Consider the following 112848-nt stretch of genomic DNA (forward strand, 5'->3'; position numbering starts at 1 on the left):
GCGATTGAATTCCAGTCCGCCGTTAATGGCCACGCAGATCCCGACCACGGACGCCAGCGTGCCGATCGTGGCCAGCAGGACGTGAAGCTTGCTGCGTAGCAGCTTGCGCCGTTCCGGACTTGCGCCTTCTTTCCAATTGTCGAGTTTCACAGGATTTATCCTTTGAGTTAGCGTGTACTGCCCGAAGGTTTGGACTGGAGAGTGGTGCGGCCCGGTTATGCCCTTTCGCATTACGAATAGTTTCCAATGGCACAGCATAGCTGAGCCGCCGGACAGTGCAAATAATAAAAACGGGTAAATGCAGCGCCCGATTGTCACAAGTCTACTTAGTGGAGCGGCGTGTATGGGCCGGACTCCGCATGAAGCAGGGCGGCGTGCGGTTTTTTAAAGTCCCGGCGCGTTCGGTCGTCTACTATCTACTCACGCGCCGACGCGGCATCCACCTCGCCGCGCAGTCCAGAATCCCCCGTCGTCATTCGTCGCGCGTCAGGAGCGCCTGCCATGAATATCGACTTTCATTATGGTGTCGTCTATATTGCCGCCCGCGTGGCCGGCATGCCGGCCGGCGACGCGATCACCGTGGCGCATGCCTGCCAATACGTGGACGATGCGACGACCGCGGGCATTTTGCGCTTCAAGGGCGGCGAGACGTTCGAACGCTTTGCCACCGCGCACAAGTTATTCGACTACGCCACCACGGAGGACGACAAAAACCGGCTGGTGTGGACGCCCTTTCATTTTCTGCCGGCCGCCGTTGGTTCGACGTTGCACGAAAAGGCCGTGTGCCGCCCGAATAGCGCGGTCGCGCGCGAGGTGGTGCGGCGCGCGATCCTGCGCCGGGACACCGAGACAGGATTGCATCGGCTGGGCGTGACGCTTCACACCTATGTCGATACATGGGCGCATCAGGGCTTCGCCGGCATCGAAAGTCCATGGAATCGGGTTCATCTGCTGGAGGCCCAGGACTGTACGCGCAAAGGCTGGTTCGCCAAACTCAGGCTCGCCAGCGAGCACCTGATCGAGCACATCGAAGAGGATGTGCTGACCGTTGCGTTGCCGGTCGGTCATGGCGCTGCCTTGCACTATCCTGACCAGCCGTGGGCAAAATGGCATTACATCGACGGTAGAAACGAGTTCGTCCAACGACACAATCTGCCGGAATTCGTGCAAGCGGCCGAGATGGCATGCCGCGCGGTGCGCGCCTATCTGGCGGGGCGGCAAGATTTCGAGAACCTGCCCGGCATGCCGGACGATGTGAGAGACGTGCTCACGAACCTGCTCAATACGAACCGGCTCGAGGACGACAACGATCGCTTGCGGCACATTTGCCGCGTCGTGAAGGCCGGCGGTATTCCGGGTTTGAAAGAGTCGATTCCGGAATACGTGCCTAAAGGTCCCGGCTCCTGGAAGTTCCTGGCCACCGGTTTGAAGTTCGACGACGACACCGGAGACAAGCCGGTATGGACGGACGCCTTTGAGAAAAGCGATTACCGGCTATTTCACGACGCGGTCAAGCAGCACCGCTTCGTGACCACGCAGGAGATTCTGCCGACGCACGGATTGCGAATCGCCTGAACGGGGCGCCAGCGCCCCGAACCCCGGTTATTCCACTCTGGCTTGCTGACGTTGCGCGGCCTGTTCTTCCGCATGTTTTTTGGCCATATGCCGCCCCACCAGACAGCCGCCGACCGCGCCGACCACCGCGTGGTGTCCGGCATAGTGACCCGCCACTCCGCCTACGACCGCTCCCTTCATGCAGCCGGCCGCGTTTGCCGTGCCGACCGCTGCTGAAGTGAGTGCGACCGCCGCGAGGGCGGTTTTGATGTAACCCGCTTTCATCTGAAAAGTACCCGTTCAATTGAGGTGTTCTAACGTGGCGCTATTCGGCGTCATTTCAATAGCCGCCCCAGTGCCGTTCACGCCATTCGTGTTCGCGCCAATGCTCACGGCGCCATTCGCGTTCCCGCCATTCACGGCGCTCGCGCCACTCGCGTGCGCGCCAGTCGCCGTCACCGCCATAGGCAACCGGGACCACCGCCGGATCGCGCGCGACATAAACAGGCGGCGGCGCTGCAACCACGCCGACTGGAATGCCGACTCCGACGGCCACATCCACGTGCGCCGAGGCCGCCGACGATGCCGCCAGTACTGCCAGACCCAATGCCGCGCCGATAATCTTCTTGTTCATTTGCCTTCTCCTTGCATATCGAAGTGCGATGCTTCCGATTGCCTCAGGTTCGCCCTTGCGAGCTTTCCAGAGCTTTGCGTCGAGTTACGGTTCGGAGTGTAGGAGGGTGGTCCGGACACAGGTGAAACAGCGCTGCGAGATTGGTAACGCGGGGTTACGGAGGTTCGGGCTAGCGCGTTGCATCTCGGGAAACCTGGATTTCCTGGCAGGCAAAAAGTGTTTTTATAAAAAATGACCGGCGCAAACGTACGAAAGCAATAAAAAATGTACTGCTGTCCTTTGAATCTTCGAATGCTTGCCTATAGTAGAAGCGACTAATGCCGCGATGCACAGCGGCTGCCTTTCTTGATGCGTGTGACGGGGAAACGAAAATGACACCATCGAATGCTGCGATCTATCAGTCCCGGGCGTCGACGCCGGAGTCCTTACGAGCGCTTGCCGGCTATCTCGAACTGGCGCTCGACGAAGGCGAAAGCGTGGTCCTGATGCGAGTCGGCACGCATGTGCGCAGTGTTTATGTCGGCGACCCGTCCGGCGCATTGGAGGAATTGACCGAGCATGGTGTGGTGGCCGCCTGTCAGGCTGACGAGATGCTGTCGTTGACCCGGATGGGCCTCAACCGCATTACCGCGGATGACCAGCAGTACCGGTTCATGCGCAGTGTGCGGTATATCGCCGACCGTCAGGCCGTCGTGTTTACGCCGATGTGATCGCCGGCCCAACAATTGGAAAGACAATAGAAGAGAAGGGGGAGTGGCAAAGGAAAAGACAGAAAAAGTGCGGCAACGGAGTAAAGAACCCAAAAAGTTCGTACTCCACCGGATGCATGATCGACTCCGACTCGTGTTTTTATAGCCACGCCGATCTGCCTTTCTCGCGTCATTCGTGGCATAGTTCGATCGATTACCACATAAGGAGCAATCAAATGCCCACGTTAGAGCAAATCCAAGCAAAGCTTAAAAAGCTTCAGGCGCAAGCTGACGTCCTTATTGCCAGGAAAGCGCAAGTCGCGGTCGACCAGATTCGTGACCTGATGCTCAAACATGGCCTGACTACCGCGGATATCGAAGCCCAGGCAAAAGCCCGGCGCGCCGCGAGAGGCCTGAATGGCAATGGCAAGGTGAAAGCCGGCAGCTCCGGTAAGGCAATAGCAAAGTACCGCGACCATAAAACCGGTGCGACCTGGACGGGTCATGGCCGCGCGCCGGGTTGGATTGCCGGCGTGAAAGACCGCACACAGTTCCTGGTCGAAGGCGCGAGCGAACTGAAGTCGGCGGCCAAGGCGGCTGTCACCCATGCGAAAGGCAGCAAAGGTCAGCCGAAAGGCGCGCAACCGCCCAAGTACATCAATCCGAAAACCGGCGCGACCTGGAGCGGCCGCGGCCCGGCGCCGGCATGGCTCGCCACGGTAAAGGACCGCACCAGATTCCTGATCGATAGCGCTTCGGCAAGCGTTGCGGATGCTGGTCACAAAGCCGCAAAGAAGGCCGGCAAAGTGAAGTCGGCGGCAACCAGCGGCGTAGTGAGCAAGAAAGCCGCAGCCCGAAAAGTCGTGGCAAAGAAAGCCGGCGCGGCCAAAAAGACAGTTGCAAAGAAAGCCACGGCGGCCACCAGGAAAGTAGCGGCAAAGAAAGGCGCCGCAAAGCCGGCCGCGAAGAAGAGCGCCGCGACTAAAGCAGCCAGGAAAGCACCTGTGCGCAAGACCGCAGCCAAAAAAGCCGTCGCGGCGACTGTCGCGGCCACACCGCAAGCCGCGCCGGCGTCAGCCGGTGCATGAGCGTAACCGAGTCGTGAAGTAGATGACCAGTACGCTTGAAACACCCCAGCAGGAAGACCAGGTCGTCCTGCTGGACTCCGTTCCTCATCCGGCAGAAGATGCCGGCGAACCCTTCATCGTCGCGAGTGACCGCCGGGTCATTCTCTCTTATCCGATTGCGGAATCCGACTTTGAACGGTTCGGACCATTCGATCCCGACGACGACCCATTTTGCGCCGTGCTATTTCCGGACACGGTATTTCATCGCCTGGGTCCGCCCGGCGACGGCGATCTTGAGATCCATCCGCTCGCCTCGCAGGGTCTCACTAGCTACTCGGTTCATGAAGTCATGAATTCGTCGCTTGCCGCCGAGCTTGCGGCGGTCGCATCGACGGGACCCGCGCTGCGCCATTTTGTCATCACGTTTCAGCAGTCCACCTTCGAATGCGTAGCGTCGGACTATACGGTAGTCGGTGTCTATGGCGCGGGTGAAATAGCCATCCGGGAAGCGTTCTCGCTGGTCAGGTAATGAGGTTGAGTAGCAAGGTGCGGGCCTGCAACGGGCACGCGCAATGCGTCCTGCGTTCGTCGTAACAGCCGGGGCTGAGGCCCGGAGTCTTCGTCAAACCGCAGGACGCGCATCCGACGCGTCCCGCCGATTAGCATCGAGGCCACGCATGCTGACGATTTCCATTACCGCCTTCGTCACGCTCGTCATCATCTTGGTGATTGCCAATTTATCGAGCGGCGAGAAGAAGATCGAACATAAGATCGAACGCCTTTATGCGAGCGACGATCCGCAATTCCTTCGCTCGATGGGTTTGCTGCTCGGGCCGCCGGTCATCTCGGGCAATCGCTTCGAGATGCTGCTGAACGGCGACCACATTTTTCCTTCGATGCTGGAAGGCATCCGTTCCGCACGGCAAACGATCACGTTTGAAACTTTCATCTATTGGTCCGGCGAGATTGGCGAGCAGATTGCGCAGGCACTCGCGGATAAAGCGCGCGAAGGCATCGCGGTGCACGTGCTGCTCGACTGGGTCGGCTCGTCGAAAATGGATAAGCGCTATTTGGATCTGCTTCGCGATGCCGGCGCGGAAGTGATTCAGTATCACAAGCCCCATTGGACCGGCCTTGGCCGCATGAACGATCGCACGCACCGCAAACTGCTGGTGATCGACGGGCATATCGGCTTTACGGGTGGTGTGGGTATTGCGCCGGAGTGGACCGGCCACGCACAGAATGAAAAGCATTGGCGCGATACGCATTTCCGCGTGGCGGGTCCGGTGGTCGGCCATATGCAGGCCGTATTCATGGACAACTGGGTCAAGGCAACCGGCAATGTGCTGCACGGTCCCGGCTATTTTCCCGATGTCGAGTCAATGGGCGACGGCCTCGCGCATATGTTCAGCAGTTCGCCCTCGGGCGGCAGCGACGACATGCAGTTAATGTATCTGATGGCGATCACGGCAGCCACGCACTCCATTCATCTGGCGAGTGCCTATTTCGTTCCCGACAAGCTGACCATCAACGCGATTGTCGAGGCGGCGAAACGCGGCGTGAAAGTGCAGATCATCATGCCCGGCAAACGGATCGACACGCATACCGTGCGCGAAGCGTCGCGCGCGTGCTGGGGCGATCTGCTCAGAGCGGGCGTGGAAATGTACGAGTATCAGCCGACCATGTTTCACTGCAAATTGCTGGTGGTGGACGAATACCTGGTTTCGGTCGGCTCGACCAATTTCGACAATCGTTCGTTCAAGCTCAACGACGAAGCGAATCTGAACATCTACGACCGCGACTTCGCGAAGCAACAAACCGCCGTTTTTGCCGAGGATCTAAAGAAGTCGCAGCAGGTTACGCTCGAAGCATGGATGCACCGGCCCTTTACGGAAAAGCTGATCGAAAAGTTCGTGCCGCTGCTGGATACGCAACTCTGACGGTTCTTTTGATTACCGATCTGCGCCAGAGAGATAGGCTTCGATAGGTGATAGAGAAGAGGGAGTGCCGCTTTCCACTTCCATGGCAGGGAGTGGTGTGCCAAGAAGCGTTTGTGCACGTTGATACGCATGAGCGAATCCGCGCAATTCCTGAGTCACCGGACGATCGTCCAGTCGGCGGCGCAAAAGCGCTTGCTTAATACTGCGGTCGATCAACGCGAGTTGGCTGTCGATATAGTCGAGACACAACTGGCGACAGCGCGCGGAAGTACTGGCCACGGCCAACAGCGCCGGCACGATCGAGATCGTCAGAAAGCCGCCCGGCGGAATACGCGCCAACGCGGCGGGCGAGTCGAACAGATCTTTGCGCAGCGATTCGAATACGGCACGGCCCCACACCTCACGTTCTTTTTCGAGCGCGCGGCGGCGACGCGCCAAAGCGTTCCTCGCATTCGCGTCTTTTATCTCGCCTTCCGCGGTCATTAGTGCGGCGTCCGCGCGTTCACCTTCCTGAATGCAGTCGGCGCCCAGGTACGAGGCACTCTGATTGCGGCCGGCCAGCACGAGATGTTGCAGCGTATCCGGCACGAGCGGATCGAGCGGCACGACTTCACACGTGACCGGCTTGCCGTTCAGATGGATCGCACAGCGTCCATCATCGGCGAGCGCGGGACAGCGCGCCAGAGAAGGGTAATCGTAGCCCTGCGTCATGATGCTGAAGGTGTCGCCCGCGCGATGGAGCAGGGTGTCCGCGATCGATTCGAAGGCGGCGATATCGGCCTCGTCGAGCACGGCTTCGTGCCGGCCGACGCGCACCCGCTCACCGATGCGCCTGCGCGGCACGCGGCCGATCGCAAGGCAGCCGATGAACCGGTCGCGATGCCGGAACAGCTCGGGTAACGACATGGCCGGCGGACTATTGCAGCACTTGCCGCACGCCGTGCACGCGAACGAGAAAGCGTTCACCACGGCCGGCGCACCGAGTCCTGATAGCGCGTCAGAATGAAATGCGCGACGTCGTTCGAATGGTAAGCCGCCACCAGTTGCGCAACCCAAGGCCGAGCGCGGTCGGAATCGCGCACCGTCAACACGTTGGCGTAAGGCGAGCGGGCATCTTCGAGACCGAGGCTGTCGCGCGCCGGGTAAAGACCCGCGCGCGCCGCGTCGTCGCTATCTATCACGGCGAAGGCCACGCTGTTCAATGAGTCGAATAGACGTGCGCGCGGCACCTGGCGGATCCGCAGATTTAGCCGGTTGCTCGTGATGTCGGCGAGCGTCGCGTGCAGGCCAGCCGTGTCCTTGAACGTCAGCAGCGTGAAGTTCTGCAGCAGGATCAAGGCGCGCGCCGTGCCTTCCCGATCATCCGGAATGGCGATCGTCGCGCCGCGTTGCAGTTGGCCGAGGTTCGTCAGTTTGCGCGAGTACAAGGCGATGGGAAACGTCACGGTGGTGGCGACGCTCGTGAGCGCAAAGCCGTGCTGTTTGCGCTGTGCGTCGAAGCGGGCCTCGTCTTCGAAACTCGCCGCATCGATCTGCTTCGCGGCAAGCGCGGCGTCGATACGCTCGGGCTGATCGAATACGACCACGTCGAGCGTGAGTCCGCGACTGGCCGCGACGCGGCGCACCTCGTCCATGATCTCGGCATGCGCGCCCGCACTCACACCTATCTTGATGACTTGCGAAGCGGCAGCTTGCACGTGCTGAACCATCGAAGCGGCGACCAGCAGCACGGCCGTTGCGAATAACCGTGACTTCATGACGCATCCCTCAACACCGTGCGAAAACCGATATGCGACGCCGGCAAATCCGCTTCCTGCTGTTCGCGCGACGCCGCCCGATAGCGCACGCAATAGTCGCGCGAGCATAGGAACGAGCCGCCTTTGATGACCATCGGCGTGTCGTGTTTGCGGCTGAGCGGCGCGACCGCCGCGGTATCGCCATTGGTGTGGGACTGGTGCGGACCGCTATAAGCATCCTTGGTCCATTCCCACGCATTGCCGATCATGTCGTAGAGCTTGAAATCGTTGGCGGCATAGCAGCCGACGGGCGCGAGGCCGACGTGACCGTCCTCATTCGTGTTGAGCACGGGAAACACGCCTTGCCAGTAATTCGCGCTCGGCTTGCCGTGTTCATCGCGCGGAGCGGTATCGAGCTCCGCGCCTTCGCGGCCCGCCTTGCCCGCGTATTCCCACTCGGCTTCGGTGGGCAGATCGCGGCCCAACCAGCGCGCGTAGGCGAGCGCATCGGCTTGCGTGACCATCGTCACCGGTTGGTTCATGCGGCCTTCGAGCGTGCTGCCAGGTCCGGTGGGATGATTCCATGCGGCGCCTTTCACCCACGTCCACCACGCGAGATCGCGTGCATTCATCTCGTCGCGTGTCGGCGTATGAAATACCACTGCGCCGCCTTGGCGCTCCGAATCGCTGACGTAGCCCGTGGCCTTCACGAATGCCGCGAACTGCGCATTCGTCACATCGGTCTGATCGATCCAGAAGCCCGCGACGCGCGTCTTGCCGTCGCCGGCCGGACGCTCGTCTTCGTAGCCGAGCTTGCTGCCGAGCACGAAGTCGCCGCCATGCAGATGCACCATGCCGGCTTTCGGATCGTCGCGCCAGCGCGCGGGCAGGCCGGCGTAACGCTCGCATTGCCGCTCGGAGCCGAGCGCGGCCAACGGACGCGATGCATTGAGTTCGTCGAATGCCCCTTGTTTGCCGCCGCTAAAGACCGCCGAAGCGGCCGTCGCGGCGGTAAATGCAGCGGCGAAGGCGACCGTGGCGATCGCCGCGTAGACGCCGTACAGCGCCGCGTTGCTTTTGAGCTTGAATCTGACGGTCATTGCGTGCTCAGTAGTAACCGCGCGGACGCAACGGTTCGACGCCGCCGACGCTGCTCATATAGTTGTTCCACTGCTGCACGAGACCGTCGATCACCGAGGGATTCTGCGTCGACACGTCCTGCGTTTCGCCACGGTCGGCGCTCATGTCGAACAGTTGCCAGTGACCGTCCACGGGACCGAGCGGCGGTTCCGTCCACAACGCTTTCCAGCGGCCGTCGGCGCTGCGCAGATAGCCGCGGCCATAGGCTTCGTCGCCGAACGATGCGGTGTGCACGGCGCTCGTGGTCTGATCGTTCAGCAATGGCAGCAGCGACTGTCCGGTCACCGGATACACGTAGCGATTGTTATAGACCACCTTGCCCTTGTTCTGATCGACGCCGGTCAGCGTATTGATCAGCGCCGGCGCGGCCTGCGTAGGCGGCGGAATCTGTGCGACGGCGAGGAACGTCGCGGTGTTGTCGGTCACGTGCGTGAAGTCACGCAGCGTCGGCTTCTGCGTGGTCTGACCCGGCTGATGGACGATCAACGGCGTGGATACGCCACCTTCGCCCGAATAACCCTTGGTCAGACGGAACGGCGTGGCGCTCACCTCGGCCCAGCGCAAGCCGTACTGCAGACGTTGCGCGTTCTGCTTGCCGTTGTCGGTGCCGAGTGCCGAATAAACCGGGTCGGCGGCGTTGGCGGTATCGGTCGCGGTCGGGTCGGCGCCGGAGTCGATCGGCCAGCCTTCCGCGCCGTTATCCGACTGGAACATGATGAACGTGTTGTCGTACTCGCCGATATCCTTCAGATGCTGGATCAGCAGGCCGATGTTGTGGTCGAGGTTTTCGACCATGCCCGCGTAGATTTCCATATAGCGCGCCTGGGCCTTCTTCTCGGCGGGCGAGAGGCTCGCCCACGTCTTGTTCACCGTGCCCGGACCATAGTCGGTATAGCCTTGCGCCGCGCTATGCACGGCGCTCACGTACTTCGCGTTCACCGTGCCGTTGTTCGCGGTGGCCGCGGTCGCGGCGAGCGTTTCCGACGCGCCGCCGTACGGCACGAAGTCGTTCGGGATGATGCCGAGCGCCTTTTGCCGCGCAATGCGCGCGTTGCGGATCGCGTCGTAACCGGCGTCGTATTTGCCGGCGTAGTTATGCAGATAAGGCTCGGGTACTTGCAGCGGCCAATGCGGCGACGTGTAGGCCGCATAGGCGAAGAACGGCTTGCCATCGCCTTTGTTGGAGTCGATGTACGAGATCAGGCGCTGCGTGTAGAAGTCGGTCGAATAGAACACCGCTGGGCTGCCGCCCGCGCCGCCCGGTTGTCCCGGCTGGCCGGGCTGCACGTATTTGCCGTCTTCGGTGTAGTTCTGCGAGTTCGCCGGTTCGTGCGCGAAGTGATTGGTCGCGGCGCCGCCGAGCAATGCATAGCTGTGTTCGAAGCCCCATTGGTCGGGCGTCTGCCCACCGCCCGTCGTGCTGCCGACAATGCCCGAGCCGATATGCCATTTGCCGGCCATATACGTGTGATAACCGCCGTCCTTCAGCAGCTGCGCAACGGAGAGCGCGCGGTCGTTCAGATAGCCCTCGTAACCCGGCAGGCCTTTGCGCTCATCGGTCGGCACACCCATGGTGCCTTCGCCGACCAGATGGTGGTCGGTGCCGGAAATCAGCATGGAACGCGTGATCGCGCAGACGGTGCCCGTGTGGTGATTCGTCAGGATGCGGCCCGATTGCACTAGCGCGTCGAGGTTGGGCGTGTTGATCTCGCCGCCGAACGCGTGGATGTCGGAATAGCCGAGGTCGTCAGCCATGATGTACAGAATGTTCGGGCGTTTCTGCGCGACTACGGGTGCGGGCGTCGGGCTGGGCAAATTGTCGTCGCCGCACGACGCGAGTGCGACGAGGCTGGCAACGGCGGCGCCGATCATGCCAAGGCGAAGAGAAGGGCGCTGCGATCGTTGTGTTGTCATTGTTGTCGTGACCGGATATGTCGGGTCGCCGATGGTAGCAATGACGTCGAAACGCCCAAAGTTCGATTTCTGCGTTGCTATGTTCGATCGCCGATATAGGCGTTGCAGCGTGATACCGGATATCACGCGCGCGCTGCATTCGCTCGTCGGCCTGTGTGGCTAGTTGCCTGGATCGAGTACCGGCTTGTCCGGATTCGCAAGCGTTTTGTAGGGGAGCTGTGCGGCATGCGGATTGGTGGTCGTGTCGTCGATCACACGCTCGACGTCCGCGGTTTTCGCGAGTTCGGTGAGGAAGGCCTTCTTGTCGAAACCTGGCGCAACGCAACCTTCGACATAGATGAAGCGGCGTTGCAGCGTCAGCCAGAGCGTCGACTGTTCGCGCCAGTGCGTGGCGAAGTTGATGTTGGTGAGGCGTCGCTGCAGGGCGTCGGCGATTTCCACGTCGTACAGATAGGCGTTCGACAAACGGCAGCGGCCTTCCACCCAGCAGCTATTGCCGCGCTCGATCCGGTAATGGCTGTCGTCGAGCCATTCCTGCTCGGTTTCGAGCGGGCCCAAAGGCACCGGACAGTCGCCGATCGCTTTGGAGATCTGAAAGAACGGATCGTGGCCGCGATTGACGCGCGCCGGTTCGGCATGCGCGTGAGTGGCGGCGAAACAGATCAGCAGACTCGCTAGCCGCAATGGGATCGAGCGTTTCATCCTCATCAGCTCCAGGTGTCGGGCGTTGAGTAGATCAGACGGAACGACGGCAGTGGTTTGAGTGGATGCTGTGCTAATTATGCTGCGATCGCGCACTCGCGTCAGTCAGGTTTTTACCGGCTCGTGCGACGATTCTCGACTGCGAACTTGATCAACTCGGCCTGACCTTCAATATCGAGCTTGCGTTTCAGATTCAGCCGATGCGTTTCCACCGTACGCACGGAGAGATCGTTGCGCTGAGCGATCTGCTTGCTGGACAGGCCTTCCGCGAGCGCGTCGAGAATGTCGCGTTCACGCGGCGTGAGCCGCTCGACGGGCGACTGCGTTGCCGAAGCCTGAATCAGACGTGCGCCCAGTCCCGCGCTGAAAAACTGTTTACCTTCGAGCACCGCGCCGATCGCCTGGATGATTTCGGTGGCGGGCGAATCTTTGAGCACGTAACCGCTCGCGCCCGCGCGCACCGCCTGGGTCACGTACTCGAGATTGTCGTGCATCGACAGCATGAGCACGCGAATCGCCGGGAAGCGTTCATGAAACATGCCGGCCAGTGCGATGCCGTTCATCCCGTTCATGCCGACATCCATCAGTACGAGGTGGGGCTCCTCACTCGCGGCGAGGGCGAGCGCTTCCTGCGCATTGCCCGCTTCGCCGACCACTTCGAGGTTGCGCACCGCTTCGAGCCGTGCGCGCAAACCGTCGCGCACGAGCGGATGATCGTCGACGAGAATCAGACGGGCGATAGCGGGTGAGGCGTCGTTCATGGTCAGGTTTCCTGCAAGGCCGGCAATGTCGGCTCGGTCGATCCGAGCGGCACGCGTGCGGTGACGAGAGTGTGGCCGGCCTGTGAACTGAGCGACAGCGTGCCGCCCAGCGCTTCGAGCCGTTCGCGCATATTGCGCAGACCCACGCCCGAGCGCCGGCCGACGAACGCATGCGCCACGTCGAAGCCGTGTCCGTTGTCCGCGATGTTCAGCGTGACGGCGTCGTTCGAGACTTCCAGCGCGAGCGCCGCGCTCGACGCCTGCGCGTGGCGCACGATATTCGTCAGCGCTTCCTGGGCGATCCGGAACAGCACGGTGTTGACCGCGTCGGGCAAAGCCGCGGCGTGCGTGTGGGCAATCTGCGTGAAGCCGATCTCGATGCCCGACTGCTCGCTGAGTTCGCGCGAGAGCTGCTCCAGTGCGGCCGCCACGCCGAGATCGTCCAGCATCGACGGACGCAGCGCATGGGAAATGCGCCGCACTTCGCGCAAGGTGTCGCCAAGCCGCGTGAGGCTGGTGGTGAGCGCGCCCTCTGCCGCGGGCACGCGCACTTCGCTGCGCTCGAAGCGCGCCAGCGCGGATTCGAGCAGCAGCTTCACGGAGACCATCATCTGGCTGATGCCGTCGTGCAGTTCACGCGACAGGCGCGCCCGTTCGTTTTCCTGCGACTCCACCACCTGCTGCGCAAGCCGCTTCAGTTTGGCGTCCGCACTGCGATATTCGGTGACGTTGAGCACGAGCGCGCATAGCGCGATCACAGCGAGTCCGGCCACGGCGATTGCGTCGATCCATTTCATCGTACGATCGATGTTGGCGGCCGCGCCCTCGTCGATATGCGCGAGTGTGCTGTCCACGTCGTCGAGATAGATGCCGGTGCCGATCATCCAGCCCCAGCGCTCCAGCGGCACCACATAGCCGAGTTTCGAAGCCACCTTGCCCGTCGACGGACGATGCCACAGGTAGCGCACATAGCCGCCGCCGCGCGAGGCCGCGGCGAGCAGTTGCTGGATCGTCAGCGTGCCTTCGCGGTCGCGCATTTCCCACAGGTCGCGCCCCACGAGGTCGGGCTCGCGCGGATGCATCAACGAACGGCCGTGCATGTCGTAGACGAAGAAATAGCCGTCCTTGCCGAAGTCCATTTTTTCCAGCACGTCGAGCGCGCGCATGCGCAGCATCGAGTCGTCGCGCGCATTGTCCTGGCCAGCGTTATAGAGCGGCGCGATCGCGGTAGTGGCGAGTTCGACGTAATGCTTGAGCTCGATCTCCTTGCTGGCCATATACGCGGCCTGCGTGGTCGCGTGCTGCGTCTCGGCGAGCGCCGTGGCTTCCTGGCGCACACCGATTTCGATGCTCGCGATGGCGGCCAGAAAGGGCACGATCGCCAGCAGGACAATCTTGGCTTTGAGTTTCATCGTTGAAAAGACGGCCGACCGGCTACGTAGTATTACGTAGCCGGCTTACGTAGTTGCGCGCTTGTGAGGACGCTCACGAAGGCGAATACTACATCCCCGCGGCGTAGTGCGCCTTGAGGGCGTTTGCGCGGCGCGAGGAGCGCATTCCGGTTTCGCCGACTAATATCACGAAACCGGTTTCCGCGTGCCGGGCCACAAGCCCTGGCGCGCGGTGTCGATAATAGACTTAGGAGATGATTGTGGAGACCTCCCACCCTGCCGGCCGTTCATGGCTATGGCTGATCCTGCTGATCCCGTACATCGCATTGCTGTGGCTGCCGTTCTATAACGACACGCGTCCGTCGTTCGCCGGCTTTCCGTTCTTCTACTGGTATCAGTTCTTGTGGGTGCCGTTGACCTCGCTACTGATTTACGTCGTGTACCGAGGTGTCAAATGAGCGATACGAATCCTGTGAATCCGGTTGCGATGACCGTCTTTATCGCGTTCTTCGTTCTCGTTACCGTGATCGGCTTCTTCGCCGCGCGCTGGAAACGGGGCGACCTGACGCAATTGCACGAGTGGGGCCTCGGCGGCCGCCAGTTCGGCACGGTCATTTCGTGGTTCCTCGTGGGCGGCGACTTCTATACCGCTTATACGGTGATCGCAGTGCCTGCGCTGGTCTATTCGGTGGGTGCGTATGGCTTCTTTGCGTTGCCGTACACGATCATCGTCTATCCGTTCGTGTTCGCGGTGATGCCGAAACTGTGGAAGGTCGCTCAGGCGAAAAACCACATCACGGCAGCGGACTACGTGCAGGGCGAATACGGCGGCAAGTGGTTCCCGGCGGCCGTCGCGATCACCGGCATTGTCGCGACCATGCCGTATATCGCGCTGCAGCTGGTGGGCATGCAGGTCGTGATCAAGGGGCTCGGCGTGACGGGCGAAATGCCGCTGATCGTCGCCTTCGTGATTCTCGCGCTGTACACGTATGCGAGCGGCCTGCGCGCGCCGGCGATGATCGCGTTCGTCAAGGACATCATGATCTACATCGTCGTGATCGCGGCGGTGTGGCTGATTCCGGCCAAGCTCGGCGGCTACGCGCATGTGTTCGACGCGGCCGATACGTATTTCAAGGCCAAGGGCGGCGCGACCGGCATCATTCTGAAGCCGACGCAATTCACCGCGTATGCGTCGCTGGCTTTGGGCTCGGCGCTGGCGGCGTTCATGTATCCGCATACGATGACGGCGGTGCTGTCGTCTTCGTCGGCGAATACGGTGCGCAAGAATGCGATCTTCCTGCCGGCGTACACGCTGCTGCTGGGTCTGATCGCGTTGCTCGGCTATATGGCGATTGCGGCCGGCGTGCATGTGAAGTCGGCTTCGGACATGGTGCCGGCGTTGTTCAACACGCTGTTCCCGTCGTGGTTCGTCGGCTTCGCGGCGGCGGCGATTGCGATCAGCGCGCTGGTGCCGGCGGCGATCATGTCGATTGGCGCGGCCAATCTGTTCACGCGCAACCTGTGGCGTCCGCTCGTTTCGCCGAATATCTCGCCTGAAGGCGAGGCTTCCACGGCGAAGATCGTCTCCCTCGTCGTGAAGTTCGGTGCGCTGCTGTTCATCGTGTTCCTGCCGACGCAATACGCGATCGACCTGCAACTGCTGGGCGGCGTGTGGATTCTGCAGATCTTCCCGGCGATCGTGTTCTCGTTGTACACGCGTCGTTTGAACACGCCGGGTCTGTTCCTCGGCTGGCTGGCCGGGATCGTGCTCGGTACCGGGCTGGCGATTTCGCAAGGCCTCAAGCCGGTGTTCGCCCTGCATCTCGGCGATGCGGTCTATCCGGTGTATATCGGCCTGATCGCGCTGGCGGTCAATATCGTCGTGAGCTTTGCCGTGTCGGTTCTGTCGCCGCGTAGAGTGGTGGCCGCGGCCTAAGCAATCGATGTCGAGATAAAGGAACGCCGCGGAGCTTGTTTGTCCGCGGCGTTTTTTTATTGTGGCTCGGAGCGCGACCCGCGCCGTTAGAACCGTTCCACGCTGAACGGCCGCGGGTCCACCACGGTTTCCTCGCCGGTCATCATCTCGGCGATCAGACGTCCGGTTATCGGACCCAAGGTCAGCCCGTGATGCGCGTGGCCGAACGCGAACCACAAGCCCGCGTGTTTTTTCGCGGGGCCGATGATCGGCATCATGTCCGATGTACAAGGGCGTCGGCCCATCCAGGGTTCGTCGTCGAGACGCTTGCCCAAGGGAAACAGCGTGCGGGCAACCGGCTCGACCGCCGCAAGTTGCGCCGGCGTCTTGGGCGCATCGAGGTCCGCGATTTCCGCACCGGTCGTCAAGCGGATGCCGCGCGCCATCGGCGCCAGCACATAGCCGCCTTCCGCGTCGAGCACCGGATGATTCAGACGCGCTGTCCCCTGCGGCTCGTAGTGCATGTGATATCCGCGTTTGACGGCGAGGGGCAAGCGGTAACCCAAGCGCGTACTCGCGCGATCCGACCACGGCCCCAACGCCACGACCGCGGATGAAGCCGAGATCGTTCCCGCTTCCGTATCGACCTGCCAGCCATCGCGAAGCGTGTCCGCATCGCCGATAAAAAACCGTCCGCCGAGCGCTTCGAAGTATCTGGCGTAAGCGGTGACGAGCGCGTTCGGGTCGCTCACGGAATCGGATGCCGGATAACGCAGGCCGCCCAGTAGCGTCTTGTCGAGATCGGGCTCCATCTGTTGCAGACGGGCGGCGTCGAGCGCTTCGAACTCGACCTCGTATTCGCGATGCCACTGTTCGGCGAGCCGCAATTCCGCGTCGCGAGCCGCTGCGGTGCGAAACACTTTCATCCAGCCGATCGGGCGTAAAAGCGCGCTTGCGCCGGCATCGACGGCGAGCGCCCGGTGCTCGCTCACGCAATGCTCGATCAGCGTCGCGTACGACTTCGCAATGGCGGCGTGCCGCGCCGGATGTGAGTTGCGCCAGTACTGCCACAGAAACGGCGCTGTCTTGAGGATGGCGTCGGCATGATAGCGAACGTCCGCCGACTGGTTGCGCGCATAGCGCAGCAACGTGTCGAGTCCCCGAGGAAACGCGTAGGGATAGACGCCTTCACGCTGAATCAGTCCGGCATTGCCGAACGAGGTCTCGTTGCCGGGCAGCTTGCGATCGACCAGCGCGACCTGGCGGCCGCGTTTCTGCAAATGCACGGCGACGCATACGCCGACAATGCCTGCCCCGAGCACAACAGTATCGAATTTCATTCTGCTTATAGGCCTCGCATGAAGTCGCTTTGTTCGAAGAGTTCCGCGATCCAGTCGACGAACGTTCGGGTCGCGCCGCTTGCGTTTCGGCCGTGCGGATAGACGATCGAAACAGGCACAGCCGACGATCGCGCACTGGCGAGTACTTCTTTCAGACGCCCTGATTTCAGATACGGCAGCGCGACGAATTCCGAGAGCTGGATCAGTCCCAATCCTTCCAGGCCGCATTGCAGATAGGCCTCTGTCTCGTTGACCGAGAAGCGGCTCGGCATGGTCATCGCGAGATCTTCGCCTTGTACGTGGAAGCGCCAGTCGAGCGGCCTCCCTGTCGCGTTCGAGATGTAATTGATCGCACGGTGATCGTTGAGCGCGCTCACGCTGTCGGGCTCGCCATATTCTTTCAAATATCGCGGCGATGCGCACGTGATCCAGCTCAGTTCTCCGAGCCGCCGCGCAATCAGGCTCGAATCCGCCAGTGCGCCGGTGCGGATCACGCAATCGATGCCGTCGTAGATCAGGTCCGCGGGCCGATCGCTCAGACCGAGCACGAGTTCGATGCCGGGAAAGCGCTGCTCGAATTCGCGCAGCCGCGGCAACACCATCGCGCGCCCGATCACGCCCGGCATGTCCGCGCGGACACGTCCACGCGGAGTCGCCGCGTCGGCGGACAACTCGCTTTCCACGCGCGCGATCTCCGCGAGAATCGCCCGGCAGGACGTGTAGTACCGCTCGCCCGCATCGGTCAGGCTGAGCGTGCGGGTACTGCGCCGGAGCAGGGCGGCGCCCAGCTCGTGCTCCAGATTCTTGATCATCGTCGTCACCGACGAACGAGGCAGCGAAAGCGTCTCCGCGGCCTTGCTGAAGCTCTGAGCCTCGACGATGCGCATGAAGGTCGTCATCGCTTGAAGTTTGTCCATGAGCGGGGCACCTGTCCGGGTTCGCACTGCGCCGTCCACAGGCGCGTTGCAGCGGGCGTTCATCTTACATGGAGTCGTTCGCTTATCCGACTTGAGCCGGCTGGTTCGAGGCGGGCGCTTTCTCAATTCCGTGAGGGCGAACAATGGCGGCGACTTGCGCACCTAGACTCCAATTCGTCCGGCTGACTTCTGCCTGAAGCTACACCGCAGCAGCGTGTTACCGGTGACGGCGGATCGCACGAGCGAACGCCACTCGATCCATTCCCGAACTTCGAAAAGGTCTCACACATGTCGCACACTCAATCCATTCTCGTGCTCGGCGCCGGTGAACTCGGCATGGCCGTATTGCGCAGTCTCGCGCGGCGCGCCGCGTCGACGCCGGGCGTCTCGCTCGCGGTTCTCCTGCGACCGTCCACCCTGCAATCGAGCGATGCCGCCAGGCAGAAGGAAATCGCCGAATTGCGCGCGCTCGCCATCGAACTCGTGCCGGGCGATCTGGCCGCGCAGTCCGAGGCCTCGCTTGCGGCGCTGTTTCGGCGCTTCGACACGGTCGTGTCCTGCACCGGGTTTGTCGGCGGCAAAGGCGTGCAGTTGAAGATTGCCCGTGCCGTGCTCGCGGCTGATGTCGCGCGTTATTTCCCGTGGCAGTTCGGCGTGGACTACGACGTGATCGGCCGGGGCAGTGCGCAGGACCTGTTCGATGAACAACTCGACGTGCGCGACCTGCTGCGCGCGCAAGACCGGACCGAATGGGTGATCGTGTCGACCGGCATGTTCACGAGTTTTCTGTTCGAGCCGTCCTTCGGCGTGGTGGATCTGGAGCAGAACACGGTTCACGCGCTCGGCAGTTGGGACAACGCGGTGACGGTCACCACGGCCGACGACATCGGCAGACTGACCGTGGAGATCATGTTCGCCGAGCCGCGCATCGCGAACGAGGTCGTGTTCGTCGCCGGGGATACGGTGACTTATCGGCAAGTGGCGGAGGCCGTCGACGCGATGCTCGGGCGCAAGGTTCGCCGCGTCGAATGGAGCGTGCCGCAATTGCAAAGCGAACTGGCCGAGAAGCCCGACAGTTCGATCAGGAAGTACCGCGTGGTGTTTGCGGAAGGTGAGGGCGTGGCATGGGATATGGATCGCACGTTCAACGCGCAGCGCGGCATGGCGGTTTGCAGCATGGCGCAGTGGATGCGCGAAAACCTTCTGATGAGCGAGGCCGTGTCGCTTCAGTGAGCGCGCAATCGGGCGGAGCGGCGAGCCGGAGCGGAAGGTCGAAGCGGAAGGCCCAAGAAGGCCAAAGCAGCAGGCGAATCATCAAGCCGGAACGCCCCGCCGAGCACGGCTCCGCTCAAGTAAAATGCGCCTCGCGCACGGTCCGCGGATCGACTTGCGGCCGCCCAGGCGCCGACAGCGTGTAAACTGGCGACTTTTTTGTCTCCGGTGGTATGTTGCAAGCCCCCCAGCGCACCGCCCTCAGCGGCCCGGCGCTCATTCGCTTACTGGCACGCCTCGCGGATGTCGATGTCCCCGAATCCAGGCAATCGCTCTCGGACCGGCTCAGCCAATGGCTCGGCTGGACCGACGCCATTGCGCTGTCCTCGGCACTGAGCGGCAATCCGCCGGCCGTCGCCGCCGGCGCGCGAAGCTTCGGCAGCGCCGAAGAGTCGGAGTACGTGCGCGCGCGCAGTTCGCTCGCGAAGAACATCACGGGCGATAGCGTGTTCGCAGCCGACAGGCGGCGTGGTCCCGCGCATGCGTCCGCACAGGCGGCGTCGCAGAATACGCCCGCGGAGCCGGTGGCCGATTACGCGGTTTTCCGTCAACGCTACCTCTCCATCCAGCAGTCGATGGAAATGGCGATCGGCAATCTGCGCGGCCGCCTGCGGAGCATGCTGGCCGCGAGAACGCCCGCCATGGCGCGGCTCGCCGTGGTGGATGCGGTGATGGAGCGCGCGCTGAGCGAGCGCGAGCGCAATCTGCTGGCTGCCGTGCCCGTGCTGCTGGCCGCGCACTTCGAGCGCTTGCGCGCGGCCGAGCAGGCGACGCTGGCCGCCGCCGAGGCCGCCGAGGCCGCCGAGGCCGCCGAGGCCGCCGAATCCGCGGACGACGCCGGAAGCAATGCGGCAAGCAGCGCCGCAAGCAACCCAGCGGCGCCCACGCCCGGCGCATGGCTGAATGTGTTCCGCAAGGACATGCAAAGCGTGTTGCTTGCCGAACTGGATGTTCGTTTACAACCGGTCGAAGGGTTGCTCGCCGCCCTTCGCGCCAGCTAACTGGGACACTATGTCCAGATATCGTATTGATCTCGTTGTGTTTTTGGCCGGTCTGGCCGCTGTGTGCTGGATCGCCGCCGGCTACCTCGGTTCGAACCCGCTGGCGCTGGCCGTCACGTTATTGATCGGCGTGTGCTACCTGGCGGGCGCGCTCGAATTGCACCGCTACAACCAGGCCACCGCCACGCTCGCGCACGCGGTCGCCGGGCTGTCCGGGCCGCCGCCGAATCTCGGCGCATGGCTCGAGCCCTTGCATCCGAGCTTGCGCAACGCGGCGCGCCTGCGCATCGAGGGCGAGCGGGTGGCCTTGCCGGGTCCGGCGCTGACGCCTTACCTGGTCGGCTTGCTGGTGCTGCTCGGCATGCTCGGCACGCTGCTCGGCATGGTGGTGACCTTGCGCGGCACCGGCATGGCGCTGGAAAGCGCGACCGACCTGCAAGCGATCCGCGCTTCGCTCGCCGCGCCGGTCAAGGGCTTGGGCTTTGCGTTCGGCACCTCGATTGCGGGCGTGGCCACCTCCGCAATGCTGGGGTTGCTGTCCGCGCTGTGCCGTCGCGAGCGCCTGCAGGCAGCGCAGATGCTCGACGTGAAGATCGCGACGACCCTGCGCATCTACTCGCAGAGTCATCAGCGCGAAGAGGCGTTCAGGCTTTTGCAGCGTCAGACTGAAGTGATGCCCACGCTGGTCGACCGGCTGCAGACGATGATGTCGGCCATCGAGCAACAAAGCCTCGCGTTGAACGAGCGGCAGATCGCCAGCCAGGAGGCTTTCCACGTCAGGGCCGAGGCCGCTTATACGCGCCTCGCCAGTTCGGTCGAGCAGTCGTTGAAGGAGAGCGTGGCGGACAGCACGCGCGCCGCCGGCGCGGCGCTGCAGCCGGTCATGGAAGCCACGATGGCCGGCCTCGCGCGCGAGACGACGGCCTTGCACGACACCGTCACGCACGCTGTGCAACGGCAACTGGACGGCCTGACGAACGGCTTCGAGATGAGCACGACGACCGTCGCGGATATCTGGAACAAGGCATTGTCGGGACATCAACGTTCGAGCGAGGAACTGGCGCAGCATCTGCGCGCCTCGCTGGATCGCTTCACCGACACTTTCGAGCAACGCTCGGCCGGTCTGCTGGATGGCGTGTCCGCGCGGCTGGAAAGCACGGCGGGAAATGTCTCGCAGGCGTGGAACGAGGCGCTGTCGCGTCAGGAGAGCGTCGGCGAGAAGCTTGCGGCGAGCAACCAGCAGGCATGGGCGGCAGCCGCTGCGACTTTCGAGCGGCACGCGGCGTCCCTGCTGCGTGGCGTGGGGCAGTCGCACGCGGATTTGCAGACCGAGCTGGCTTCGAAGGATGAACAGCGGCTCGCGGTGTGGACCGAGACGCTCGGCGCGATGGCCGCGACCTTAAGCAAGGAATGGGAGCAGTCGGGCACGCAAACCGCGAGCCGTCAGCAGGAAATCTGCGAGACGCTGGCGCAAACGGCGCGTGATATTTCGGCTCAAACGCAGGCACACGCCAGCAAGACGATTGCCGAAATCGACCGGCTGGTCGAGGCCGCGGCGGAAGCACCGAAGGCCGCGGCGAATCTGCAGGCCGAATTGGCCTCGCGGGACCAGCAACGGTTGGCAGCCTGGACCGAGACGCTCGGCGCGATGGCGGCGACCTTGAGCAAGGAATGGGAGCAGTCGGGCGCGCGCACTGCGAGCCGTCAGCAGGAAATCTGCGAGACGCTGGCGCAAACCGCTCGCGACATATCGGCTCAAACGCAAGCCCACGCTAGCAACACGATTGCTGAAATCGACCGGCTCGTGCAGGCCGCGGCGGAAGCGCCGAAGGCTGCTGCGAACCTCCAGGCCGAATTGGCCTCGCGGGACCAGCAACGTCTGGCAGCCTGGACCGAAGCGCTCGGCACGATGGCCACGACGCTGAGCCAGGAGTGGGAACAAGCGGGCGCACGCACCGCGAGCCGTCAGCAGGAAATCTGCGAGACGCTGGCGCAAACCGCGCGCGACATCTCGGCCCAGACGCAGGCCCACGCCAGCGACACGATCGCCGAGATCGGCCAACTCGTGCAAGCCGCCTCGGAAGCGCCGAAGGCCGCGGCCGAAGTCGTCGCCGAACTGCGCCAGAAGCTCTCCGACAGCATGGTCCGCGACACCGCGATGCTGCAGGAGCGCGCTCGCTTGCTGGAAACGCTGGAAACCCTGCTCGACGCCGTCAATCACGCGTCCACCGAGCAGCGCACGGCGGTCGACGCGCTCGTCGCCACGTCGGCGGATTTGCTGGAGCGCGTCGGCACGCGCTTCACCGACAGGATCGAACTCGAAACCGGCAAGCTAGGCGCGGTTGCCGCGCAAGTCACTGGCAGCGCCGTCGAAGTGGCAAGTCTCGGCGAAGCGTTCGGCACCGCCGTGCAAGTGTTCGGCGAGTCGAACGACAAGCTGGTGACGCACCTGCAACGTATCGAAAGCGCGCTCGACAAATCCCTTGCGCGCAGCGACGAACAGCTCGCGTACTACGTGGCGCAGGCGCGGGAAGTCATCGACCTGAGCGTGATGTCGCAGAAGCAGATCGTCGAAGACCTGCAGCGGCTCGCCGGCCGGCGCGCATCGGCGGGAGCTGAAGCGGCATGAGCGAGGACATCGACGGCGGCGTAGAGCAGGTCGCGCCGATCTGGCCGGTTTTCGGCGACCTGATGTCGGTGCTGCTGGGCGCCTTCGTGCTGATCCTCGTGGGCGTGATCGGCGTGCAACTGGAGCTTTCGAGCAAGCTGGAGCAGGAGGTCAAGCAGCGTCAACTGGAAACGCAGCGCCGCAAGACGCTCGAGCAGGCGCTCGCGGGGCCGCTCGCCGCGGGGCGCGTGACGCTGGTGAATGGGCGCATCGGCATCAGCGGCAATGTGCTGTTTGCGCTGAACTCGGATCAGTTGCAGCCGCAAGGCCGGGATCTGCTGAAGAGTCTGGCCGGGCCGCTGTCCGCGTATCTCGGCGCCAATGACGAAATCCTGATGGTGAGCGGCTTTACCGACGACCAGCGGTTGCGCGAAGGCAATCGCCGTTTCGCCGACAATTGGGAACTGTCGGCGCAGCGCGCGCTGACGGTGACGCGCGCGCTGATCGACGACGGCGTGCCCGCGTCGTCGTTGTTCGCGGCGGCGTTCGGCTCCGGGCAACCAGCGAGCTCGAATACGGATGAGCAGGGACGCGCCAAAAACCGTCGTGTGGAAATCGCGCCGGTGCCGAGGCCGTCGATTGCAACGGTGAAGCCACGTGATTAACGGCGGCGACAGCGATCCGGCAAGCGGAGCCCGTGCGACGCTCGACGCGTGGCGCGAGCGCGGCGCGGATCGCCTGGATCCTGTGCGCTTCCATTTCATCGATGCGTTCGAGCGGCGCGCGGCCGCCCACGGCGGCGAAACACGACGGATTCTGGACGAGCGGCTGTCGGGTCTGCTGGACGCGTATGCCGCGCAAATCGAACGCGCGGCCTCTTCGGCTAACGACGCAGCTGCTCACGGCGCGGGCGAATCCGCGGATGCAACGCTGAAAGGCCTCGTCGATTACATCGCGAGTCAGGATCATGTGCCTGTGGCGAGCGGATTGCCGCACTCCGCTTCGTATCCCGAACTGCCCGCGCTGGATTATTTCAGGGAAGTCTGGTCGAAAGTCCGTACCGAGAAGCAGATGCGGCAGTCGCTGGAACAGGTGCCTGGAAACGCCGGCCCGCTCAACTCGAGCAGCCTCGTGCACCGGGCGCTTTCGCTCATGCGTGAAGTTTCGCCAGGCTACCTCAAGCAGTTTCTGTCCTACGTCGACGCCTTGTCGTGGATGGAGCAGATGAATGGTGGCGCGGCGCCCACCGGCAAAGACGCGCCTCGCGGCGGCAACGCCGGCAAGAGCGCTCGCGGCAAAGCACGCTAGTGCGATATGCGCCGGAATGTTCCCGGCGCTTCTTCCCTCACGGCTGACGACGCTCAGTCGAAATCGAACACGTCGAAAATCGAGCGCTTTTTCTTCTGCGTCCGATAGTCCGTTCGACGGTCGTCGTATCCACGCTGGTGGTTATCGTACGAATGCTCCCGCTCCCGGTAGCCGTCGCGGCTTGCACCACGCGGCGCGGGCGGTGCGTCGGCACTTGCCGCGTCCTGCGCAATCAGCTTGTCGAGTTCCCCTCGATCGAGCCACACACCCCGGCAGTCCGGGCAGTAATCGACTTCGATCGAGCGACGCTCGGTCATCAGCAGGTCGGTGGTCTTGCAAACGGGGCATTTCATAGTGTCGCTCCTCAAGAGTAGAAAGACATCGAATGCTGGACCGGGCGAGCCGCCCGATCCGGAAACAAACCATCACACGGTATCGACTGTTGCCCGGTGCTGAGTGCGCTTCGATTTCGCGCGGCGCACCAGCATGTTCATCGCCTCGACGAAACCGGAGAACGCCATCGCCACGTAGATGTAGGCCTTCGGCACGTGTGAGCCGAAACCTTCCGCAATCAGTGTCATGCCGATCACGAGCAGGAAGCTGAGCGCGAGCGTGACGATGGTCGGGTTGCGATCGATAAAGCGCGACAGCGGGCGTGCGGCGAACAGCATTGCCAGGACCGCGCTGATCACCGCGACGAACATGATCGGCATGTGTTCGGTCATGCCGACCGCGGTGATGATGCTGTCGACCGAGAACACCATATCGAGCACCAGGATCTGGCCGATCGCGGCCGCCACGGTCAACTGGACGGTGCTGCCCGTCTTGCTGCGTTCCTCTTCGGCATGGACCACGTGATGGTGAATTTCACGCGTCGCCTTCCAGACGAGGAACAGGCCACCGCCGAGCAGAATCAGATCGCGCCACGAAAACGCGTGGCCGAAGAGCGTAATGGCCGGCGCGGTCAACTGCGCGATCCACGCGACCGTGCCGAGCAGGCCGAGCCGCATCACGAGCGCGAGCATGATGCCGATGCGCTGCGTGCGAGCACGTTGCGCTTCCGGCAGCTTGTTGCTCAGGATCGAGATGAAGATCAGGTTGTCGATGCCGAGCACGATTTCCATCACGACCAGCGTGAGGAGCGCGGCCCATGCGGCGGGGTCGGCAACGAGTGTGAGCAGAGTGTCCATGGTGTCCGTTGGCGAATGAATGCGGGTGACGTCGGATTAGCGTCATGATCGCCATCTTCTGGCTTCGGATAAATCAGTGATACTCTGAGCGACGTATCGTATTTTTCGAAGTGTTACGCCATGCTCAACTACCGTCATCTGTACTATTTCTGGATCGTCGTGAAAGAGGGCGGCTTCGCGCGCGCGGCCGAACGGCTCGACATGGCGGTGCAGACGATCAGCGCGCAGGTTCGGGAGCTCGAAAAATCGATCGGGCGTCAATTGCTGAAACCGGCGGGGCGCGGCGTCACGATGACGGAAGCCGGCGAGACGGCGTTCAATCGCGCGGAACAGATTTTTCAGCTCGGCGAGGCGCTCCTCGACGAGATGCGCGAGGCCGGAGGGGAAGGCGTGGCGCGGCTCGCCGTCGGTCTGTCCGACGGCATTTCAAAGCTCGCGGCGCACGCGTTGCTGGCGCCGGTGCTCGGTACGCCGTCGCTGCGGCTCTTGTGTCACGAGGGCGAGCACGCCGAATTGATGTCGGAACTCGCGCTGCATCGGCTCGATCTGGTGCTCGCTTGCCAGCCGGCGCCGCACAATGCCGACCTGCGCGTGCTGAGCCAGCGCCTCGCCGGTTCGCCGGTCGACTGGTATGGCCCGACGGAAATCGTCCGCAAGTCCGCGCGCGCGGGCTTTCCGCAGTGCCTCGCGGACGTGCCCGTACTTTTGCCGACCCGCCACGCCGCCTTGCGCGCGCGGCTCGACCGCTGGTTCGACGCGCAGGGCATCCGGCCGCGCATCGTCGGCGAATTCGAGGACAGCGCGCTGATGGCGGTGTTCGCCGCGCGTGGCCTCGGCGTGTTTCCGCTCGCGGAACTCGGCGCGGAGGACCTGTCGCTGCTGCGGGGCCTGCGCTGGCTCGGCCGCGCGGATGGCGTGATCGAGGAGATTCACGCCATCCGCTCGCGTCGCGGGCAACATCACGGGCTCGCTTCTCAGGTGGTGGCCGGCGCGCGTTGATAACTGCGCATGACGCGCGACGGAAGCCCGTGACGGTTGGCGGCAGGCGTCAGATTGGGTCCCCACGCGTTCAGGATGGCCGCGAGCAGGGCGATTTCGCCGTCCGCCAGATAATCGTCCGCGACCGTAACGGCGACACATAGGCGAATGATCTTGCGGCGCAACGCGGGATCGTCGATTTCGTCGATCAAGGTCGTGAGCATGGCCGGATCGAGACGGCCCACCGGCGGCGCGAACGACAGATGCGCGACCGAATGGTCCTCGCACAGCGTTTGCACGATCTGCTCGAACTGCGCGGGGGCGAGACCGAGTTCGCCGGCGATATTCAAGCGCTGCAGCACGCGCTCTTCCGAACTGCACACGTGACCGTCCGAAGTGAGGGCCAGCGCAACGATGCGTGCTGCGGCTTGCGGGCTGTTACGCGGATAGGTTCGCATGATTTTTTCCTTGCGTGGACGATGTCCGTAGTGAAGATGAGCTCCAGTCTGCGGTGCGTTCAGGATCGGATAAACCTGCTAATTACGAAGCGAAGGTTCGGAAAAGACGAAGCTCGGCGAGGCGATCACGAAGGCGATGTTTGAAGAATGCTCGTGTGCCACGGCACGTCCCGCGTTCGCGCTCGAACGTTTGCAGCGTTTGATTACATCGTGACGGCTTTCTATGTTGAAAGCTGCTCATACCGGCATCCCGCGCGGCTAGCGGGAAGTTCTTTCCTCCGACAAATCACGGCCTCTCAAGCCCGCGACTACATTCCGCGAGTCATGTCCGCAATTCCGTCCAGTCTCCGGCAGCAGATACGTTTCTGTACCAGCAGCGACGGCGTGCGCATCGCCTATGCGGTTTCGGGCACCGGTCCCGTGATCATCAAGGCGGCGAACTGGCTGAGCCATCTCGAACTCGATCTGAAGAGTCCCGTGTGGAGTCATCTGGTCGAGGAACTGAGCCGCAATCACACGCTCGTGCGCTACGACCAGCGCGGTTGCGGCTTGTCTGATCGCGACGTAGCGGAGATTTCATTCGAAGCCTGGCTGCATGATCTCGAGGCGGTGATCGACGCGAGCGGCGTCGAGCGCTTCACGTTGCTGGGCATATCGCAGGGCGCGTCGATTTCCGTCGCTTACGCGGTCGCGCATCCGGAGCGCGTGAAGCAATTGATCCTCTACGGCGGCTATGCGCGCGGCAAGCTCAAGCGGCACGGCGGCGACGCGATGCGCGACGAGGCCGAAACGCTCGTCAAACTCGCCGAACTCGGCTGGGGGCAGCAGAATCCGGCTTTCCGGCAATTCTTCACGACGCAGTTCATCCCTGGCGGCACGCCCGAGCAGCATCGCTGGTTCAACGAACTCGAACGCATGACCACCACGCCGCGCAACGCCGCGCGAATCATGCGGGTCTTCAACGAGATCGATGTCGTCGATCTGCTCGAACAGGTCACGTGCCCGACACTTGTGCTGCACGCGAGTGGCGATGCCCGCGTGCCCTTCGAAGAAAGCCGCCTGCTTGCGGGACAGATTCCAGATGCGCGATTCGTGCCGCTCGAAAGCGAAAATCATCTGTTGCTCGATACGGAACCCGCGTGGCTACGCTGGCGCGAAGAAATCAGAAACTTCCTTTCCGCCGACGTCGCCATCGACCCCGTGTTCGCCACGCTGACGCCGCGTGAGCGCGACATTGTCGAGCTGATTGCGGGCGGACGCGATAACGCGCAGATTGCCGCGCGGCTCGCGCTCAGCGAAAAGACCGTGCGCAATCACATCACGAGCATCTTTGCGAAGCTCGAAGTGGAGAACCGTTCTCAGGCCATCGTGCTCGCCCGCAAGGCGGGTTTCGATTCTCCCGCCGCCTGACGGTATCGGACCAGCCTGGGCATCCGGGACACAGGTCCCCCTGGCACTGCACTAATTCGCGCTATCCGGGCTGCTTGCCGGGACCGCCGCCTCATGTGCGCTACGACCCCCACACGGAAAATTCGATTCAGACGGTGACCCATGCGAAGTCTCGCTGCGCCGCTCGAATCCCTTTTCCATCGAGGAGTAGTGCCATGAATGCCATCCAGGCTGAGTTGCCGTCCCAGCGTTACGCGAGATGTATTGAAGTGTCCCGGCGTATCCGCTGGGATATCGACCGCGACGTGATTCGCGGACGCCGCTTCGATCTCTCGCACAAGTTCCTGCCCGACGGTCTCACGGAAGTCGACCGGCTGCCGTTCCTGAACGCGGACGAGCGCCGGCTGATGTCGCAGGTGCAGGGACGCACTTACGCAAACATGTTCCGGCTGGTCGAGCGTTTTGTCGGCGCGAAGATGCTCGAAGTAGGCCGCGATCACGCGCTGGGTGACCAGATCGCGCTCGAAGCCGTGATGCGTTTCACCGAAGAAGAACTGAAGCATCAGGAACTGTTCCGCCGCATTGAGATACTGGCCGGTGAGGACATGCCGACGGGTTACCGCTTCTTGCCGCCGACCGACGACGTCGCGAACTTCGTTCTCGGCAAATCGACGTGGGCCATTCTCGCGCTGACCTGCTGCATCGAAATCGTGACGCAGGTGCATTACCGTCAGAGCATGGAAGTCGATGACAGTCTGTCGCCTCTGTTCAAGGACGTGTTCCTGTTTCACTGGAAAGAAGAGTCGCAGCACGCGATCATCGATGAACTCGAATGGCTGCGCGACGATGCGAAGCTCGATGCCACGGCGCGGGATGCGGCGATTAGCGACCTGATCGAATTGATCGGCGCGGTGGACGGTTTGCTGCAATTGCAGGCCAAGGCCGACGCGGAGTACTTTCTCGCCAATGCCGGACGCACGTTCACGGATCACGAACAGGCGCGCGTGAAGGCCGGGATGCTGGATGCGTATCGCTGGCAGTACATCGTGTCGGGGGTTGAAGAGCCGCGCTTTTCCAAACTTCTGACGAGCCTGATCGACGAACCTCAGGGCGAGCGGCTGGGCGCGTCGCTCGCGCCGATCGTGCAGCGCACATTGAACAGTGTGATGCTGAATCAGATGTGATGACGACTGAGGCAGCAAGGCTGCCTCGGTTTTTGACGGCAGCGGGGTCTTGCCGAAAAGTCCGGATGAGTTAACACTCGCGGGTGAACATCTGCCCAAATAACTCATAAGGATGGACCATGCTTCGATTTATCGTGACCCGGGGCGTATTGATGTACGGCGTTTCCAGCGCACTGATTTCTCTTGGCATCCGGTGGTATGTTCACTCGACGATCAGCGTCAGAGAAGTATTGTGGGCATTCGTTGTATTCCCGTTGGGCGGCGTTGCGTGGGGAGCGATGACGTGGTGGTGCGACCAGCCGGTTTCTCGTCGATAATCAGCGATTGATAACAACTCGAATAACCGCAAACCGGAGGCAATTCTGGAATCGACATCGACACTTCGAAGCAGATCACTCGCCGCTCTCACGACTGTACCCACGCCGGTTCTCATTTTTGCCGGGGTAGCGTCCATCCTTCTGGCGCAATATGCAATCTCTATTTGCCTCGGCGGAGTATTCGGTTATCCGACGCCGGGTCTCGACCCGTTTGCCGGACGCCCACTGTGGCTCAAAATTCTATGGGTCGCTTTATTTGCGCCGCTGTATGAGACTTTTCTTTTTCAGTGGCTGATCATCAAGTTCTTGCGAGGGCCGCTGCGTCGTTCGTGGGGAGTTGCCGGCGTCGTATCCACCGTGGTGTTCGGCCTCGGACACGGGCATACCGATTGGCGCGCGATTAGAATGCTGTCGACCGCGGCAATTCTGACTTCGCTCTTTATCATCGAAGCCAGACGGTCGGGGCCCGCCTTTCGCGCCACATTTGCAACGCATGCGCTTTTCAACAGTTTGACGATCGCATTGAGCCTGTGACGATCAAGGCTGCTGCGCGTCATCGTTATAAAAACAATCGGGAATTCAATGCAGCCCACTTTGAACCGGATTTTGCTGTATGTGAAAGACGTCGCTAAGACCTGTGCGTTCTATGAACGACACTTCGGATTCGCCCGCAAAGTCGACCCAGATGACCGCATCATCGAATTGGTGTCGCCGCACGGCTGCGCCATCATCATGGTTCATCAGGCGGGGAAGGCAGTGAAGTCCGGACAAGTGACCGTCAAACTCGTTTTCGATATTCGGGACGTGGAGGCGTTCAAGGAGCAATGCGCAAAGAACGGCCTGCAATTCGGCGCAACGCATCGGGCGGACGGCTACACATTTGCCAATGCCAAGGACCCCGACGGCAATTCCATCTCGATCTCCAGCCGCAGTTTCGCTTCCAGCCGCTAGACGCGAACGCCCGCGTGCGGTGAGTTCGATGCCGGCAAAAAAGGAGCGTCGATCGGAGGAAGACCGACGCTCAAAAGGAGAACCCGCTGTCCACAGGTTCACACACACCGGACCGCCATCAATGCATGGACATGTTTTGCATTGCCGGCTGGTTATCGCTCAGCGCGCTCTGCTGGGCTGCGTGCATGGCGGCTACTTTTCTTTCCGCTTCCTGAATATCGGCGGGATAGTCGCTTTCGTCGCCGCGAGACGGGTCGTAGCCGGCGGCTTCCAACTCCTCGAGTTCATGGCGCACTTCTGCGCGCGTGACTTGATGCGTGCCGGGCGTGGCCGATGTTTGCGCATAGGCACCGCTCGCCGTCGCCAGAAGGGCGGCGCTTGCGACGAGTGCGCCGGCCAGGGCGCGGACCATGAGACGGTTCATAGAGATCAGTTTCATGTCAATACTCCTCGATATGCGAGCGCAAGGTTCGAACTCGACGCGAGTCGGCATCAGCACGCTCTGAACCGGTAAACCAGCGGAGTGGATTTCTTATTCCCGGCAGCGCGTTGAGAAAAGCGCGGGAATAACCAGCTCGGATTCCGCGTCTTGCAGTGCGTGAAGACACGAATTGGGGGTGATCAAAATGGACATCATCGACATGGCCCGTCAATCGGGAATGGCGGTTATTCTCGACGCCCGGATCGGCCGGGAGGAATACCACAGCGTGTGCGGTTCGCTGTCGGCGCTACAGAAATTTGCGGACGCTATTCGCCAGGCGCCGGCGAATCACAAAACGGGTGGCAACCGGCAGGAACGGCCTCGCGCGTGGGGGCCGAAATGAATCGAACGCGCATTGCGACCTGGAAGCCTCTGCTTGCGGGCGATATGCTGCGAGCCGCCGGGCGCGCGCCGCTGATGCCTTTTCGGCGGCCGCTGAGTTTGTCTGCTCGCGTTGTGAGGGAATCGACCGTCCATACTTTTCTGCGCCGCTGTCAGCTCGTGTCCGGGGTGATTCTGCTGGTCTATCTTTCCCTGCACCTGGTCAATCACGCACTCGGAATCTGGTCGCTGGATCTTGCGGGGCGCGGTCTTGTGCTGGCGCTGCGGGTGTGGCGCAGTGCGCCGGGAACGGTGCTCCTTTATGGCGCGTCGTTATTGCATTTTTCGCTGGCGCTGCGAACGATCTATGGCCGCCGTCACTGGAAGCTGCCGCTCACTGAATGGGTTCGGCTTTGGGCGGGACTGAGTCTGCCTCTACTGCTGATCCGCCATGTGGTGTCCACCCGCCTTGCCTCGTCGCTGTATGGTTTCGAACCGAACTACGAGCGCATCGTGATATCGCTCATCACCAGCGGCACGCAAGGTTTGCAGCTTGCACTGCTTGCGCCGGGCTGGGTGCATGGTTGTCTGGGACTGTGGCTGCGTATGCGTCATCGTGAAGGGGCGCGGCGCGCGAAGCCCTTTCTGATTGCTCTGCTCGTTCTGTTGCCTACGCTGTCCGCTGTAGGTTTTGTTCGAATGAAGCTGGCGGTCCTGGCACTTCGTGTCGGACCATTGCACGCAGACCCGAAGCTGGTCGGGCATCAACTCGCGCTCGATGCATGGCGCCACAACATCCTGATGCTGTATCTGTCGTTGCTGATCGGCGCGTTCGTGGCGGGCCAGCTACGTAACTGGCTGGAACGTCGGCGGCTTCGGAAGGCGATGATTGACGCCTGATTCTCGACGTTCATCGCGTGTCATTCACGACCCCGGATGTGCCGACGAGCTTCAGTGTGCAGCACAAAGAGAAGTGCGGACACTGAAGCTCGTCGGTTGTTGCGCGGCGAGATACCGTTCAACTAACAGCGCAACTCGCCATGGCGAGGAGCGTATGCATCAGAAACGATGGCGAATGCCGACGCGGAATGCCAACTGGTTGTCCGAGCCCGGACCCGACGGACCGAAGAAGCTCGTGCTCGAGCCGATCTGCGCTTGCACATCGCCCGTTGCCGCGTTGTGGCCCGAAGCGATCTGGTAGATACCCAGCGCATACACGTCAGTACGCTTGCTCAGCGCGTAGTCGACGCTCAGGTCACCCTGATTCCAGTGGCCCGTGTTCGCGTTGCTCAAATGCATGTACGTATAGCCCGCGCCGACCGTCAAGGCCGCGGTGAACGCGTATTTCGCGCCTGCATCGTAAGCCGTGAACGTGGTCGCCGCGCCCGTCAGCGTTTCGAAACGCGTATTGGTGTAGAGCGCCCACAGCGTGGCCGCGCCGATCGTGTAACGGCCGCCGACACCGTACGTACGCAGGTCGCGCACGTTGCCTGTCGTCACGTTTGCAAGGGTGGTCGAGAAGGTCGGGACGGCCTGGCTCGGGAAGCGGATGTCCGTGTACGCGGCGCCGACGCTGATCGGGCCGTTCGCGTAGTTTGCCCCGAAGCTATACGCGCGCGACGAACCCGCGACCGGTGCCGCGGCCGTGCCGCTGGCCGGTGCGCCGGCAAAAGCGCCTGCCTGGTTCGAGAAGCCATACAACGCGCCGAACGTGAAGCCGGAGAAGTTCGCGCTGCTGAACTTGACCGCATTGTTGATACGGCTGGACGTCAACTGGTCGACGTCGTTGATGTGATAAGCGTAGTTGCCTGCAACGGTTTGGCTGCCGGTCGAATACGTGCCGCCCAGGTAGTCCGTCGAGAACGAGTACTGGCGGCCGAACGTCAGCGCGCCGACGTTGTTCTGCGACAGACCGACATAAGCCTGACGGCCGAACAGTGCGCCGCCTTGGCTGAGCGTGCCGTTGCCGCTGTTAAAGCCGCCTTCCAATACGAACAGCGCCTTCAGGCCACCGCCCAGATCTTCCGTGCCGCGCAGGCCCCAGCGGCTGCCCGACGCAACGCCGTCGTCGTATTTGACGAGGTGGTCGTGGCCCGTGCCGGCTCGGGCGTTGTTCACGTAGCTGATACCGGCATCGATCAGGCCGTAAAGCGTGACGCTGCTTTGTGCATGTGCGTTGAGCGTCATGCTTCCGAGGACGGCGGTTGCGAGCAGGGTCTTTTTCATCGTTTCCTTCTTCTTATAGGGTGGCTGCGCGGCGCAGGTTGTTGCGCGCGGCGCGAACCGGGTTGGCAAACGGCACCAGACATGAATCGAGCGTCCACGGCAAAGCCGCACGAGGCCGCGCAGGGAAAGATCGATGTCTGAAGAGTGCGATTGAACGGGGGCGAGACGACGACCACGTTGTGCGCGATCGGCGCCGCCTGGTGACGGACGCGTCGGAGCATCGGCGAATCGGTCCGGCGCGCGAGTGTCTTTGAAAAAGCGAGCCGTCTTGTCCCGTTATGTCTTGCGGAATATATCGGCCTGTTAACTTCTCGTAAACGAATTCGTAGGTAGTTGTCGTCTTTATGACACACAGTAAGGTGACGTGCGCCGTGGACACTTGCTGTCCCGCTCGCTATGTTCAAGCGGACATAACCGGAGAGATGGGATGGAAGCTGCGGCAAAGCAGGCGGTCGGAAGCAGATACGTGCTCGAGTCGATGAAATACGCGCAGGGCAAGACGTGGGAAGCCGTGAACCGGCTGGCGCAACGGGTACAGCCTGGCATGCTGGAGACAGAGGCAAAGGCGGAATGCCATAACGTGCTCAACGAAATGGGCATGGACCGTATCTGGCATCCGATTCTGGTGCGCTTTGGCGAAAACACCCTGAAGGTGTTCAAGCAGCCATCGGAAGGCGACCCGCGGCTCAAGGAAGACGATATTTTCTTCGTCGACCTCGGTGTGGTTTGGGATGGGCACGAAGGCGACGCGGGCGCCACCTTCGTGGTCGGCAACGACGCTGAGATGAAGGCCTGCGCGGATGCCGCGAAAACGGTATTCGACGAGGTGGAACATCATTGGCGCACGACCCGCGCTGGCGGAAAAGCGCTATACGACTTTGCGGAGCAGCGCGCGGCCGCGCTCGGTTGGCGTCTGAATCTGGATATCAAGGGCCATCGAGTCAGCGACTTTCCGCACGCGATCTACAAGGCCGGCAACCTGGGCGATTTCGCCGATTGTCCGGACGCCGGCCTGTGGATTCTGGAAATCCAGCTTGCCCATCCGACCCGGCCATTCGGGGCGTTCTATGAAGACTTGCTGGTCTGAGCCTGAATCCGCAGCGAAGCAAGGCGCTCTTCGTTAAGTAAGTTACATCAGGACACCGGCGGCACTCGACCGGGTAGCGGCCGTCGGCAACTCGAAGCAGAAGGTCGTGCCCGTTCCCGCCGTGTCGAGCAGGCGTATCTGGCTATGGTGCAATTGCAGCATGCGCTGGACGATCAGCAGCCCCAGTCCACCGCCCCGATGCGCGCCGCCCGAACTGAATGGACGCTCGAACAGACCTTCGCGCTGCTCGGGCGGAATGCCGGGGCCAGTGTCGCTGACCGTGACCGACACCTTGCCTTCCTTATGCGCGAGATCGACTTCGATCGATCCTTCAGCGGGTGTATGTCGAATCGCGTTGTCGAGCAGATTCGTCAGCACGCGCTCGATCATGCCGAGATCGGCGCAGACGTTGGGCAAGCGTGGCGGAATATTCGCTCGCAACTGAATGTGCCGCGCTTCGGCCGGCAATTCGAATTTCTGAAAGACGTCCTGTACCAGATCGACCAGCGAGAACTGTTCAAGCGCGGGCTGCACGTTGCCGTGTTCGAGCCTCGCCAGTTCGAATAAGGCCTGCGCGAGCCGGCCGACCTTGACGCTTTGCGCGAGCGCGATCGCCAGATAGCGTTTGCGCTCCGTCTCGCCGAGCGTGTCGGACTTCAACGACAGCGTTTCGAGGTAGCCGTGCAGCGAGGTCAACGGTGTGCGCAGGTCGTGCGAAATATTGGCGATCAGTTCGCGGCGCTGCTGGTCCTGCCGCGTCAGCGCACGCCATTGTTCGCCGATGCGGTGCGCCATCTGCGCGAACGTCGCTTCGAGCACGGCGATTTCGTCGCGCCGACCGGCCGGCGATGAACGCGGCACGCTCGGCTGGGTGTCGGGCTCGCCCTCCGCATCGAATCGGCGCATGGCGTCGGTCAGGCGGCGCAGCGGCCGCGTGATCAGGCCGAACGCGGTCAAACCGGCGAGCAATCCCAACAGGGCGACTAGCGCCATTGACCACAACGTCGTGCGCAGCACGGAACTGGCCGCCACGCGCGCGGCGAGCGCATCGTGTTCCTCGCCGAGCAGGACCACGTAAATATAGCCGGACGGCGTCTGTCCGCTCAATTGCAGCGGTGCTGCGCTGAACACCTTTTTACCGTCGACGCTGCGCGGGTCGTCGCCGAGAATCGGCAACGCGTCTCCCGCGATGAACTGCCGGATCGGCGCAAGATTGACCTGCTCGCGCTTGACGTGTCCCGCGGGCGCATCGTCGCCTTTGATGCGCCCTTGATTGTCGAGCAGATAGACCTCGACGCTCGGATTCACCCTCATCAACTGGCCGAACAATTGCCGGACCGCGTCGGGCCGCAAGCCGTTGGCGTCCATCAGCGAATTGCCATGAGCGATATGGTCGGCGAGATTGCGCGAGAGGCTCTGTATCACTTCCTTCTCGTGCAGATCGCTCGAGCGGATTTGCAGGAGGGCCGACGCGCCGCAGCATGCCAGCAACAGTACGGAGAAAACGAGCGAGAGCCGCTGGGTCAGCGTCAGATTCACGATGGGTCCTTCGGTGCGCCGGCGGGCGCCGGTGGCTCGCCGGGCACGGCGAGCTTGTAGCCGCGTCCCCAGACGGTCAGGATGCGCTCGGGTTGGGCCGGATCGGCCTCGATCTTCGCGCGCAGCCGGTTGATATGAGTGTTGACGGTGTGCTCGTAGCCCTCGTGCTGATAGCCCCACACCGCATTGAGCAGGTCCATGCGCGAGAACACTTTGCCGGGATGCTGCGCGAAGTAGTACAGCAGGTCGAATTCGCGCGGCGTGAGTTCGATCGGCTTGCCGTCGACGGCGGCCTCGCGCGTGAGCGGATCGATCGACAACCCGGCGATGCGCAGACTGCCGGCTTCGATTTTCGAGTCTTTCGCCAGCGCGTCGACGCGGCGCAGCAGCGCCTTCACGCGCGCCACCAGTTCGAGCACGGAGAACGGTTTGGCGAGATAGTCGTCCGCGCCGAGTTCAAGGCCGAGAATCCGGTGCACTTCGCTCGAACGGGCGCTGGTGATGATGATCGGCGTATAGCGCGTCATCGCGCGGGCGCGCCGGCAGATTTCCAGTCCGTCGACGCCGGGCAGCATCAGATCGAGGATCAGCGCGTCCCAGCCGCCTTGCTCCAGCAGGCGCAGCCCTTCATTGCCGTCGGCGCTGTGCACGACTTCATAGCGCTCGTCGCGCAAATGCAGGCTCAGCACGTTGGCGATGTCGACGTCGTCTTCGACGATCAGGATGCGCTTCAAATTGTCCATGGTGGGCTTCAGCCGCGGTTCAGGGCGTGGTTGAGGAGAGGGGCCGGGCATGGCCGCCGGGAAAAACGGCCCTTGCGCCATTGTGCAAAATTTCCCGGCAGCGAGTTATCACATTTAATTTAACTTTTCGTGAGGACTTCGACACCGGCGGCGCTCTAGGATGTGGGCACTTTCCGCAGTATCAGGCTTTGGATGAACTGCACACCGGCTGCCGCCTGAGCCAGCGTGCCCACTTTAATCGACCTAAACGAACGTTCGGAACTGACATGTTACTCATCGTTCTCGCCTATCTCGGCGGCGCCCTTACGATCCTCAGCCCGTGCATCCTGCCGGTGCTGCCCTTCGTTTTCGCGCGCGCCGACCAACCTTTCGTGCGCAGCGGCTTGCCCTTGCTGGCGGGCATGGCGCTGACCTTCGCCCTCGTCGCGACGCTTGCCGCGGTGGGCGGCGGCTGGGTCACGCAAGCCAACCAGTACGGCCGCTGGCTGGCTATCGCACTGCTCGCGATCTTCGGGCTGACGCTGCTGTTCCCGCGCTTCGCCGATCATCTGATGCGGCCGCTCGTCAGTGCCGGCAATCGCCTGTCGAATTTCGCGCAGGCCGAAGGTCAGCAGGTCCGCGCGGGTTCGTCGTTTCTGCTCGGCATTGCCACCGGCCTGCTGTGGGCGCCGTGCGCCGGTCCGATTCTCGGTCTCGTGCTGACAGGCGCGGCATTGCGCGGCGCGAGCGTCGGCACGACGTTGCTGCTGGCGGCCTACGCGGCTGGTGCGGCGACTTCGCTGGCGGTGGCGCTGCTGATCGGCGGCAAGGTGTTTACGGCGATGAAGCGTTCGCTGGGCGCGGGGGAATGGATCCGCCGCGGCATCGGCGCGTTGATGTTGTGTGGCGTCGCGGCGATCGCGCTCGGTTTCGACACCGGCATACTCGCTCGTGTCTCGACGGTCGCAACTGGCGGGCTCGAACAGAAACTCGTGGATAAGCTGTCGCCGAACGCGGCGCCGGGCAAAGCGTCGGCCGCGGGTAATTCGGCCGACGCGTCCGGCGGCGCGATGGCGAGCGCCAACCCTGCACCGCAACCGGCCGCTAACGCCGATGCGGATTCCACCGTGGCCAATGCCGCGCAGGGCGGCGCGATGATGCGCACCGCCGCCGAGGCGGCGCCGCTGCCCGTCGAAGGCGTGCTGCCCCCGTTGAACGGCGCGGTCCAATGGCTGAATTCGCCGCCGCTTACGACGCAGGACTTGCGTGGCAAGGTCGTGCTGGTCGATTTCTGGACTTACTCGTGCATCAACTGCCTGCGCTCGCTGCCGTATGTCAAAGCATGGGCGCAGAAGTACAAGGATCAGGGGCTCGTCGTGATCGGCGTGCATGCGCCGGAATTCGCCTTCGAACGCAATATCGACAACGTGAAGAAAGCCACGCACGACCTCGGCGTCGACTATCCCGTCGCGATCGACAACAACTATGCAATCTGGCGCGCGTTGAACAACCAGTACTGGCCCGCGCACTATTTCGTCGATGCGAAAGGGCAGATCCGTTATCACCATTTCGGCGAAGGCGATTACGCGGAATCCGAGAAGGTGATCCAGCAACTGCTGACCGAAGCGGGCCATGCGAATGCGTCGAAGATCGCTATCGGTATTGCAAACGGCGGCGCGCAAGGCGTGCAGGCCGCGGCCGACAACGCCGACATGCAATCGCCGGAAACCTACGTCGGTTATCAGCGGGCAGAGAATTTCGCGTCGCCGGGCGGGGAAGTGGCGGACAAGACGCACACGTATGCAGCGCCGTCGCAACCTGGCGTCAACGACTGGGGTCTCGCCGGTTCATGGAACGTGGGCGCGGAGCACGCCACGCTCGCGGCCCCGTCGGGACGCATCGTGTATCGCTTTCATGCACGCGACCTGCATCTGGTGCTCGGTCCGGGCAAGGATGGCAAGCCGGTGCGGTTTCGCGTGAGCGTCGACGGCGCCGCGCCCGGCGCGTCGCACGGCACCGACGTCGCCGCCGATGGCAGCGGCACCGTGACCGGACAGCGTCTCTATCAACTGGTGCGGCAAACCGGCGAAGTCGGGGATCACACTTTCTCGATCGAGTTTCTGGACCCGGGCGTGCAGGCGTTTGCCTTCACCTTCGGCTAAGGCGGCGCGAGCGAGCCGCCTCAACAACTCTCAACTGACCAAAAGGACTGACCATGCGCACGATATCTACCAGCACAGCGTCGCTGCGGAAGCGTTTCTCCGTCACTCGAATCATGGGCCTCGTCGTCGTTGCTCTGGGCGTGGTGGCCGCGCAGCATGTCGCGCATTCGGCCGAAGCCGCCACGAAGATCCCCGCGCCCGTACAGGACGAGAAAGCCGCCGCGACGCACAGTGAAACGGCGGTATTCGCGGGCGGCTGTTTCTGGGGCGTGCAGGGCGTGTTCGAACATGTGCGCGGCGTGAAGCAGGTCGCGTCGGGTTACAGCGGTGGCGCGGCATCGACGGCGCAATACGAAATCGTCAGCGACGGCGATACGGGACACGCGGAGTCGGTGCAGATCACTTACGATCCGACGCAGATCACGTATGGACGTCTACTGCAGATATTCTTCTCGGTCGCGCACAATCCTACCGAGTTGGACTATCAGGGCCCCGACCACGGCACGCAATATCGTTCGGCAATTTTTCCGGTGAATGCAGCGCAGCGCGGTATCGCGCAGTCGTATATCGCGCAGCTCGACAACGCTCATGTGTTCTCGGCGAAAGTCGTGACTCGCGTGGAGGACTTCAAGGGCTTTTATCCGGCGGAAAGTTATCACCAGAACTTCCTCGCGCTGCATCCGGATTACCCGTACATCGCGATCAACGATCTGCCGAAAGTGACTGACTTGAAGCGGATGTTTCCGGATCTTTATCGCAACGATCCGGTGTTGTTTATGACGGCGGCGCGATAGGGCGTGAACTGACGCGCGGACGGGCCGCACATCCTCTACGATGCGGCCGTCTTCCAGCCTGATATAACGGTCGGCGGCGCTGAAATAGCGATCGTCGTGCGAAATCGCGATCAGCGTTTTGCCCTGACGCGTCAGGTCCGGCGGGATCTTGCTATAGAAAATCCAGCGGAAGCTCGGGTCCTGGTTGGCGGCCCATTCGTCGAGCACTATCACCTGCCGGCGCTCCAGATACGCGTGCACCAGCGCGAGCCATTTGCGCTGGTCGGTCGACAGATCGGAAGTGGCGCACGCCGTCGCGAACCGACACCTTGTGGACGATTTCGAGGCGTTCTAGATAGTCTTGCGCTTCCGCCGTCAGCATGCCCTCGCCGGAGATCAGCGTATCCAACAGCTAGTAGTTCGAGAAGATCGCCGAAAAGAGCTGTCGGCGGATGTGTTGCCGGTGCAGATGCCGCGTCGACTTTGCTGGTCGCTGTTGGTTCGTCATCCAAACTAAATGCGGGGATATCGGCGCATCGATTTTTCAGTTCCATTGTGTCCTGGGGCCGACTGAATTTCCGATAAAAAAGGATGCGAACCTATTTCTGCATTTCGTTCGAATTGGCCGGTTTGTTCGGACCAGCGGTTGGCAACGGCTTCAGCGTATTTGTATTACCAATATAAGAATTCCGCGCGAGCAAAAACGACGAACAAAAATACCCTCAATGAGCTGACAAATCAAACATTTACGTTTTCACGCGCGCCATGAGGTAGAGCTTTTCCGTTCACTCTCGTTTGGAAAAGCTTCGGACGGATACTATTGAAATTTTTTGTAATTATCACTTATCGCCCTTGAATCGGACACGTTACGCGGATGAAACGTTTATAATTCGTCTGCCAAAAACTTCTGTAACTAATACCGGACAGATTGGTCGATCACTGCCCCTTCTGTAACAGTTACATCACCGGTTGCTGCGCTGCGATAGGCCGCTTTTCTTAGCGCGAAGCGGCGTTGGCGGAGGCGTGGCTCGCTTCGATTTTGACGCGTCAACACTTTCGCTGCCGCTGGATCGCGCGAAGAAAATCCGCGGGTCGATCGGTTTTTTGGGTTCCGAACCCGACTCGCGAGGCGAGGGCGCCCCTCGGTCGCTGTCGAGTCGACGGGTTCACGTCAATAACGGGCTGTCAACGGTGGACGAAAAAAAATTGCATTAATTTTTCGTTATCCTAACTTTTAAGTCGCGCATATTGGCGCGAAATTTGTTTATCAAATTGAGGTGCACTGACCTGTCAGTGCGAGCCTCGCCAGATGTTCGAGTCGCGTCAGCGGCATGCATTAACCCCTTGTGATGTTTTCCCAGTCATTCGATCGGCGGGATTCTTCATCCCGGCGTCGACAGAATTTTTCACGCTATCGGTGCGCACAGGGTGGAGTTGGTGCACGTTGCGCCGCTGCTCGGCGAAAGTCGGCATGCGAGCGGATGGCAAGTGCGTCCGCTACCGGATAGCAGCACATCAAAGCTTCAGCTTCATCAGCAATGAGCGCGGTCAGCGCGTTCTCAGGTTCACCTCTCTCTGGACTCAATAACGTCAAGGCGGGACGACTGATCGATCTTGCTGAATTCTCGGGGACAACCTGCTTTTAGCGAAACATACGGACAATGACGAGATACTTGAAACTATTGGGCGTTGCATCGGCAACAGTGTTGGCATCGTTTGCCGCGGAAAGCGCGCAGGCTCAGGCAAGCACCATCACGGTCTCAGGGCAGCAATACAAGTTGTGTGCGCAGGAAAATGGCAAGTGCTCATTCCTCGGAACGGGTTCGGTGGTGTTCGGTGCGGTTCCGCCCACCTCGCCCTCGGTGATGTTGAGCGCGCCGCGCACGTTCAGCAACGGTGTCGGCTGCTACGTCGGCGCAGTGTCGCAGTCGGACCCCGCGTTCGGCTATGGCAAGTCTTGCTGGGTTAAAGCGGTTGCCGCAACGCCGACTCCGGCCCCGACCCCGACCCCGACCCCCACGCCGACGCCCACGCCGACTCCCACGCCGACTCCCACGCCGACTCCGGCCCCGGCCCCGACGCCCACGCCGACACCGACCCCGACGCCGACTCCCGCGCCGAGTCCGACTCCGAGCGCGACGCCGTCCCCGACGCCGGGCGGCTCGGCCATGTCGTGCAGCGCGCCGACGCAAACGGCCGGCGGAACCGCGAACGGCGTGATCAGCGCCGACACGCCCACCACCGACGGCCTGCGCGTGTTCCAGAACAACGCCCCGTTCAAGCTGGCGATTACCACGAACGCACCGAGCGCGGATACCGTCGTCTGGTCCGTAGCGGATTCCAACGGTGCGATCAAGACGCAAGGCAGTTTTGCAGTCAAGGCAGGCGTACAGACCAGCACGATTCCGTGTACGTCGACGTGGTCCGGCTATGGCGCACTCACCGCCACCTTGCGTTCGAACGGCGGCACGTTGCCGAGAAGCGGCACGCGGCCGGTCGGTATCGCGACGTTCGGCGTGTTGCCGAACCTCAGTTCGGCACTGGGCACCGTGACCTATGCGCATCAGGATCAGCACCGCTTCGGCATGCAGGGCTTCAACGGCAACATCGCCGCGCTGCACGCTCTGGGCATCTCGTGGACGATCGACGACCGTCAGGTATCGGCCATGGAACCCAACGGTCCCAATACGTATACGCCGAACGTGAACGACCTCGATCCGTTCTACAAGGCCAATCCTGATCAGATGCGTATCGTGCGTCTCGATGGACTGCCGGCGTGGGATTCGAAGACTGGTCAGTTCAACGACAGCTACTATGCGCCGTCGAACATGCCTGAGTTCCAGACCTTCATGAGCAAGGTCGGCACCGATACGAGCCTGATCCGCGCCGCCAATTACCCGAATCAGCAAAAGAACTACTATCAGGTAACCTGGGAACCGAGCCTCGGCTGGGCGGATAGCGACGCGAACTTCGTCGCCATGTACAAGGCTGCTTACCAGGGCATTCACTCGACCGATCCGAATGCAGTCGTGATGGGCACCGGCAATCCGTTCGCCGCGAATTGCGACACCTGTACGACGGGTTATCTGCAGAAGTTCGGCGCACTCGGTCTGTGGAATTACATCGATGCAGTCTCAACGCATGGCTACTGGAATGCGGGTACGTACCCGGCCCATCCGCCTGAATTGCAGGACTCCGATCCGAATCCGGCGAACCAGGCCAACGCGCTCGACAACCAGATGACGCAACTGCGTTCGGTCATGCAGGCAGGCAAGCCGAATATGAAGCTTTTCTTCACGGAAGCCGGCGTGAGCTACGATCCGGGTCTTAACTACGGTCCGAATGTGCCGTCGCAGAACCAGTTGTTCGCGCATGCGGCGGTCGGCGTGCGGGCGCATATCATCGTGCTGGGCGGCGGTGCACAGGTCACGACTCTGTTCTACGGTCCCGACTATCCGGGCGAAGTGGGATACGGCTCGTTCTTCGACCTGAACAACGCACAAGGCGCGTTCGGTGCGACGAACCTTTCGCCGAAGCCTGAAGCGATGGCCTTCGCAACGATGACGCGTGTTCTCGACGGCACGAATACCCTGGGCCGCATCAAGAGCGCGCCTGCCGGAGTCTTTGCGTACGGGTTCCAGCAACTGGGCAACGGCAAAGTCGTGACCGCGGCGTGGACGCACAACAACGCGCAGTGGCCGACGAGCAACGGCACGTATAGCCAGAGCTATTCGACCAGCTATTCGCTGCAGGTCGACAACGCTGGCACGTCGGGCAATGTGACGAAGATCGATGGTTACGGCAATGTCAGCACGGTTGCCTACACCAACGGCCAGGTCGCGCTGACCCTCACCGAAGTGCCGCAGTACATCGTGTCGAACAACGCCACGGTTGCCAAGGCCAATGCGACTGTTCCGCTCGGTTACACGGGCCAATAAGCGGCTCAACTAGCGCGCTAATAAGCAGTCCAATAAGCGCTGAAAACGATCGACGCGCCGCCGAAATGGCGGCGCGTCGATTACGCATCACGGTCAGGTCGGCGACGGCACCCTTTAGTCATTGCGCGCCGACGTCGATCGTAACCATGAAGTCCGACCGCGCTCGCCGCGCGTAAAGACGGAGAGAGCGGCACGCGCTGCAAGATTCTCTACCCTGCGCAACGCCTACCGCTGCGCATTCAAAACCTCGACACCCTTATCCGTAAAGAAAGCGAGCCCGGCGCCGAGCATCGCGTACTGGCTCTTGATCACCGGCATATCGTGCGGAACGGCGTCACGTAGCGCCGCAAGATACTTGGGCGTGAAGATGCGATTCCAGTCGGCGGCAAGCTGATTCGCCGAACCTATCATCTCGTGATGTGTCGCGCTCCAGTTCACACGCAGCGGAAAGTGCACGAAACGCGCCGCCTGCTTCGGGTCGCCTTTCAAAGCGGCGAAATAGAAGCCCTGAGCGCGTGCTTCGAATGCGTCGTCCGTTTCGTCGGTGATCATCCCGTAGCGGTGTCCGGCATTCGCATCTGCGAATGACATTCCTTCGAGAGTGAATTTGACCGGCAAGGTCTTTCCGCCGCCAGTCCAACTGCCGGCAAGGCCCACGCTATTGGAAAAATCGAGTGGCTGGGCGCCGTTCGATCCATTGCCCACGAAGTGCAGGTTGAACGTGCCGTTCGCTTCCTGCAACGTCAGATCGCTGCCGGACTTTTGGCCGGTCAGTGCAATGTCCTTGAGGTAGCGGTAGTAGAAGTAATGCCCTTTGCCGACCACCTTCCCATGCAGCACGAGCGTCATGCCGACCTTCGCTTCGCCGACTGAGCCGGAATACTCGACGCTAGTCGTGTTCTCAGTCTGCGCGAGGGCAGAGTGATTCAGGCTGGTCGAAATGGTCAATAACGCGGCAAGCATCGCGATCGTGCGTCGCCGGGTCAGGCCATGAAGGCGCAATCGACGTGTGTTCATGCGACGTCCTGTAATTGGAAGTCACGAGGCTAGCATGAACAGCACAGCGCGAGAATCGACCCAGTTCAGACCACTGAACTCCCGGCCGGCCGAAATCGACGGGAAGCCGCTCGTCACATCAAAGCGGCTGCGCAACGTTCGCCATCGCCTCGCGGATGAAAGCGAGCAGCGTTTCATCCGCCCATGTGCCGGCTATCAACTCCGGCTCCGTTTGCAGCGCATGGCGGAACTTGGCTTGCGTACGTGGATCGTCGCCCGCGTAGCTTCTGAAAAGTTCGAGCCAGCGAAGCGCAAGCTCGCGCGCTCGCGATGTCTGCGGTCCGACGCCCGCGTCGATCGCATCGCGCACGTCGGCCATCAGTTGCGGCCATTCCATCGCGCGCTTGCCGTAATTGGCGCGCATGAAGCGAATCTCCTCGGGCGACAGATACTTCTCGTAGATCAGCAGCTTGGTTTCGCTAAAGGCGCGCAGCGCGTAGTCGCGCAACTGCGTCGAAATACCGACGTGCGTCTGCATCGACGGTTCGTTGTCGTGCATCAGATTCAGCTTGGCGAGCAGGCGCGCGTCGCCATTCGTGTCGCGCACGAGCATCGTCATCCAGCGCATCGACAAGGCGCGCGCCTCGTCGCCCTCGGGTGGCGCGCCGCTGTCCATCAAGGTGCGGACCTGGCCGATGAGTTCGGTCCATTCCGGGTTCGGCGTCTGGCTATTGCGGTACATCGGCATGCGTGCGAGTTCGTCTTCGGAGAAATACTTGTCGTACATGGTCATCAACTCCAACGTGATAAGCCAATCGGTCAGCTCCGGTTCCTTGCCGTCAAGCAACACGCCGTGCAGGTCGACGAGGCGTTCGCGCAAGCGCTTCGCCTGGGCAATCTGGCTGTCGAGCATGGCGATCTGCCGCGCGACGATCGACACCAGCGGCGTCTCCGGTTGCGTCAGGCAGGTGTGAATCTCGGCGAGCGCGAGTCCGAAACGGCGCAGCGCCTGGATCTGATGAAGCCGGGCGACGTCGTTGCGGTCGTAGAGCCGGTAGCCGTTCTCAGCACGTGCCGAAGCTGTGAGCAGTCCGATTGCGTCGTAGTGGTGAAGCGTGCGGACGGTCAGTCCGCTGCGCTTCGCAGGTTCTCCCACTTTCAACAGCATTCGAGCCTCCGGTCAGTGTGCACCTTGGAGGTTAGAACCTTACGCTACGTGAGGGTCAAGGGAATCGAGGCCGGATTCGCGCGACCGGCGAACCCCGGGACATGGCATATTGGCGAACGGAGTCATCAACAGGAGCACACCATGCGGATCCAGACCTCTTTCCTTTTCGATCTCGACGGAACGCTGGTCGACAGCGTCTACCAGCACGTGCTGGCCTGGAAAGAAGCGCTCGACAGCGAAGGCATTCCCTTGTCGGTCTGGCGAATTCACCGCAAGATCGGCATGAGCGGCGGGCTCTTCACCAATCAGCTTCTGCGGGAAACGCACGGTGAAATCAGCGCCGAGCGGGTCGAGCGTCTTCGTCATGCTCACGCCGCTGCCTATCAGCGATTGCGCGCGCAGGTATGTCCGCTGCCGGGCGCGCGGGCCTTGCTCGACGCGCTGACGCAAGCCGGAACGCCGTGGGCCGTGGCGACGAGCGGCCGCATGGAGACGGCGGCGCTCAATCTGGAGGCGCTGGGTGTCGATCCCGCGGAGGCGGTGGTCGTGACGCGCGACGACGTCAAATATGCAAAGCCGGATCCGGATCTGTTCATCGCCGCGGCCGGGCGGCTCGGCGTGCCGGTCGAAAACACGGTCGTGGTCGGCGACAGCATCTGGGACATGCTCGCGGCGCGGCGCTGTCGTGCGCTGGGTGTGGGCTTGCTGTCGGGCGGGTACGGCACGGAGGAACTCGAACGGGCGGGCGCACTGCGGGTCTACGACGATCCCGCCGATCTGCTGGAGCATCTGGACGAGGTTGCGTCGCGGCCGTAAAGGGCGGCTCTTTATCGCGGATTCCCAGAACGCATAAGCGCTGCCGTTGATCGCCGTGGCGAGTTCGCACGATCGGTGTCAAGGCCCTGTACTATATTGTTCAGCGGAAAACCGCCTTGGCGACCGGCGTGAGAGAATTCTGCCTATAAGCAGGTCCGAGGCGCGCCGGAATGTTCCATATGCGAACATGCGGGAACCGGAGGCGGCAAATAGGGCGCTGCCGTGCGGGTTGCTGTGACCCTACGGCGGGCGGCCTGCCGCGGTTGTCCTCCAGCGGGGGCGTGACGAACCACGTGAAAATATGAACAATTTTATCCGACCACCTGTTATCTATCCGTCGACGGTTGTTTTCGTGGATGACAACGACAGCTACCTCGACGCCCTGCGGCGTTTCTTTCCGGACACCGCCACCAATCTGTTTTTTACGCGGCCGCAAACCGCGCTTGCCTTCATCCGTCAGCATGCTCGCGAAAATTCGCTGGAGTTCGCGCCGGCGTCGGCATGCGTGAGCGAGACGGGTTTTGAGCGCTACATGGAAACCGCCGCGGAACGGGACATCCTGGCCCGCCGCTCCCGTTTCGCGGAAGTAGCAGCGGTGGTCGTGGATTTCGACATGCCCGGCATGAACGGCGTGGAATTCCTCTCGTCCATCTCCAATCTGCGCTGCGCGAAAGTGCTGCTGACCGGAGTCGCGGACGAAACCGTCGCAGTCAAAGCCTTTAACGCGGGAATCGTCGATTTATACCTGAGAAAGACGGATACCGACTCCGCTAACCGGCTGGCCCATTTCCTGAAGGACGCCAAAATCCGGCATTGTTCGGAAGGCGGCTGGCTGGCCTTGGGCGAGAACGGCATGACGTATTGCGACTCGCGAACGCGCAAGGTCATCGACGAGGTGGTGGCCGCGAACGGTATCGTCGAGTACTACTGGCGCCCGGAACAGGACGCCATTCTGATGTTCGATCGCGCCGGCAACTCGAGTGTTTTCGTCGCGTGGGCTGAGAACGACTGGATTTCCCAAGGCGAAATCGTCGCGGACGAGGACGGCCCGGCCGAACTCCTGAAGCAAATGGCGGTGCGCGAGGTGATGCCGATCTTCTGGCCGAACCTGGCGTATCGCTCCGGCATGACCGTCAGGACGCTGACGCCGCGGACCATTCCGGGCTGGGATGACGTTTTCTATTGCTGGACCCCGATCGACAGGGCCGACGTGGGCCTCGACCTCGTGACCTTCGCGCAATGGCGGAATGAGCGGACCCGCTAAAGTTTGCCGACACGTTGAGCCACATGTACGCCATTCCGCCTGCCTTCGTGTCCGCGATGTTCGTGGTGTTCGCACTGTACGTCCTGATTACGCAGGGCGCGACGCGTCTATTCACGCCGTTCATCCTGATGTGCGTCGCGACCTTCGCCTGGCAAGGCGCATGGACGCTGCTGTTTCAGACTGAAAACCCGCAGACCGCGGACCTGCTGGTCAGATTCGGCTACCTCTTCATTCTCTTTCTGCCGACAACGTTCTACCACTTCGTGACGGAGGTGGCGGCGCAGCGCCGTGAGCGGCCGATATTGCTCGCGTCGTACGGTCTGTGTTTCGTTCTCGCGATACTGCTGCCCGGTAACGAAGTGGTGGCCGGCTATCAGCACTTCTTCTTCGGCTACTATCCGGTCGCGGGGCCGCTGCATCCCGTGCATGTCGTGCAGACCGTCTTGCTGGCCGGGCGCAGCGCACAGCTTCTGCTCGCCGCGCGCCAGAAGGCGGAGGGCGACGCGCGCCGGCGTCTGGATCTGTGCCTGGCGAGCCTTTGCCTGTACTCGTTTGCCGCGATGGATTACGCGGTCAACTACGGCTTCGGGTTCTATCCGCCGGGCGTGCTATTCATCGGCCTGAGCCTTGGGCTGCTGGCGATCACCATCGTCCGGTATCACCTGATTCACCCGTATGCCGTGGCGGCGACCATCGCGCACGAGATCTCGACGCCGCTCGCGACCATCGGCATGCACGCCGACGAAATCGCCAGCGTATGGGGCCACGTGTTCAAGGGCTACCGGACGGCCGTCACGCACGGGCTGTATGACGATCACGACGAGTCCGGACAATCCGAGCGCATCGGCCAGCTTGCGACGGCGATCCGGCGCGAAGTCTCCGGCACCAGCGCGATGGTCGAAATGGCGCTCGCGTCTTTCACGCTCGATCGACTGGACCGCGGCGGCTTCAGCCGGCATTCCGTGCACCAGTGCGTGATGTCGGCGCTGGAGCGGTATCCGTTCAGCGGCGGCGAGCGTGAGCGTGTCACGGTGATACCCATCGATCCCGCCATGTCTTTTTCGGGCTCGGATACGGTCGTGGTTTACGTGCTGTTCAACCTGCTGAAAAACGCGTTGCATGCCATTCGCGTGGGTGGCGATGGCGAGATCACGATCAGCGCCGTTCAGGATCAGGACTTCTGCGTGCTGCAATTCCGCGACACCGGACCGGGCATCGCGCCTGATGTCCTGCCGTATATCTTCGACGCCTTCTTCACCACTAAGCGGCATGGCAGTGGCGCTGGCATGGGACTCGCGTTCTGCCGGCGCGCGACGGAGCTGCTGGGCGGGAGCATCGAGTGCAGTTCGATACGAGGCATTCACACGACCTTCACCGTGCGGTTGCCGGCACCGGACACGCCCGCCGATCGCGCACTGCGCAAGGCGCCCGCACGCTCGCCACGCCGCCGTCCAAACTGATAGTCCATGAGTTGAAAGCGGTGGCCGTTGCGACCGACTATCGGGTGGCCTGAACTCGAATTAATGAGCCGCGGACGACGCCGGCGTCGCATGGGTGGACAGAAAACGGCATACCTCTTCGTGGAACCTCTGGACGCCGGGGCTCGATTCGATGGCGCGCCAGCATCCGTGCACGAGCCCGGCGCCGATCAGGAGCCGCGCCTCGCCACCGGCCGCGTTGATACGCTCGACAAACACGCGCGCGTCGTCCCTCAACGGATCATGTTCGACGCCGATCGCCAGCGTCGGCGGCAGGCGGTCGTAGCGCGTCGCATCGAGAGGGATCGTCCACGCGGGGTAGGGCGGATGGGTGCCCCAATAGTGATCGCGGAACGCATGAACGTCGGCCAGCTTGAGCATCGGCGCCTGCGCTTCGGTTTCGCGTGCGGGCAGTTGCGGTTCGGTGCCGAGCATCGGATAGACGAGAGCGAGGCCGCTTACGCCTTGAATGGCCTCGTCGCGCAGCCGCATCGCCGCGCTGGCTGCGAGCGTGGCGCCGGCGCTGTCGCCTGCCAGTTGCAGCGGCGCGCCGGCATGCAGATCGAACGGCAAGCGCCCTGCCAAAGCGGCGAGCGTGACCTCCATGCAATCGTCGTGCGCGGCCGGCGCGGGGTGTTCGGGGGCTAGCCGGTAGTCGACTGCGATCACATCGAGACCGGTGTCCGCGGCAAGGCGCGCGGTCACGATCTGATGGCTGTCCAGCGAGCCGAGCACGAAGCCGCCGCCGTGAAAGTACAGCACGGCGCCACGCGACGCCTCCTGATGCCTTGCACGGTTGCGGTACAGCCGCAGCGCGATCGAATGGCCCGCGCCGGTTTGGAATTCGGCGTCCTGCGTCACGACCTCATCCGGCAACGCAGGAGTGAGTGCCGCGGCGTAGCGGTCGTAAATCTTGCGCTGTTCAGCTGGCGTCAACGAAGTTGAATGCCCCGGATAAATCGCGGCGGTTCTTTTGATGAACGCGGCAATCTCTGGCTCAAGCATGTCCACTCCCACTGGGCTTTGTCGTCGCGGGCAAGCCGATCACGCGGCCGGCGAAGGCGGCGGGCGGCAGTGCGGCATGAGCGTCGGCCAATGCCCGCACGTGCGCCGCGACGTCCGGATCGAATGCGGCGGCGCGCGGGCCGCTGGTATCCACGTGCAGCAACATCTGCTCGCCTGCTGCCACCGGTTCGTCGCCATCGCCGGCAAACATCTCGAGGTACAGATGCAGCCGTTTCGCATCGTGCCCGAGCAAGCGCATGTCGACGCGCACTTGCGCGCCTTCCTTGATCTCGTGCAGATAGTTGATATGCGCTTCGAGCGTGTAGATCGAACGCTGGCGTTCTTTGCGCACTGCGTCCGGCAAACCAATCAGGTCGATCAGGACGTCAGTCGCGAAGCTGAAGATCAGCATGTAGAACGCGTCGCGCAAATGGCCGTTGTAATCGACCCATTCGGCGCGCACCGTGTCGCGATAGCTAGGCAGGGCAGCGGGTTGCGGCATCGGCAATCGTCTCCGTAGTTCGTTTCAAAGGCGGCGGCTGGGGGCGGGGTCATGCGTCGCTGACGCGTGACGCGGGTGGCGTGCCATCTGTGGCTTCCACGCCCTTGAGTACGCGCGGCCCTTCCGCCGTTTCCGTGCTCTTTGGTCCTTGCGCGCCTTCCGGTCCTTCCGCGCGGTCCCCCTCAGTCAGCCGGCAGCATTCCATGCCGCGCCTTCGCCTCCGCAATCGCCGCCAGCACGCTCGTAATGCAATCGTCGCGGTAACGTTCGAGCTGTTTGATCGACCGCGGCCCGACCTGCTCGGCCGTGCCGTCCACGACCCGGTCGATCAGTTCGTCCGTTAGCTTCGGCGCTACCAGTTTAGTCCAGGGCAGCTCCAGCGCGGGTCCGAATTGCTGCATGAAGTGGCGCATGCCCGCATCGCCGCCCGCCAGCGTGTACGTCAGGAATGTGCCCATGAACGACCAGCGGATGCCCGCGCCGAAGCGGATCGCGTCGTCGATTTCGCCGGTGGTCGCGACGCCTTCGTTGACCAGATGCAATGCCTCGCGCCACAGCGCTTCGAGCAGGCGGTCGGCGATAAAGCCCGGCACTTCCTTGCGAACGCGCAGCGGCCGCATCGACAGCGCACGATACACCCGCAGCGCGGCGTCGATGGTTTCCGGCGCGGTGCTTTCACCGCCCAGCACTTCGACGAGCGGCAGCAGATACACCGGATTGAACGGATGCCCGACGATGCAACGCTGCGGATTGACCGCCCGCGCGTAAAAATCGCTCGGTAACAGACCCGACGTCGACGAAGCGATGATCGCATCCGGTTTCGCCGCGCGGCTGATCTGCTCGTGCAAGGCGAGCTTCAACTCCTCGCGCTCAGGCGCGCTTTCCTGAATGAAATCCGCCTGCCCGACGCAGGCCTCGATCGTATCGACGAAGCGCAATCGCTCGGGCGACGCACCCTCGGCAAGCCCCACGCGCAGCAGCGCCGGCCATGCGTTCGCGACGTTATCGCGCAACTGCTTCTCGGCGCCCGGCGCCGGGTCCCACGCGATGACATCGAGCCCGTGCGCGAGCGCGCGCGCCACCCAGCCGCTGCCGATCACGCCCACGCCGATTGCCGCGAATGTTTTGATATCGACGATCACTGCCATTGCTGACGTTTCCTTTTTGCCTGTGTGTTGTCTGGTTCAGAAAGAAGCGCGTTGCATCGAACGCGCGGTGCGACTCTCGCAATCGACTAAGCGTACTGTCCCACCGCGCGCCGCTCCAATTGACGCTCGCCACGCGCGGGCAGACCGAGCTTGCGGCGTCCTTCGGCGGGCGTCAGCGCGCGTGCGCCGAGCCGTTCGATGATTTCCACCGCGCGTTGCACCAGCGTGCCGTTCGTTGCGGGCACACCTTTGTCGAGCCAGATGTTGTCTTCGAGGCCGACGCGCACGTGGCCGCCGAGCAGCATCGCCTGCGCGACCATCGGCATCTGCATGCGGCCGATGCCGAAGCCGGCCCATTGCGCGCCGGGCGGCAGGTTGTCGGCCATCGCTTTCATGGTCGTGGTGTCGGCGGGCGCACCCCAGGGAATGCCAAGGCAAATCTGAAACAGCGGCGGCGCGTCGAGCAGACCTTCCTTGAGCAATTGTTTGGCGAACCACAAATGGCCGGTATCGAAGATCTCCAACTCAGGCTTGACGCCGAGTTCCTGGATACGCTGCGCGCCGGCTCGCAATTGCGCGGGCGTCGATACATAGATGTAGTCGCCGTCGCCGAAATTGAGCGTGCCGCAATCGAGCGTGCAGATTTCCGGCAGCAATTCCTCGACATGCGCGAGGCGCGTGAGACCCCCGACCAGATCCGTGTTCGCGCCGAAGCGCATCGGGTCTTCGCCGGGACCGATCTCCAGATCGCCGCCCATGCCGGCCGTCAGGTTGATGATCACGTCCGTGCCCGACGAGCGAATCCGGTCGACCACCTCGCGATACAGGTGCGGATCGCGGCTGCCGCGTCCCGTTTTCGGATCGCGCACATGGCAATGCGCAACGGTGGCGCCGGCCTTCGCGGCTTCGATGGCGGCCTCGGCAATCTGCTTCGGCGTGACGGGAATGGCCGGATGCTTGCCGACGGTATCGCCTGCGCCGGTGACCGCGCAGGTCACGATGACTTCATGATTCATGCGAACTGGTTCCTGTGGATGAAATGCGCAACGCTCGGGATCAGAGACCCAGATAGGCCTTGACCGCGGGCAAGCCTTCCTTGCCGTCGTAGGTTTTCACGCCGGCAAGCCAGGCATCGAGTACTTGCGGGTTTTTCTTCAGATACGCCTTGGCGGCATCGGCGGGCTTTTCCTTGTTCATGACCGATTGCATCACCACGTTTTCGAGCTGCGTCGAAAAGCGCAGATTGCTCACGAGCTTGCCGGCGTTCGGGCAGCGCGTCAGAAAGTCGGGGGACGTCAGCGTATAAACGCGTGCTTCGCCGTCGTTCGGGCCGAATACGCCGTCGCTGCCGGTGAGATATTTCATGTCGATCTGGATGTTCATCGGATGAGGTTCCCAACCCAGAAAGACCACCCATTTCTTCTCGCGGATCGCGCGATCGACCGAGACCAGCATGCCCGCTTCACTCGATTCGATCAGCTTGAAGCCGCCGAGGCCGAACTGATTGTTGGCGATCATCTTCAGGATCGCCGCGTTCGCGCTGCTGCCGGGTTCGATGCCGTAGATCTTGCCGTCGAGTTGATCGCGGTGTTTGGCGATGTCGGCGAAAGTCTTCAGGCCCGCGTCGTATTCATAGCTCGGCACGGCGAACGTGGCCTTGGCGCCGGTGAGGTTAGGTGGCTGCAGCACCTGGATCGATTTCGAATCGACGAACGGTGCGATCGCCTTTTCCTGCACCGGCCACCAGTAGCCGAGCGACACGTCGAGCTGTTTGCTCTTCAGACCGGCGAACGAGATGGGCACGGAGGCGACGGTCGTCACCGGCTGATAGCCGAGTCCTTCGAACACGGTCGACGCGAGCGCGGTGGTCGAGGTGATATCGGTCCAGCCGATGTCGGCGAAATGCACCGCGCGGCAGGCAGCGGGATCCTGAGCGAACGCCGGGAGTGCGGTAACGGCGGCGGCCGAGACGCATGCAAGATGGGCGAGCAGGGCTTTGATGCGTAACTTCATGACGTTCCCTCTTCTGACACGGGTGATAGCGTGTTTCGAACCGGGCCGCTTCGCCTGAGCAAACGAAACCAGGCGAAGCGGCCCCCGGACATGCGATAGGGCCTGTGTGTGTGATGCCTGAACTGCACGAATGACGTAACGTTAATGCCCCATATTCCAGCCAAAGCGACCGCCAGCGACCCGTTCTTGCTTCCACGCGACAATGAGGGAAAACCTGCGTCGCCCGCCTTGCGATGCAACATCGGGTCTAAGCGCGAATTTTGGCGTGCCTTGCCGGCCCGGCTGCTGCTTGCTACGCTCGCCGGGAACCGCCCGCGCCCGCGTTTTTTGTCTCCTGATCGAGTCTGAGTACGATGCCCGAAGATATGTCGTTCCTGTTGCTGCCGGGCTTTTCGGCGATCGGTTTCATGTCGGCGGTGGAGCCGTTGCGCGTGGCGAACCGCTTTCGCGGCGACCTGTACCGCTGGCGCATTCTGAGTCTCGACGGCGCGCCGGTGGCCGCCAGCAACGGCATTTCGATCAACGCGGATGCCGCCATCGGCGACATCGACGCGGCGCGGACGCTCTTTGTCGTCGCGGGCTTCGAGCCGCTCGCCTGCTACACGCGCGCGTTGGGTGATTGTCTGAAGCGCCTCGAGCGCGCGGGTACGACGCTCGGTGGGATCGACACCGGCAGTTTCGTGCTCGCGGAAGCCGGGCTGCTCGGCGGCGCGGACAGTGTGACCGTGCATTGGGAAGCGCTGTCGGCGTTCCGCGAGCGCTATCCGTCGCTCGATGCGAGCCAGGAACTGTTCGAGATCGGCGCGCGCCGCATTACGTGTGCGGGCGGCACGGCGTCGATCGACATGATGCTCGACCTGATCGGCCGCGAGCATGGCGCCGCGCTGGCCTCCGCCGTTTCGGAGCAATTCGTGGTGAGCCGTATCCGGCAGCGCTCGGACCATCAGCGCATGGAGATCGCGGCGCGTTACGGCGTGCACAACCGCAAGCTGATTCAGGTGATCGGCGTGATGGAACAGCACATGGAGGAGCCGCTCGCTCCGGACCAACTCGCGCAGGAAATCGGCGTGACGCGCCGGCAACTGGAGCGGTTGTTCTGTGCCTCGCTGAAGGACACGCCGACGCATTTCTATCTGCAGTTGCGCCTCACGCGTGCGCGCGAGTTGCTGCAACAGACCGACATGTCGATTACGTCGATTTGCGTGGCGTGCGGGTTCGAGTCGCCCTCGCATTTTTCGCGGACGTATCGCGCACGTTTCGGCGCGAGTCCGCGAAGCGACCGGCAGGCGACGGGCGGCCGAAATGCTGGTGAACTGGCGCCGTCACAGGTCCGAAACCTCGCTGCCGCACCCCAATTAGCGCGATTGTCGCAACAGTGAATTAGGTGATTTGGGGTTTACCCTATATACATTGACTCCTAGACTGTATCCATACGCTGCGGACACAGGTTCGCAGCATGGCAAAAAACAATCTCTGGAGGTAGGTATCATGAAATCCCTGATCGAAGCTGTTGTTATCGCCGCTCTCATTTCCGCTCCGCTCGCCGCTTTTGCTCAATCGAATCAGCCGGTTACGCGCGCTCAGGTGCGTGCGGAACTGATCCAGCTGGAAAAGGCGGGCTACAACCCGGGCACCGCAAACGACGAAGATTATCCGGCGAACATTCAGGCTGCTGAAGCACGTGTCGCCGCACAAAAGAGCGCTGCTCAGACGAGCGGTTACGGTTCGGCCACCAATGGTTCGTCGCAGGCAGGCGGCGGTTCGGACACGACGAACAGTTCGTACTCGGCTCCGGTTGTGAATTACGGTCGTTAATCGATCGCGTAGTGTGTAGTTGCTGTAGCAGGGCGCTGGATTGATTGGCATGCCAACCGTGATATGTCCAGCGCCTATGAAACGGCCTGACACGTGGACCGTCCGATCTTATGGTCATACGCGTGATTACTGGCCTCGATGGAGTCGATGGAACATTCGGCCCATCGCTTCAACTCGGTGACAATCGGCAGCACGGTGCGAGCGAGCGGACTTAAGCGATACTCGATACGCGCCGGATGCTGGTCGTCGACGTATCGCTCGACAAGCCCATCTCTTTCCATCGATCTCAGCGTCTGAGAAAGCATTTTGTCGGAGACACCGTCTAATCGACGTCTGATCTCGGCAAAGCGCAGAGGCTTCTCACGCAATGCGATCATCGCCAATACGGTCCACTTTTGACCGAGGCGTGCGAGAGCGAGTCGGGACGGACAAGCTCCCGAAAATGCATCTGGCGGCGATCCGCTATCTCGCGACACAATTTGCGTTACGCAGTAGTCCCCAGATATTGCGGTGCTTGTAGATACCACCCGCATGTCTCTTGCGCCGTCACTCATCCTTGTTCCCGGCACCTGGTCGCACAAAGGGCGCATCGTGAATAACATCGCCCTGATAAAACGCCGGGAAGCGGTCGAGTTGGCGCTGCGCGTCCTCTGGATCGATGCCGTCTTTGAGTACCGCACTTGAGAAGCCGGTTCGCTCCATCTGAATCAACTGATCGACGAGCACGTCGCCTGTTGCTCGCAGATCGCCTTTGAAACCCAGGCGGCGGCGCAGGAGATACGCCTGGCTGTATGCCCGGCCGTCGGTGAAACTAGGGAAGTGCAACTCCACGCGCGCAGCAGTCGCGATTGCGTCTTTTTGCTCGATCGGGTCATCGTCGTTTGCCAGAGAGACAACTTGCCGGGACGGGTCCGATGCATGCTCGGGCAACGTGAGCAACCTGATACGTGTCATGCCGTTCATGCCGTTTTCTCCATGAGCGTGCGCACGCGATCCGCGGCTGTCCTGAACGGTTCGATGCCTGCCCGTCGAACCGTTTCGATGAACGACTCGCGCCTCTCGCCAACCGTCGCTCGCATGTCGAGGTAAGCGGACAGCAGCGCGTCGATGACCTCGGGCACCTCGACGGCGGAAAACGACGGGCCGATGACCTTGCCCGCTTGCGCGCGGCCACTGGCGCTCGAACCGTCCGAGCCGCCCAACGTCACCTGGTACCACTCCTTGCCATCCTTGTCGACACCGAGGATGCCGATATGCCCGCTATGGTGATGGCCGCACGAATTGATGCAGCCGCTGATATGCAGATCGATTTCGCCGATATCGTTGAGTTCGTCCAGATCCTGATAGCGCTCGGTAATGGCCTCAGCAACCGGAATGGAACGGGCATTGGCGAGCGCACAGAAATCGCCACCCGGGCAAGCGATCATGTCCGTCAGCAAATTCACGTTGGCGCTCGCGAGTCCTGCCTCGCGCGCGGCTTCCCAGAGCGGCAGGAGGTCGTTGACATGCACCCAGGGCAGCACGACATTCTGCGTGTGCGTGACACGCGCTTCGCCCGCCGAGAACCGCTCGGCCAGGTCGGCTACGCGGTCGAGCTGTTGCGCCGATGCGTCGCCGGGCGCTTGCAGAAGGCGTTTGAACGACAGCGTGACAATCCGCAAGCGCTGGTTCCTGTGCGGCGCGACATTGCGCTCGAGCCAGCGCTCGAATTGCGGCGTCTCGAGGGCCACGTCGTTTGACGTTGCGATCGCTTCGAGGTCGACCGGCGCATCCACGGAAGGCAGTTGGGGTAGAGCGAAGCACGCGCTGACGCGCTCGAGTTCGGCCAGCGGAATAGTGTGAGGGCCGCCGTCGAGCTCGACGATCTGGCGGAACTCTTCCTCGACGCCGTCGATGTAACGTTGACCTTCTGCCTTCACCAGGATCTTGATGCGCGCCTTGTACTTATTATCGCGGCGGCCGTACTGGTTGTAGACGCGCACCACCGCCTCGATGTAATTCATGATGTGCTGCCACGGCAAAAACTCACGCAGCACGGTGCCGATAACAGGAGTGCGGCCCATCCCGCCGCCCACCGTGACGCGAAATCCCAGTTCGCCCGCCTCGTTACGCAGCAGACGAAGGCCGACGTCATGCCAGTCCGTCGCGGCGCGGTCTTCGCTCGCACCGGTGACCGCGATCTTGAACTTGCGCGGCAGGAAGGCGAACTCGGGATGCAGGGTCGTCCACTGCCGCATGATTTCGGCGAACGGACGCGGGTCGGCAATTTCATCAGGCGCGACACCCGCGCGTTCGTCGCAGGAAATGTTGCGAATGCAGTTGCCGCTCGTCTGAATGCCGTGCATGTCGACGCTGGCGAGCAAGTCCATCACGTCCGCGGCCTTCGAGAGCGGAATCCAGTTGAACTGCACGTTGGTGCGCGTCGTGAAATGCGCATAGTTCGTGGGCAAGCGGACGGTGCCGAGCTTACGCTGCGCTTCGCTGGCGAGCCGGTAGACCTCGGCCTCCGGTTCATCGTATTCGCGCGCAATCCGGGCGAGCATGCGCAGCTGCCTGCTCGACAACTCTCCGTATGGGATCGCCACGCGCAGCATCGGCGCATGCCGCTGCACATACCAGCCGTTCTGAAGACGCAGCGGACGAAAGTCGTCCTCACTGAGCTTGCCGGACTGCCAGCGTTCGATCTGGTCGCGAAACTGCGCAGCGCGGCTGCGCACGAATGATTTGTCAAACTCGGTGTATTGGTACATGGTCCGGTGCGACTACCGCCCTACATGGCGCAGTCTGGCTGAGCGTCGGTTTCGTGGAAGGAGCCGTGGTCGCATCGGCGGCACCTGCTGTGCCGCGCTTGCCCCGAGGGCTTCTGGCGAACGATAGAGGCAATGGTGGACGCTGAAAAGCAGCAGATGCCGCTGAAAACACGCTAGCAGATGGTGAGTGAACCGGCGGCCCGGCGGACGGTCGGTCGCGCAAGACTGCTGCGCTGGAATTGATCGCAACTGCTACTGTTATGCGTGACCTGACGGGCTCAGACTATCGCGTGAGATACAACAACCCTGCCTTGAAGGTGATGCCATGAACCTCTTGAAGATGACGCGAATCGTGCTGTGGAGTTTTTTCGGCATCCGCCGTGGCGCGTCGCATCAGGCCGATATGGCGGGCGTCAAGCTGCCCCTGTTGCCGCTAGTCGCGGTAGTCCTCGCTGCCGGATTCGGCGCGACGCTGTTTGCACTCGCGAAGCTTGCGGTCAACGTGGCGCATTGAGGCTTGCGGTGCATTCGCGGGAAGAGCGTGGTGAACGTGGTTTATCGGCTCGCCTGATCGAGCAGCGAACCCAGCGTTAGGACAGCGTTTTCCGTGCTGTCGCTCCACGGATGACCGAAGTTCAACCGGATATGGTTCCGGAATTCGTGCCGCGCGGAGAAAATCGGACCGGGCGCAATGCTGATGCCGTTCTCTATCGCAAGGCGGTGCAACTGCATCGCGTCGACATGCGACGGCAGCCGGAGCCACAGAAAATAGCCGCCGGACGGCAGTGTCCAATGCGAATCGGCCGGCATGCAGCGGCGCAGCGCACTGTCCATCGAGGCGAGCTGATTGCGGAACGCGCCACGCAGTTTCCGCAGATGCTTGTCGTACCCGCCGTGCTGAAGATAGTCCGCTATGGCTGCCTGGGCGGGAATGCTCGCCGACAACGTGGTCATCAACTTCAGGCGCTGCACCTTCTCGGCAAAACGTCCCGCCGCGACCCAGCCAATGCGGTATCCCGGTGCGAGCGTCTTTGAAAATGAACTGCAGTGCATCACCAGCCCTTTTGTGTCGAAGGCGATGGCGGGCAGCGGGTAGGTCGCCGCATGATGCAGTTCGCCGTACACGTCATCTTCGATGAGCGGCACGTCATGCCGGGCGAGCAGTTCGACCAGCGCTTTCTTTTTGTCCTGCGGCATCGCCGCGCCGGTCGGATTCTGATAGTTGGTCATGAACCAGCATGCGCGGATCGGGTGCTTGTCGAGCGCATCCGAGAGCGCTTGCAAATCGATGCCCGAAACGGGATCGACTGGAATCTCCACGGCTCGCAGATCGAGCCGCTCGATGGCCTGCAGTGCCGCGTAAAAACCGGGCGATTCGATCGCGACCACGTCGCCGGGACGCGTCACGGCCATCAAACACAGGTTCAGTGCTTCCAGCGCGCCATTGGTGACGACAAGCTGCTCCATCGGTTGAGCAACGCCCATCCCCATGTAACGCAGCGATATCTGGCGACGCAATGGTTCATTGCCCGGCGGAAGATCGACGACGGTGCTCCACGGACTGATCAGACGGCTCGAATGCCCGAGCGATCTGGCAAGACGCTGGAGGGGAAACAACTGCGGCGACGGAAAGGCCGAACCGAACGGAACCACGTTGGGATGCTTCGCGGCTTCGAGCACCGAGAAGACAAGATCGCTGATCTCGACCTTGGCGGACTCCAGCGCGACCTGAGGGCGGGCCGCCGGTTGCTGCTTGAGCGCGGCACCCGGCGCCACATAGTAGCCAGAGCGTTCACGTGCTCGAATCAAACCCCACTCTTCGAGAAGGTAGTAGGCGCGAAACACGGTGGACTGGCTGACGCCGTGCTGTGTGGTGAGGTGCCGCAAAGATGGCATGCGGGTGCCGACCGGACGGCTGCCCGAGCGAATTTCATCGGCCATGGTGTTGGCCAGCATTTCGAAGCGTTTCATTTAACGGTCGTTATTCGGCTACGTGCGCTGCGGTCAACTGCCGCAATTGTGCCAGCAGTTTAACGACAGGACGCGGCAGAATAGGAATCCGTTGTGGTTCCCGGCGGAAGTGCAAGCGTTGTCACCACACAGCGCGTCAGTTTCCGCCGACCCAACGAAAAAACGGCCACGCCGGACATGCCGACGCGGCCGTTTCTTACTTCAAGCTTTGCGTTCAGATTCCGCCGACGCACATGTACTTGATGACCACGTAATCGTCGATGCCGTAATGCGAGCCTTCGCGGCCCAGGCCCGATTGCTTGACACCACCGAACGGCGCGACTTCGTTGGAGATGAGGCCTGTGTTGATGCCGACCATGCCGTACTCGAGCGCTTCGGCAACACGCCAGACGCGGCCGATATCGCGGCTATAGAAGTACGACGCGAGGCCGAACTCGGTGTCGTTGGCAAGACGGATCACTTCCTCATCCGAGGAGAAGCGGAACAGCGGCGCGAGCGGTCCGAAGGTTTCATCGCGCGCCACCTTCATGGCGGGCGTGACATCTGCCAGCACGGTCGGCTCGAAGAAGCCGTGGCCGAGCGCATGACGCTTGCCGCCGGTGACGATGCGCGCGCCTTTGGCGAGCGCGTCTTCGATATGCGATTCGACCTTGAGCACGGCCGTTTCGTTGATCAGCGGACCTTGCGTGACGCCGTCTTCGGTGCCGCGGCCAACTTTGAGCTGTTCGACGGCGACGCGCAGTTTCTCGGCGAACGCGTCGTAGACCTTGTCGTGCACATAGAAGCGGTTCGTGCACACGCAGGTCTGGCCGCTATTGCGATACTTCGACGCAATCGCGCCGGCCACCGCGGCGTCCAGATCCGCGTCGTCGAATACGATGAACGGCGCATTGCCGCCGAGTTCGAGCGACACCTTCTTGACCGTCGGCGCGCACTGCGCCATGAGCAAACGGCCGACCGGCGTCGAGCCGGTGAACGACAGCTTGCGCACGATCGGATTGCCTGTCATTTCCGCGCCGATGGCTTTCGGCTCGCCCATCACGACGTTGAACACGCCACGCGGCACACCGGCGCGTTCAGCCAGTACAGCCAGTGCGAGCGCCGAGAGCGGCGTGGCTTCAGCCGGTTTGACGATGATCGGGCAGCCCGCCGCGAGCGCCGGACCGACTTTGCGGGTGATCATCGCGGCCGGGAAGTTCCACGGCGTGATGGCGGCACAGACGCCGATCGGCTCTTTCGTCACGACGATGCGTTTGTCGTTGGCCGGCGTCGGAATGGTGTCGCCGTTTACGCGCTTGCCTTCTTCCGCGAACCATTCGAGGAACGACGCCGCGTACTGGATTTCGCCCTTGGCTTCGGCGAGCGGCTTGCCCTGTTCCGTGGTGAGGATCTTCGCCAGATCGTCGGCGTTCTCCATCATCAGGTCATGCCATTTGCGCAGGATCACGGCGCGCTGCTTCGCGGTCGTAGCACGCCAGGCTGGCCAGGCCGCATTGGCCGTGTCGATGGCGCGGCGGGTTTCCGCCGTGCCCATGCGCGGCACCGTCGCGATCGTTTCGCCCGTGGCGGGGTTCTTCACTTCGAAGGTGGTGCCGTCGTCGGCGCCTTGCCATTCGCCCGCGATGTACGCGTGGGTCTTCAGAAGTGATGGGTCTTTCAAGCTCAACGTGGTCATGTATGTATCCTTAGGCCGCAACGGTGACGCTGTCCTTGATCACGTCTTCGAGAATCGCCATGGCTTCGTCGAAGACCGCGTCCTGAATCGTGAGCGGGAACAGGAAACGCACCACGTTCGAATAGACGCCGCACACCAGCAGCAGCAAGCCGTGTTCGAGCGCGCGCGTCTGCACGCGCTTGGTGAACTCCGCATCCGGCTCCGTGCCGCCTGCCTTGCAGAACTCGACCGCGACCATGCCGCCGGGGCCGCGCACGTCGGCGATTTGCGGCACGTCGCTTTGCAGCGCGATCAGCTTGGCCTTGACGCGGTCACCCAGCACCGTGGCGCGCTCGCAGAGCTTCTCTTCGTCGATGATATCGAGCACCGCATGCGCGGCGGCAACCGCCAAAGGATTGCCCGCGTACGTGCCGCCGAGCCCGCCGGGCGCCGCGGCGTCCATCACTTCCGCACGGCCGATCACGCCCGACAGCGGCATGCCGCCGGCGAGGCTCTTGGCGACCGTCATCAGATCGGGCACCACGTCGTAGTGATTCATGGCGAACAGCTTGCCGGTACGCGCAAAACCCGTCTGGACTTCGTCGGCGATCAGCAGAATGCCGTGCTCGTTGCACAGCTTGCGCAAGGCGCGCACGAATTCGGCCGGCGCCGGATAGAAGCCGCCTTCGCCCTGAACCGGTTCGAAGATGATCGCGGCCACGCGTTTCGGATCGATATCGGCCTTGAAGAGGAATTCGATGGCCTTCAGCGAGTCGGCCGTGGTCACGCCGTGCAGCGGATTCGGGAACGGCGCGTGGAACACGTCCGACGGGAAGGGGCCAAAGCCGATCTTGTACGGCGCAACCTTGCCGGTGAGCGCCATGCCCATCAGCGTGCGGCCGTGGAAGCCGCCGGTAAAGGCGATCACGCCCGGGCGGCCGGTCGCGGCGCGGGCGATCTTGATCGCGTTTTCGACGGCTTCGGCGCCGGTCGTAAAGAATGCGGTTTTCTTCGGATGGTCGCCCGGCGCGCGCTCGTTGAGCTTCTCAGCCAGTTCGACATACGACGCGTACGGCACGATCTGATACGCTGTGTGGGTGAAGTGATCGAGCTGGTCGCGGATCGCGGCGAGGATCTTCGGATGGCGGTGGCCCGTATTGCACACGGCGATACCGGCGGCGAAGTCGATGAAACGGCGGCCTTCGACATCCCACAGCTCGGCGTTTTCAGCGCGCTCGGCGTAGAAATCGCACATCACCCCGACACCGCGCGGCGTGGCGGCGTCTTTGCGGCTTTTCAGTTCTGCGTTCTTCATGGTCATCTCCTTCGCTCCTCGGTTTTTGCGGACGCCGCACCCACAGCGCAGCACATGCAATGACTATAATAAGATTTGGCTCTTAACTTCAGAGCCATTTCAATAAAAATGTAGGAGCCAATCATGCGCGCAAGCGTTTTGTCCGACTGGCTGGCCCAGCGCCTCGACCGCGGCAACGGCCAGCCGATCTATCGCCAACTGCACCGGCTGTTGCAGCAGGCGATCCTGTCGCGCGAATTGCCGCCGGGCAGCAAGGTGCCGTCGTCGCGTTTGCTGGCGCAGGAGTTAGGCATTGGGCGCAATACCGTTACGCAGGTGTATGAGCAACTCGTGCTGGAAGGCTACGTGAGTTCGGCGACCGGGCGCGGCACGTTCGTCGCCGACAGTGCGCCGGACGAGATTGTCGGCGTGCCCGATGCCGAAGCGCCCGCCGCGCGGCCCGAGCCGGCGCCGCTGCAGGCGCGGCGCGCGCTTTCCACGCGCGGCGCGCGGCTGATCGCGGGTGCGGGCGTGTCCAAGCGGCAGTGGGGCGCGTTCATGCCCGGCGTGCCGGACGTCACGAAGTTTCCGGCGCGCGTCTGGAGCCGCCTGCACAACAAGTATTGGCGCCGGCTGCGCCCGGACCTGCTGACGTATGCGCCGGGCGGCGGCCTGGCCTCGCTGCGGCACGCGCTGGCCGACTATCTGCGCACCTCGCGCTCGGTGCGCTGCACGCCGGAGCAGATCATCATCACGACCGGGATTCACCAGTCGGTCGACCTTGCCGTGCGCCTGCTGTCCGATCCGGGCGACGTAATCTGGACCGAAGACCCCTGTTATTGGGGCGTGCGCAGCGTGCTGCACGTGTCCGGCCTGGAATCGCGGCCAATCGCCGTCGACGAGGAGGGCATCAATCCATCCGCCGACGACCTCGCGCAGCCGCCGAAGCTGATGCTCGTCACGCCTTCGCACCAATATCCGCTCGGCATGGTGATGAGTCTCGCGCGGCGCCGCATGTTGCTCGAATACGCGCGGCAGAACCAGTGCTGGATCATCGAGGACGACTACGACAGCGAATACCGCTACGGCAGCCGGCCGCTGGCATCGCTGCAAGGTCTGGATACCTCGGGACAGGTGATTTACGTGGGCAGCTTCGGCAAGACGCTGTTTCCGGGTTTGCGCATCGGCTACCTCGTCGTGCCGGAAGCGCTGGCCGAGAGCTTTGCCACCGCGAGCGCCGAGTTGTATCGGGAGGGGCAGTTGCTGCAGCAGGCGATGCTCGCGGAGTTCATCGCCGAAGGGCATTTCACGTCGCATATCCGCAAGATGCGCACGCTCTACGGACAGCGCCGCCAGACGCTGCTCGACGCCGCGGCGCACCGCTATGGCGACGCATTGCCGGCGGTGGGCGGCGACGCCGGTTTGCATCTCGTGATGCAGTTGCCCGATGGCAGCGATGACCGGCGGGTGGCGGCCGCCGCGCTGGAGCGCAATATCGTCGTGCGGCCGTTGTCGGGGTATTACGCGCAACCGGGCCTGGCGCCCTCCGGTTTGCTGATCGGCTACGCGTGCGTGCCGGATGAGGAGATCGCACCGGCTTTCAACACGCTCGCCGATGCGATCGATGCGACGTTGCCGGAGTTCGCGTGAGGGGCCTGACTTAAACCCGTATCAAAACCGCCCCCAGCGTCACCAGCGCGCACGCAACGATCCGCCGTCTGGTCAGCTTCTCCCCCATGAACAGCCAGCCGATCACCACCGCGAAGATCGAGCTCATCTCGCGCAGCGCGGAGACCATCGCAATCGGCAGATAGCGGTAGGCCTCGATGATCAGACAGTAGGCGCTCAACGCGAGCACGCCCGCCGCCATGCCCTTGAGCACCACCGCGCGGCCGATGAACAGCCCTTTGGCGCCGCCGCGCCAACGCCAGGCGAGCAGAAACTGCGGGATGTTCCAGATCAGATAGACCCACATGACGTAGCTCAGGCCATTGCCCGCCAGGCGCGCGCCGATTCCGTCGACAACCGAATATGCCGAGATGAAGAAGCCGGTGAGAAGTGCGAAAGGCACGCTCTCGCCCGAAAAGCGCATGCCGCGGCGAAACGCCAGCGAGACGATGCCGATCGACACCAGCGCCACACCGATCGCCGCGAGCGGCTTGAGCGCTTCGTGCGCGAACACCAATGCGCCGGCGAACACGAGCATCGGCGAAAGGCCGCGCGCAATCGGATAGATCTGCCCGAAGTCGCCGCTCTTGTAGGCGCGGATCAGCGCCAGCAGATAACCGAATTCCAGCACCACCGATGCAACGATGTACGGCCACGCCGCCGGCTCCGGCATGGGCAGCACGACCACGCCGACCGCGCTCACGACGAGATACGGAATCGCCATCATGCCGAGCAGCCAGACGCGATCTTCGGAAAGATGGAGAAACGCGTTCCACGTAGCGTGAAGCAGCGCGGAGAGCAGCACCAGCAAAACGACAAAGGTGTCCATCGAAGACCAGGGGAGAGGAGAAGCGAAGGCCCAGGTCCGGGCCATGAGCCCGTGATTATTCCAGCAGAACGCCGGAATAGAGGAGTGGACGACTCCAATGAAGGGGTTTTATTTGGAAAATTGAGGCGATTTGTGGCGTCAAAAAGACGCTGAAGGCGGGCGAAAACCGGCGAATGCGAATCGAACCGCTAGCGCAACGGCGCGCGGCGGAAAGCAGACGAAGCCGCGCTTCGTCAAACTTCCCGCCGGGCAATCAGGCCGCCAGCTTCAGGTCACGCGCTCACGCAGCCACGCGGACGCGAGATCGATCACCGTCACGACCACGATCACCATGATCATCACCGCGGCCGTCTGCGCATAGTTGAACGAGCGGATCGCTTCGTACAGCACCACGCCGATACCGCCCGCGCCGACCATGCCGACCACCATCGCCGAGCGCACGTTGGATTCGAAGCGATACAACGCGTACGAAATCCACAACGGCAGCACTTGCGGCAGCACGCCGTAAATGATTTCGTCGAGACTGGTTGCGCCGGTGGCGCGCACACCTTCGGCCGGACGCGGATCGATGGCCTCGACCGCTTCGGCGAACAGCTTGGCGAGCACGCCGGTGGTGTGCACCCACAGCGCCAGCACACCCGCAAAAGGACCGAGGCCGACCGCGACGATGAACAGCATGGCGAAGACCATTTCATTGATCGCGCGGCACGCGTCCATCATGCGGCGCATGGGCTGCACGATCCACATCGGCGCCATGTTGTGAGCCGACATCAGTCCGCACGGCACCGCGCACACGAGCGAAAGAGCGGTGCCCCATACCGCCACCGAGAGCGTCACGATCATCTCGTGCAGATAGCTGCGCCATTCGGTGAAGTCGGGCGGAAAGAAGTCCTTGGCGAACTGGCCCATGTTGCCGGAGTCGCTGAGCAGGTCCAGCGGACGCATGTCGGCGCTATGCCATGCGCCGCCCAACACCGCAAGCAGCGCGATCCAGCCGAGCAGCGACAGCCAGCTACGCTTGCCGGCAGCAGGCGCGGGATGACGCGCCGCCTGGGCGTCGAGCGCTTCGCTCGCACGCGCCGGCGACGTGATCAGATCGACTGTGTTCATTGCTTCGATTGCGCGGTGTTCAGCGCGCTCAGCTTCGCGTCGAGTGCGGCCAATTGGGTCTTGCGATCGTCATCGGAGAGATGCGCGTCGCTCTCGATCTTCTGCTTCTGCTGGTACAAGGCGACCTGACGGATCGGCAGCAACTGCGCATCCGACGATGCCGCGAAGCCGCTGTAACCGGTAATCGCCGCCATCACCGCTTTTTCGTGCGGATCGGTCTTCGCGTAGTTCAGGAAAAAGTTGCGCAGCTTGTCCTTGGTGGCTTGCGGCAGATCCTTGCGCCACACCAGCGGATCCGACGGAATCAGCGGCGACTTCCACAGCACACGCACTTGCGCGAACTTGTCCGGGTGTTCTTTCTTCAGCGTGTCGAGCATCTCGGTATTGTTGGTCGCGATGTCGATCTTGTTGTTCACCACTGCCAGCAGATTCGCTTCGTGGCTTGACGGCAGCATGGTCTTGAACGAAGTGTTGACCGGCGTGTTGTGCTTGGCGAACAGGTAGTAGCCGGGAATCAGCGTGCCCGAGGTGGAGTTCGGATCGCCGAAACCGAGCGTGACGTCCTTCGTATTCTTGAACACGTCGTCGAGCGTCTTGAAGCGGCTGTTCACGTTCGTGATCAGCACCGAGTAGTAACCGGCATCGCCGTTCGCATACTGGATCTTCGCGAACACTTCGCCTTGCGCGCGGTCCACCGCCTCGATCGCCGACGCATTGCCGAAATAGCCGACCTGGACCTTGTTAAAGCGCATGCCTTCGATGATGCCGGCGTAGTCCGTCGCGAAGAACGCCTTGACGTTCAGGCCGGTCTGCTTGTTCATGTCCTGAATCAGCGGCTCCCAGCGCTGTTTCAGCACGGAGGAGGAATCGGTCGAGATGATGCCGAGGTTGAGGTCTTCGGCTTGCGCGGTGGAGACAGCAGCAAAAGCGGCCGCGCCGACGGCCAGCGTGATCAATGAACGCAGGAATTTCATTGTTTGAGATCCGGTTGAGTTGACAGACTGAATGGGCGCGCTCAGTTCGAGTGCGCCGGATTGAGAGCGAACGCGTAGCGCGTCGAAGCAGATGCGGCGTTCTGAAGCGGAGTACCGCCGGCGGCATTTTTTGCGTCGATATCGTCCGCGCTTTGAGCGGATTCATCGAGTAATTCGCGGGCATCGTCGCCGTAGAGTTTCTTGAGCAGGGCCGGTGTGAGCGCGGCGGAGGGGCCGTCGTAGACCACCTTGCCGCGGCGCAGCGCGATCGTGCGCGGGCAGTACTGCATCGCGATATCGACCTGATGCAGCGACACCAGCACCGTGAGTTGATGCTCGATGTTCAGCGTGCGCAGCATCTCCATCACGCGGCGTGACGACTCGGGGTCGAGCGAGGCGATCGGTTCATCGGCGAGCACGATGCGCGCGCGCTGCACCAGCGCACGGGCGAGCGCCGCGCGTTGCTGCTGCCCGCCGGAGAGATTGGCGGCGCGTTCGCGCGCATGTTCGCCGATGCCGACTTCGTTCAACGCGGCCATCGACAACGCCCGCTCGGCGCGCGGAAAACGGCCGCTGAGACGGCGCCACCAAGGCAGCCGCGCGAGCGCGCCGATCAGCACATTGGTTTCGACGGTGAGGCGGTTCACCAGATTGAATTGCTGAAATACGAAGCCGATGTCGCGGCGAATGCTGCGCACTTCCCGCACGATGCGGCCGTTCTGCTGAATCGGCCGGCCCAGAATCGCGATCTGCGACGGCTGCGCGTCGGACGCCGTGAAGCCCGCGATATGGCGCAGCAGCGTCGACTTGCCCGAGCCGGAGGCGCCGATCAACGCAACCATTTCGCCCGGTTCGACGCGCAGATCGATTTCGTCCAGCGCCTTGCGGCCGTTGCTGAACGTCTTGCTCAACCGTTCGATACGAATTGCTTCCCGAATTGCTTCCATGAATACCCCTTGATGCATCCGGCCGCTGCCGGCATGTGTGGGGCTCATTCTAGAAAGCGTCTGTGACGGTTGAGTGAAGGCATCGCAACGTCTAGACGACTATATCTTCTCGTGTCTTTTTTTGCGTCGGCGGAAAGACAAATTGGAGTCATCCGTTCGAATGGAAAATGACATGGGTGTGACATGATTCGCATCGGCCCGCGCCACTTCAGCATGTCGGCGCCCGGCCAGGCTATATTGCGTGAATCGGTGTGCCGTCCCCATTAACCTTGCAATTGCTCGCGACATCGTCATGCAGCCTCTGAGCTTCCTTCCCGACAGTTTTGCGGAGTACGAAGATCTCAGGACGATCCTCGAGCAGGGCAGCGCGAGCTTCGCGATCTGCACCGTCTGCGAGACGACGGTGCGCGGCCGGCCATTCGCCGTTCAGACCGCGAGCATCGGTTCGACCGATCCACAAGCGCCGGCAATCGGCTTTTTTGCCGGCATTCACGGGCTCGAGCGGATCGGCTCGCAACTTGTGCTCGACTATATGCGCGCGCTGCTTGCGCGGCTCGAATGGGACGAACTGCTGGTGCGCCAATTGCAGTCGATTCGTCTGATCTTTATGCCGATCGTCAATCCGGGCGGAATGTGGGCGGCCACGCGCGCCAACCCGAACGGCGTGGACCTGATGCGCAATGCGCCGCAGAACGCCGACGAACGTGTGCCTCTGCTCGCCGGCGGCCAGCGCGTGGGCGCGTGGCTGCCGTGGTATCGCGGCCGCGAGGGTGCGCCGATGGAACCCGAGGCTTCCGCGCTCCTGCGAGTGGTCGAAACCGAACTGGCCACGCGGCCATTGAGCATCGCGCTCGATTGCCATTCGGGCTACGGCTGGAGCGACAGTATCTGGTTTCCGTACGCACGCACCCGCAAAGTGATGCCGCATTTGCCGGAAATGTACGTGCTGAAGACCATGTTCGAACGCGCGCATCCCCACCATGGCTACGCATTCGAACCACAGAGCCATCAATATCTGTTGCACGGCGATCTGTGGGACTTCGCTTACGACCGCACGCCCGCGCCCAACGTCTTTCTGCCGATGACCCTCGAACTCGGATCCTGGCTGTGGATCAAGAAGAATCCGCGCCAGTTGTTTTCGCGTCAGGGCATGTTCAATCCGGTGAAGGCGCATCGCACGGCGCGGGTGCTGCGGCGTCACGCGAACCTGCTCGACTTTCTGGCGCGCGCGGCCTTCTCGTCGCAACGCTGGCTGCCGCAAGGCAATCGTCGCGAGCAATTGCTGCAAAGCGCGATCGACCATTGGTATAAACCGGAAAGCGTATGAGTACGTGGATCCTGCTACGCGGACTCACGCGTGAAATCCGCCACTGGGGCCGCTTGCCCGGCTTGCTGCATGGCGCGGTCAATGAATCGGCCCTTCACATGGGTGTGCCCGGCCGTCTGCTGCTGCTCGATCTGCCGGGCAACGGCGAATTCACCCACTTGCGCGCGCCGTCGACGGTCGCCGACATGGTCGGCTTCGTGCGAAATGCTGCTCTGCAAAGCGGCATGCCCGGGCCGTACTGCGTGCTGGCGATGTCGCTCGGCGGCATGGTGGCGACGGACTGGGCGCAGCGGCATCCCTACGAGATCGAACGGCTGGTGCTGATCAACACGAGCATGCGGCCGTTCAGCCAGATGCAGGAGCGCTTGCGCCCTTCGGCATGGGCGGACCTGCTGGGCGTGGCCGCGCACTGGCGCGACGCGCCGCGCGCGGAACACGGCATTCATCGGCTGACGTGTAACAACGTGGAAACGCTGGGCGACGATCTCGACACCTGGAGCCGCATTCGCCGCAGCGCGCCCGTGAGCCGTGGCAATGCACTACGGCAACTCTGGGCCGCGGCACGTTTCACTGCGGACGCGGCGCGACCGGAGTGCCCGTTGCTGATTCTTTCTTCGCGGGCCGACAAACTGGTCGACCCCGTGTGCTCGGCGAAGCTCGCGGCGGCGTGGGGCGCCCTGCATTGCGAGCATCCGTGGGCCGGCCACGACCTGCCGCACGACGACCCGGCGTGGACCAGCGAACAGGTTCGCGCGTGGCTCGCGCAGGAGCACGCGGTTCCGGGAGCCGTGCTTTAAACGGCCGGACGCGCCGTGGCGGCGCATTTAGCGGCAGCGGGTATAACCTAAGTGCGGTCATCCGTCGCATGCCGGTCGGCAGGTGCATAATTCCCCTTCAGACGATGCATGCGAATCAAGCGAGTATTAAGCGATACCCGCCATTGCCGCCCAGCCGGGGGAGTTGATCATGCAAGCAAAGAACGAAGAAGCCGTCACGCACTTGCTGAACGATGTCGTCGAATTTGCGCGAGGGCGCCTGCCCGAGCCAACCTTCAAGGTCGTCGAGACCTTTCTGCGGCACTACTACGATTTCGTCGACGCCGACGATCTGCAAAGCCGCTCGATTGCCGATCTCTACGGCGCGGCGCTCGCGCACTGGCAAACGGCGCAACGCTTCGTGCCCGGCGCCGAACGGCTGCGCGTCTATAACCCGATTCTCGAACAGCACGGCTGGCACTCCGATCACACGGTGATCGAGATCGTCAATGACGACATGCCGTTTCTGGTCGATTCCGTCTCGATGGCGGTCAACCGGCAGGGCCTCGCGCTGCATTCCGTCGTGCATCCGGTGTTTCGCATCTGGCGTGCGCCCGACGGCAGTATCGCGCGGCTGATCCAGGGTGCCGAAGAAGCGACCGATACGCGCTCGCAGTTGACCTCGTTCATCCACTTCGAGGTGGACCGTTGCGGCGATGCCGCAAAACTCGACGCGCTGCGTGACGAAATCGCCAAGGTGTTGCGCGACGTGCGGGCGGCCGTCGAAGACTGGCCGAAGATCGTCGAACTCGCGCGCGTCACGATCAAAGGCATGAAAGCCGGCGAGGGCGGACCAGAAGGTCTGGAAGCACGCGCGTTCCTCGAATGGATGGTGGCCGATCATTTCACCTTTCTCGGCCAGCGCGATTACGAACTGGTGCAGCACGATATCGGCTACGGCCTGCGCGCGGTACCGGGTTCGGGTCTGGGCATTCTGCGCGATGCATTGCGGCCCGCCGGCGCCGCCGAGATCACACCCTTGCCGCCGGCCGCGGCCGAGATCATTTCCGGTTCGTCGCCGATCTTTCTGACCAAGGCCAATTCGCGGGCTACCGTGCACCGGCCGGGCTATCTGGACTATGTCGGCATCAAGATGACCGGCCCTGACGGCAAGGTGACCGGCGAGCGGCGTTTCATCGGTCTCTATACATCCACGGCGTATTTCGTGTCCGCCGCGGAGATTCCGATCGTGCGGCGCAAATGCGCGAATATCGTGAGACGAGCCGGATTCCTGCCGAAAGGTCATCTCGCGAAATCGCTGGTCACGGTGCTGGAAACCTATCCACGCGACGAACTCTTTCAGGCCGAAGAGAATCAGCTCTACGATATCGCGCTAGGCGTGCTGCGATTGCAGGAGCATCAGCGCACCCGGCTGTTCGTACGGCGCGACCGCTTCGATCGTTTCGTCTCGTGCCTCGTGTTCGTGCCGCGCGACAAGTACAACACCGATCTGCGCCAGCGCATCGCCAATCTGCTGGCCGACGCGTTCAACGGCGAGAGTGTCGAGTTCACGCCGCTGCTGTCGGAGTCCACGCTGGCGCGCATTCACTTCGTCGTGCACGCGAAGCCGGGCGGCATGCCCAACGTCGATACGCGCGAACTGGAAGCGCGGCTCGTGCAGGTCTCACGCCGCTGGCAGGACGATCTCGCCGATGCGTTGCTCGACGCCTTCGGCGAAGAGCAGGGCAACCGTCTGCTGCAACACTACGGCGATTCGTTTCCCGCCGGCTATCGCGACGATTATCCCGCCCGCACGGCGGTGCGCGATATCGAATTGATCGAACGCGTGCAAGGCAGCGAGCGGCTCGCCATGAACCTGTACCGCCCGATCGAATCGGGCCCGCGCGCGTTTCGCTTCAAGGTGTATCGCGCGGGTTTGCCGATCGCCTTGTCGCGCAGTTTGCCGATGCTCGAACATCTCGGCGTGCGTGTCGATGAAGAGCGGCCCTATCTGATCGAGGCGCTGGGCGCGACGCCCGCGTGGATTCACGACTTCGGCCTCGAACTCGCGGACGACGCGGAGTTCGACATCGAGCGCGTGAAGGATCTCTTCGAAGAAGCGTTCGAGCAGGTGTGGACCGGCGCGATTGAAAGCGACGATTTCAATCGACTCGTGTTGCGCGCGCAATTGAATGCGCGCGAGGTGACGATCCTGCGCGCGTACGCGAAGTATTTGCGGCAGGTGGGCTCGACCTTCAGCGACGCGTACATCGAACGCGCGGTGACCGGCAATCCGGCGATAGCGCGCATGCTGGTGGAACTGTTCATCGCGCGCTTCGATCCGGTATTGGGCGAGACGCGCGAGGCGCGCGTCGACGGCTGGCTGCGCTCGATCGACAGCGCGCTCGACCAGGTGCCGAATCTCGACGAAGACCGCATACTGCGGCAATTTCTCGGCGTCATCAAAGCCACCAAGCGGACGAACTACTATCGCTTCGATGCCGACGGACATCCAAAGCCGTATCTGTCCTTCAAGTTCGATCCCGCGCAGGTGCCCGGCTTGCCCGAGCCGAAACCGATGTTCGAAATCTGGGTGTACTCGCCGCGCGTGGAAGGCGTGCATTTGCGCGGCGGACGCGTGGCGCGCGGCGGCCTGCGCTGGTCGGACCGGCGCGAGGACTTCCGCACGGAAGTGCTCGGCCTGATGAAGGCGCAGATGGTGAAGAACGTGGTGATCGTGCCGGTCGGTTCGAAGGGCGGCTTCGTGGTGAAGAATCCGCCGCCGCAATCCGAACGCGACGCATGGATGCGTGAAGGCATTGCCTGCTATCAGACTTTCCTGCGCGGCCTGCTCGACCTGACCGACAATCTTGCCGTCACGAGAGTGGTGCCGCCGCCCGACGTGGTGCGTCACGATCCCGACGATCCCTATCTGGTGGTCGCCGCCGACAAAGGCACGGCCACGTTCTCCGACTATGCGAACGCGATCTCGCAGGAATACGGTTTCTGGCTCGACGACGCTTTTGCATCGGGCGGCTCGGTCGGCTATGACCACAAGAAAATGGCCATCACCGCGCGCGGTGCATGGGAGTCGGTCAAACGGCACTTCCGCGAAATGGGCGTGGATACGCAGACCATGGACTTCACGGTGGTCGGCGTGGGCGATATGTCCGGCGACGTGTTCGGCAACGGCATGCTGTTGTCGCCGCATATCAAGCTGGTGGCCGCGTTCGATCACCGGCATATCTTTCTCGATCCGAATCCCGATCCGGCGGCCAGTCTTGCCGAGCGCGGGCGCCTGTTCGTTCTCGACCGTTCGAGTTGGGCCGACTACGATCCTTCGCTGATCTCGGCGGGCGGCGGCGTGTTTCCGCGCAGCGCCAAGACGATCCCGCTGTCGCCGGCGGTGCAGTCGGTGCTCGGCATCAGCGCGCCGGCGCTCGCGCCCGCTGAATTGATGCGCGCGATACTGCAGGCGCCGGTCGATCTGCTGTACAACGGCGGCATCGGCACCTATGTGAAGGCGAGCCGCGAAACGCATCTGCAAGTCGGCGACCGCGCCAACGACGCGATCCGTGTCAACGGCGCCGATCTGCATTGCAAGGTCGTGGCCGAAGGCGGCAATCTCGGCCTCACGCAGCTCGGCCGCATTGAGTTCGCGCAGCGCGGCGGCCGGATCAATACCGACGCGATCGACAACTCCGCGGGTGTGGACTGCTCGGACCACGAGGTCAACATCAAGATTCTGTTGGGGCTCGTCGTCTCCGACGGCGAAATGACGGAGAAGCAACGCAACGCACTGCTCGCCGAAATGACCGACGAAGTCGGCTTGCTCGTGTTGCAGGACAACTACTACCAGACGCAGGCGCTGTCGATTGCGGGCCGCTACGGCGTCGAATTGCTCGATGCGGAAGCGCGCCTGATGCGCTACCTCGAACGTGCGGGGCGTCTGAATCGCGTGATCGAGTTTCTGCCGACCGACGAGGAAGTCGCCGAACGGCAAGCCGCCAAACAAGGGCTCACCACGCCGGAGCGCGCCGTGCTGCTCGCCTACAGCAAGATGTGGCTGTACGACGCGCTGCTCGAATCGTCGATACCGGAAGACCCGCTCGTCAGCGACATGCTGGTCGAATACTTTCCGAAGCCGTTGCGGCAGCGCTTCAGCGAGCCGATGCAGCGCCACCCGCTGCGCCGCGAAATTCTCGCGACGCATCTGACCAACGCGTTGGTGAATCGGGTGGGTTGCGAGTTCGTGCACCGGCTGATGGAGGAAACCGACGCGCAGCCCGGCGACATCGTGCGGGCCTGCATCATGGCGCGCGACGTGTTCGATCTCGACGACGTCTGGCGCAGTATCGACGCGCTCGACAACCGCGTCGCCGACGACATCCAGGCGCGCATGTTCGTCGAAGTCGCGCGGCTCGTCGAGCGTTCCGCGCTGTGGTTCCTGCGGCAACTGCAGTCGGGCGCGGTCAGCGACCGCGACGTGGCCGGCCTGCTCGCGCGTTGCCGCGACGCGGCGCAACGCCTTGCGCCGCAATGGCCTGCACTCTTGCCGAGCGCCGATCTCGAAGCGCTCTCCGAGCGGCAGCGCGTGTTCGCGGACGCCGGCGTGGATAGCGAATTGGCGGTGCGGATCGCGAGCGGCGAGATTTCGGCTGCGTTACTCGATATCGCCGAAGTGGCGTCGACCTCCGGGCGCAGTCTCGAACTGGTGGCCGGGGTCTATTTCGCTCTCGGCACGCTGCTGAATTCCGGCTGGATCAGTGAACGCGCGGCCGCGTTGCCGGCGCCCACGCACTGGGACATGCTGGCGCGAGCGACGGCACTGGCCGACATCGCGCGTCTCAAACGCGCGTTGACGACGAGCGCATTGGCCAACGCTGACGAAGCATCCACACCCGAGGCACTGGTCGAGGCATGGCGTGAGAAGCGCACCGCGCAACTGGAGCGCTACGCGCGCCTCCTGGCCGATCTGCGGGCCACCGGCGGCGCGAGTCTGTCGATGCTGCTGGTGATCGTGCGTGAAATGGCGGCGCTCGAAAGGGCATAACACGGCGCAAGGCGAGGGAAGGCGAACGAGGTAGAGCGCAAGCGGAGCGCGGTGCAAACAACATCCGGGTTGGACGCATGCCGCCCGGCATGGCCATAATACGGGCTGTTGCTCACCGAAAGCTCTTTGCAAACTCACGGACGCCTTCCACGACGATGAAAGAAGAATCGCCGAAAGCCATTTTCTACGCGCTCGCCGCCAACCTCGGCATCGCCATCTGCAAGTTCGCGGCTGCCGCGTTCACCGGTTCCGGCTCGATGTTCGCCGAGGCTATCCACTCGACCGCCGACTGCGGCAATCAACTGCTGCTGCTCTTCGGTCTGCGTGAAGCGCGCAAGCCGGCGAGCCCGCTGCATCCCATGGGCGGCGGGCGCGAGATCAACTTCTATTCGCTGCTGGTCGCGCTTCTGCTGTTCTTTGTCGGCGGCGCGTTCTCGGTGTATGAGGGCGTGCATCGTCTGTTCGTGCACGAGCCGTTGCAGTATGCCTATGTGGCGCTGGTGGTGCTCGGCGTGTCGGTGGTGCTCGAGGCGCTCTCCTTGTGGGGCGCCGTCAAGGAAATCCGCAAGACGCATCCCGACAAAAGCATGTGGCACTGGTTTCGGGAGACGCGCGAATCCGAACTGCTGGTGGTAGCGGGCGAGGATATCGCCGCGCTGGCGGGCCTGGCGATGGCCTTCGTGGCCGTGCTGCTCACCATGGTGACCGGCAATCCTGTCTACGACGCGTTGGGCTCCATCGGCGTCGGCTTGCTGCTGATGCTGATTGCGTGGCTGGTGGCGCGTGAAGTGAAGTCGATGATCGTTGGCGAATCGGCGAGCCCCGAAGTGCGGCGCGCCATCGAGGCGCATCTGCGCGGGCGCACCGAGATTCGCAGCATCATCAATATGATTACGCTGCAATGGGGCCGTCATGTGGTCGTGGCCGTGCAGGCGGAAATGATCGACTACGCGAGCGGCCGCGCGATGGTCGATGCGATCAACGTGATCGAAGCGGACTTGCAGGCCACGTTCCCGCAAGTCCGCTGGGTGTTTTTCGAACCCGAGGTGCCGCGCATTTGAGCGGCATGTGCGTCGCTTACTGGAACCCGGCCACCGCGTGCGGCACGTACAGTTCTTCAAGCTGGCGGATTTCGTCCGCGCTCAGGTTCAAGGAGAGCGCGGCCACCGCGTCGTCGAGATGATGCAGCTTGGTCGCTCCGACGATCGGCGCGGTGATCGGCTTCTTCTGCAACACCCACGCCAGCGCCACTTGGGCATGCGGCACGCCGCGCTCCCTGGCGATCTGGCTGACCCGTTCGACGATCCGCCGATCCGCGTCTTCCGTCTGCGCATAGAGCGTGCGGCCGAATTCATCGGTCTCGGAGCGTGCGCTTTCGGTGTTCCAGTCGCGCGTCAGGCGGCCGCGCGCGAGCGGGCTCCACGGAATCACGCCGATACCTTCGCTTTCGCACAGCGGCAGCATTTCGCGCTCTTCTTCGCGATATAGCAGATTCACGTAGTTCTGCATCGTCACGAAGCGCGTCCAGCCGTTCTTCTCAGCCACGTGCAACGCCTTGGCGAACTGCCAGGCATACATGGACGATGCACCGATGTAGCGCGCCTTGCCGGCCTTCACGACATCGTGCAGCGCTTCCATGGTTTCTTCGATCGGCGTGCCGTAGTCCCAGCGATGGATCTGGTACAGGTCCACGTAGTCCGTACCGAGGCGTCTGAGGCTGTGGTCGATCTCGGACATGATCGCCTTGCGCGACAGGCCGGCGCCGTTCGGCCCCGGATGCATGCGGCTATTCACCTTGGTGGCCAGCACGATCTCGTCGCGCTTCGCAAAGTCCTTGAGCGCCCGGCCGACGATTTCCTCGCTCGTACCGTCGGAATAGACGTTGGCGGTGTCGAAGAAATTGATGCCGTGATCGAGCGCCTGTTTGATGAAGGGGCGCGCGGCCTCATCGTCGAGCGACCAGGGATGCGTGCCGCGAGACGGCACGCCGTAGCTCATGCAACCGAGACAAAGACGCGATACATCAAGGCCGGTGCGGCCGAGTTTCACATAGTCCATCGTGGTGCTCCTGTTGTGAAGTGCACAAAGGCGGTGCGCTGGGGACTATCGATTATAAGAAAACGCCGAAGAAAGCGTGCTGAACCGATTCGCATGGTTTTGCCCTACTGCGTTCAGAAACGTCGATCGATACCGCATCGTGTAGTGGAAAATAATTTCTTCGCACCTATACTTCTTCCGGCTTGAAAGCAGCACTTTCTCCCAACCTGCATCACAAGCAAAAAAAGGAAGATCACGATGCTGACTCGCTCACTCGGCGCCGTCTGCGCCATTACCCTCGCGGCTTGCGCGGCCTTTTCGTCCGGACCGGCCAGTGCGGACGACAACGACGGTTTCTCGCACGGCGACGGCGGCTCGCGCGGGCAGCCCGTCAAGGTGATGATCATTTCGATGTTCGGGCCGGAGGGGCAGGTATGGCTCGATAACCTCGGACCCTGGCGCGAGATTGCGGTGGACGGCTTGTCGCCCGACTACCCGACCGTCCATTGCAACAAGCAGGACGTGTGCGTGATGACCACCGGCATGGGGCATAGCGACGCCGCTGCGTCGATCATGGCGCTGACGTTCTCGCCGCGTTTCGATTTGCGGCATACGTACTTCATGGTCGCCGGCATTGCCGGGATCGATCCGCAGCAGGGCACGGTGGGCTCCGCCGCGTGGGCGAATTATCTGGTCGACTTCGGGATTCAATGGGAGATCGACGGGCGCGAGATTCCGCCCGGCTGGGATACCGGCTACCTCGGTATCAACACCACGAGTCCTTCGGCCAAGCCGCCGCTCGACTACCGCACCGAAGTGTTCCAGTTGAACCCCCGGCTCGCGCATACGGCGTTCGCCTTGTCTCGCAACGTGACGCTTTCCGACAACCCGCAGGCTCAGGCTGCGCGGTCGAAGTACTCGTACGCACCAGCCAATCGGCCGCCGACTGTCATTCGATGCGATACGCTGGCCGGTGATACGTGGTGGTCAGGCACGCTCCTCGGCCAGAGAGCCCGCGACTGGACCAAGATTCTGACCGATGGAAAGGGCGTCTACTGCACCACGCAGCAGGAGGACAACGCCACTTACGAGGCGCTCAAGCGCGCGGCTTCAGTCCATAAAGTCGATTTGAATCGCGTTGCCGTGTTGCGGGCGGGCTCCGATTTCGACCGGCCCTACGACGGGCAGACGAGTGCGGACAACTTGCTGAACTATGCCGCGCAAGGCGGCTTTACGATCGCCATCCAGAACCTGTTTCTCTCGGGCAATCCGCTCGTGCAGGATATCTCCACACACTGGGGCGAGTGGCGCGACGGCGTGCCGAGGCGCTAGGTCTTTGCAAATGCGACTGTGCCCGCGGACCGGGTCCGCGGGCACTTGCTGCTACTTTCGACACTTAGTGTTGCGGCGCGCGGTACGGCGTCCACACAGGGGTGTCGGTATCCCAATGGTCGAGTTCCGAGGGTGTCATGATGAGCTCCTTTTTGAAGAGTGCATGAATGGCGCCGCAACGACTATTTCTTTTGGAAACCGAATCATTGCGGCAAGCTGGTTTTACTGTCCGTTGGCCACGCGCGTGACGTCGCCGCCCGTGCCTTCCTGCAGCGCGATGCGTTCGGCCTGGGTTTGACCGATCAGGCCTTTGTTCGGATACGTCGTGCGATTCAGTGCGGGCAGCGAGCCGTCGCGATAGGCCGCGACGAGTTCGGCCTTCACTTCTTCACGCGTCTTCGCGCTGGCGGTCGGGGTCGGCAGCGTTTCATAAGTGCCGGCGCGGCCAATGCCGCCGCTGCTGCTTTGTGCAAACACCGGTGCGCTCACGAGCAGCGAAAGAGCCAGACCTGCTAAGAGATTGCGTTTCATGATTCACTCCTGTCGATTCGTTTGCAGCACGAGTGGCGCTGCGACAGGGTGAAATGTAGACTTTGAGGCAGTGTGGATAAATCGCGCTTTCGCGAAATGAATTGTCGCGATTTCGGAACAATCGCGCTAACGCCTCGTGAAACGCCTTGCCGGCGTTGTCGCAAATGAAAACCGCGGCATTAGAGCCGCGGTTGGAATTCACTGTTCCAGATTCTGTCCTTCAACTCGCGCGTATCAAGCGACCCATTCCGTTATTACCGGCGTGTCGAGCATCGGAGCAGACTCTCGTTCTTCGAAAGTGCGCTTCGTACACGTTGCGTCGAGACTGCCACGTCCACTCAATAACGGACAACGGTCGAACAGCTCCGCGATCCAGTCTACGAAAACGCGGACTTTAGGCGACAGATGCCGGCTGTGCGGATAGACTGCGGAAATTGGCATCGGCAAAGGTTTCAGCTCCGGCAGTACTTCCACCAGTTGGCCCGAACGCAGATGCGGCAGCACCATGAAGAGCGCAGGCTGAATCAGGCCGAAGCCTTCCAACCCGCAAGTCACGTAGGCGTCCGCGTCGTTCACCGAGACGATGCTCTTCATTTTCACTTCGACTTCTTTGCCATCAACCATGAAGGCCCAATCGATCGTGCGCCCCGTGCGGCTCGAAAAGTAATTGACTGCTTTGTGATTCTCCAGGTCGTCGAGCGAAGTCGGCATGCCCGCGCGCTCGATGTAATCGGGGGCCGCGCAGGTCACGCCCTCGAACAAACCGATCCGACGCGCCACCAGCGAGGAATCCTGTAGCGCGCCGACCCGCACCACGCAATCCACGCCTTCCTGCAGCAGGTCAACCGGCCGGTCCGTCAGGCCGAGTTGCAGGTCGATGTCCGGATAGCGCGTGTGGAATTCACACAGCGAAGGAATCACCAGCAAGCGGCCGATCGACCCCGGCATGTCGATGCGCAGCTTGCCGTGCGGCTTTTTATTGCCGCTCTGAAAACTGGCCTCGGTCTCTTCGACGTCCGCGAGAATGCGCACGCAGCGTTCGTAGTACGCCGCGCCGTCCGGCGTGAGCGACAAACGGCGCGTGGTCCGATGCATCAGACGCGTGCCGAGGAACGCTTCGAGGTTCTGAATAATCGTGGTAACCGATGCGCGCGGCAGGTCGAGCGTTTCCGCTGCGCGGGTAAAGCTGTTGGTGTCGACGACACGCGTGAACACTTGCATGGCCTGAAGCCGGTCCATTGCAGACCTCCAATAGGGGCTGGCGCACTGAGCAGGAATGGACTCCACCGCGAATCCGCAGACAATCGCATTCGATTGTTCAGGGGCGCCGAATTGTGTTGCCGGATTATAGGCATTTATTTACGAGTCTGCCGAACCCACAATTCGCACCATTGAAGTTCTATGCGCATTGCGCGGCTCGACATGCAAGCATTTAAACCGCCGTACTCCTTTGTGCCCGCCGGCAGCAGCCCGGCAGAGGCCGACAGCACGGCACTCGAAGTCACTGACGTGCAGATCGAAGGACACGCGCAGGACATCACGTTGCGTCTGTACCGGCAGGAAAAGAAAACCGCACTGCCGGTACTGCTTTATTTCCACGGTGGTGGATTTACGAAGGGATCGATCGACCAGGCCGACTTCGCCTCGCGGTATTTCGCAGAACACTTACCGGCTCTGGTCGTGTCGGTCGATTACTCGCTGGCGCCGCAGTTTCCGTTTCCCGCCGCGCCTGAAGACGCGCACCGCGCGGCGCTGTGGGTGCAAACGCGGGCGCGTGCGTTCGGCGGCAACAGCAAGAAGGTTGGCGTAGCCGGCCACGATGCGGGCGGGCAATTGGCCAATTGCCTCGCGTTCATCGCGCGGGATCGCGGTGACGTGCGCATTTCCGCGCAGGCGCTGTTCGGGCCGATGCTTGATCCGAGCCTTACGCGTCTGGGCGACGAAAAGCGCCTCGGCTCGGACATCACCGCGAAAGAGTGCGCGGCGTGTTATCGCGCGTATCTGCCGCAAGCGTCGCAGCGCATGCATCCGTATGCCGCGCCGCTCGAATCGTCGCGGCTCGCGGGCCTGCCGGCCACGCTGATCGCGACGGCGCAAAACGACGTGCTGCATGTGGAAGCGGAGAAATACGCCAGCAGTCTGATCGACGCCGGCGTGCTGACCCAGGTGGTCCGCTATCCGAGTGTCTCGCATGCCGCGCTGGCCGATCATCCGCCCGCCTTGCAGGAAGCGGTGCGATTTTTTCAGTGGCGCTTCGATGCACGCGCCCATCGCTGAAACAGAAATAAGCAGAACTTTAATCAACGATCTCGGGAGCTTCACATGACTATCCTTCCTCTTTCCCGTCGCCGCGTGGCGATTGCCGCACTTGCCGTCATCGTCGTGGCCGGGCTGGGCACGTTCGGCGCGATTCGCGTGGACGCGAGCTCGCCCGCCGCGCCGACCATCGTGCCGGAAGTCGATGTGGCCACGGTGGTACAAAAAACGATCACCGACTGGCAGAGCTATTCGGGCCGTCTCGAAGCCGTCGAGAAAGTGGACGTGCGTTCGCAGGTGCCGGGCACGATCGTGTCCGTCAACTTCAAGGACGGTGCGCTCGTGAAGAAAGGCGACACGCTGTTCGTGATCGACCCGCGTCCGTATGCCGCCGAAGTGGATCGCGCCGAAGCGCAGCTCGCCGCCGCGCAGGCGCGCACGGGCTACACGCAAAGCGATTGGGAGCGCGCACAGCGTCTTATCACCGATAACGCGATCGCCAAGCGTGACTACGACGAGAAGCAGAACGCCGCGCGTGAAGCGAGCGCCAACCTGAAGGCCGCGCAAGCCGCGCTCGAAACCGCCCGCATCAATCTCGGCTACACGAAGATTGTCGCGCCGGTTTCGGGCCGCGTGTCGCGCGCGGAAATCACGGTGGGCAACGTGATCTCGGCGGGCGCGACCGCGGCGCCGCTGACCACGCTGGTGTCGGTGTCGCCGATCTACGCATCGTTCGACGCGGACGAACAAACCTACCTGCAATACCTGAGCCGCGCGAAAGACGGCAGCAAGGTGCCGGTGGAACTCGGTCTCGCGGATGAAAGCGGCTACTCGCGCAGCGGCGTGATCGAGTCGGTGGACAACCGCCTCGACACGTCGTCGGGCACGATCCGCGTGCGTGCGCGTTTCGATAACCAGGACGGCGCGCTGATTCCTGGCTTGTATGCGCGCGTGAAAGTGGGCGGCAGCGAACCGCATCCGGCGCTGTTGATCGACGACGCAGCGGTGGGCACCGATCAGGACAAGAAGTTCGTGCTGGTGGTCGATCAGGGCAATCACGTCGTGTATCGCTCGATCGACGTGGGCGGCATGCAGGGCAATCTGCGCGTGGTGAAGGGCGGCCTGAAAGCGACTGACCGGATCGTCGTGAACGGCATCCAACGTGTGCGTCCGGGCGATTCGGTGCGCGCGCACATGGTGCCGATGACGACGGATGACGATCCGAACAGCGCACCGCTCGCACAGAAGCAGACGCAGCCGCAGCCGCAGCCGCAATCGCAGGCCCAATCGCAGGCCCAATCGCAGACGCGCACCAAAGCGGACAAGAATTCGTGAGCCTCGCGCGCCGCGGCCTGACTGCGCGGCGCATGCTCCAACGTTAAGAGCTTCCCATGAACATATCCAAATTCTTCATCGATCGGCCGATCTTTGCCGGCGTGTTGTCGGTATTGATCCTGCTGGGCGGCATCATTGCGCTCTTCAAGCTGCCGATTTCGGAGTACCCGGAAGTGGTCCCGCCTTCGGTGGTGGTACACGCGCAATATCCGGGCGCCAACCCGAAAGTGATCGCCGAAGCCGTCGCGGCGCCGCTCGAAGAGCAGATCAACGGCGTCGAGAACATGCTGTACATGCAGTCGCAGGCGAATAGCGACGGCAATCTCACGCTCACGGTGACCTTCAAGCTCGGCACCAATCCGGACCTCGCGACGCAGCTCGTGCAGAACCGCGTCAACCAGGCGCTGCCGCGTCTGCCGGAAGACGTGCAGCGGCTCGGCGTCACGACGATCAAGAGTTCGCCCACGCTGACTATGGTGGTCCACCTGATCTCGCCGAACAATCGCTACGACATGACGTATCTGCGCAACTACGCGCTGCTGAACGTCAAGGACCGCCTTGCACGGATTCAGGGCGTGGGCGAAGTGCAGTTGTGGGGTTCGGGCGACTACGCGATGCGCGTCTGGCTCGATCCGCAGAAAGTGGCGCAACGCGGTTTGACGGCGACCGAAGTGGTCAACGCGATCCGTGAGCAGAACATTCAGGTGGCGGCCGGTGTGATCGGCGCATCGCCTTCGGTGCCGGGCACGCAATTGCAGTTGTCGGTGAATGCGCGTGGCCGTCTGAGGACCGAGGGTGAATTCGGCGACATCATCGTCAAGACCACGCCGGACGGCGGCGTGACCTACCTGAAAGATATTGCGCGGATCGAACTCGCGGCGTCGGAATACGGCCTGCGTTCGCTGCTCGATAACAAGCCGGCTGTGGCGCTCGCCATCAACCAGGCGCCGGGCGCGAACTCGCTCGCGATTTCCGACCAGGTGCGCTCCGCGATGAAGGAACTCGCGGAAGACATGCCGGCGGGCGTCGAATACAAGATCGTCTACGACCCGACGCAGTTCGTGCGTTCGAGTATCGAGGCGGTCGTGCATACGCTGCTCGAAGCGATTGCGCTGGTGGTGATCGTCGTGATCGTGTTCCTGCAGACGTGGCGTGCTTCGATCATTCCGTTGATCGCGGTGCCGGTGTCGATCGTCGGGACGTTCTCGTTGCTGCTCGCGTTCGGGTTTTCGATCAACGCGTTGTCCTTGTTCGGCATGGTGCTCGCCATCGGGATCGTGGTGGACGATGCGATCGTGGTGGTCGAGAACGTCGAGCGGAATATCGAAAACGGGCTGAGTGCGCGCGACGCGACCTATAAGGCGATGCAGGAAGTGAGCGGACCGATTATCGCCATCGCGCTGACACTCGTCGCCGTGTTCGTGCCGCTCGCGTTCATGACCGGTTTGACGGGCCAGTTCTACAAGCAGTTTGCGATGACCATCGCGATTTCGACGGTGATCTCGGCGTTCAATTCGCTGACCTTGTCGCCGGCGTTGTCCGCGATGCTGTTGCGCAGCCACGGCGCCAAGGAAGACTTCCTGACGCGTGTGATGAATCGCCTGTTGGGCGGTTTCTTCAAGCGTTTCAACAAGGTCTTTCATCGCGGTTCGACGGAGTATGGCCGCGGCGTGACCGGCGTGCTGCGCCGTAAGGGCGCGATGCTCGCGGTGTACGCGATTCTGCTGGGCGCGACCGTGCTGATCTCGCGCGTCGTGCCGGGCGGCTTCGTGCCGGCGCAGGACAAGGAGTACCTGATTGCCTTCGCGCAATTGCCGAACGGTGCGTCGCTGGATCGCACGGAGAAAGTGATTCGCGACATGAGCTCGATTGCGCTGAAGCAGCCCGGCGTGGAGAGCGCGGTGGCGTTCCCGGGTCTGTCGGTGAACGGCTTCACGAATAGCTCGAGCGCGGGCATCGTGTTCGTCACGCTCAAGCCCTTCAAGGATCGTGGCAACAAGAAACTCTCGGCCGGTGCGATTGCCGGTGCGCTGAACCAGCAATACGGCGCGATCAAGGATTCGTTCGTCGCGGTGTTTCCGCCGCCACCGGTGCTCGGTCTCGGCACGCTCGGCGGCTTCAAGATGCAGTTGGAGGATCACGGCGCGCTCGGTTACGCGGAGTTGAACAAGGCAGCGGAGGCGTTCGTGAAGAAGGCCGCGCAGACGCCTGAACTCGGCCCGACCTTCTCGAGCTATCAGATCAACGTGCCGCAATTGAACGTCGACCTGGATCGCGTGAAGGCCAAGCAACTCGGCGTGCCGGTCACGGACGTGTTCAACACGATGCAGATTTATCTCGGCTCGCTGTATGTGAACGACTTCAACCGCTTCGGCCGCGTGTATCAGGTGCGGGTGCAGGCGGACGCGCCGTTCCGTCAACGCGCCGACGACATCCTGCAACTGAAGACGCGCAATGCCGCGGGCGATATGGTGCCGCTGTCGTCGCTGGTGACGGTGACGCCGACGTTCGGTCCGGAAATGGTGGTGCGCTACAACGGCTATACGGCTGCCGACATCAACGGTGGACCGGCGCCGGGCTTCTCGTCGGGGCAGGCGCAAGCCGCGGCCGAACGCGTGGCGGCGGAAGTCTTGCCGCGCGGTGTGAAGCTCGAGTGGACCGACCTGACGTATCAGCAGATTCTGGCCGGCAATGCGGGCTTGTGGGTGTTCCCGATCAGCGTGCTGCTCGTGTTCCTCGTGCTCGCCGCACTGTACGAAAGTCTGACGCTGCCGCTCGCGGTGATCCTGATCGTGCCGATGAGCGTGCTGTCCGCGCTGACCGGGGTGTGGCTCACGGGGGGTGATAACAACATCTTCACGCAGATCGGTTTGATGGTGCTGGTGGGCTTGTCGGCGAAGAACGCGATTCTGATCGTCGAGTTCGCTCGCGAACTGGAGCATGACGGGCATACGCCGCTGTCAGCGGCAATCGAGGCGAGCCGCTTGCGTTTGCGGCCGATTCTGATGACGTCGATCGCTTTCATCATGGGCGTGGTGCCGCTGGTGTTGTCGAGCGGAGCTGGCTCGGAGATGCGTCATGCAATGGGGATCGCGGTGTTCTTCGGCATGCTCGGCGTCACGCTGTTCGGTCTGATGCTGACCCCTGTGTTCTATGTGGTGCTGCGTACGCTGGCGGGTGGAACGATTCACGTCGCGCAGAAAGATTCGCCGCACTATGGCTCGCCGGTGACGGACGCCTGAGGAGAAAACAACAATGAAACGCTTTGAATCTTTGAGCGGGTGGGGCCGGGCGGCTGCCAGCGGTTTGCTGGTCGCGTTGCTCGCCGCCTGCTCCCTGGAACCTACGTATAAGCGGCCGGAGGTGGATACGCCGGTTGCGTTCAAGGAAACGCCTGCGGCGTCGGCAACGTCGGCTGCTTCAGCGCCTTCGGGTGCGCCGGGTGCATCGGTGCCGGACAACGGCACGTGGAAGCAGGCCCAGCCCGCCGACGACGCGCATCGTGGCGAATGGTGGACGATTTTCGGCGACCCGCAACTCAACGCGCTCGAGGAGCAGGCAGCTGCCGCGAATCAGGACCTGAAGGCGGCCGCGGCGCGCGTGCAGCAGGCGCGTGCGGTGACGCAGGCGGCGAAGTCTGACTGGTTCCCAAAGATCGACGCGGGCTTTGGCCCGACGCGCGAGCGCGCTTCGGCAGCGTCGCAATTCCAGCCGGATAGCGCGGGTGGCACCACCGGCACGATCTGGCGCGCGCAAACCACGGTATCGTACGAAGCGGATCTGTTCGGGCGGGTCGGCTCGAACGTGAACGCGTCGCGGGCGGACGAGCAGCAAAGCGAAGCGCTGTTCCGTTCGGTGCAACTGTCGCTGCAGGCGGACGTCGCGCAGAACTACTTCCAGTTGCGTGAGCTCGATACGGATCAGGACCTGTACCGCCGTACCGTAGCATTGCGCGAGGACACGCTGAAGCTGGTCCAGCGGCGTTTCAAGGAAGGCGATATCGGCGAGCTGGATGTATCGCGGGCCCGTAATGAACTCGCCAGTGCGCGTGCGGACGCCGTGGGTGTGGCGCGTCAGCGCGCGGCGTCGGAACATAGCCTCGCGATTCTGCTCGGCAAGCCGCCGGCGGATTTCTCGTTCGCGGAAGCGCCGCTCGCGCCGGTGACGGTGCGTGTGCCGCCGGGCTTGCCTTCGGCGTTGCTTGAACGCCGGCCGGATATTTCTGCGGCGGAGCGGGCGATGCAGGGGGCGAATGCGCGTGTCGGTCTCGCGAAGTCGGCGTTCTTCCCGAAACTCGATATCACCGGCGCGGCAGGTTTTGAATCGGCGACGCTCGGCGATCTGTTCAAGTGGTCGAGCCGCGCGTTCATTCTCGGGCCGTTTGCCGGCACGGCGTTGACGCTGCCTTTGTTCGACGGCGGCCGCCGCAAGGCGAACCTCGCGCAGGCCCGTTCGAAGTATGACGAGGACGTGGCGCAGTATCGTCAACAGGTGCTGGTGGCGTTCCGTGAGGTGGAGGACAACCTGGCTGATTTGCGTCTGCTCGACGATCAGATGCGCGAGCAGAACGATGCGGTTCAGGCCTCGCAACGGGCGGCGCATTTGTCGCGTACGCAGTACACGGAGGGCGCGGTGAGCTATCTGGATGTGATCGATGGTGAACGGCAGGTGCTGACTTCGCAACTGCAGGCGAGCCATCTGTCTGGTACGCAAGCGGTGGCGACGGTCAATCTGATTCGCGCGCTGGGCGGCGGTTGGGGTGATGTGAAGGCGTCGGATACGGCGGTCGGTGCGGTTGCGCCGGTGGCTGCATCTGGTCCTGTGCTCGCTTCCGCTTCTGCGCAACAGGTGGTGAAGCAGTAAGTTTTCGAGTCAGAGACGAGCGGTAGACGCCGGGTCGCGCGAAAGCGCGGCCCGGCGTTTTTTCGTTAACCGAATCGCTTGAAAAAGCGGGAAGGTGCCGTGCTGAACGCGTTGCGAATATTTCACACGTTGCGTTTATTGCGTTTGTCTCGCGAGTTGGCTTATACTCGCAGGTAATCTGGAGTCGAACATGACCACCGCTACACCCGATCGCATCATCTTGTCGGACGACGACGCAACCGTGCTGTCCGCTGCGAGCCGCCTGATGGGCGCTGCGCTCGATCACTCGCGCGCGCATAGCGTCGCGTTGGTCGAGGAGGGCGCAGACGGCGACTTCGCCCGCATTGAGGTTCCACCCGCCACGCTGCGGGTGCTCTCGCGTGTGCTGGCTATGATGGCCAGTGAGCAGGTGTTCGTTCTTTATCCCGCAGACACCGAATTGACCACCAAGCAGGCGGCGGATGTGCTCGGCGTCTCGCGGCCGTTTCTGATTGCTCGCCTTGAAGCCGGCGAACTGCCTTTCCGCAAGGTCGGGCGGCATCGTCGCATGCTGATGGACGACGTGATGCGCTACAAGGAAACCATGCGTGCAACACGCAAGAGCGCATTGGACGAGATCGTGGCCGACAGCGAATCGATAGGCGGGTACGATCTGTAATGCTGTCGGTCGATCGCTTTACCGTCGTGCTGGATGCGTGTTCGCTATTTCCGATGGTGGTGCGCGACGTATTGCTGACTTTCGCCGATCACGAGTTTTATGCACCGAAGTGGTCGGCGCGCATTCACGAAGAATGGACGCGCAATCTCGCTGCCCGTTTCGCGGACAAAAGCGCGGCTAACGACGCCGCGCCGAAGATCGCCGCGATTCGCAATGCAATGGACCGCACGTTTCCCGACGCGATGGTCACTCAGGTGCTTCCGGAGAGCGGCGAAATTTTCGGCGTCGACAAGAAGGACCGGCATGTTGTCATGACCGCGGTGGCGGCGCGCGCCGATGCGATTGTCACCTTCAACCTGAAGGATTTCGCGGCGGAACAGTTGGAGTCCAGCCTGCGTATCGAAGTGAAGCATCCTGATATCTTCATCCTCGATCTGATCGATTTGAATGAGAAGCGCGCGTTGGCTGCGTTCAGAGACTTGCGAGCGCGTAAGCGCCGACCACCGTGGTCGGTCAACGAATTGCTGGATCGGCTCATACGCGCCGGTCTGGTTCAAACCAGCGCATGGTTGTCCAGCGCAGACGTGCTGCCGTTGTTATAACTTCGGCATCTGGCCACGACGCACGGTCCACGCCCAAATCATTTTTCCCGCTTTCCTTCCGAAAATCCCTTCGTAGACCACCGCTTTGCCGCCCTCTATGATGAGTCGCACCTCATCTGGAGAGAGGCGATGACCTGTCCGACCTTCCGCTGTCCGCGCTGACCCGATTGCGCGTCCTGTCGCTGCCACGCGCGGTTTAAGCCGCACGTAGTGGATTTTCCGTTGCCCGACCTATCCGGCAAGCCTGATTGCGCTCGAAGGAACTCCCTTTGTAGACGCTTCGGCGCATGCCGCTGGATCGGCTCGCCTCGAATCGAACCACGCCCGAAACTCACGAGTTCACCATGCGCATTTTTCTATCCACCGTGCAGCGCTTTTTCCACACGCCGGCTGTCTCGCTCATCAGTGCGTTCGGTCTCGCACTCGCGTTGCAGGCCGTGCCTGCTTCAGCGGCCGACTCGCCCACGCTGAAAATCGGCACCGCGACCAGTCCGCAAATCGAAGCGCTCAAAATCGCCGCGCGCGAAGCGAAAGAACAGGGCCTCGACGTGAAGATCATCGAATTCACCGACTGGAACACGCCGAACGCGGCGCTCGCGAACAAGGACATCGACGTCAACTACTTCCAGCACATTCCGTTTCTCGAGAATGCAAAGAAGCAAGGCGGTTATAACTTCGTCGCGATCGCACCGGGCACGATCATGAAGATCGGCCTGTATTCGAAGAAGATCAAACGCTTCGACGAATTGAAAGACGGCGCCACCGTCGCGATCGCCAACGATCCGGTCAACGGCGGACGTGGCCTGCTATTGCTGCAGCGCGCCGGTCTCATCAAGCTGAAGGCGGGCATCGACTATCGCGCGACCACGCTCGACATCATCGACAACCCGAAGCACCTGAAGATCGTGCAGCTCGAAGCATCGCAATTGGCGCGTTCGCTCGACGACGTCGATCTCGCGCAGGGTTACCCGAGTTTCATCAAGCTCGCCGGCACCACGGATCCGAATAGCGCGCTGCTGTTCGACGGCCTGGAAAACAAGAACTACGCGATCCAGTGGGTCGTGCGTCCGGAAAGCGCGAACGATCCGCGTATCCGCAAGTTCATCTCGATCTATCAGCATTCACCGGCAGTGCGCGCCGCACTCGACAAGGCGTTCGGCAATCTCTACGCCGTCGCCTGGTAACCCGCGCGGTTAGCCGAAACCGGAAAGCCAAAGGAGCCGCACGATGGCCAAGAAAAAGATCCTGCTGAACGCCTTCAACATGAATGCGGTCGGCCACATCAATCACGGGTTGTGGACGCATCCGCGCGACCGTTCGGCGCATTACACCGATCTCGACTATTGGACGAGCCTCGCGCAAACGCTGGAGCGTGGCAAGTTCGACGGCATCTTTCTCGCGGATATCGTTGGCGTGTACGACGTTTATCAGGGCGGCCCGGAAACGCCGCTGCGCGAATCAGTGCAGATTCCGATCAACGATCCGTCGCTGATCGTGCCCGCGATGGCGCACGTGACGAAACACATCGGTTTCGGCGTCACGTCGAATCTGACTTACGAGCCGCCGTATCTGTTCGCGCGTCGCATGTCGACGCTCGACCATCTGACCAAAGGCCGAGTGGGCTGGAACATCGTGACGGGCTATCTGGACAGCGCGGCGCGCGGCATGGGCCTCGCGCAGCAGATCAGCCACGACGACCGCTACGACCGCGCCGACGATTACATGGACGTGGTCTACAAGCTGTGGGAACAGAGCTGGGAAGACGACGCCGTGGTGCGCGACCGCGCGGCGCGCATCTTCTCGCATCCGGACAAGGTGCATCGCGTGAAGCACGACGGTCCGTACTATTCGATCGACGCGATTCATCTGAGCGAGCCGTCGCCGCAACGCACGCCGGTGTTGTATCAGGCGGGCTCGTCGAGCCGTGGCGTCGATTTCGCGGCGCGTCACGCGGAATGCGTGTTTGTCGGCGGTCAGAACAAGCAGTTGACGCGCTCGATTGTCGATGACATCCGCGCACGTGCGGTGAGTTTCGGCCGCGCACCGGACGACATCAAGATCTTCGCGGGCATCACCGTTGTAGTCGGTGAAACAGAACGGGCCGCGCAGGAAAAATTCGAGGAATACCGCCGGTATGCGAGCGCCGAAGGCGGCATCGCGCATTTCTCCAGTTCGACCGGCATTGACTTCTCGCAATACGAGTTGGACGAACCGATCTCCTACGTGAAGACCGAGTCGATGCAATCGGCCGTCGAGGCGATTTCGAAGAGGAGCGTGAGCGGCGTGTGGACCAAACGCAAAGTGCTCGAACAGATGACGCTCGGCGGCCGCGCGAAGCCGGTGGTCGGCTCGCCGCAGCAGATCGCGGATGAACTGGTGTCGTGGATCGAGGAAACGGGCGTCGACGGCTTCAATCTGACGCGCACCGTGATGCCTGAATCGTTCGAAGACTTTGTCGATCTGGTGGTGCCGGAATTGCAGAATCGCGGCGTGTACAAGGAGGATTACGATCCTGCGCCGACCCTGCGCGAGAAACTGTTCGGCAGCGGGCGTGCCCGGCTGCCCGGCGTACATACGGGTGCGCAGCATCGTCGCCGGGTGCAAGCCGCCGCGCCGGCCACCGCGGAAGCGTAAGAGGGGAGCGAAACCATGGCCAATCTTTTCGACGTGCCGCAATTCATCGAAGGCGCGCCGTCTCTCGCTGTGCATTCCGGTTCGGATCAAACAGCGACGCAAGCCGCCGTGATATTCGACGATGTCGGCAAAGTGTTCGCCAACTCGCGCGGCGTGTCGACTTCGGCGCTCGCCAACGTCACGTTGAATGTGGCGCGAGGCGAAGTGTTCGGCATCATCGGCCGCAGCGGTGCGGGCAAGTCGACATTGTTGCGGCTCGTCAACGGCCTGGAGAAACCGAGTTCAGGCGCGGTGCGCGTTAAGGGCGTGAGCGTCGGCGAACTCGACGAGCGCGGACTCGTGGCGTTGCGCCGGCGCATCGGCATGGTGTTTCAGCACTTCAATCTGCTTTCGGCGAAGACGGTGCGCGAGAACATCGCGTTGCCACTGAAAATCGCCGGTGTGCCGAAAGCGGCGATCGATAAAAAGGTGGATGCGCTGCTGGAACTGGTGGGATTGTCCGCCAAACGCGACGCGTATCCGGCGAGTTTGTCCGGCGGCCAGAAGCAGCGCGTCGGCATTGCGCGCGCGTTGGTCACCGACCCGGACATTTTGCTTTGCGACGAGGCCACCTCCGCACTGGATCCGGAAACGACGCAAGCCATTCTCGCGCTGCTGCGCGGTATCAATCAACGCCTGAACCTGACTATCGTATTGATCACGCACGAGATGCAGGTGATTCGCGAGGTCTGCGATACGGTTGCGGTGATCGAGCGCGGCGAGGTGGTGGAGACCGGCCCCGTGTGGCGCGTGTTCGGCGACCCGCAACATGATGCGACGCGCGCGTTGTTGCGGACCTTGGTGCATGACTTGCCGACGGACCTTGCGGAGCGGGTCAAGCCGCTGCACGACATCGCGCAAGTGGATGCGCAGATTCTGCTGGACGTGCGTTTCACCGGTGTCGATGCGCGTGAGCCCGATCTCGGCGGCCTTGCCGCGGCGTTGAGTGTCGAAGGCGGAAACGTGAGTTTCGTTCATGGCGGCATCGACCGGATTCAGGGGCATGCGCAAGGGCGCCTTGTCGTGTCGGCGCAAGTGCGTGCGAATGCGGGCACCACCGTGCAGAAGCAGATCGCGACGCTGCTCGAAGGCGCGCGCCGTTACGCCAACCATGTCGAGGTATTGGGCTATGTCTGAGTTGTGGCTTTCCGAACTCGCCGACGCGATTCGCGACACCATCGTCATGGTTGGCGTGTCCGCATTCGTCGCGGCGCTGGTCGGCATTCCTCTGGCGCTGGTGCTGGTCACGACGACGCGCGGCGGCATCTTCGAGAAGCGGGCGGTGAACAGCACGCTCGGTGCGCTCGTCAACGCGTTCCGCTCGACGCCCTTCATCATTTTGCTGGTTGCGTTGCTGCCGCTCACGCGTTTGCTGATCGGCACGACGATCGGCGTATGGGCGGCGATCGTGCCGCTCAGTATCGCGGCGATTCCGTTTTTCGCGCGCGTGGCTGAAGTGAGCCTGCGCGAAGTGGACCGCGGTTTGATCGAAGCCGCGCAGGCCATGGGCGCGCAACGCCGGCATATCATCTGGCATGTGCTCTTGCCCGAGGCGCTGCCGGGCATTCTCGGCGGCTTCACGATTACCGTGGTGGCGATGATCGGTTCGTCGGCGATGGCGGGCGCGGTCGGCGCGGGCGGCCTTGGCGATCTGGCAATCCGCTACGGCTATCAGCGTTTCGATACGACTGTGATGGTGACGGTGATCGTGCTGCTGATCGCGATCGTCACGGCCGTGCAGTTCGTCGGCGACCGGTTCGCGCGGCGGCTTGCGCAGCGGACGTGATCGTATTTACCGCGCGGCCGCTATTTGCACGAAGAATAACCGCGCAAGTTTGCGGCGCTTACATCAAGGCCTATCATGCTAGCTAGGGCATTGAGCGCCGCGGTAGGCGTGCCGCTTGCCGCCGCTCGCCCAAAATCTCTTCACGTGGAAATTGCATGAACGATCCTCGTCATGCCGATGCGTTGCAAACGCCTCAGGCATTCGCTGCGCCGGAGGTGCGCGATCTCACGGGTTTGCTCGACGCATTGCACGCCAGTGCCGCGCAGCGCGATATCGATGGCGGCCATGCCGCGCAGGAGAAACAATGGATCGCCGACGCGGGGCTGCTCACGCTCGCGGTGCCGCGCGAATTCGGTGGCCTCGGCGCGCGTTGGCCTGACATCTACGAGACGATCCGCAAGATTGCGCAAGTAGACAGCGCGCTCGCGCATCTGTTGGGCTTCACCTGCTTGCAGGTGGTCAGCGTCAATGTATGGGGCAATCCAGAACAACGTGCCCGCTATCTCGGCGGCACCGTGAGAGAACGATGGTGGTGGGGCAACGCCGTCAATCCGCTCGACACGCGACTCGTTGCAAGTGCAACGGATGACGGCGGCTACCTGCTCGACGGCCAGAAAGGCTTTTGCTCCGGCACACGTGGCTCGCACATGATGACGGTTTCCGCACACGATCCGCTCACCGGCAAACCGGTCTTCGGCGTGGTGCCGACCACGCGCGAAGGTATCACCGTTCACGAGGACTGGAATCCGATCGGCCAGCGGCAAACCGACAGCGGCAGCGTGTCCTTCGTGCGGGTCAAGCTCGAACCCGATGAAGTGATGGTGCGGCCCGACACACCGCACGCGAGTTTGCGCACGCTGATCTCGCAGCAGGTGCTGACGAATCTGTTCGTGGGCATCGCGCAAGGCGCGCTCGACGAAGCGCGTGCTTACGTCACGCAACACGGCAAGGCGTGGATCTATTCCGGCGTCGACAAGGCCACCGACGATCCCTACCTGATCCAGCGTTTCGGCGAGATGCGCCTGCAGGCAGTGAGCGCCGAAGCGTTGGCCACGCGTGCGGCCTGGTTGCTCGAGGACGCCTGGCAACAAGGCTCGTCGCTTAGCGCTGAAACACGCGCGCAGGTCGCGCTCGCCACGTCGGAGGCGAAGATCGTCGCGCATCGCGCCGCGCTCGACGTCAGCGAAAAACTGTTCGATGCCTGTGGCGCCCGCGCCACGCACGCGCCGCTCGCGCTCGACCGTTTCTGGCGCAACGCCCGTGTGCATACGCTGCATGATCCGCTCGACTATCGGGTGCGCGACGTCGGCCGGTACGCGCTCACCGGCGCGTTGCCGGAAGTTTCTTTGTACACTTGAGGCGGTTCGCGGCGGCCTGTACGAGGCGCCGTGTTTGATCCCCTTCAAGAGATTCCCGGATTGCAGTTCAAATTACCGACCACCGCAACGGCGCCGTTTTGCCCATCCGAAGTGCAAGGCTCGGTGGCCGTCTCGCAAGGCGCGCCTTTCTGGAAGAAAATCCTGCAGTTCGCAGGGCCCGGCCTGCTGATCTCGATCGGCTACATGGATCCGGGCAACTGGGCCACCGACATCGAAGCCGGATCGCGCTATGGCTACAGCCTGCTGTTCGTCGTCATGCTGTCGAGTCTCGCGGCGATGGCGCTGCAATGCCTGAGCATGCGCCTTGGCATCGCGACCGGACGTGATCTCGCGGCGTTGTCGAGAGATCGTTATTCGCCGGCTGTGGCGCGCTTTCAGTGGCTGCTCGCGGAACTGTCGATCGTGGCGTGCGACCTGGCCGAAGTACTGGGCGGCGCGCTCGCCTTCCACCTGCTATTCAAATGCTCGCTGACCACCGGCGTCCTGCTGACCGCGTTCGATACGCTGATCGTGCTCGGCCTGAAGGGCAAGAACTTTCGCGACCTCGAAGCGATCATGCTCGGGCTGATCGCGACCATCGGCGTGGGATACATCATCGAGCTCGCGCTGGTGCAGCCGCATTGGCCGTCGGTCGCGCAGGGGCTGATTCCGTCGTGGCAGGCTTTGAGTTCGCGCGAACCCATGTATCTGGCAATCGGCATTCTCGGTGCGACCGTCATGCCGCATAACCTCTATCTGCATTCGTCGATTGTGCAGACACGCGCGGTGAAGCGCGACCCCGCCAGCATCCGCTCGGCGATCAGCATGTCGCGCATCGACACGATCGCCGCGCTGGTGCTCGCGCTGCTGATCAACATGGCGATCCTGATTCTTGCCGCCGCGGCGTTCCATGCCACCGGCCACAATCAGGTCACCGAAATCGAAGATGCCTACAAGCTGCTCGCGCCCATCGTCGGCACCGGTTTCGCGGCGGTGTTGTTCGCCGTGACCCTGCTCGCTTCGGGACAAAGCTCGACTTTCACCGGCACCGTGGCGGGGCAGGTCATCATGGAAGGCTTCCTGAAGCTGAAGATTCCGTGCTGGCAACGGCGCTTCATTACGCGGGCACTCGCCTTGATCCCCGCCCTGATCGGCGTGCAGATGATGGGCAATGGCGCGGTCGGCAAACTGCTGGTCGCCAGCCAGGTCGTGCTGAGCCTGCAATTGCCGTTCGCGCTTTATCCGCTGATCCGCATGACCAGCGACCGTTCGTTGATGGGCGAATTCGCCAACACGCTGCTGACGCGGTTCGTCGCGTGGACGCTGTTCGTGGTGATCAGTGCGGCGAATTTGTGGCTGGTGGTGCAGACGGTGGGATTGGCCGGCTGATCCGGCCTTTCGACGCGTGCCTTGTGCGGCCGCCGGCCGCTGGTTGCCCGCTGCCGACCGCCGCGGCGGAGAGGGGACGAAAAAAAAGTCCGCGCGGAGGCGGACTTTCTAATCAAGGCTTCGGTTCGAATCGGGCTGGACCTGCCCTCTTCGAGGTGATCACGCTGCTTGCGCGATCTGCGCTGCTTCGAGCGCTTCCTGGCGAGCCGCCGCGGCTTTCTTCGTCTTGCCGGCACGCGACGGCGGCTGGCATGCGCCACACACCACGTTGTGTTGCAGATCGTGCTTGTGCGCCACGAACTTGCCGGTGCAGCGGCAGCATTTGGTCAATTGCAGAATGTCGGCGTCGAAGAAACGCACCAGCGTCCACGCACGCGTCAAGTCCAGCACGGGTTCGGTTTCGCTGTGCTGGCAATGTTCCAGATACAGCCGATACCCTTTGGTCAGCGCATCCAGATGCGAGCAGCGCGCTTCGTTCTTCAGGAACAGGTAGGTGTTGTAGAACAACGACGCGTGGATGTTCGCCAGCCACGTCATATACCAGTCCGCCGAGAACGGCAGCATGCCCTTGGGCGGCGATACGCCCTTGACCTCACGATACAGGCGGATCATGCGATCGCGCGAGAGCGTCAATTCACTCTCGAGCACTTGCATGCGTGCGCCCAGTTCGATCAGCGCAATGGCGCGGAATACTTCCTGTGCGTCTTCCGTCAGGCTACGCTTGAGCATCGCAGTCACCTCGATTAAGCGAACTGTTCAGCCGGCTGGCCTGCAAGCAGGATCGCCGCGTGAGTCGGTGCAACGGCGGCGTGCTTCGTCGTTTGCGTCAACGCCGACAGCATCGAGTGGTCGTTGAAGCGGAAGAAGCACAAAAGCTGATCGGAAGCGGCCAGCTTGACGATCTGCGCGAGCGACAGCCCGGCAAGCAAATCAGCCAGCTCCGACGACAATCCCAGCCGGAACATGCCGACCGGTTTGTCCTCGCGCAACATACGTTGCGCGAGCATGATGTAAGACAAGTTGATCTCGCGGATTGAATCCAGCGTCTCGCTGCTACGGTCCATTTCTGTGTTTTCCGAAGCCCCGAATTACTATGTCGGCATTTTTTGCCGTTATGTCTTTTGTGCCTCGCCGGAAACGTTGTCCTCCGGCTACTGTCACCGCCTGATACAGACAGCGACCTTTTGATACATCGCGTTACATTTCGTAACAGCTTGGGACGAATTGTATGAAGGGTAAAACAAGAAATCAATCCCTTCTCAAAAAAATATCTCAAAAAGATACATCAAATTTCGGTAACTCTTTCACGGTCCTGTAATAGCCGATGCCTAGCGAATTTTCCGCCATCGAGGATTTTTGTCTGATCCATGAAAACCCTTGTATGACGGGCGTTTCGTTCATTCATATGAGCAAACGGCGCTGCCCGCAAGTCGGTCGGTAATTCCAGGTTAGCGCAGAAAGGAAATAGAAAGCGAGCTCAATATAGAGTAATAAATACCGCTGTAAAGCGCTGCTATGGGGACAAAACAGAGATGTAACAGGTTGGAGCGACCCCAGTTACAAACGGAGCCGCATTTGTAACTTCTTGCGTAACTTCTAGCAGCCGTTAGCGCGCACGCGTTCGACTTCGAGACCGAACGCCGGCCGCAGGCGTGTGCCCAGCACATTCCCGGCAAAGGCGGCGGCCAGCCACAGCCAGCCGTGCAAGCTGCCTGACACGATGCCGCTGAAGTAGGCGCCGATGTTACAACCGTAGGCCAGACGGGCTCCGTAGCCCAGCATCAGGCCGCCGACCACCGCCGCAATCAGTGAGCGCGCCGGCACTTTCCACACCGGTGCGTAACGTCCGGCCAGCGCCGCGGCCGCCATCGCGCCGAGCACGATGCCGATATCCATCACCGAGGTGACGTCGTGTGTAACAGGGGCGGCGAGGGAGCCCGCGTTGGCGTGAGCGGCCCAATACGGCCAGTTGGCCACGTCGATGCCGAGCACGGCAAAGAACTTGGCGCCCCAGAGCGCGAACGCCGACGTCACGCCCCACGGGCGCCCGGAGAGCGCTAGCGTCGCGAAGTTGAGCAGAACCAGCGCGATCGCGCCGACGAACAGCGGCCACGGACCGTGCAGCCACGGCGACGTATGCGGCTGGCGCGGCGGCTCATTGATCAGTTGGCCATGACGGCGCCGTTCGATCAGAACGGTAAGTGCCGCGATGGCCGCGAACATGACCAGGTTCAGTACGATGGCCCAGCCCGCGCCGAGCGCGGTCACCAATGAGAGCGGCTTGAGCGACGGCAAGGCGGTCCAGAACGGCATGTGCGCGGTCGCGACGACCGAGCCGATAACGAATGCCGCCAGCGTAACGATCATGCGGGTGCTACCGCCACCCACGGTGTACAACGTACCGGACGCGCAGCCACCGCCCAATTGCATGCCGATACCGAACATGAACGCCCCGACCAGCACGGACGTGCCCGCCGGCGCGACGAGCCCGACGACCGGATGGCCGAACAGCGTGCCGGCCTGTAGCGCGGGGAAAAACAGCAATACTCCGAGCGCGAGCATCAGCATCTGGGCGCGCAGGCCGGCGCCGCGGCCGTCGGCGATAAAAACCCGCCACGCCGACGTGAAGCCGAACGCCGCGTGGTAAAGCGACATGCCGAGCAGGGCGCCGACAAGATAGAGCGCCGCCTGGCGGCCGCTGACCGTCTGCGCCAGATAAATGGCGCCGAGCGCGATCAGAACGAGGGCGGCGCCGAGCGGTTTCGGATTGATATCGAAACGGCGTGGCACACGCGGAAGCGAAGTGGAGAGGTCGGACATGTGTGAGTTGACTGACAAGCGACGGGTCGAAGGCAGCCCGATGACGGCTGGATAGCCACTGTCGGGGCGGGTATGGCGAAAAGGTAGTCAAAAAAGATAGCACGGATCGCGTGCTGCGGCAGGGCGGTTGAATGAGAGTGACGAGGGGCGATACCCGCCGCGCCCAGTATCGACTAGATAAACAGCGCCATCAGATCCGCATCATGAAACACACCGCCCACATTCAGCGCGCCGACCTCGCAGCCATATCTGCGAAAGCCAAACGACTCGTACAGTTTTCTCGCAGCTTCGTTGCGGCTGCCGACCAGCAACTGGATTTGCCGTAGACCTTCGACGCGCGAGGCCCGCGCCAGCAACTCGTTGAGCAACGCGCGCCCAACGCCGCGGCCCGCGGCTTCCGGGGCGACATACATGCCGATCACCGCGGCCTTGTGCCGCTGTTTCTCGCTAGGGTTGCGGATCAGGCCGACCACGCCGATCAATGGTGTTCCAGCCGATGCGTAAGCGCCGAGCAAAAAATCGCCTTCGGCCGCACGCGAGCCCTTCAGCATTGCCTCGTGTTGTGACGCACCTTTGGCGAGCGCTTCCTCGTAACTCTGGCCGAACGAATCCGGATGCGCCATCAACCCACGCAGGCGAAGCTGGAAGTAGTCGTCGCGGTCATTCGGACCGAGTTGGCGTACGAGTACGGCGTTGTCGTTCAAGTGCATCTCTCCGCGTAAATCAGCGAGTGAAAGGACAAAGGTTCGATGCAGGAGTGTGCCTCGTCTTCTACCGTCAGGCTACGGTTGGCGTGCTGCCTCGGCGCGTTGGCTTTCGCCGAATTCGCGCAATGCCGCCGCGGTTTGCTGATCGGCCGGAAAGAATGCCTCAATGGCGAGTTCCGAGAGTGTCACGTCGACCGGTGTGCCGAACACCGTGGTCGTGCTGAAAAACGACAGCACGCCGATCGGCGTGCGCAGCCGCAGCGGCACCGCGATCTGATTGACGGCGGGGTTGTCGTGCTCGGCCGCTTCCGCGTCCGGCGGCGCAGGATAGGTGGCCAGCTCCTCGCGCAGCGCGCTCAGCGTGTCGTCGCCGCTCACGTCGATTTGCCGCTGCAGCCGAGCCAGTATGTGCTCGCGCCAGGCATGCCAATTGACGATCGACGCCGCGATGCCCTCCGGATGCAAGCTCAGGCGCAGCGCATTGACCGGCGGCTTCAGCAGTTCCGGACTGGCGCCGGTCAGCAGCGGCGCAAGCGCGTTGTTCGCGGCAATGATGGTCCAGTGCCGGTCGATGGCGAGCGCCGGGTAGGGCTCGTGTCCCTTCAGCACCAGGTCGACGGCCTCGCGCGCGGCGGCCAATTGCGGATCCGATAGTGGACGCTCCCGGAACAGCGGCGCGTAACCGGCCGCGACCAGCAGCGCGTTGCGTGCTCGCAGCGGCACGTCGAGCCGTTCGGCAAGATGCATGACCATTTCCCGGCTCGGTACCGCGCGGCCCGATTCGACGAAGCTCAAATGCCGGGTCGAAATATCGGCTTCAGCCGCAAGCAGCAACTGGCTCATTCTTCGCCGCTGACGCCATTCACGCAGCAGGTCGCCGACTGTGCGGCTGGCCGCCGGCGCATGCGACGGGACGGTTTGCGCAAGAGAGAGTGTGTTCATGCCACCGATGATAGCCAAACCGCGCCAGCGATCCATTACCTGGGAGGTAATGGAATACCCCGGAATACACCCAGCCACGCCTACGAAACCCCGGAAACGCGTCTGATAGCAAAGTCAATCCAACGTACTGGTGAACTGCGGCACCAGCAGAACGGCAAACGCGATTCAGGCCGCCGCCGCACCTTCCGGCACCGCGTTGAGTTTGACGCCGAGCGCGCGCAGCAATTTGAACACCGTGTCCATGCGCGGTTTCGAACCGGGCGCGAGCGTTTTGTAGAGGCTTTCGCGCCCGAGTCCGGCGTCTGCCGCAACTCTGGCGATACCGCGCGCTTTGGCGATGTCGGCGATAGCGGCGAGCAGGACGTCGGCGTCGCCGTCTTCAAGCGCTGCGTTGAGATACTCAGCAATCGCTTCCTCGCTATCGAGGTAGTCCGACGCGTCGAACCGCGCGGTTTTGATCTTGCTCATGACAGTTCCTCTCTGATTGCTACCCACATTGTTTTGGCATGCTTGATATCGGCCGGCTGGGTGGACTTGTCATCACTGCAGAGCAGCAGATACACCATGCGCCCTTCACGCGCGAAGTAGACCCGATACCCCGGTCCGCAGTCGATGCACATCTCGGATACACCGTCTTCCAGCAATTTCACGTCGCCGAAATGCCGGCGTTCCGCACGCCGGATCCGCACGAGTATCTTTGCCCTCGCTCGTACATCCGCGAGCCGCGCAAGCCAGGCGTCGAATTCCTCGGTGCGGTTGACCGTGTACACAGGTGGTCAACCGATCTGTTGAAAATTGTATCCTTGTGGATACGGTCTTGCAAGTGTGCAAACCATATTGAAAAAGCGCCCCCGTATCCGTGTCGGTCGAGTACGTCGTATGCCGCGCGCCGCGCCGCGCGGCCCCATTCGCCACACGAGGTTAGCGGCTGCCGCCGCGGCTGACGACTCGGCCGGATGGCCAATTCGACGGACAACGAAACGCGCGCGAATGCTTACCTCCCACGTAATCGACGCACCGCGCCCAAGCCGTCAATCTTCACTCCGAGCCCGCCGCATACAACCTGTCTGCCGAGCGTAGTGCTCAGTCATGCCAACGAAGGAGTCTGAAGATGAACGCGCATACCGATCTGATCGACCGTTATTTCGACGCCTGGAACGAAACCGACGGCGCGCGCCGTCGCGAGTTGATCGCCGCGACATGGAGCGCCGACGCCGACTATCGCGACCCGCTGCTGGCAGGCGCGGGCCACGACGGCATCGACGCGATGATCCGCGCGGTGCACGAGCGCTTCCCGCATCACACGTTTCGCCGTACGGGCCAGGTCGACGGCTTTGCCGACCGGCTGCGTTTCGCATGGGAACTGACCACGCCCGCGGGCGACGCGATCGTGAAGGGGTCCGACTTCGGCGTGGTCGATCCGCATGGACGCTTGCGGGCCGTCACCGGCTTCCTCGACCACGTGCCGGACGGCGCCTGAGCACCGCTTTTTTACGGAGACAATCATGCACGAGCCCGTTGCCACGGCGCCCCAAACGGCCATCGCGTTGGCGCGCCTGTCGGGCGCCGTCGACACGCTGTCCAGCGCAATCGCCGGTTTCGCGCTGCTCGCCGGTGCGCGTGCCTTCATGTTCATCGCGCTGCTGGGCTGGCGCGAGCCGGTGTTGGGCGGCGCGGGTCTCGTGCTGCTGGCGGTGGTCGGCTGGCTGCGCTGGCAGTGCGGCGCAGCCGAGTCTCTGCCGGCGATGCGAAACGTCCGGCCGACGACTCGCTCCGGCAACGCAACGTGCAGCCGCCACGCGCCACCCTCGACGAATGGCCGCGACGTTGCTTGCTACAATCGTCCGCTGGAATGCGATTCGACGCGCGGACACGCTTTGGTCGAGCCGGGCAGCTGCTGCTTCGGCCCGACACGAACGCGGGCGTGAACTGCTCGCTTCGCGCGACCCGATAACCAACGTCCAAACCTCGGCGGCCAACCGCCAATCGGACCACAAGGAGACACCGTGCTGAAGAATCTGGACCCGCTGCTGAACGCCGACATACTGCATGCATTGCGCGCGATGGGCCATGGCGACGAACTCGTCATCTGCGACGCCAATTTTCCCGGCGACTCGGTTGCGCGTGAGAGTGTCCTGGGCAAAGTGCTGCGCCTCGACGGCGTGAGTGCGCCGCGCGCGATTCGTGCGGTGCTGTCGGTGATGCCGCTGGATACGTTCATCGAGCATCCCGCGTCACGCATGGAAGTGGTGGGCGAGCCGCACACGATTCCGGCCGTGCAGCGCGAGGCACAGGTCGAGATCAACGCAGCGGAAGGGCGCGATGTGCCGTTCGCGTCGATCGAGCGGTTTGCGTTTTATGAGCGGGCGCGCAAAGCGTATTGCGTGATCGCGACCGGTGAAGAGCGCGGCTATGGTTGCTTCGTCTTCACGAAGGGCGTTCTGCTCGCGCCGGACGCGCCTCAGTCGTAACTTTCGTCAGCGCCATCGCGGCGCAATGCCGTGCGCGCAACGTGCCGGCCCCCGCACGCGAATCTCGCGCACGTGCTAACTTTTCGTCTGACTGCCGTCGGCTGATCAGCCTGATCCGCCACGGCGCATCGCCTGACATCACGGTGACGAAAACTATGAGCTTCTCGATAGACAGTCTCGATCATCTCGTTCTGAACGTCGCCGACGTGGAAGTCAGCGCGGCGTGGTACGCACGTATGCTCGGCATGCGGCGAGCCGAGTTCGAGTCGCGCACGGGCACGCGGGTGGCGATGTTTTACGGCAATCAGAAGATCAATCTGCGTCCCGCGACCGCCGATACCGTCGCGTGGTTCACTGGCCGCGAGCCGGTGCCCGGCAGCGCCGATCTGTGTTTCGTCACGACCACGAGCCCGGCCGAGGTCAAGGCGCATTGGCTCGCCCAAGGCGTCGAAATCGAGGCCGGACCGGTGGAGCGCGACGGCGCGCGCGGCAAGATGACCTCAGTGTATTGCCGCGATCCGGACGGCAATCTGATCGAAGTCGCAACGTATCCTCAAGCATAAACACGGCGGCGATTCCGCCGTCGGCATGCACCGCGGACGCTAACGAGCGGATCGCTCGGACACCTTTTCCCTTCCCGACATGCGGCGCGTCCCGCGCCGCTCATTCTGGTCCGAGCTAGGAAAAGGCGGCCAAACCGCCTATTGTCAGGTGCAAAGTCGGGAACTGCGGGCTGCCGGCGGGGTCTGCTGCTTATTCATTTACAGGAGCCCCTCATGTCGCGTCCCGTCGATTCCGGCGTTATCCTCATCGCTCGTATTGCCCTTGCCGTGCTGTTCCTGTGGGGCGGTGTGATGAAGCTGCTGGGCTATGCGGGGTTTGTCGGCTACCTGCATTCGAAGGGCGTGCCGTTCGTGCAGGTCGCCGCGCCGATTGCTACGGCGGTCGAGGCGCTCGGCGGTCTGCTGCTGATCGTCGGCTTCAAGGTGCGCCCGCTCGCGCTGATCCTGGCGGTGTACGCGGTGGCGACGGCGGTGCTGGGCCACGATTTCTGGAATGTCACCGACGCCGCCTTGCAACGCGACATGGTCATCCATTTCTGGAAGAACATCGGCATTGCCGGCGGTTTCCTACTGTTGTTCGTGACGGGCGCGGGGCGTCTCAGCATCGACGGTGCGCGAGCGCCGCGTGGCGGACTCGGGCTTTGACACGGCAGTTGAGGTAGTCTGTGCGGGTCGCTTTCGATTCTGGCTGTAACCAAGGGAGCAAATAATGATTCAAAGTTTTGAGCAAACCATTGGCGGCAACGTCATGCAGTTGTGCGCGAGTCTAGGTGAAGGGCCCACGCCGCATCGGGTGATCATCAGCCTGGCTGATTCGGCGAAGACACTGGTGGTTCTGGATGCGTCCGGGTTCATCAGCACGATCAAGGCCGAGATCGAGGAGCCGGAAAAACTGATCGCCGACGCCATCGCCAAAGCGCGAGACGAAGGGCTGATCGAGCGCGCAATCGACACCGGCACGATCCAGGAAGCGTCGCTATAAGCCACGCAGTACAGGGTTGTAGCGCGCTACAGCCGGACTGCAGGTAATCACCCCCGCCATGCGCAAGCATCGCGGGGGTCGATTTTTTGTGCGCGCGATATCGGGAGGCGCCGCACTCAGCGCGATTCGCTGGCCCGTTCGCGACATGCAGGGCGACGCGCGGAGTCCGACGACTGCGGTTGCGGATGCACGAAGCAGCTCAGCACGCCGCCGATCACGAGCAAGCCGACCGAGACGGCAGTCGATGCCCGCATGCCCGAGACGATCTGCGTGGCGGCCGCGCCGCTCGCCAACGCGCCGAAGGCCGCCACGCCGACCGCGCCCCCTGCCTGCCGGGCGGTATTCAACACGGCGGACGCCGTACCGGCACGTGCCGCATCCGTCGAGGCGAGCACGGCCGTGGTCATCGCCGGGACCGCGAGGCCCATGCCGGACGGAATCAGCAGGAACGGCAGCAGCAGACCGATGAGCGGCGTGCCGGCGTCGACGAAATGCAGCAGGCCATAGCCGAGCCCGGCCGTGATCGCGCCCGCGATCATCGGCATGCGCACGCCGAAGCGGCCGACCACCCAGCCGCTCGCCACGTTCGACAGCAGAAAGCCGCCCGTCAGCGGCAGGAAGGCAAGGCCCGCCTGCAACGGCGTATAGCCGCGCACGCGTTGCAAATACAGGCTCAGCACGAACACCATGCCGTAGTAGGTGAGATTCACGCAAATGCCGAACAGCACCGCGACGCTGAACGTGCGCTTGCTGAAGAGCGAGAGCGGCAGCATCGGCGCCGCGACGCGCGATTCCACCACGATAAAGGCGCCCGCTGCGATGAGCGCCAGCACGAAGCCGCCGGCCACGAACGGGTGATCGAGCCCTAGCGGCCGCCATTCGATCACAGCGGCGACGAACGCGGTCAGCGCGACGATGGCCAGACACTGGCCGCTCAGATCGATGCCACGCGGCTGCGTGTCGGAAAGAGCGGCTGTCGCCGCTTGCGGGCCTTGACGCGTCGTGGCCTCGGGCCGTGGCACCCATACCAAGCTCGCCAGAAAGCCGGCGGCGCAAATGGGCAGATTGACGAGAAAGATGCTGCGCCAGCCGAACGCCGCGATCAGCAGGCCGCCGGCCACCGGACCCGCCGCGATCGCAATCGCGCCCGCCGCGGTCCACAGTCCGACTGCGCGAGCCCGCAGTTTGGGATCGTGTCCGTACGACTGATTGAGCAGCGCCAGCGAGTTCGGCAGCATGGCGGCGGCGCCGATGCCTTGCACTGCGCGCGCGGCGACCAGCATGGTCGCGTCGAGCGCGAGGCCGCAGGCGAGCGACGCAAGCGCGAACAGCACGATGCCGGCCGCGTACAGGCGTCGCGCGCCGAAGCGGTCGCCGAGCGCGCCGGCGGACAGCATCAGCACGGCGAACGCGAGCGTGTCACTTCGACATTTCCCGTCGCCTGCAAAACCTTGCCTGACAAGGCCTGTTCAAAATTTGTTCAAAATTTGTTCAAAACCCCCAGTGCCGATTCGCCGCGCTTGGCGGTTGTCTGGCGATGCTGCGGGGGCCCGCTCTGTGAATCTGATTGGCGTGTGTCGCCATTCGTTGAGGGTTTATAGGTGCCTGCCATGGTCGCCAAGAAATCCTGCGTAGTCACAACTCAACTAGACAGTCACCCTCAAGTTTCTGTCGAATTGGCCGTCATACCGATAGCCCGGCGAGGTAATGACCGAAATCAAACAGACTGCTTCAGAGCAGAGTTTCGAAGCTGATACGAATTCAAGATGACCCAAAATAGCCCAAAGAAAGTGGATATTCCTGCTCCTGAAGATGCGTCATTTGTCGATCTCGTTCAGCGCGGGGCAGTCGGCGCCCCGGTTCACAAAAGTTACTCTCCGGACGATTGGAAGGCCTTTCATCAATCTCATCGAAGAGATTCCGATTGCGACAGGCTGTTTTTCGCCGGCATCAATATTTTTCATATTCTTTCTCAACTTCGGAATCTATACGACGAAATTCCTTGGCCAAAAGACCTGAGTCTTCACATTAGATCACTTGTTGCGCTCGGTAACAGGGAGGCCCGCGTGTTAGGAGCGATGACTCGGGAGAGTCTTGCGATTGGGACCAAGGATGGTGGACTTAACGAACTCGCGCAGTTTAGGGTGACCGTGAGCGGTGGATCTCAGCACAGTATCGAAGAAGTCAGCCAAATGGTGGTTGACTCACTTAGCAAGGCGGTAAGTGAGCGGCTTCAAGAGCCGATGTCGACAAAAGGGCGTCTTGATTTTGACGCCTTAGGTATCTGCGGATTGGAGATCAATATTTGTGGGACTTATCGACTAGTTGAATCGCTTTGGCAGGACTGTTTATGGAATGGTTATGGACTAGTGCACGGTTCGAACGGTGAAACTGTTGCTGCGCCTATCGGCGAGCAGAGCGCATCAGACGTGGCATGGCGGGTTATTTCCGAGTATCGACGAGAGATGTTGCAGTTGTCACGCGCAACGTTTCTCTATCAGGAATTCGACAAACTTGACGACAATGAAAAGATTGCTCGTATTCCATATTGCCTTGTGGTCCACTCGGATCTAAGTGATCCGACGACCGGCTTTTGCTTCGCTCATGCCGATGATAAAAGGGCACTGAATACGGCTAAACAGGCGTTTTTCGCTCTTAGTGGACTGCGACCCGAATACTATGAAGATCTCTTGGATCAACCGCAGGCTAAGCTGGGAAGAGGCACCTTGCGGGAGTTAGCAGTTGCGTGGCTCGCGGTAAGGAGCATTTCGGTCGCGGAGTCAATGTGCTCACTCGAGACAATCGTTGAGTCGGTAAGTGATCTCTCGGACTTTGCAAAGACATACAGTCAAGCGGAGTTGATTGATGCTCTTGGCATCGCCCTATCGACAAATGCAGCGAAGGCTGAAATTTTCGTCGACTTTCTGACGTTCCGTGGGAGGCCTAAGCAGACGCTTTGGACGCATCCTCTAGTCAAGCTGCCGAGCGGGCAGTTTTGCATCCTTGCACTTGCCACTGAGCATGCGAGTTCAACGTATGTTCTTGAGCGTTGGATGGCCTATCTCGGTATGAATGTGTCAAAGAAAGGCAACCCGTTTGAGAATCAAGTCAGGAAGCGTCTAGCCACGACGCGCCGTTCTGATGTGCTGAAAGATCAACTCTGGGTGCTACCGTCCCAATTTAAATTCAACCCTGGAGTGTCGGGTAGCCGAACAGAAGAAATAGACTTGGTCATGGTGCTGGGTACCACTGTCCTTCTTGGCGAGGTGAAGTGTTCGATCACTCCAACGGAGTCAGTGGATTTCTTTAACAACAGGCAGATTATCAATGGCGCAGCGGAGCAAATCAGCCGAAAGGCAGCTGCTGTGAGGTTGAACCCAAAGGCTTTTGTTAAGGCGCTGGGAAAGAGAGGTCGGTGTATCTCGGAGAATTTTAAAATTGTGACGTTGGTGCTTGTAAATAATCCGATTTTTGTCGGGCGAGATATAAATGGAATCCCGGTCACAGATTTGCTCGTGCTTGAAAGGTATATCGAAGGCTTTTTGATCGAGCGGGCAAGGATGGGCGAAGATGGCACCCTCACGTCTGAACACTCACTGAGTTTCTACAGTGACTTGAAAGAAGCGGAGGAAACTGTTACCCGTTATCTTCTCAACCCGCCACAACTCCGGCACCTTGTATCCGGAATCAAACCACGGCTCGCGACTATTCCTGTCGACAGATTCATTGACGGTCCCGAACTGTCGTATGAGACGTTCGAAACTTTGATCGACACGGCAGCAGTGCTAGCACTGCAGGATAAGGAAGCCGAGGCTGGCACTGTATTCTGAGGCGGTTAAGTGCTACACCTCCACAAGCATCGTTGAGTACAAGCACGACATCGTGTCCGGTTCTTTTTTTGACTTACGAGTTGATTTTTACTTTTAACGGTTCAAGGCCGCGTGAGTTAGCGTAGAGATCGGCAATCGCATCTGTCATGTGACCGAGCAGGGCCTTTGTGTCGACGCCACCTTGTTCCATGTAAAGCCGCTTCGTAAGGCTTCGCATTTCGTGGAAGGTCGGCGCGTCGTCGCCAGTGATCCCGGCCAGATCGCGCGCTTCCTTGAACTTCGCGGTGATCGTCTTGAGCTTGATCGCTGAGCCCTTCGGCGCATTGACGTTAGGCCGGATGTGGTGGACTAGGTACTTGCTGACGATGCCCGTCGATCGGCATTTTGCAATCACTTCGGCGAGCGACATGCCGAGCTTCTCCATGCGCAGCTCAAGCGGGATCGCAATGCGCACGCCGGTTTTGCCGCGCGTCAGTACCGCGTGGCCGTCCTGTTGGAACCCGCGCTCCCAGCGCGCGACAGTCGAACGGTCCTGCCCGGAAACTAGCGCCAGCAGCATGGCATTCTGCAGCCACAATGCGACTTCGGGCGCTCTATCGTAAATGCGCTGGAATTCGTCGAAGGTCAGTCGACGCCGCTTGACTGTCACGGTTGCTCGCTCTGTATCGGTAGCCGGGTTCTCTTTCATCCAGCCAAGCGCTTTGCCGCGGCGGCACAGCACCTTCATGCGGCTGCGCACGTGCACTGCCCATTGCATCTTGCCGCGCGCCTCGATTTTTTCGAGCATTTCCGCGATGTGCTTCGTCGTGAGCTCGGCGCATTTGATGGTGCCGATTTCTTCGCGGATCGCGTTGTCCACGTATTTTCTGTGGCGGATCGTCTCCGCTTTGGCTTTGCCCACAGGCATCTTGAGCAGCAGGTCAGCAACGGTTTCCTTCGGCGCGTCGAGACGTTCAGCCAGCGTCTTCGTTGCCGCAGCGCCCGCGGCTTTGACGTTTGCCTCGTTCGCCTCGAAAATCGCGAGCGCGAGATCGATGCGGCCGAGCACATAGGTCTTGCCGTCGCGCGGGTCTCGCCACGTGTAATAGCCGGGTCGTGGCTCGTGCATGTTGGCTGGCCAATTTGCACGGCGCCGGATGCGTGGTCTTGCTGCCATTTTTTATCCTGGAATTCTGTGGGCGAGACGCGGGCGGACGGTGCCGTCCTGAAAGACCGCGTTCTGTTCGACGTAGTAAGAGCGGCCGACCTTGACCGGTGCGGGATAAATTTTTCCGGCGTTGATCCAAAGTCGCGCGGTGCGGATCGCCGGCGGCGGATCGAACTCGCGTTTCAACCATTCATCCAGTCTGACTTTCATTTGACCTCCCCGCTGTTTGCGCATGGTTTCAATCATTCGTTGTGCTGCTTCCGCTCAATCAATCACTGACTTTTTGCGATCAGTTCTGCTTCGACCCTATCTGGATGACCTATGCTTATTGCATAGGTCGGTCCTGTCCGAGAGGGAGGGCGAAATGGAACGGTGCCTTGCTTGCGAGACGTTGATCGGAAGAGCTTCAACAGTCCCCCCGCACGAAAAACTCCGGTGCTCTGGAGCTGGTGTTTTTGGTACGCCAAAATCGCCGATCACGCGCTACGTCCTTTACCGATGCACCTCTTGCGGTTGCTGGTTGAAGCAAAACACATCGAATGGATTACCGGCCGGCCTTTGGTGGGAATGCGATTCGAGTGCTCCTGTCCCGCAAGTTCCTGAGCGCAAGCCTCCCGACCTTGCCTGGAGGAAGGCGGTACTTGCCTCAGTGCTGGGGCGCCCCCGATAGCCCCGCAGCGCGCGCGTTTGTTACTGGATCTCTCGCTGCCGGGATCGCGCTTGCACGGCTTTAGATTCGACATAGGGGGACGCCATGACACCGCGCGCGAAGTATCGCCACTATTGGTACGAGGTTTCTGCCAATTCTGCGGGGCTGGATGGTTCGCAATGGCAGGGCGAACTGAGACTCGGGAGGGACGGAACCGAAGAGGCGATTTGGGAAGGGCACCTCGTCCCGGGCTACTTTGATACCGAGGCTCAGGCTCGAGATGCCGCCGACGCTTACGCACGCGTACAAATCGATCAGTTGTAACACAGTCATCGCTGCGGGCTCCAGCCGACGGTCCAGCGGGTTATTCTGGAAGCTGACTGCTTTCGATAAGTCTTCTCTCAAGTTTCGTTTCCAGCAGCCGACAAACTCGGCATGGACGAAAACAACCCACCCAAGCTCAATCGGGATGATCCGATTTGGGGCGCCGCGCAAGCCGTTGCAATTGCCGTTCTCGCTATTCGGAAGGCTCGCGGCAAAAAGAACCCCGCTGATTGCGTTTTCGGCTCGCCGGAACATGTGTTGGTCATAAATGAATTCCTGAGCGACGTGCTCACGTCGTTGGCTGAGCCCGAAGACGAAGCGGATGGTTTCGGCGCCGGTGCGGCAGGCTGAGATCACGATCCCACCTCCTGATCCCCGGCAGATGAAGCAGGAGCGGCGGGAAGCGGCATCCAGTGCGTGGGTGAGATCGGCCAGCAGTTAGGAACGTCTTCAGCTTCTACCGATGTTTCGAACCAGCCGGGCTCGACGTCGTCCGGCTCTTCCCAGTTCTGCTCGATATATGCTTCGGACATCCACTGTCCGCGAACCGTGCGCCATTTCCCCGCGCTGTTCGGATAGCCGAGTAGCAAGGTGCGGCCGATCTTGGGTGCTGTCTCAATCGGCTGCCATGCAGTCACCGCTTCTGCCTGAACTCCGGCCGCGGGTCGGCAATTCCATTCGGTCGCTGCACTCAGCTTCGAGCGGTGCCAGCCGATCGCCCAAGGGCCGTTCATCAACTGGAAATCGCAGTTCGGGCAGCCGACGCCGAAGCAGTCTTTCTCAATCGTTTCGATTTCCGCGTGGCCGCCGCAAAACGGGCACGGCAGAAGGCTCGGCACTGCGTCTGTATTCGTGGTTGTCACAAAAGCTCCATTTGTTCGAACGGCATATCGGGCCACGTCATCCAGCCTTTACGGGCGTTCGGCAACCAGTGGGTGATCTGCAGATTCCAGTCGACATGCAGCCCGCACACCAGCTTTCCTGCCAGTGGCACGATATGGTCGACGACGTGCTGCTCGCCGGTTTCACGCGTCAGACGTTCGGCTTCCGCGTAGATCGCCCGGATCTTCGCCTTGTCCGCCCACGGCGGCGTCGCACGGCGCTCGCGGGCCCGGCGGCGCATGCCGTGCTGGCGACTCGTGCGCAAGATCGGCGAGCGGCGCTTTACCGGCACGAACAGCGGGCCGGCGTGATTGCCGCCGATCAGATCAAGCGGCATTTTTCGCCTCGGCTCGCACTGGCAGGTTATCCACAGGCAATGGCCGCACATGCCCGGTTTTCAGGTTGACGAATGCGCCGCACCAGCGGAGCCGGCCATGTCGGAAAAACTCCCACAAGATCCCGAGCGCCGGCGTCACGATCGCCTGATTGATGAAAAGCTCCTGACGCTCGAGCGCTTCGGCGAGGCCGCAACTGGGCGTGTCGTCTTCCGGCACGGTCGTGTCGGTCAG

The 112848-nt window shown here is 62.3% G+C and carries 106 protein-coding genes and 1 pseudogene (2 of these 107 running past the window's edge); 55 read left to right on the top strand and 52 right to left on the bottom strand.

Annotated features, from left to right (window positions below; all coding sequences use genetic code 11):
* Window positions 1-150, bottom strand: the 5' portion of a protein-coding gene (locus tag P0D80_RS03000) for a DUF2964 family protein (protein WP_132377815.1). The gene continues 81 nt to the left of window position 1, outside the view; only the first 150 of its 231 coding nucleotides appear in the window; the start codon lies at window positions 148-150; the stop codon falls past the left edge of the window.
* Window positions 151-501: 351 nt separating this feature from the next.
* Here P0D80_RS03000 and P0D80_RS03005 point away from each other — a divergent pair, with 351 nt between their 5' ends.
* The gene (locus tag P0D80_RS03005) at window positions 502-1575 is read left to right on the top strand and encodes a DUF6765 family protein (protein ID WP_408281033.1); all 1074 of its coding nucleotides are present in this window, start codon (window positions 502-504) and stop codon (window positions 1573-1575) included.
* 27 nt (window positions 1576-1602) lie between these two features.
* Here the strand turns inward: P0D80_RS03005 and P0D80_RS03010 are convergent, their stop codons facing one another.
* Window positions 1603-1839: a hypothetical protein gene (locus tag P0D80_RS03010; protein ID WP_132377811.1), complete on the bottom strand. Its 237-nt coding sequence runs from the start codon at window positions 1837-1839 to the stop codon at window positions 1603-1605.
* Between the two features lie 55 nt (window positions 1840-1894).
* Entirely contained in the window at window positions 1895-2188 is a 294-nt protein-coding gene (locus P0D80_RS03015) for a hypothetical protein (protein WP_408281037.1), read from the bottom strand.
* Between the two features lie 371 nt (window positions 2189-2559).
* On the opposite strand from P0D80_RS03015, the gene P0D80_RS03020 reads away from it, so the two are divergent.
* The 4 genes from P0D80_RS03020 to cls all read left to right on the top strand — a co-directional run bounded on the left by P0D80_RS03020 (window position 2560) and on the right by cls (window position 5884).
* Window positions 2560-2898, top strand: a complete 339-nt coding sequence (locus tag P0D80_RS03020; protein WP_132377807.1) for a hypothetical protein — start codon at window positions 2560-2562, stop codon at window positions 2896-2898.
* Window positions 2899-3113: 215 nt separating this feature from the next.
* Window positions 3114-3965: an H-NS family nucleoid-associated regulatory protein gene (locus tag P0D80_RS03025; protein ID WP_408281466.1), complete on the top strand. Its 852-nt coding sequence runs from the start codon at window positions 3114-3116 to the stop codon at window positions 3963-3965.
* Window positions 3966-3987: 22 nt separating this feature from the next.
* Window positions 3988-4473, top strand: coding sequence for a hypothetical protein (locus P0D80_RS03030; RefSeq protein ID WP_408175013.1), 486 nt, complete (start codon window positions 3988-3990; stop codon window positions 4471-4473).
* A 148-nt stretch (window positions 4474-4621) separates the two neighbouring features.
* A complete protein-coding gene (cls, locus tag P0D80_RS03035) occupies window positions 4622-5884 on the top strand; it encodes a cardiolipin synthase (RefSeq protein WP_132377803.1) in 1263 nt (420 codons plus the stop codon).
* A 12-nt stretch (window positions 5885-5896) separates the two neighbouring features.
* Here the strand turns inward: cls and P0D80_RS03040 are convergent, their stop codons facing one another.
* From P0D80_RS03040 to P0D80_RS03070, 7 genes are all read right to left on the bottom strand, one after another.
* Entirely contained in the window at window positions 5897-6853 is a 957-nt protein-coding gene (locus P0D80_RS03040) for a hypothetical protein (protein ID WP_408175012.1), read from the bottom strand.
* Window positions 6847-7641 carry a MetQ/NlpA family ABC transporter substrate-binding protein gene (locus P0D80_RS03045; protein ID WP_408175010.1) on the bottom strand — a complete coding sequence of 265 codons (795 nt, stop codon included), beginning with the start codon at window positions 7639-7641 and terminating at the stop codon, window positions 6847-6849. Before P0D80_RS03045 ends, P0D80_RS03040 begins: the two co-directional genes overlap by 7 nt.
* Window positions 7638-8720 carry a formylglycine-generating enzyme family protein gene (locus P0D80_RS03050; protein WP_408281045.1) on the bottom strand — a complete coding sequence of 361 codons (1083 nt, stop codon included), beginning with the start codon at window positions 8718-8720 and terminating at the stop codon, window positions 7638-7640. Before P0D80_RS03050 ends, P0D80_RS03045 begins: the two co-directional genes overlap by 4 nt.
* 7 nt (window positions 8721-8727) lie before the next feature.
* Window positions 8728-10674 (bottom strand): arylsulfatase, encoded by a 1947-nt coding sequence (locus tag P0D80_RS03055; RefSeq protein ID WP_408281049.1) that lies wholly within the window; start codon window positions 10672-10674, stop codon window positions 8728-8730.
* 159 nt (window positions 10675-10833) lie between these two features.
* Entirely contained in the window at window positions 10834-11376 is a 543-nt protein-coding gene (locus P0D80_RS03060) for a hypothetical protein (RefSeq protein WP_408281052.1), read from the bottom strand.
* 113 nt (window positions 11377-11489) lie between these two features.
* Window positions 11490-12137, bottom strand: coding sequence for a response regulator (locus tag P0D80_RS03065; RefSeq protein ID WP_132377793.1), 648 nt, complete (start codon window positions 12135-12137; stop codon window positions 11490-11492).
* Window positions 12138-12139: 2 nt separating this feature from the next.
* Window positions 12140-13549 (bottom strand): cache domain-containing protein, encoded by a 1410-nt coding sequence (locus tag P0D80_RS03070; protein WP_408281055.1) that lies wholly within the window; start codon window positions 13547-13549, stop codon window positions 12140-12142.
* A 239-nt stretch (window positions 13550-13788) separates the two neighbouring features.
* On the opposite strand from P0D80_RS03070, the gene P0D80_RS03075 reads away from it, so the two are divergent.
* Window positions 13789-13986 carry a DUF3311 domain-containing protein gene (locus P0D80_RS03075; RefSeq protein WP_132377789.1) on the top strand — a complete coding sequence of 66 codons (198 nt, stop codon included), beginning with the start codon at window positions 13789-13791 and terminating at the stop codon, window positions 13984-13986.
* Entirely contained in the window at window positions 13983-15464 is a 1482-nt protein-coding gene (gene mctP, locus P0D80_RS03080) for a monocarboxylate uptake permease MctP (protein WP_132377787.1), read from the top strand. Before P0D80_RS03075 ends, mctP begins: the two co-directional genes overlap by 4 nt.
* 86 nt (window positions 15465-15550) lie before the next feature.
* On the opposite strand, the gene P0D80_RS03085 is transcribed toward mctP, so the two are convergent.
* Window positions 15551-16783, bottom strand: a complete 1233-nt coding sequence (locus P0D80_RS03085) for an NAD(P)/FAD-dependent oxidoreductase (protein WP_408281060.1) — start codon at window positions 16781-16783, stop codon at window positions 15551-15553.
* A 5-nt stretch (window positions 16784-16788) separates the two neighbouring features.
* A complete protein-coding gene (locus P0D80_RS03090; protein WP_408281062.1) occupies window positions 16789-17700 on the bottom strand; it encodes a LysR family transcriptional regulator in 912 nt (303 codons plus the stop codon).
* Between the two features lie 288 nt (window positions 17701-17988).
* On the opposite strand from P0D80_RS03090, the gene P0D80_RS03095 reads away from it, so the two are divergent.
* From P0D80_RS03095 to P0D80_RS03115, 5 genes are all read left to right on the top strand, one after another.
* Window positions 17989-18933: an aromatic alcohol reductase gene (locus P0D80_RS03095; protein WP_408281065.1), complete on the top strand. Its 945-nt coding sequence runs from the start codon at window positions 17989-17991 to the stop codon at window positions 18931-18933.
* 212 nt (window positions 18934-19145) lie between these two features.
* A complete protein-coding gene (locus tag P0D80_RS03100; protein ID WP_408281068.1) occupies window positions 19146-19973 on the top strand; it encodes a DUF3348 domain-containing protein in 828 nt (275 codons plus the stop codon).
* Between the two features lie 10 nt (window positions 19974-19983).
* Complete coding sequence (locus tag P0D80_RS03105; RefSeq protein WP_408281071.1) at window positions 19984-22602, top strand: DUF802 domain-containing protein; 2619 nt, start codon at window positions 19984-19986, stop codon at window positions 22600-22602.
* Complete coding sequence (locus tag P0D80_RS03110; RefSeq protein WP_408174997.1) at window positions 22599-23246, top strand: OmpA family protein; 648 nt, start codon at window positions 22599-22601, stop codon at window positions 23244-23246. The genes P0D80_RS03105 and P0D80_RS03110 overlap by 4 nt, the downstream gene beginning before the upstream one ends.
* Entirely contained in the window at window positions 23239-23889 is a 651-nt protein-coding gene (locus P0D80_RS03115) for a DUF2894 domain-containing protein (RefSeq protein ID WP_408281074.1), read from the top strand. The genes P0D80_RS03110 and P0D80_RS03115 overlap by 8 nt, the downstream gene beginning before the upstream one ends.
* Window positions 23890-23942: 53 nt before the next feature.
* Here P0D80_RS03115 and P0D80_RS03120 read toward each other — a convergent pair whose 3' ends face one another.
* Window positions 23943-24242, bottom strand: a complete 300-nt coding sequence (locus P0D80_RS03120) for a TFIIB-type zinc ribbon-containing protein (protein WP_408174994.1) — start codon at window positions 24240-24242, stop codon at window positions 23943-23945.
* A 72-nt stretch (window positions 24243-24314) separates the two neighbouring features.
* The gene (locus tag P0D80_RS03125; protein ID WP_408174993.1) at window positions 24315-25079 is read right to left on the bottom strand and encodes a TerC family protein; all 765 of its coding nucleotides are present in this window, start codon (window positions 25077-25079) and stop codon (window positions 24315-24317) included.
* Window positions 25080-25199: 120 nt separating this feature from the next.
* Between P0D80_RS03125 and P0D80_RS03130 the strand changes: the two genes are divergently transcribed.
* Entirely contained in the window at window positions 25200-26078 is an 879-nt protein-coding gene (locus tag P0D80_RS03130; protein WP_408281076.1) for a LysR family transcriptional regulator, read from the top strand.
* Here the strand turns inward: P0D80_RS03130 and P0D80_RS03135 are convergent.
* Window positions 26054-26515, bottom strand: a complete 462-nt coding sequence (locus P0D80_RS03135) for a TerB family tellurite resistance protein (protein WP_408281079.1) — start codon at window positions 26513-26515, stop codon at window positions 26054-26056. The genes P0D80_RS03130 and P0D80_RS03135 overlap by 25 nt on opposite strands.
* Before the next feature lie 324 nt (window positions 26516-26839).
* Between P0D80_RS03135 and P0D80_RS03140 the strand changes: the two genes are divergently transcribed.
* From P0D80_RS03140 to P0D80_RS03155, 4 genes are all read left to right on the top strand, one after another.
* Window positions 26840-27925 carry an alpha/beta fold hydrolase gene (locus P0D80_RS03140; RefSeq protein ID WP_408281083.1) on the top strand — a complete coding sequence of 362 codons (1086 nt, stop codon included), beginning with the start codon at window positions 26840-26842 and terminating at the stop codon, window positions 27923-27925.
* Window positions 27926-28119: 194 nt separating this feature from the next.
* Window positions 28120-29088, top strand: a complete 969-nt coding sequence (locus P0D80_RS03145) for a hypothetical protein (RefSeq protein ID WP_408174988.1) — start codon at window positions 28120-28122, stop codon at window positions 29086-29088.
* A 554-nt stretch (window positions 29089-29642) separates the two neighbouring features.
* On the top strand, window positions 29643-29939 hold the full coding sequence (locus tag P0D80_RS03150; RefSeq protein WP_408281471.1) for a CPBP family glutamic-type intramembrane protease: 297 nt from the start codon (window positions 29643-29645) through the stop codon (window positions 29937-29939).
* 48 nt (window positions 29940-29987) lie between these two features.
* Window positions 29988-30356 carry a VOC family protein gene (locus P0D80_RS03155; RefSeq protein WP_408174987.1) on the top strand — a complete coding sequence of 123 codons (369 nt, stop codon included), beginning with the start codon at window positions 29988-29990 and terminating at the stop codon, window positions 30354-30356.
* A 118-nt stretch (window positions 30357-30474) separates the two neighbouring features.
* On the opposite strand, the gene P0D80_RS03160 is transcribed toward P0D80_RS03155, so the two are convergent.
* Window positions 30475-30795 carry a DUF4148 domain-containing protein gene (locus tag P0D80_RS03160; protein ID WP_408281087.1) on the bottom strand — a complete coding sequence of 107 codons (321 nt, stop codon included), beginning with the start codon at window positions 30793-30795 and terminating at the stop codon, window positions 30475-30477.
* A 187-nt stretch (window positions 30796-30982) separates the two neighbouring features.
* On the opposite strand from P0D80_RS03160, the gene P0D80_RS03165 reads away from it, so the two are divergent.
* Both P0D80_RS03165 and P0D80_RS03170 read left to right on the top strand, forming a co-directional pair.
* Entirely contained in the window at window positions 30983-31180 is a 198-nt protein-coding gene (locus tag P0D80_RS03165) for a hypothetical protein (RefSeq protein ID WP_408281089.1), read from the top strand.
* Window positions 31181-31254: 74 nt separating this feature from the next.
* Window positions 31255-32058, top strand: a complete 804-nt coding sequence (locus P0D80_RS03170) for a hypothetical protein (protein WP_408281474.1) — start codon at window positions 31255-31257, stop codon at window positions 32056-32058.
* A 159-nt stretch (window positions 32059-32217) separates the two neighbouring features.
* Here P0D80_RS03170 and P0D80_RS03175 read toward each other — a convergent pair whose 3' ends face one another.
* The gene (locus P0D80_RS03175) at window positions 32218-33384 is read right to left on the bottom strand and encodes a porin (RefSeq protein WP_408281091.1); all 1167 of its coding nucleotides are present in this window, start codon (window positions 33382-33384) and stop codon (window positions 32218-32220) included.
* A gap of 427 nt (window positions 33385-33811) precedes the next feature.
* On the opposite strand from P0D80_RS03175, the gene P0D80_RS03180 reads away from it, so the two are divergent.
* Window positions 33812-34471: a M24 family metallopeptidase gene (locus P0D80_RS03180; RefSeq protein WP_408281093.1), complete on the top strand. Its 660-nt coding sequence runs from the start codon at window positions 33812-33814 to the stop codon at window positions 34469-34471.
* A 42-nt stretch (window positions 34472-34513) separates the two neighbouring features.
* On the opposite strand, the gene P0D80_RS03185 is transcribed toward P0D80_RS03180, so the two are convergent.
* Together P0D80_RS03185 and P0D80_RS03190 are read right to left on the bottom strand one after the other, a co-directional pair.
* Window positions 34514-36010 (bottom strand): sensor histidine kinase, encoded by a 1497-nt coding sequence (locus tag P0D80_RS03185; protein WP_408174982.1) that lies wholly within the window; start codon window positions 36008-36010, stop codon window positions 34514-34516.
* On the bottom strand, window positions 36007-36753 hold the full coding sequence (locus P0D80_RS03190) for a response regulator transcription factor (RefSeq protein WP_132377749.1): 747 nt from the start codon (window positions 36751-36753) through the stop codon (window positions 36007-36009). The genes P0D80_RS03185 and P0D80_RS03190 overlap by 4 nt, the downstream gene beginning before the upstream one ends.
* 266 nt (window positions 36754-37019) lie before the next feature.
* Here P0D80_RS03190 and P0D80_RS03195 point away from each other — a divergent pair, with 266 nt between their 5' ends.
* From P0D80_RS03195 to P0D80_RS03205, 3 genes are all read left to right on the top strand, one after another.
* Complete coding sequence (locus P0D80_RS03195) at window positions 37020-38894, top strand: cytochrome c biogenesis protein DipZ (RefSeq protein WP_408281096.1); 1875 nt, start codon at window positions 37020-37022, stop codon at window positions 38892-38894.
* 53 nt (window positions 38895-38947) lie between these two features.
* On the top strand, window positions 38948-39688 hold the full coding sequence (gene msrA, locus P0D80_RS03200) for a peptide-methionine (S)-S-oxide reductase MsrA (protein WP_408281099.1): 741 nt from the start codon (window positions 38948-38950) through the stop codon (window positions 39686-39688).
* A 1640-nt stretch (window positions 39689-41328) separates the two neighbouring features.
* The gene (locus tag P0D80_RS03205) at window positions 41329-43605 is read left to right on the top strand and encodes a hypothetical protein (RefSeq protein WP_408281102.1); all 2277 of its coding nucleotides are present in this window, start codon (window positions 41329-41331) and stop codon (window positions 43603-43605) included.
* A 225-nt stretch (window positions 43606-43830) separates the two neighbouring features.
* On the opposite strand, the gene P0D80_RS03210 is transcribed toward P0D80_RS03205, so the two are convergent.
* Both P0D80_RS03210 and P0D80_RS03215 read right to left on the bottom strand, forming a co-directional pair.
* Window positions 43831-44622: a hypothetical protein gene (locus P0D80_RS03210; protein ID WP_408174978.1), complete on the bottom strand. Its 792-nt coding sequence runs from the start codon at window positions 44620-44622 to the stop codon at window positions 43831-43833.
* A 118-nt stretch (window positions 44623-44740) separates the two neighbouring features.
* Window positions 44741-45769 carry a MerR family transcriptional regulator gene (locus tag P0D80_RS03215; protein WP_408281105.1) on the bottom strand — a complete coding sequence of 343 codons (1029 nt, stop codon included), beginning with the start codon at window positions 45767-45769 and terminating at the stop codon, window positions 44741-44743.
* Window positions 45770-45910: 141 nt separating this feature from the next.
* On the opposite strand from P0D80_RS03215, the gene P0D80_RS03220 reads away from it, so the two are divergent.
* From P0D80_RS03220 to P0D80_RS03230, 3 genes are all read left to right on the top strand, one after another.
* Window positions 45911-46585: an HAD family hydrolase gene (locus tag P0D80_RS03220; RefSeq protein WP_408281108.1), complete on the top strand. Its 675-nt coding sequence runs from the start codon at window positions 45911-45913 to the stop codon at window positions 46583-46585.
* 301 nt (window positions 46586-46886) lie between these two features.
* The gene (locus P0D80_RS03225; RefSeq protein WP_408281110.1) at window positions 46887-47849 is read left to right on the top strand and encodes a response regulator; all 963 of its coding nucleotides are present in this window, start codon (window positions 46887-46889) and stop codon (window positions 47847-47849) included.
* 23 nt (window positions 47850-47872) lie between these two features.
* Window positions 47873-49309, top strand: coding sequence for a sensor histidine kinase (locus tag P0D80_RS03230; RefSeq protein WP_408174975.1), 1437 nt, complete (start codon window positions 47873-47875; stop codon window positions 49307-49309).
* A 60-nt stretch (window positions 49310-49369) separates the two neighbouring features.
* On the opposite strand, the gene P0D80_RS03235 is transcribed toward P0D80_RS03230, so the two are convergent.
* From P0D80_RS03235 to P0D80_RS03255, 5 genes are all read right to left on the bottom strand, one after another.
* Window positions 49370-50332, bottom strand: coding sequence for an alpha/beta hydrolase (locus P0D80_RS03235; protein WP_408281114.1), 963 nt, complete (start codon window positions 50330-50332; stop codon window positions 49370-49372).
* Complete coding sequence (locus P0D80_RS03240) at window positions 50325-50834, bottom strand: thioesterase family protein (protein WP_408281117.1); 510 nt, start codon at window positions 50832-50834, stop codon at window positions 50325-50327. The genes P0D80_RS03235 and P0D80_RS03240 overlap by 8 nt, the downstream gene beginning before the upstream one ends.
* A gap of 182 nt (window positions 50835-51016) precedes the next feature.
* Window positions 51017-51982, bottom strand: coding sequence for an L-carnitine dehydrogenase (locus P0D80_RS03245; protein ID WP_408281120.1), 966 nt, complete (start codon window positions 51980-51982; stop codon window positions 51017-51019).
* An 86-nt stretch (window positions 51983-52068) separates the two neighbouring features.
* On the bottom strand, window positions 52069-52998 hold the full coding sequence (gene cdhC / locus P0D80_RS03250) for a 3-dehydrocarnitine:acetyl-CoA trimethylamine transferase CdhC (protein WP_408281123.1): 930 nt from the start codon (window positions 52996-52998) through the stop codon (window positions 52069-52071).
* A gap of 40 nt (window positions 52999-53038) precedes the next feature.
* On the bottom strand, window positions 53039-53995 hold the full coding sequence (locus P0D80_RS03255) for a choline ABC transporter substrate-binding protein (RefSeq protein ID WP_408281126.1): 957 nt from the start codon (window positions 53993-53995) through the stop codon (window positions 53039-53041).
* 353 nt (window positions 53996-54348) lie between these two features.
* Between P0D80_RS03255 and P0D80_RS03260 the strand changes: the two genes are divergently transcribed.
* On the top strand, window positions 54349-55374 hold the full coding sequence (locus P0D80_RS03260) for a GlxA family transcriptional regulator (RefSeq protein ID WP_408281129.1): 1026 nt from the start codon (window positions 54349-54351) through the stop codon (window positions 55372-55374).
* A 109-nt stretch (window positions 55375-55483) separates the two neighbouring features.
* Window positions 55484-55810: a DUF4148 domain-containing protein gene (locus P0D80_RS03265; protein ID WP_408174965.1), complete on the top strand. Its 327-nt coding sequence runs from the start codon at window positions 55484-55486 to the stop codon at window positions 55808-55810.
* A 74-nt stretch (window positions 55811-55884) separates the two neighbouring features.
* Here the strand turns inward: P0D80_RS03265 and P0D80_RS03270 are convergent, their stop codons facing one another.
* The 3 genes from P0D80_RS03270 to P0D80_RS03280 are packed head-to-tail and all read right to left on the bottom strand — an operon-like array spanning window position 55885 to window position 58560.
* A complete protein-coding gene (locus P0D80_RS03270; RefSeq protein ID WP_408281133.1) occupies window positions 55885-56412 on the bottom strand; it encodes a winged helix-turn-helix transcriptional regulator in 528 nt (175 codons plus the stop codon).
* A complete protein-coding gene (locus tag P0D80_RS03275; protein ID WP_132377723.1) occupies window positions 56357-56773 on the bottom strand; it encodes a DUF934 domain-containing protein in 417 nt (138 codons plus the stop codon). The genes P0D80_RS03270 and P0D80_RS03275 overlap by 56 nt, the downstream gene beginning before the upstream one ends.
* Window positions 56770-58560 carry a nitrite/sulfite reductase gene (locus tag P0D80_RS03280; RefSeq protein WP_132377722.1) on the bottom strand — a complete coding sequence of 597 codons (1791 nt, stop codon included), beginning with the start codon at window positions 58558-58560 and terminating at the stop codon, window positions 56770-56772. Before P0D80_RS03280 ends, P0D80_RS03275 begins: the two co-directional genes overlap by 4 nt.
* Window positions 58561-58885: 325 nt before the next feature.
* Between P0D80_RS03280 and P0D80_RS03285 the strand changes: the two genes are divergently transcribed.
* Window positions 58886-59074 (top strand): DUF2970 domain-containing protein, encoded by a 189-nt coding sequence (locus tag P0D80_RS03285; RefSeq protein ID WP_408174962.1) that lies wholly within the window; start codon window positions 58886-58888, stop codon window positions 59072-59074.
* Between the two features lie 41 nt (window positions 59075-59115).
* On the opposite strand, the gene P0D80_RS03290 is transcribed toward P0D80_RS03285, so the two are convergent.
* The 3 genes from P0D80_RS03290 to P0D80_RS03300 all read right to left on the bottom strand — a co-directional run bounded on the left by P0D80_RS03290 (window position 59116) and on the right by P0D80_RS03300 (window position 63500).
* Window positions 59116-60531 carry an aminotransferase-like domain-containing protein gene (locus P0D80_RS03290; protein WP_408174960.1) on the bottom strand — a complete coding sequence of 472 codons (1416 nt, stop codon included), beginning with the start codon at window positions 60529-60531 and terminating at the stop codon, window positions 59116-59118.
* Between the two features lie 214 nt (window positions 60532-60745).
* Window positions 60746-62206, bottom strand: a complete 1461-nt coding sequence (gene gabD, locus P0D80_RS03295) for an NADP-dependent succinate-semialdehyde dehydrogenase (RefSeq protein ID WP_408174959.1) — start codon at window positions 62204-62206, stop codon at window positions 60746-60748.
* A gap of 10 nt (window positions 62207-62216) precedes the next feature.
* The gene (locus P0D80_RS03300) at window positions 62217-63500 is read right to left on the bottom strand and encodes a 4-aminobutyrate--2-oxoglutarate transaminase (protein WP_408281137.1); all 1284 of its coding nucleotides are present in this window, start codon (window positions 63498-63500) and stop codon (window positions 62217-62219) included.
* A gap of 123 nt (window positions 63501-63623) precedes the next feature.
* Here P0D80_RS03300 and pdxR point away from each other — a divergent pair, with 123 nt between their 5' ends.
* Entirely contained in the window at window positions 63624-65129 is a 1506-nt protein-coding gene (gene pdxR / locus P0D80_RS03305) for a MocR-like pyridoxine biosynthesis transcription factor PdxR (protein ID WP_408281140.1), read from the top strand.
* A gap of 10 nt (window positions 65130-65139) precedes the next feature.
* Here the strand turns inward: pdxR and P0D80_RS03310 are convergent, their stop codons facing one another.
* The 4 genes from P0D80_RS03310 to phnC all read right to left on the bottom strand — a co-directional run bounded on the left by P0D80_RS03310 (window position 65140) and on the right by phnC (window position 69007).
* On the bottom strand, window positions 65140-65976 hold the full coding sequence (locus P0D80_RS03310) for an EamA family transporter (RefSeq protein ID WP_408281141.1): 837 nt from the start codon (window positions 65974-65976) through the stop codon (window positions 65140-65142).
* Window positions 65977-66243: 267 nt separating this feature from the next.
* The gene (phnE, locus tag P0D80_RS03315; protein WP_408281143.1) at window positions 66244-67086 is read right to left on the bottom strand and encodes a phosphonate ABC transporter, permease protein PhnE; all 843 of its coding nucleotides are present in this window, start codon (window positions 67084-67086) and stop codon (window positions 66244-66246) included.
* Window positions 67083-68060: a phosphonate ABC transporter substrate-binding protein gene (phnD, locus tag P0D80_RS03320; RefSeq protein WP_342960398.1), complete on the bottom strand. Its 978-nt coding sequence runs from the start codon at window positions 68058-68060 to the stop codon at window positions 67083-67085. Before phnD ends, phnE begins: the two co-directional genes overlap by 4 nt.
* Before the next feature lie 41 nt (window positions 68061-68101).
* Complete coding sequence (gene phnC, locus P0D80_RS03325) at window positions 68102-69007, bottom strand: phosphonate ABC transporter ATP-binding protein (protein WP_408174952.1); 906 nt, start codon at window positions 69005-69007, stop codon at window positions 68102-68104.
* 292 nt (window positions 69008-69299) lie between these two features.
* On the opposite strand from phnC, the gene P0D80_RS03330 reads away from it, so the two are divergent.
* The 4 genes from P0D80_RS03330 to P0D80_RS03345 all read left to right on the top strand — a co-directional run bounded on the left by P0D80_RS03330 (window position 69300) and on the right by P0D80_RS03345 (window position 77203).
* A complete protein-coding gene (locus tag P0D80_RS03330; protein WP_408281146.1) occupies window positions 69300-70334 on the top strand; it encodes a M14 family zinc carboxypeptidase in 1035 nt (344 codons plus the stop codon).
* Window positions 70331-71131 carry an alpha/beta fold hydrolase gene (locus P0D80_RS03335; protein ID WP_408174949.1) on the top strand — a complete coding sequence of 267 codons (801 nt, stop codon included), beginning with the start codon at window positions 70331-70333 and terminating at the stop codon, window positions 71129-71131. The genes P0D80_RS03330 and P0D80_RS03335 overlap by 4 nt, the downstream gene beginning before the upstream one ends.
* A 169-nt stretch (window positions 71132-71300) precedes the next feature.
* Window positions 71301-76142 (top strand): NAD-glutamate dehydrogenase, encoded by a 4842-nt coding sequence (locus tag P0D80_RS03340; protein ID WP_408281149.1) that lies wholly within the window; start codon window positions 71301-71303, stop codon window positions 76140-76142.
* 155 nt (window positions 76143-76297) lie between these two features.
* Window positions 76298-77203: a cation diffusion facilitator family transporter gene (locus P0D80_RS03345; protein WP_132377710.1), complete on the top strand. Its 906-nt coding sequence runs from the start codon at window positions 76298-76300 to the stop codon at window positions 77201-77203.
* A 16-nt stretch (window positions 77204-77219) separates the two neighbouring features.
* On the opposite strand, the gene P0D80_RS03350 is transcribed toward P0D80_RS03345, so the two are convergent.
* Entirely contained in the window at window positions 77220-78200 is a 981-nt protein-coding gene (locus tag P0D80_RS03350; RefSeq protein ID WP_132377709.1) for an aldo/keto reductase, read from the bottom strand.
* Between the two features lie 237 nt (window positions 78201-78437).
* On the opposite strand from P0D80_RS03350, the gene P0D80_RS03355 reads away from it, so the two are divergent.
* Window positions 78438-79511, top strand: a complete 1074-nt coding sequence (locus P0D80_RS03355; RefSeq protein WP_408281153.1) for a purine-nucleoside phosphorylase — start codon at window positions 78438-78440, stop codon at window positions 79509-79511.
* Between the two features lie 222 nt (window positions 79512-79733).
* On the opposite strand, the gene P0D80_RS03360 is transcribed toward P0D80_RS03355, so the two are convergent.
* Window positions 79734-80042 carry a DUF4148 domain-containing protein gene (locus P0D80_RS03360; RefSeq protein ID WP_132377707.1) on the bottom strand — a complete coding sequence of 103 codons (309 nt, stop codon included), beginning with the start codon at window positions 80040-80042 and terminating at the stop codon, window positions 79734-79736.
* Between the two features lie 234 nt (window positions 80043-80276).
* Window positions 80277-81281 carry a LysR family transcriptional regulator gene (locus P0D80_RS03365; RefSeq protein ID WP_132377706.1) on the bottom strand — a complete coding sequence of 335 codons (1005 nt, stop codon included), beginning with the start codon at window positions 81279-81281 and terminating at the stop codon, window positions 80277-80279.
* 183 nt (window positions 81282-81464) lie between these two features.
* Here P0D80_RS03365 and P0D80_RS03370 point away from each other — a divergent pair, with 183 nt between their 5' ends.
* The 12 genes from P0D80_RS03370 (at window position 81465) to P0D80_RS03425 (ending at window position 96962) form a co-directional block, all read left to right on the top strand.
* On the top strand, window positions 81465-82319 hold the full coding sequence (locus P0D80_RS03370) for an alpha/beta hydrolase (RefSeq protein ID WP_408281156.1): 855 nt from the start codon (window positions 81465-81467) through the stop codon (window positions 82317-82319).
* A 45-nt stretch (window positions 82320-82364) separates the two neighbouring features.
* The gene (locus tag P0D80_RS03375; protein WP_408281158.1) at window positions 82365-83633 is read left to right on the top strand and encodes an efflux RND transporter periplasmic adaptor subunit; all 1269 of its coding nucleotides are present in this window, start codon (window positions 82365-82367) and stop codon (window positions 83631-83633) included.
* A 56-nt stretch (window positions 83634-83689) separates the two neighbouring features.
* Entirely contained in the window at window positions 83690-86875 is a 3186-nt protein-coding gene (locus tag P0D80_RS03380; RefSeq protein WP_132377703.1) for an efflux RND transporter permease subunit, read from the top strand.
* Between the two features lie 13 nt (window positions 86876-86888).
* Window positions 86889-88496 (top strand): efflux transporter outer membrane subunit, encoded by a 1608-nt coding sequence (locus tag P0D80_RS03385; RefSeq protein WP_408281161.1) that lies wholly within the window; start codon window positions 86889-86891, stop codon window positions 88494-88496.
* 190 nt (window positions 88497-88686) lie between these two features.
* Window positions 88687-89154, top strand: a complete 468-nt coding sequence (locus tag P0D80_RS03390) for a helix-turn-helix domain-containing protein (protein ID WP_408174940.1) — start codon at window positions 88687-88689, stop codon at window positions 89152-89154.
* On the top strand, window positions 89154-89756 hold the full coding sequence (locus P0D80_RS03395) for a PIN domain-containing protein (RefSeq protein WP_408281164.1): 603 nt from the start codon (window positions 89154-89156) through the stop codon (window positions 89754-89756). Before P0D80_RS03390 ends, P0D80_RS03395 begins: the two co-directional genes overlap by 1 nt.
* Window positions 89757-90100: 344 nt before the next feature.
* The gene (locus P0D80_RS03400) at window positions 90101-90940 is read left to right on the top strand and encodes a MetQ/NlpA family ABC transporter substrate-binding protein (RefSeq protein WP_408281166.1); all 840 of its coding nucleotides are present in this window, start codon (window positions 90101-90103) and stop codon (window positions 90938-90940) included.
* Window positions 90941-90983: 43 nt separating this feature from the next.
* Window positions 90984-92390 (top strand): LLM class flavin-dependent oxidoreductase, encoded by a 1407-nt coding sequence (locus P0D80_RS03405; protein WP_408281168.1) that lies wholly within the window; start codon window positions 90984-90986, stop codon window positions 92388-92390.
* A gap of 15 nt (window positions 92391-92405) precedes the next feature.
* A complete protein-coding gene (locus P0D80_RS03410; RefSeq protein ID WP_408281171.1) occupies window positions 92406-93566 on the top strand; it encodes a methionine ABC transporter ATP-binding protein in 1161 nt (386 codons plus the stop codon).
* A complete protein-coding gene (locus P0D80_RS03415) occupies window positions 93559-94215 on the top strand; it encodes a methionine ABC transporter permease (protein WP_132377698.1) in 657 nt (218 codons plus the stop codon). Before P0D80_RS03410 ends, P0D80_RS03415 begins: the two co-directional genes overlap by 8 nt.
* Before the next feature lie 155 nt (window positions 94216-94370).
* Window positions 94371-95573: an acyl-CoA dehydrogenase family protein gene (locus tag P0D80_RS03420; protein ID WP_408281173.1), complete on the top strand. Its 1203-nt coding sequence runs from the start codon at window positions 94371-94373 to the stop codon at window positions 95571-95573.
* A 60-nt stretch (window positions 95574-95633) separates the two neighbouring features.
* Complete coding sequence (locus P0D80_RS03425; protein WP_132379360.1) at window positions 95634-96962, top strand: Nramp family divalent metal transporter; 1329 nt, start codon at window positions 95634-95636, stop codon at window positions 96960-96962.
* Between the two features lie 159 nt (window positions 96963-97121).
* Here the strand turns inward: P0D80_RS03425 and flhC are convergent, their stop codons facing one another.
* The 7 genes from flhC to P0D80_RS03460 form a co-directional block, all read right to left on the bottom strand.
* Window positions 97122-97691: a flagellar transcriptional regulator FlhC gene (gene flhC / locus P0D80_RS03430; RefSeq protein ID WP_007177883.1), complete on the bottom strand. Its 570-nt coding sequence runs from the start codon at window positions 97689-97691 to the stop codon at window positions 97122-97124.
* A 14-nt stretch (window positions 97692-97705) separates the two neighbouring features.
* On the bottom strand, window positions 97706-98026 hold the full coding sequence (gene flhD, locus P0D80_RS03435) for a flagellar transcriptional regulator FlhD (protein ID WP_028194930.1): 321 nt from the start codon (window positions 98024-98026) through the stop codon (window positions 97706-97708).
* Window positions 98027-98558: 532 nt separating this feature from the next.
* A complete protein-coding gene (locus P0D80_RS03440; protein WP_408281175.1) occupies window positions 98559-99782 on the bottom strand; it encodes a YeeE/YedE family protein in 1224 nt (407 codons plus the stop codon).
* 173 nt (window positions 99783-99955) lie between these two features.
* The gene (locus tag P0D80_RS03445; RefSeq protein ID WP_408281178.1) at window positions 99956-100492 is read right to left on the bottom strand and encodes a GNAT family N-acetyltransferase; all 537 of its coding nucleotides are present in this window, start codon (window positions 100490-100492) and stop codon (window positions 99956-99958) included.
* A gap of 72 nt (window positions 100493-100564) precedes the next feature.
* A complete protein-coding gene (locus P0D80_RS03450; RefSeq protein ID WP_408429014.1) occupies window positions 100565-101431 on the bottom strand; it encodes a helix-turn-helix domain-containing protein in 867 nt (288 codons plus the stop codon).
* Between the two features lie 165 nt (window positions 101432-101596).
* The gene (locus P0D80_RS03455) at window positions 101597-101899 is read right to left on the bottom strand and encodes an addiction module antidote protein (RefSeq protein WP_132377695.1); all 303 of its coding nucleotides are present in this window, start codon (window positions 101897-101899) and stop codon (window positions 101597-101599) included.
* The gene (locus tag P0D80_RS03460) at window positions 101896-102201 is read right to left on the bottom strand and encodes a type II toxin-antitoxin system RelE/ParE family toxin (protein ID WP_408281185.1); all 306 of its coding nucleotides are present in this window, start codon (window positions 102199-102201) and stop codon (window positions 101896-101898) included. Before P0D80_RS03460 ends, P0D80_RS03455 begins: the two co-directional genes overlap by 4 nt.
* Window positions 102202-102542: 341 nt before the next feature.
* Here P0D80_RS03460 and P0D80_RS03465 point away from each other — a divergent pair, with 341 nt between their 5' ends.
* From P0D80_RS03465 to P0D80_RS03490, 6 genes are all read left to right on the top strand, one after another.
* On the top strand, window positions 102543-102911 hold the full coding sequence (locus P0D80_RS03465; RefSeq protein WP_408281188.1) for a nuclear transport factor 2 family protein: 369 nt from the start codon (window positions 102543-102545) through the stop codon (window positions 102909-102911).
* 25 nt (window positions 102912-102936) lie between these two features.
* Window positions 102937-103359, top strand: coding sequence for a hypothetical protein (locus P0D80_RS03470; protein WP_408281190.1), 423 nt, complete (start codon window positions 102937-102939; stop codon window positions 103357-103359).
* Between the two features lie 78 nt (window positions 103360-103437).
* Complete coding sequence (locus P0D80_RS03475) at window positions 103438-103902, top strand: RbsD/FucU family protein (RefSeq protein WP_408174925.1); 465 nt, start codon at window positions 103438-103440, stop codon at window positions 103900-103902.
* A gap of 155 nt (window positions 103903-104057) precedes the next feature.
* Window positions 104058-104465 (top strand): VOC family protein, encoded by a 408-nt coding sequence (locus P0D80_RS03480; protein WP_132377690.1) that lies wholly within the window; start codon window positions 104058-104060, stop codon window positions 104463-104465.
* Window positions 104466-104678: 213 nt separating this feature from the next.
* Window positions 104679-105110, top strand: coding sequence for a DoxX family protein (locus tag P0D80_RS03485; RefSeq protein WP_408174924.1), 432 nt, complete (start codon window positions 104679-104681; stop codon window positions 105108-105110).
* A 64-nt stretch (window positions 105111-105174) separates the two neighbouring features.
* Complete coding sequence (locus tag P0D80_RS03490) at window positions 105175-105447, top strand: hypothetical protein (RefSeq protein ID WP_408174922.1); 273 nt, start codon at window positions 105175-105177, stop codon at window positions 105445-105447.
* A gap of 116 nt (window positions 105448-105563) precedes the next feature.
* Here the strand turns inward: P0D80_RS03490 and P0D80_RS03495 are convergent.
* A pseudogene (locus P0D80_RS03495) lies at window positions 105564-106865 on the bottom strand (MFS transporter); the annotation flags it as partial.
* Between the two features lie 348 nt (window positions 106866-107213).
* Here P0D80_RS03495 and P0D80_RS03500 point away from each other — a divergent pair.
* The gene (locus tag P0D80_RS03500; RefSeq protein WP_408281198.1) at window positions 107214-109277 is read left to right on the top strand and encodes a hypothetical protein; all 2064 of its coding nucleotides are present in this window, start codon (window positions 107214-107216) and stop codon (window positions 109275-109277) included.
* 73 nt (window positions 109278-109350) lie between these two features.
* Here the strand turns inward: P0D80_RS03500 and P0D80_RS03505 are convergent, their stop codons facing one another.
* Window positions 109351-110433: a phage integrase central domain-containing protein gene (locus P0D80_RS03505; protein ID WP_408281200.1), complete on the bottom strand. Its 1083-nt coding sequence runs from the start codon at window positions 110431-110433 to the stop codon at window positions 109351-109353.
* A gap of 3 nt (window positions 110434-110436) precedes the next feature.
* Window positions 110437-110670: an excisionase gene (locus P0D80_RS03510; protein WP_408281202.1), complete on the bottom strand. Its 234-nt coding sequence runs from the start codon at window positions 110668-110670 to the stop codon at window positions 110437-110439.
* 838 nt (window positions 110671-111508) lie between these two features.
* Between P0D80_RS03510 and P0D80_RS03515 the strand changes: the two genes are divergently transcribed.
* The gene (locus P0D80_RS03515; protein WP_408281205.1) at window positions 111509-111748 is read left to right on the top strand and encodes a hypothetical protein; all 240 of its coding nucleotides are present in this window, start codon (window positions 111509-111511) and stop codon (window positions 111746-111748) included.
* A 2-nt stretch (window positions 111749-111750) separates the two neighbouring features.
* Here P0D80_RS03515 and P0D80_RS03520 read toward each other — a convergent pair whose 3' ends face one another.
* The 3 genes in view from P0D80_RS03520 to P0D80_RS03530 are tightly spaced (each overlapping or abutting the next) and all read right to left on the bottom strand, a layout consistent with a single transcriptional unit that may run on beyond the window.
* Window positions 111751-112260 carry a hypothetical protein gene (locus P0D80_RS03520; RefSeq protein ID WP_408281208.1) on the bottom strand — a complete coding sequence of 170 codons (510 nt, stop codon included), beginning with the start codon at window positions 112258-112260 and terminating at the stop codon, window positions 111751-111753.
* A complete protein-coding gene (locus P0D80_RS03525) occupies window positions 112257-112616 on the bottom strand; it encodes a hypothetical protein (RefSeq protein WP_408281209.1) in 360 nt (119 codons plus the stop codon). Before P0D80_RS03525 ends, P0D80_RS03520 begins: the two co-directional genes overlap by 4 nt.
* Window positions 112606-112848, bottom strand: the end of a protein-coding gene (locus P0D80_RS03530) for a PRTRC system ThiF family protein (RefSeq protein ID WP_408281211.1). 522 nt of this gene lie beyond the right edge of the window; only the last 243 of its 765 coding nucleotides appear in the window; the start codon falls outside the window, past its right edge; it ends in the stop codon at window positions 112606-112608. The genes P0D80_RS03525 and P0D80_RS03530 overlap by 11 nt, the downstream gene beginning before the upstream one ends.

It is taken from the genome of Paraburkholderia sp. RL17-373-BIF-A (assembly GCF_046030175.1).
Classification (GTDB): domain Bacteria; phylum Pseudomonadota; class Gammaproteobacteria; order Burkholderiales; family Burkholderiaceae; genus Paraburkholderia.

Bases quoted from the DNA above. Each gene is read 5' to 3' on its own strand.
- P0D80_RS03045 (WP_408175010.1), bottom strand. From the start codon at position 7,641: ATGAAGTCACGGTTATTCGCAACGGCCGTGCTGCTGGTCGCCGCTTCG.
- P0D80_RS03100 (WP_408281068.1), top strand. From the start codon at position 19,146: ATGTTGCAAGCCCCCCAGCGCACCGCCCTCAGCGGCCCGGCGCTCATT.
- P0D80_RS03215 (WP_408281105.1), bottom strand. From the start codon at position 45,769: ATGCTGTTGAAAGTGGGAGAACCTGCGAAGCGCAGCGGACTGACCGTC.
- P0D80_RS03235 (WP_408281114.1), bottom strand. From the start codon at position 50,332: ATGCTTGAGCCAGAGATTGCCGCGTTCATCAAAAGAACCGCCGCGATT.
- P0D80_RS03265 (WP_408174965.1), top strand. From the start codon at position 55,484: ATGAAATCCCTGATCGAAGCTGTTGTTATCGCCGCTCTCATTTCCGCT.
- P0D80_RS03065 (WP_132377793.1), bottom strand. From the start codon at position 12,137: ATGAACGACGCCTCACCCGCTATCGCCCGTCTGATTCTCGTCGACGAT.
- P0D80_RS03025 (WP_408281466.1), top strand. From the start codon at position 3,114: ATGCCCACGTTAGAGCAAATCCAAGCAAAGCTTAAAAAGCTTCAGGCG.
- P0D80_RS03190 (WP_132377749.1), bottom strand. From the start codon at position 36,753: ATGGACAATTTGAAGCGCATCCTGATCGTCGAAGACGACGTCGACATC.
- P0D80_RS03465 (WP_408281188.1), top strand. From the start codon at position 102,543: ATGAACGCGCATACCGATCTGATCGACCGTTATTTCGACGCCTGGAAC.
- P0D80_RS03120 (WP_408174994.1), bottom strand. From the start codon at position 24,242: ATGAAATGCCCCGTTTGCAAGACCACCGACCTGCTGATGACCGAGCGT.
- P0D80_RS03420 (WP_408281173.1), top strand. From the start codon at position 94,371: ATGAACGATCCTCGTCATGCCGATGCGTTGCAAACGCCTCAGGCATTC.
- P0D80_RS03330 (WP_408281146.1), top strand. From the start codon at position 69,300: ATGCAGCCTCTGAGCTTCCTTCCCGACAGTTTTGCGGAGTACGAAGAT.
- P0D80_RS03055 (WP_408281049.1), bottom strand. From the start codon at position 10,674: ATGACAACACAACGATCGCAGCGCCCTTCTCTTCGCCTTGGCATGATC.
- mctP (WP_132377787.1), top strand. From the start codon at position 13,983: ATGAGCGATACGAATCCTGTGAATCCGGTTGCGATGACCGTCTTTATC.
- P0D80_RS03380 (WP_132377703.1), top strand. From the start codon at position 83,690: ATGAACATATCCAAATTCTTCATCGATCGGCCGATCTTTGCCGGCGTG.
- P0D80_RS03165 (WP_408281089.1), top strand. From the start codon at position 30,983: ATGGACATCATCGACATGGCCCGTCAATCGGGAATGGCGGTTATTCTC.
- P0D80_RS03020 (WP_132377807.1), top strand. From the start codon at position 2,560: ATGACACCATCGAATGCTGCGATCTATCAGTCCCGGGCGTCGACGCCG.
- P0D80_RS03060 (WP_408281052.1), bottom strand. From the start codon at position 11,376: ATGAAACGCTCGATCCCATTGCGGCTAGCGAGTCTGCTGATCTGTTTC.
- P0D80_RS03070 (WP_408281055.1), bottom strand. From the start codon at position 13,549: ATGAAACTCAAAGCCAAGATTGTCCTGCTGGCGATCGTGCCCTTTCTG.
- P0D80_RS03015 (WP_408281037.1), bottom strand. From the start codon at position 2,188: ATGAACAAGAAGATTATCGGCGCGGCATTGGGTCTGGCAGTACTGGCG.
- pdxR (WP_408281140.1), top strand. From the start codon at position 63,624: ATGCGCGCAAGCGTTTTGTCCGACTGGCTGGCCCAGCGCCTCGACCGC.
- P0D80_RS03345 (WP_132377710.1), top strand. From the start codon at position 76,298: ATGAAAGAAGAATCGCCGAAAGCCATTTTCTACGCGCTCGCCGCCAAC.
- P0D80_RS03240 (WP_408281117.1), bottom strand. From the start codon at position 50,834: ATGCCGCAACCCGCTGCCCTGCCTAGCTATCGCGACACGGTGCGCGCC.
- P0D80_RS03450 (WP_408429014.1), bottom strand. From the start codon at position 101,431: ATGAACACACTCTCTCTTGCGCAAACCGTCCCGTCGCATGCGCCGGCG.
- P0D80_RS03340 (WP_408281149.1), top strand. From the start codon at position 71,301: ATGCAAGCAAAGAACGAAGAAGCCGTCACGCACTTGCTGAACGATGTC.
- P0D80_RS03085 (WP_408281060.1), bottom strand. From the start codon at position 16,783: ATGAAATTCGATACTGTTGTGCTCGGGGCAGGCATTGTCGGCGTATGC.
- P0D80_RS03480 (WP_132377690.1), top strand. From the start codon at position 104,058: ATGAGCTTCTCGATAGACAGTCTCGATCATCTCGTTCTGAACGTCGCC.
- P0D80_RS03405 (WP_408281168.1), top strand. From the start codon at position 90,984: ATGGCCAAGAAAAAGATCCTGCTGAACGCCTTCAACATGAATGCGGTC.
- P0D80_RS03110 (WP_408174997.1), top strand. From the start codon at position 22,599: ATGAGCGAGGACATCGACGGCGGCGTAGAGCAGGTCGCGCCGATCTGG.
- P0D80_RS03245 (WP_408281120.1), bottom strand. From the start codon at position 51,982: ATGGCAGTGATCGTCGATATCAAAACATTCGCGGCAATCGGCGTGGGC.
- P0D80_RS03400 (WP_408281166.1), top strand. From the start codon at position 90,101: ATGCGCATTTTTCTATCCACCGTGCAGCGCTTTTTCCACACGCCGGCT.
- P0D80_RS03300 (WP_408281137.1), bottom strand. From the start codon at position 63,500: ATGAAGAACGCAGAACTGAAAAGCCGCAAAGACGCCGCCACGCCGCGC.
- P0D80_RS03280 (WP_132377722.1), bottom strand. From the start codon at position 58,560: ATGTACCAATACACCGAGTTTGACAAATCATTCGTGCGCAGCCGCGCT.
- P0D80_RS03105 (WP_408281071.1), top strand. From the start codon at position 19,984: ATGTCCAGATATCGTATTGATCTCGTTGTGTTTTTGGCCGGTCTGGCC.
- P0D80_RS03275 (WP_132377723.1), bottom strand. From the start codon at position 56,773: ATGAACGGCATGACACGTATCAGGTTGCTCACGTTGCCCGAGCATGCA.
- P0D80_RS03130 (WP_408281076.1), top strand. From the start codon at position 25,200: ATGCTCAACTACCGTCATCTGTACTATTTCTGGATCGTCGTGAAAGAG.
- P0D80_RS03525 (WP_408281209.1), bottom strand. From the start codon at position 112,616: ATGCCGCTTGATCTGATCGGCGGCAATCACGCCGGCCCGCTGTTCGTG.
- P0D80_RS03140 (WP_408281083.1), top strand. From the start codon at position 26,840: ATGTCCGCAATTCCGTCCAGTCTCCGGCAGCAGATACGTTTCTGTACC.
- P0D80_RS03510 (WP_408281202.1), bottom strand. From the start codon at position 110,670: ATGATTGAAACCATGCGCAAACAGCGGGGAGGTCAAATGAAAGTCAGA.
- P0D80_RS03170 (WP_408281474.1), top strand. From the start codon at position 31,255: ATGCCTTTTCGGCGGCCGCTGAGTTTGTCTGCTCGCGTTGTGAGGGAA.
- P0D80_RS03360 (WP_132377707.1), bottom strand. From the start codon at position 80,042: ATGAAACGCAATCTCTTAGCAGGTCTGGCTCTTTCGCTGCTCGTGAGC.
- P0D80_RS03485 (WP_408174924.1), top strand. From the start codon at position 104,679: ATGTCGCGTCCCGTCGATTCCGGCGTTATCCTCATCGCTCGTATTGCC.
- P0D80_RS03470 (WP_408281190.1), top strand. From the start codon at position 102,937: ATGCACGAGCCCGTTGCCACGGCGCCCCAAACGGCCATCGCGTTGGCG.
- P0D80_RS03310 (WP_408281141.1), bottom strand. From the start codon at position 65,976: ATGGACACCTTTGTCGTTTTGCTGGTGCTGCTCTCCGCGCTGCTTCAC.
- P0D80_RS03125 (WP_408174993.1), bottom strand. From the start codon at position 25,079: ATGGACACTCTGCTCACACTCGTTGCCGACCCCGCCGCATGGGCCGCG.
- P0D80_RS03195 (WP_408281096.1), top strand. From the start codon at position 37,020: ATGTTACTCATCGTTCTCGCCTATCTCGGCGGCGCCCTTACGATCCTC.
- P0D80_RS03500 (WP_408281198.1), top strand. From the start codon at position 107,214: ATGACCCAAAATAGCCCAAAGAAAGTGGATATTCCTGCTCCTGAAGAT.
- P0D80_RS03455 (WP_132377695.1), bottom strand. From the start codon at position 101,899: ATGAGCAAGATCAAAACCGCGCGGTTCGACGCGTCGGACTACCTCGAT.
- P0D80_RS03010 (WP_132377811.1), bottom strand. From the start codon at position 1,839: ATGAAAGCGGGTTACATCAAAACCGCCCTCGCGGCGGTCGCACTCACT.
- P0D80_RS03135 (WP_408281079.1), bottom strand. From the start codon at position 26,515: ATGCGAACCTATCCGCGTAACAGCCCGCAAGCCGCAGCACGCATCGTT.
- P0D80_RS03355 (WP_408281153.1), top strand. From the start codon at position 78,438: ATGCTGACTCGCTCACTCGGCGCCGTCTGCGCCATTACCCTCGCGGCT.
- P0D80_RS03410 (WP_408281171.1), top strand. From the start codon at position 92,406: ATGGCCAATCTTTTCGACGTGCCGCAATTCATCGAAGGCGCGCCGTCT.
- P0D80_RS03095 (WP_408281065.1), top strand. From the start codon at position 17,989: ATGTCGCACACTCAATCCATTCTCGTGCTCGGCGCCGGTGAACTCGGC.
- phnE (WP_408281143.1), bottom strand. From the start codon at position 67,086: ATGAACACAGTCGATCTGATCACGTCGCCGGCGCGTGCGAGCGAAGCG.
- P0D80_RS03365 (WP_132377706.1), bottom strand. From the start codon at position 81,281: ATGGACCGGCTTCAGGCCATGCAAGTGTTCACGCGTGTCGTCGACACC.
- gabD (WP_408174959.1), bottom strand. From the start codon at position 62,206: ATGACCACGTTGAGCTTGAAAGACCCATCACTTCTGAAGACCCACGCG.
- P0D80_RS03050 (WP_408281045.1), bottom strand. From the start codon at position 8,720: ATGACCGTCAGATTCAAGCTCAAAAGCAACGCGGCGCTGTACGGCGTC.
- P0D80_RS03335 (WP_408174949.1), top strand. From the start codon at position 70,331: ATGAGTACGTGGATCCTGCTACGCGGACTCACGCGTGAAATCCGCCAC.
- cls (WP_132377803.1), top strand. From the start codon at position 4,622: ATGCTGACGATTTCCATTACCGCCTTCGTCACGCTCGTCATCATCTTG.
- P0D80_RS03260 (WP_408281129.1), top strand. From the start codon at position 54,349: ATGCCCGAAGATATGTCGTTCCTGTTGCTGCCGGGCTTTTCGGCGATC.
- P0D80_RS03155 (WP_408174987.1), top strand. From the start codon at position 29,988: ATGCAGCCCACTTTGAACCGGATTTTGCTGTATGTGAAAGACGTCGCT.
- P0D80_RS03490 (WP_408174922.1), top strand. From the start codon at position 105,175: ATGATTCAAAGTTTTGAGCAAACCATTGGCGGCAACGTCATGCAGTTG.
- flhC (WP_007177883.1), bottom strand. From the start codon at position 97,691: ATGCTCAAGCGTAGCCTGACGGAAGACGCACAGGAAGTATTCCGCGCC.
- P0D80_RS03180 (WP_408281093.1), top strand. From the start codon at position 33,812: ATGGAAGCTGCGGCAAAGCAGGCGGTCGGAAGCAGATACGTGCTCGAG.
- P0D80_RS03210 (WP_408174978.1), bottom strand. From the start codon at position 44,622: ATGAACACACGTCGATTGCGCCTTCATGGCCTGACCCGGCGACGCACG.
- P0D80_RS03395 (WP_408281164.1), top strand. From the start codon at position 89,154: ATGCTGTCGGTCGATCGCTTTACCGTCGTGCTGGATGCGTGTTCGCTA.
- P0D80_RS03005 (WP_408281033.1), top strand. From the start codon at position 502: ATGAATATCGACTTTCATTATGGTGTCGTCTATATTGCCGCCCGCGTG.
- P0D80_RS03505 (WP_408281200.1), bottom strand. From the start codon at position 110,433: ATGGCAGCAAGACCACGCATCCGGCGCCGTGCAAATTGGCCAGCCAAC.
- msrA (WP_408281099.1), top strand. From the start codon at position 38,948: ATGCGCACGATATCTACCAGCACAGCGTCGCTGCGGAAGCGTTTCTCC.
- P0D80_RS03290 (WP_408174960.1), bottom strand. From the start codon at position 60,531: ATGAAACGCTTCGAAATGCTGGCCAACACCATGGCCGATGAAATTCGC.
- P0D80_RS03225 (WP_408281110.1), top strand. From the start codon at position 46,887: ATGAACAATTTTATCCGACCACCTGTTATCTATCCGTCGACGGTTGTT.
- P0D80_RS03145 (WP_408174988.1), top strand. From the start codon at position 28,120: ATGAATGCCATCCAGGCTGAGTTGCCGTCCCAGCGTTACGCGAGATGT.
- P0D80_RS03030 (WP_408175013.1), top strand. From the start codon at position 3,988: ATGACCAGTACGCTTGAAACACCCCAGCAGGAAGACCAGGTCGTCCTG.
- P0D80_RS03230 (WP_408174975.1), top strand. From the start codon at position 47,873: ATGTACGCCATTCCGCCTGCCTTCGTGTCCGCGATGTTCGTGGTGTTC.
- flhD (WP_028194930.1), bottom strand. From the start codon at position 98,026: ATGGACCGTAGCAGCGAGACGCTGGATTCAATCCGCGAGATCAACTTG.
- P0D80_RS03090 (WP_408281062.1), bottom strand. From the start codon at position 17,700: ATGGACAAACTTCAAGCGATGACGACCTTCATGCGCATCGTCGAGGCT.
- P0D80_RS03255 (WP_408281126.1), bottom strand. From the start codon at position 53,995: ATGAAGTTACGCATCAAAGCCCTGCTCGCCCATCTTGCATGCGTCTCG.
- P0D80_RS03440 (WP_408281175.1), bottom strand. From the start codon at position 99,782: ATGTCCGACCTCTCCACTTCGCTTCCGCGTGTGCCACGCCGTTTCGAT.
- P0D80_RS03160 (WP_408281087.1), bottom strand. From the start codon at position 30,795: ATGAAACTGATCTCTATGAACCGTCTCATGGTCCGCGCCCTGGCCGGC.
- P0D80_RS03350 (WP_132377709.1), bottom strand. From the start codon at position 78,200: ATGGACTATGTGAAACTCGGCCGCACCGGCCTTGATGTATCGCGTCTT.
- P0D80_RS03270 (WP_408281133.1), bottom strand. From the start codon at position 56,412: ATGTTATTCACGATGCGCCCTTTGTGCGACCAGGTGCCGGGAACAAGG.
- P0D80_RS03375 (WP_408281158.1), top strand. From the start codon at position 82,365: ATGACTATCCTTCCTCTTTCCCGTCGCCGCGTGGCGATTGCCGCACTT.
- P0D80_RS03175 (WP_408281091.1), bottom strand. From the start codon at position 33,384: ATGAAAAAGACCCTGCTCGCAACCGCCGTCCTCGGAAGCATGACGCTC.
- P0D80_RS03220 (WP_408281108.1), top strand. From the start codon at position 45,911: ATGCGGATCCAGACCTCTTTCCTTTTCGATCTCGACGGAACGCTGGTC.
- P0D80_RS03285 (WP_408174962.1), top strand. From the start codon at position 58,886: ATGAACCTCTTGAAGATGACGCGAATCGTGCTGTGGAGTTTTTTCGGC.
- P0D80_RS03385 (WP_408281161.1), top strand. From the start codon at position 86,889: ATGAAACGCTTTGAATCTTTGAGCGGGTGGGGCCGGGCGGCTGCCAGC.
- P0D80_RS03445 (WP_408281178.1), bottom strand. From the start codon at position 100,492: ATGCACTTGAACGACAACGCCGTACTCGTACGCCAACTCGGTCCGAAT.
- phnD (WP_342960398.1), bottom strand. From the start codon at position 68,060: ATGAAATTCCTGCGTTCATTGATCACGCTGGCCGTCGGCGCGGCCGCT.
- P0D80_RS03415 (WP_132377698.1), top strand. From the start codon at position 93,559: ATGTCTGAGTTGTGGCTTTCCGAACTCGCCGACGCGATTCGCGACACC.
- phnC (WP_408174952.1), bottom strand. From the start codon at position 69,007: ATGGAAGCAATTCGGGAAGCAATTCGTATCGAACGGTTGAGCAAGACG.
- P0D80_RS03390 (WP_408174940.1), top strand. From the start codon at position 88,687: ATGACCACCGCTACACCCGATCGCATCATCTTGTCGGACGACGACGCA.
- cdhC (WP_408281123.1), bottom strand. From the start codon at position 52,998: ATGAATCATGAAGTCATCGTGACCTGCGCGGTCACCGGCGCAGGCGAT.
- P0D80_RS03205 (WP_408281102.1), top strand. From the start codon at position 41,329: ATGACGAGATACTTGAAACTATTGGGCGTTGCATCGGCAACAGTGTTG.
- P0D80_RS03370 (WP_408281156.1), top strand. From the start codon at position 81,465: ATGCAAGCATTTAAACCGCCGTACTCCTTTGTGCCCGCCGGCAGCAGC.
- P0D80_RS03515 (WP_408281205.1), top strand. From the start codon at position 111,509: ATGGACGAAAACAACCCACCCAAGCTCAATCGGGATGATCCGATTTGG.